Annotated in this window: 117 protein-coding genes and 3 tRNA genes (2 of these 120 only partly in view); 50 read left to right on the top strand and 70 right to left on the bottom strand. The window is 57.3% G+C overall.

The annotated features are described in order from the left end of the window. The 9 genes from Z946_RS0102025 to Z946_RS0101985 all read right to left on the bottom strand — a co-directional run. Positions 1-695: the 5' portion of a DMT family transporter gene (locus Z946_RS0102025; protein WP_025054078.1), read on the bottom strand. The gene continues 268 nt to the left of window position 1, outside the view; 695 of the gene's 963 nt are visible here — the first part of the coding sequence; the start codon lies at positions 693-695; its stop codon lies beyond the left edge, outside the window. A 283-nt stretch (positions 696-978) separates the two neighbouring features. Then, a tRNA-Asp gene (locus tag Z946_RS0102020) sits at positions 979-1,055 on the bottom strand. A gap of 348 nt (positions 1,056-1,403) precedes the next feature. Next, positions 1,404-1,479, bottom strand: a tRNA-Val gene (locus Z946_RS0102015). 35 nt (positions 1,480-1,514) lie between these two features. Continuing rightward, a complete protein-coding gene (locus Z946_RS0102010) occupies positions 1,515-2,087 on the bottom strand; it encodes a histidine phosphatase family protein (RefSeq protein ID WP_025054077.1) in 573 nt (190 codons plus the stop codon). Further along, positions 2,084-2,665: a histidine phosphatase family protein gene (locus Z946_RS0102005; protein WP_025054076.1), complete on the bottom strand. Its 582-nt coding sequence runs from the start codon at positions 2,663-2,665 to the stop codon at positions 2,084-2,086. The genes Z946_RS0102010 and Z946_RS0102005 overlap by 4 nt, the downstream gene beginning before the upstream one ends. 204 nt (positions 2,666-2,869) lie before the next feature. Continuing rightward, positions 2,870-2,941, bottom strand: a tRNA-Val gene (locus tag Z946_RS0102000). Positions 2,942-3,011: 70 nt separating this feature from the next. Then, on the bottom strand, positions 3,012-3,488 hold the full coding sequence (locus tag Z946_RS21745) for an HU family DNA-binding protein (protein ID WP_025054075.1): 477 nt from the start codon (positions 3,486-3,488) through the stop codon (positions 3,012-3,014). A 276-nt stretch (positions 3,489-3,764) separates the two neighbouring features. Beyond that, a complete protein-coding gene (lon, locus tag Z946_RS0101990; RefSeq protein ID WP_025054074.1) occupies positions 3,765-6,176 on the bottom strand; it encodes an endopeptidase La in 2,412 nt (803 codons plus the stop codon). A 209-nt stretch (positions 6,177-6,385) separates the two neighbouring features. Beyond that, a complete protein-coding gene (locus tag Z946_RS0101985; RefSeq protein ID WP_025054073.1) occupies positions 6,386-7,471 on the bottom strand; it encodes an alkene reductase in 1,086 nt (361 codons plus the stop codon). 171 nt (positions 7,472-7,642) lie between these two features. Here Z946_RS0101985 and Z946_RS0101980 point away from each other — a divergent pair, with 171 nt between their 5' ends. Next, on the top strand, positions 7,643-8,530 hold the full coding sequence (locus Z946_RS0101980; RefSeq protein ID WP_025054072.1) for a hypothetical protein: 888 nt from the start codon (positions 7,643-7,645) through the stop codon (positions 8,528-8,530). A 3-nt stretch (positions 8,531-8,533) separates the two neighbouring features. Here the strand turns inward: Z946_RS0101980 and tgt are convergent, their stop codons facing one another. Further along, complete coding sequence (tgt, locus tag Z946_RS0101975) at positions 8,534-9,661, bottom strand: tRNA guanosine(34) transglycosylase Tgt (protein ID WP_025054071.1); 1,128 nt, start codon at positions 9,659-9,661, stop codon at positions 8,534-8,536. A 112-nt stretch (positions 9,662-9,773) separates the two neighbouring features. On the opposite strand from tgt, the gene Z946_RS0101970 reads away from it, so the two are divergent. The 7 genes from Z946_RS0101970 (at position 9,774) to Z946_RS0101940 (ending at position 14,764) form a co-directional block, all read left to right on the top strand. Next, the gene (locus tag Z946_RS0101970; RefSeq protein ID WP_025054070.1) at positions 9,774-10,667 is read left to right on the top strand and encodes an SPFH domain-containing protein; all 894 of its coding nucleotides are present in this window, start codon (positions 9,774-9,776) and stop codon (positions 10,665-10,667) included. After that, entirely contained in the window at positions 10,667-10,942 is a 276-nt protein-coding gene (locus Z946_RS0101965; protein ID WP_025054069.1) for an NfeD family protein, read from the top strand. The genes Z946_RS0101970 and Z946_RS0101965 overlap by 1 nt, the downstream gene beginning before the upstream one ends. Before the next feature lie 62 nt (positions 10,943-11,004). Beyond that, the gene (gene rimK, locus Z946_RS0101960) at positions 11,005-12,387 is read left to right on the top strand and encodes a 30S ribosomal protein S6--L-glutamate ligase (RefSeq protein ID WP_025054068.1); all 1,383 of its coding nucleotides are present in this window, start codon (positions 11,005-11,007) and stop codon (positions 12,385-12,387) included. Between the two features lie 123 nt (positions 12,388-12,510). Continuing rightward, positions 12,511-13,548, top strand: coding sequence for a fatty acid desaturase (locus Z946_RS0101955; RefSeq protein WP_025054067.1), 1,038 nt, complete (start codon positions 12,511-12,513; stop codon positions 13,546-13,548). 108 nt (positions 13,549-13,656) lie between these two features. Next, positions 13,657-14,019, top strand: coding sequence for an SUF system Fe-S cluster assembly protein (locus Z946_RS0101950; RefSeq protein ID WP_025054066.1), 363 nt, complete (start codon positions 13,657-13,659; stop codon positions 14,017-14,019). 56 nt (positions 14,020-14,075) lie between these two features. Next, the gene (locus Z946_RS0101945; protein ID WP_025054065.1) at positions 14,076-14,438 is read left to right on the top strand and encodes a HesB/IscA family protein; all 363 of its coding nucleotides are present in this window, start codon (positions 14,076-14,078) and stop codon (positions 14,436-14,438) included. Continuing rightward, positions 14,435-14,764 carry a TfoX/Sxy family protein gene (locus Z946_RS0101940; protein ID WP_025054064.1) on the top strand — a complete coding sequence of 110 codons (330 nt, stop codon included), beginning with the start codon at positions 14,435-14,437 and terminating at the stop codon, positions 14,762-14,764. The genes Z946_RS0101945 and Z946_RS0101940 overlap by 4 nt, the downstream gene beginning before the upstream one ends. Before the next feature lie 5 nt (positions 14,765-14,769). Here the strand turns inward: Z946_RS0101940 and Z946_RS0101935 are convergent, their stop codons facing one another. Beyond that, on the bottom strand, positions 14,770-15,675 hold the full coding sequence (locus Z946_RS0101935; RefSeq protein ID WP_025054063.1) for an isopenicillin N synthase family dioxygenase: 906 nt from the start codon (positions 15,673-15,675) through the stop codon (positions 14,770-14,772). 132 nt (positions 15,676-15,807) lie between these two features. On the opposite strand from Z946_RS0101935, the gene tpiA reads away from it, so the two are divergent. Further along, positions 15,808-16,557, top strand: coding sequence for a triose-phosphate isomerase (gene tpiA / locus Z946_RS0101930; RefSeq protein WP_025054062.1), 750 nt, complete (start codon positions 15,808-15,810; stop codon positions 16,555-16,557). Positions 16,558-16,634: 77 nt separating this feature from the next. Here tpiA and Z946_RS0101925 read toward each other — a convergent pair whose 3' ends face one another. The 5 genes from Z946_RS0101925 to Z946_RS0101905 form a co-directional block, all read right to left on the bottom strand. After that, on the bottom strand, positions 16,635-18,011 hold the full coding sequence (locus tag Z946_RS0101925) for a TRAP transporter large permease (protein WP_025054061.1): 1,377 nt from the start codon (positions 18,009-18,011) through the stop codon (positions 16,635-16,637). Between the two features lie 4 nt (positions 18,012-18,015). Beyond that, a complete protein-coding gene (locus Z946_RS0101920; RefSeq protein WP_025054060.1) occupies positions 18,016-18,696 on the bottom strand; it encodes a TRAP transporter small permease in 681 nt (226 codons plus the stop codon). Between the two features lie 113 nt (positions 18,697-18,809). Next, the gene (locus tag Z946_RS0101915) at positions 18,810-19,805 is read right to left on the bottom strand and encodes a DctP family TRAP transporter solute-binding subunit (protein ID WP_025054059.1); all 996 of its coding nucleotides are present in this window, start codon (positions 19,803-19,805) and stop codon (positions 18,810-18,812) included. Positions 19,806-20,046: 241 nt separating this feature from the next. Then, positions 20,047-21,276: a sigma-54-dependent transcriptional regulator gene (locus tag Z946_RS0101910; RefSeq protein ID WP_025054058.1), complete on the bottom strand. Its 1,230-nt coding sequence runs from the start codon at positions 21,274-21,276 to the stop codon at positions 20,047-20,049. After that, complete coding sequence (locus tag Z946_RS0101905; RefSeq protein ID WP_025054057.1) at positions 21,273-23,027, bottom strand: sensor histidine kinase; 1,755 nt, start codon at positions 23,025-23,027, stop codon at positions 21,273-21,275. The genes Z946_RS0101910 and Z946_RS0101905 overlap by 4 nt, the downstream gene beginning before the upstream one ends. Before the next feature lie 58 nt (positions 23,028-23,085). Here Z946_RS0101905 and Z946_RS0101900 point away from each other — a divergent pair, with 58 nt between their 5' ends. Continuing rightward, positions 23,086-24,273, top strand: a complete 1,188-nt coding sequence (locus tag Z946_RS0101900; protein WP_025054056.1) for a cytochrome P450 — start codon at positions 23,086-23,088, stop codon at positions 24,271-24,273. Positions 24,274-24,505: 232 nt separating this feature from the next. Here Z946_RS0101900 and Z946_RS0101895 read toward each other — a convergent pair whose 3' ends face one another. Then, positions 24,506-24,967: an Lrp/AsnC family transcriptional regulator gene (locus tag Z946_RS0101895; protein WP_025054055.1), complete on the bottom strand. Its 462-nt coding sequence runs from the start codon at positions 24,965-24,967 to the stop codon at positions 24,506-24,508. Between the two features lie 146 nt (positions 24,968-25,113). Between Z946_RS0101895 and cysG the strand changes: the two genes are divergently transcribed. The 6 genes from cysG to Z946_RS0101865 all read left to right on the top strand — a co-directional run bounded on the left by cysG (position 25,114) and on the right by Z946_RS0101865 (position 30,595). After that, positions 25,114-26,508, top strand: a complete 1,395-nt coding sequence (cysG, locus tag Z946_RS0101890; RefSeq protein ID WP_025054054.1) for a siroheme synthase CysG — start codon at positions 25,114-25,116, stop codon at positions 26,506-26,508. Beyond that, complete coding sequence (locus Z946_RS0101885; RefSeq protein WP_025054053.1) at positions 26,508-26,819, top strand: DUF2849 domain-containing protein; 312 nt, start codon at positions 26,508-26,510, stop codon at positions 26,817-26,819. Before cysG ends, Z946_RS0101885 begins: the two co-directional genes overlap by 1 nt. Beyond that, positions 26,819-28,483 (top strand): nitrite/sulfite reductase, encoded by a 1,665-nt coding sequence (locus Z946_RS0101880; RefSeq protein WP_025054052.1) that lies wholly within the window; start codon positions 26,819-26,821, stop codon positions 28,481-28,483. Before Z946_RS0101885 ends, Z946_RS0101880 begins: the two co-directional genes overlap by 1 nt. After that, the gene (locus Z946_RS0101875) at positions 28,473-29,264 is read left to right on the top strand and encodes a phosphoadenylyl-sulfate reductase (RefSeq protein ID WP_025054051.1); all 792 of its coding nucleotides are present in this window, start codon (positions 28,473-28,475) and stop codon (positions 29,262-29,264) included. The genes Z946_RS0101880 and Z946_RS0101875 overlap by 11 nt, the downstream gene beginning before the upstream one ends. Further along, on the top strand, positions 29,261-29,662 hold the full coding sequence (locus tag Z946_RS0101870) for a DUF934 domain-containing protein (RefSeq protein ID WP_025054050.1): 402 nt from the start codon (positions 29,261-29,263) through the stop codon (positions 29,660-29,662). Before Z946_RS0101875 ends, Z946_RS0101870 begins: the two co-directional genes overlap by 4 nt. Positions 29,663-29,746: 84 nt before the next feature. Continuing rightward, positions 29,747-30,595, top strand: coding sequence for a ferredoxin--NADP reductase (locus tag Z946_RS0101865; RefSeq protein ID WP_025054049.1), 849 nt, complete (start codon positions 29,747-29,749; stop codon positions 30,593-30,595). 88 nt (positions 30,596-30,683) lie between these two features. On the opposite strand, the gene Z946_RS0101860 is transcribed toward Z946_RS0101865, so the two are convergent. Continuing rightward, complete coding sequence (locus Z946_RS0101860) at positions 30,684-31,820, bottom strand: hypothetical protein (RefSeq protein ID WP_025054048.1); 1,137 nt, start codon at positions 31,818-31,820, stop codon at positions 30,684-30,686. A 205-nt stretch (positions 31,821-32,025) separates the two neighbouring features. Here Z946_RS0101860 and infC point away from each other — a divergent pair, with 205 nt between their 5' ends. Then, entirely contained in the window at positions 32,026-32,571 is a 546-nt protein-coding gene (gene infC / locus Z946_RS0101855; RefSeq protein ID WP_081780755.1) for a translation initiation factor IF-3, read from the top strand. A 57-nt stretch (positions 32,572-32,628) separates the two neighbouring features. On the opposite strand, the gene Z946_RS21875 is transcribed toward infC, so the two are convergent. The 7 genes from Z946_RS21875 to Z946_RS0101820 all read right to left on the bottom strand — a co-directional run bounded on the left by Z946_RS21875 (position 32,629) and on the right by Z946_RS0101820 (position 40,773). Continuing rightward, the gene (locus Z946_RS21875; protein ID WP_025054046.1) at positions 32,629-34,299 is read right to left on the bottom strand and encodes an OmpA family protein; all 1,671 of its coding nucleotides are present in this window, start codon (positions 34,297-34,299) and stop codon (positions 32,629-32,631) included. Between the two features lie 150 nt (positions 34,300-34,449). Continuing rightward, positions 34,450-35,241, bottom strand: a complete 792-nt coding sequence (locus tag Z946_RS0101845) for an FAD binding domain-containing protein (RefSeq protein ID WP_025054045.1) — start codon at positions 35,239-35,241, stop codon at positions 34,450-34,452. Between the two features lie 91 nt (positions 35,242-35,332). Beyond that, positions 35,333-37,753 carry a xanthine dehydrogenase family protein molybdopterin-binding subunit gene (locus Z946_RS0101840; RefSeq protein WP_025054044.1) on the bottom strand — a complete coding sequence of 807 codons (2,421 nt, stop codon included), beginning with the start codon at positions 37,751-37,753 and terminating at the stop codon, positions 35,333-35,335. A gap of 86 nt (positions 37,754-37,839) precedes the next feature. Further along, a complete protein-coding gene (locus Z946_RS0101835) occupies positions 37,840-38,172 on the bottom strand; it encodes a VOC family protein (RefSeq protein ID WP_025054043.1) in 333 nt (110 codons plus the stop codon). Further along, positions 38,173-38,658, bottom strand: coding sequence for a (2Fe-2S)-binding protein (locus Z946_RS0101830; RefSeq protein WP_025054042.1), 486 nt, complete (start codon positions 38,656-38,658; stop codon positions 38,173-38,175). Between the two features lie 151 nt (positions 38,659-38,809). Then, the gene (locus tag Z946_RS0101825) at positions 38,810-39,808 is read right to left on the bottom strand and encodes a molybdopterin-binding protein (protein WP_025054041.1); all 999 of its coding nucleotides are present in this window, start codon (positions 39,806-39,808) and stop codon (positions 38,810-38,812) included. Then, on the bottom strand, positions 39,805-40,773 hold the full coding sequence (locus Z946_RS0101820) for an XdhC family protein (protein WP_025054040.1): 969 nt from the start codon (positions 40,771-40,773) through the stop codon (positions 39,805-39,807). The genes Z946_RS0101825 and Z946_RS0101820 overlap by 4 nt, the downstream gene beginning before the upstream one ends. Positions 40,774-40,992: 219 nt before the next feature. On the opposite strand from Z946_RS0101820, the gene Z946_RS0101815 reads away from it, so the two are divergent. The 4 genes from Z946_RS0101815 (at position 40,993) to Z946_RS0101800 (ending at position 42,783) form a co-directional block, all read left to right on the top strand. Then, the gene (locus Z946_RS0101815; protein ID WP_025054039.1) at positions 40,993-41,229 is read left to right on the top strand and encodes a BolA/IbaG family iron-sulfur metabolism protein; all 237 of its coding nucleotides are present in this window, start codon (positions 40,993-40,995) and stop codon (positions 41,227-41,229) included. A 5-nt stretch (positions 41,230-41,234) separates the two neighbouring features. Continuing rightward, positions 41,235-41,579, top strand: coding sequence for a hypothetical protein (locus tag Z946_RS0101810; protein WP_025054038.1), 345 nt, complete (start codon positions 41,235-41,237; stop codon positions 41,577-41,579). Next, the gene (grxD, locus tag Z946_RS0101805) at positions 41,572-41,934 is read left to right on the top strand and encodes a Grx4 family monothiol glutaredoxin (RefSeq protein ID WP_025054037.1); all 363 of its coding nucleotides are present in this window, start codon (positions 41,572-41,574) and stop codon (positions 41,932-41,934) included. Before Z946_RS0101810 ends, grxD begins: the two co-directional genes overlap by 8 nt. Positions 41,935-42,084: 150 nt before the next feature. After that, positions 42,085-42,783, top strand: coding sequence for a cyclic nucleotide-binding domain-containing protein (locus tag Z946_RS0101800; RefSeq protein WP_025054036.1), 699 nt, complete (start codon positions 42,085-42,087; stop codon positions 42,781-42,783). Positions 42,784-42,807: 24 nt separating this feature from the next. Here the strand turns inward: Z946_RS0101800 and Z946_RS0101795 are convergent, their stop codons facing one another. Continuing rightward, complete coding sequence (locus tag Z946_RS0101795) at positions 42,808-43,197, bottom strand: cell division protein ZapA (RefSeq protein WP_025054035.1); 390 nt, start codon at positions 43,195-43,197, stop codon at positions 42,808-42,810. Beyond that, positions 43,197-43,694 carry a hypothetical protein gene (locus Z946_RS0101790; RefSeq protein ID WP_025054034.1) on the bottom strand — a complete coding sequence of 166 codons (498 nt, stop codon included), beginning with the start codon at positions 43,692-43,694 and terminating at the stop codon, positions 43,197-43,199. Before Z946_RS0101790 ends, Z946_RS0101795 begins: the two co-directional genes overlap by 1 nt. A gap of 279 nt (positions 43,695-43,973) precedes the next feature. Between Z946_RS0101790 and tkt the strand changes: the two genes are divergently transcribed. Both tkt and Z946_RS21570 read left to right on the top strand, forming a co-directional pair. Continuing rightward, positions 43,974-45,989 carry a transketolase gene (gene tkt / locus Z946_RS0101785; RefSeq protein WP_025054033.1) on the top strand — a complete coding sequence of 672 codons (2,016 nt, stop codon included), beginning with the start codon at positions 43,974-43,976 and terminating at the stop codon, positions 45,987-45,989. A gap of 250 nt (positions 45,990-46,239) precedes the next feature. Next, positions 46,240-46,407 carry a hypothetical protein gene (locus Z946_RS21570; protein WP_160170259.1) on the top strand — a complete coding sequence of 56 codons (168 nt, stop codon included), beginning with the start codon at positions 46,240-46,242 and terminating at the stop codon, positions 46,405-46,407. A 60-nt stretch (positions 46,408-46,467) separates the two neighbouring features. Here Z946_RS21570 and Z946_RS20325 read toward each other — a convergent pair whose 3' ends face one another. After that, complete coding sequence (locus Z946_RS20325; RefSeq protein WP_037969002.1) at positions 46,468-47,454, bottom strand: DUF808 domain-containing protein; 987 nt, start codon at positions 47,452-47,454, stop codon at positions 46,468-46,470. A gap of 194 nt (positions 47,455-47,648) precedes the next feature. Here Z946_RS20325 and gap (Z946_RS0101770) point away from each other — a divergent pair, with 194 nt between their 5' ends. The 3 genes from gap (Z946_RS0101770) (at position 47,649) to gap (Z946_RS0101760) (ending at position 50,033) form a co-directional block, all read left to right on the top strand. Next, complete coding sequence (gap, locus tag Z946_RS0101770) at positions 47,649-48,650, top strand: type I glyceraldehyde-3-phosphate dehydrogenase (protein WP_025054032.1); 1,002 nt, start codon at positions 47,649-47,651, stop codon at positions 48,648-48,650. Positions 48,651-48,701: 51 nt separating this feature from the next. After that, positions 48,702-48,887 carry a hypothetical protein gene (locus Z946_RS0101765; RefSeq protein WP_081780754.1) on the top strand — a complete coding sequence of 62 codons (186 nt, stop codon included), beginning with the start codon at positions 48,702-48,704 and terminating at the stop codon, positions 48,885-48,887. A gap of 144 nt (positions 48,888-49,031) precedes the next feature. Further along, positions 49,032-50,033 (top strand): type I glyceraldehyde-3-phosphate dehydrogenase, encoded by a 1,002-nt coding sequence (gene gap, locus Z946_RS0101760; protein ID WP_025054030.1) that lies wholly within the window; start codon positions 49,032-49,034, stop codon positions 50,031-50,033. Here the strand turns inward: gap (Z946_RS0101760) and coaD are convergent. The 3 genes from coaD to Z946_RS0101745 form a co-directional block, all read right to left on the bottom strand. After that, positions 50,030-50,527, bottom strand: a complete 498-nt coding sequence (gene coaD, locus Z946_RS0101755) for a pantetheine-phosphate adenylyltransferase (protein WP_025054029.1) — start codon at positions 50,525-50,527, stop codon at positions 50,030-50,032. The genes gap (Z946_RS0101760) and coaD overlap by 4 nt on opposite strands. Before the next feature lie 84 nt (positions 50,528-50,611). After that, complete coding sequence (locus Z946_RS0101750) at positions 50,612-51,046, bottom strand: CBS domain-containing protein (RefSeq protein ID WP_025054028.1); 435 nt, start codon at positions 51,044-51,046, stop codon at positions 50,612-50,614. 72 nt (positions 51,047-51,118) lie between these two features. After that, on the bottom strand, positions 51,119-52,015 hold the full coding sequence (locus Z946_RS0101745; RefSeq protein WP_025054027.1) for a LysR family transcriptional regulator: 897 nt from the start codon (positions 52,013-52,015) through the stop codon (positions 51,119-51,121). 145 nt (positions 52,016-52,160) lie between these two features. On the opposite strand from Z946_RS0101745, the gene Z946_RS0101740 reads away from it, so the two are divergent. From Z946_RS0101740 to Z946_RS0101720, 5 genes are all read left to right on the top strand, one after another. Next, a complete protein-coding gene (locus tag Z946_RS0101740) occupies positions 52,161-53,660 on the top strand; it encodes a CoA-acylating methylmalonate-semialdehyde dehydrogenase (protein WP_025054026.1) in 1,500 nt (499 codons plus the stop codon). 145 nt (positions 53,661-53,805) lie between these two features. Continuing rightward, a complete protein-coding gene (locus tag Z946_RS0101735) occupies positions 53,806-54,948 on the top strand; it encodes an acyl-CoA dehydrogenase family protein (RefSeq protein WP_025054025.1) in 1,143 nt (380 codons plus the stop codon). Further along, positions 54,945-55,976, top strand: coding sequence for an enoyl-CoA hydratase/isomerase family protein (locus tag Z946_RS20320; RefSeq protein WP_037969001.1), 1,032 nt, complete (start codon positions 54,945-54,947; stop codon positions 55,974-55,976). Before Z946_RS0101735 ends, Z946_RS20320 begins: the two co-directional genes overlap by 4 nt. Before the next feature lie 10 nt (positions 55,977-55,986). Further along, the gene (gene mmsB, locus Z946_RS0101725; protein WP_025054024.1) at positions 55,987-56,871 is read left to right on the top strand and encodes a 3-hydroxyisobutyrate dehydrogenase; all 885 of its coding nucleotides are present in this window, start codon (positions 55,987-55,989) and stop codon (positions 56,869-56,871) included. A gap of 70 nt (positions 56,872-56,941) precedes the next feature. Then, positions 56,942-58,279 carry an MmgE/PrpD family protein gene (locus Z946_RS0101720; protein ID WP_025054023.1) on the top strand — a complete coding sequence of 446 codons (1,338 nt, stop codon included), beginning with the start codon at positions 56,942-56,944 and terminating at the stop codon, positions 58,277-58,279. Between the two features lie 39 nt (positions 58,280-58,318). On the opposite strand, the gene uvrA is transcribed toward Z946_RS0101720, so the two are convergent. The 8 genes from uvrA to Z946_RS0101680 all read right to left on the bottom strand — a co-directional run bounded on the left by uvrA (position 58,319) and on the right by Z946_RS0101680 (position 71,241). Then, positions 58,319-61,192: an excinuclease ABC subunit UvrA gene (gene uvrA, locus Z946_RS0101715; RefSeq protein WP_025054022.1), complete on the bottom strand. Its 2,874-nt coding sequence runs from the start codon at positions 61,190-61,192 to the stop codon at positions 58,319-58,321. Between the two features lie 80 nt (positions 61,193-61,272). Beyond that, entirely contained in the window at positions 61,273-62,433 is a 1,161-nt protein-coding gene (locus Z946_RS0101710; RefSeq protein WP_025054021.1) for an MFS transporter, read from the bottom strand. Then, positions 62,430-62,993: a class I SAM-dependent methyltransferase gene (locus Z946_RS0101705; RefSeq protein WP_025054020.1), complete on the bottom strand. Its 564-nt coding sequence runs from the start codon at positions 62,991-62,993 to the stop codon at positions 62,430-62,432. Before Z946_RS0101705 ends, Z946_RS0101710 begins: the two co-directional genes overlap by 4 nt. 283 nt (positions 62,994-63,276) lie before the next feature. Beyond that, the gene (gene lpdA, locus Z946_RS0101700) at positions 63,277-64,671 is read right to left on the bottom strand and encodes a dihydrolipoyl dehydrogenase (protein ID WP_025054019.1); all 1,395 of its coding nucleotides are present in this window, start codon (positions 64,669-64,671) and stop codon (positions 63,277-63,279) included. 85 nt (positions 64,672-64,756) lie between these two features. Next, complete coding sequence (locus Z946_RS0101695; RefSeq protein WP_025054018.1) at positions 64,757-65,344, bottom strand: DUF924 family protein; 588 nt, start codon at positions 65,342-65,344, stop codon at positions 64,757-64,759. 103 nt (positions 65,345-65,447) lie between these two features. Continuing rightward, the gene (locus Z946_RS0101690; protein ID WP_025054017.1) at positions 65,448-66,707 is read right to left on the bottom strand and encodes an MFS transporter; all 1,260 of its coding nucleotides are present in this window, start codon (positions 66,705-66,707) and stop codon (positions 65,448-65,450) included. An 82-nt stretch (positions 66,708-66,789) separates the two neighbouring features. Next, positions 66,790-67,857 (bottom strand): tRNA preQ1(34) S-adenosylmethionine ribosyltransferase-isomerase QueA, encoded by a 1,068-nt coding sequence (gene queA / locus Z946_RS0101685; protein WP_025054016.1) that lies wholly within the window; start codon positions 67,855-67,857, stop codon positions 66,790-66,792. Positions 67,858-67,866: 9 nt separating this feature from the next. Then, positions 67,867-71,241, bottom strand: a complete 3,375-nt coding sequence (locus Z946_RS0101680) for a YhdP family protein (RefSeq protein ID WP_025054015.1) — start codon at positions 71,239-71,241, stop codon at positions 67,867-67,869. Positions 71,242-71,336: 95 nt separating this feature from the next. Between Z946_RS0101680 and Z946_RS0101675 the strand changes: the two genes are divergently transcribed. The 4 genes from Z946_RS0101675 (at position 71,337) to Z946_RS0101660 (ending at position 74,675) form a co-directional block, all read left to right on the top strand. Further along, the gene (locus tag Z946_RS0101675; protein WP_025054014.1) at positions 71,337-71,798 is read left to right on the top strand and encodes a peroxiredoxin; all 462 of its coding nucleotides are present in this window, start codon (positions 71,337-71,339) and stop codon (positions 71,796-71,798) included. Beyond that, positions 71,795-72,598: a ferritin-like domain-containing protein gene (locus Z946_RS0101670; RefSeq protein ID WP_025054013.1), complete on the top strand. Its 804-nt coding sequence runs from the start codon at positions 71,795-71,797 to the stop codon at positions 72,596-72,598. The genes Z946_RS0101675 and Z946_RS0101670 overlap by 4 nt, the downstream gene beginning before the upstream one ends. 249 nt (positions 72,599-72,847) lie before the next feature. Beyond that, positions 72,848-74,176, top strand: a complete 1,329-nt coding sequence (locus Z946_RS0101665; protein ID WP_025054012.1) for a M23 family metallopeptidase — start codon at positions 72,848-72,850, stop codon at positions 74,174-74,176. Beyond that, entirely contained in the window at positions 74,166-74,675 is a 510-nt protein-coding gene (locus Z946_RS0101660) for a bactofilin family protein (RefSeq protein ID WP_025054011.1), read from the top strand. The genes Z946_RS0101665 and Z946_RS0101660 overlap by 11 nt, the downstream gene beginning before the upstream one ends. 346 nt (positions 74,676-75,021) lie before the next feature. On the opposite strand, the gene Z946_RS0101655 is transcribed toward Z946_RS0101660, so the two are convergent. The 3 genes from Z946_RS0101655 to Z946_RS0101645 form a co-directional block, all read right to left on the bottom strand. Further along, positions 75,022-75,252 carry a TetR/AcrR family transcriptional regulator gene (locus Z946_RS0101655; protein ID WP_025054010.1) on the bottom strand — a complete coding sequence of 77 codons (231 nt, stop codon included), beginning with the start codon at positions 75,250-75,252 and terminating at the stop codon, positions 75,022-75,024. A 104-nt stretch (positions 75,253-75,356) separates the two neighbouring features. After that, the gene (locus tag Z946_RS0101650; protein WP_025054009.1) at positions 75,357-75,914 is read right to left on the bottom strand and encodes a peptidylprolyl isomerase; all 558 of its coding nucleotides are present in this window, start codon (positions 75,912-75,914) and stop codon (positions 75,357-75,359) included. Next, positions 75,907-76,413: a peptidylprolyl isomerase gene (locus tag Z946_RS0101645; RefSeq protein ID WP_025054008.1), complete on the bottom strand. Its 507-nt coding sequence runs from the start codon at positions 76,411-76,413 to the stop codon at positions 75,907-75,909. The genes Z946_RS0101650 and Z946_RS0101645 overlap by 8 nt, the downstream gene beginning before the upstream one ends. A gap of 126 nt (positions 76,414-76,539) precedes the next feature. On the opposite strand from Z946_RS0101645, the gene Z946_RS0101640 reads away from it, so the two are divergent. The 5 genes from Z946_RS0101640 to Z946_RS0101620 all read left to right on the top strand — a co-directional run bounded on the left by Z946_RS0101640 (position 76,540) and on the right by Z946_RS0101620 (position 82,075). Next, a complete protein-coding gene (locus tag Z946_RS0101640) occupies positions 76,540-77,742 on the top strand; it encodes a phosphoglycerate kinase (protein WP_025054007.1) in 1,203 nt (400 codons plus the stop codon). A gap of 136 nt (positions 77,743-77,878) precedes the next feature. Beyond that, positions 77,879-78,178, top strand: a complete 300-nt coding sequence (locus Z946_RS0101635; RefSeq protein ID WP_025054006.1) for an FtsB family cell division protein — start codon at positions 77,879-77,881, stop codon at positions 78,176-78,178. Positions 78,179-78,353: 175 nt separating this feature from the next. Then, positions 78,354-79,355 carry a pyruvate dehydrogenase (acetyl-transferring) E1 component subunit alpha gene (gene pdhA / locus Z946_RS0101630; RefSeq protein ID WP_025054005.1) on the top strand — a complete coding sequence of 334 codons (1,002 nt, stop codon included), beginning with the start codon at positions 78,354-78,356 and terminating at the stop codon, positions 79,353-79,355. 2 nt (positions 79,356-79,357) lie between these two features. Continuing rightward, a complete protein-coding gene (locus tag Z946_RS0101625; protein WP_025054004.1) occupies positions 79,358-80,731 on the top strand; it encodes a pyruvate dehydrogenase complex E1 component subunit beta in 1,374 nt (457 codons plus the stop codon). Between the two features lie 12 nt (positions 80,732-80,743). Beyond that, complete coding sequence (locus Z946_RS0101620; protein WP_025054003.1) at positions 80,744-82,075, top strand: pyruvate dehydrogenase complex dihydrolipoamide acetyltransferase; 1,332 nt, start codon at positions 80,744-80,746, stop codon at positions 82,073-82,075. Positions 82,076-82,141: 66 nt separating this feature from the next. Here the strand turns inward: Z946_RS0101620 and cysE are convergent, their stop codons facing one another. The 20 genes from cysE to fabF form a co-directional block, all read right to left on the bottom strand. After that, on the bottom strand, positions 82,142-82,951 hold the full coding sequence (gene cysE / locus Z946_RS0101615) for a serine O-acetyltransferase (RefSeq protein ID WP_025054002.1): 810 nt from the start codon (positions 82,949-82,951) through the stop codon (positions 82,142-82,144). Between the two features lie 103 nt (positions 82,952-83,054). Then, positions 83,055-83,348: a DUF7742 family protein gene (locus Z946_RS21975; protein WP_025054001.1), complete on the bottom strand. Its 294-nt coding sequence runs from the start codon at positions 83,346-83,348 to the stop codon at positions 83,055-83,057. Then, positions 83,348-87,538, bottom strand: coding sequence for a baseplate multidomain protein megatron (locus Z946_RS0101605; protein ID WP_025054000.1), 4,191 nt, complete (start codon positions 87,536-87,538; stop codon positions 83,348-83,350). The genes Z946_RS21975 and Z946_RS0101605 overlap by 1 nt, the downstream gene beginning before the upstream one ends. 3 nt (positions 87,539-87,541) lie before the next feature. Beyond that, complete coding sequence (locus tag Z946_RS0101600) at positions 87,542-87,979, bottom strand: NlpC/P60 family protein (RefSeq protein ID WP_025053999.1); 438 nt, start codon at positions 87,977-87,979, stop codon at positions 87,542-87,544. Continuing rightward, on the bottom strand, positions 87,976-88,863 hold the full coding sequence (locus tag Z946_RS0101595) for a DUF2163 domain-containing protein (RefSeq protein WP_025053998.1): 888 nt from the start codon (positions 88,861-88,863) through the stop codon (positions 87,976-87,978). Before Z946_RS0101595 ends, Z946_RS0101600 begins: the two co-directional genes overlap by 4 nt. Further along, complete coding sequence (locus Z946_RS0101590; RefSeq protein WP_025053997.1) at positions 88,863-89,495, bottom strand: DUF2460 domain-containing protein; 633 nt, start codon at positions 89,493-89,495, stop codon at positions 88,863-88,865. Before Z946_RS0101590 ends, Z946_RS0101595 begins: the two co-directional genes overlap by 1 nt. Before the next feature lie 27 nt (positions 89,496-89,522). Further along, entirely contained in the window at positions 89,523-90,185 is a 663-nt protein-coding gene (locus Z946_RS0101585) for a phage tail tape measure protein (protein WP_025053996.1), read from the bottom strand. After that, positions 90,178-90,381: a rcc01693 family protein gene (locus Z946_RS21290; protein ID WP_025053995.1), complete on the bottom strand. Its 204-nt coding sequence runs from the start codon at positions 90,379-90,381 to the stop codon at positions 90,178-90,180. The genes Z946_RS0101585 and Z946_RS21290 overlap by 8 nt, the downstream gene beginning before the upstream one ends. Before the next feature lie 8 nt (positions 90,382-90,389). Continuing rightward, the gene (locus Z946_RS0101575; RefSeq protein ID WP_025053994.1) at positions 90,390-90,704 is read right to left on the bottom strand and encodes a gene transfer agent family protein; all 315 of its coding nucleotides are present in this window, start codon (positions 90,702-90,704) and stop codon (positions 90,390-90,392) included. 2 nt (positions 90,705-90,706) lie between these two features. Continuing rightward, complete coding sequence (locus Z946_RS0101570) at positions 90,707-91,129, bottom strand: phage major tail protein, TP901-1 family (protein ID WP_025053993.1); 423 nt, start codon at positions 91,127-91,129, stop codon at positions 90,707-90,709. 29 nt (positions 91,130-91,158) lie between these two features. Next, positions 91,159-91,569: a DUF3168 domain-containing protein gene (locus tag Z946_RS0101565; RefSeq protein ID WP_025053992.1), complete on the bottom strand. Its 411-nt coding sequence runs from the start codon at positions 91,567-91,569 to the stop codon at positions 91,159-91,161. Then, positions 91,566-91,904, bottom strand: coding sequence for a phage head closure protein (locus tag Z946_RS0101560; RefSeq protein ID WP_025053991.1), 339 nt, complete (start codon positions 91,902-91,904; stop codon positions 91,566-91,568). Before Z946_RS0101560 ends, Z946_RS0101565 begins: the two co-directional genes overlap by 4 nt. Then, on the bottom strand, positions 91,901-92,500 hold the full coding sequence (locus Z946_RS0101555) for a head-tail connector protein (protein WP_025053990.1): 600 nt from the start codon (positions 92,498-92,500) through the stop codon (positions 91,901-91,903). Before Z946_RS0101555 ends, Z946_RS0101560 begins: the two co-directional genes overlap by 4 nt. Before the next feature lie 168 nt (positions 92,501-92,668). Beyond that, on the bottom strand, positions 92,669-93,832 hold the full coding sequence (locus tag Z946_RS0101550) for a phage major capsid protein (RefSeq protein WP_025053989.1): 1,164 nt from the start codon (positions 93,830-93,832) through the stop codon (positions 92,669-92,671). A 22-nt stretch (positions 93,833-93,854) separates the two neighbouring features. After that, positions 93,855-94,481: an HK97 family phage prohead protease gene (locus tag Z946_RS0101545; RefSeq protein ID WP_025053988.1), complete on the bottom strand. Its 627-nt coding sequence runs from the start codon at positions 94,479-94,481 to the stop codon at positions 93,855-93,857. A gap of 28 nt (positions 94,482-94,509) precedes the next feature. Next, a complete protein-coding gene (locus tag Z946_RS0101540) occupies positions 94,510-94,734 on the bottom strand; it encodes a GTA head formation protein, RCAP_rcc01685 family (protein ID WP_025053987.1) in 225 nt (74 codons plus the stop codon). Next, complete coding sequence (locus tag Z946_RS0101535; RefSeq protein WP_025053986.1) at positions 94,727-95,929, bottom strand: phage portal protein; 1,203 nt, start codon at positions 95,927-95,929, stop codon at positions 94,727-94,729. The genes Z946_RS0101540 and Z946_RS0101535 overlap by 8 nt, the downstream gene beginning before the upstream one ends. Positions 95,930-96,103: 174 nt before the next feature. Further along, complete coding sequence (locus tag Z946_RS0101530; protein ID WP_174416543.1) at positions 96,104-97,474, bottom strand: DNA-packaging protein; 1,371 nt, start codon at positions 97,472-97,474, stop codon at positions 96,104-96,106. Between the two features lie 488 nt (positions 97,475-97,962). Continuing rightward, positions 97,963-99,141, bottom strand: a complete 1,179-nt coding sequence (gene mltG / locus Z946_RS0101520) for an endolytic transglycosylase MltG (RefSeq protein ID WP_025053983.1) — start codon at positions 99,139-99,141, stop codon at positions 97,963-97,965. Positions 99,142-99,144: 3 nt separating this feature from the next. Beyond that, entirely contained in the window at positions 99,145-100,401 is a 1,257-nt protein-coding gene (fabF, locus tag Z946_RS0101515) for a beta-ketoacyl-ACP synthase II (RefSeq protein ID WP_025053982.1), read from the bottom strand. A gap of 126 nt (positions 100,402-100,527) precedes the next feature. Between fabF and Z946_RS0101510 the strand changes: the two genes are divergently transcribed. After that, a complete protein-coding gene (locus tag Z946_RS0101510; RefSeq protein ID WP_025053981.1) occupies positions 100,528-101,031 on the top strand; it encodes a DUF421 domain-containing protein in 504 nt (167 codons plus the stop codon). Here the strand turns inward: Z946_RS0101510 and Z946_RS0101505 are convergent, their stop codons facing one another. From Z946_RS0101505 to fabD, 4 genes are all read right to left on the bottom strand, one after another. Further along, positions 101,032-101,565, bottom strand: a complete 534-nt coding sequence (locus Z946_RS0101505; RefSeq protein ID WP_025053980.1) for a GNAT family N-acetyltransferase — start codon at positions 101,563-101,565, stop codon at positions 101,032-101,034. A gap of 169 nt (positions 101,566-101,734) precedes the next feature. After that, the gene (locus tag Z946_RS0101500) at positions 101,735-101,968 is read right to left on the bottom strand and encodes an acyl carrier protein (RefSeq protein WP_025048350.1); all 234 of its coding nucleotides are present in this window, start codon (positions 101,966-101,968) and stop codon (positions 101,735-101,737) included. A gap of 202 nt (positions 101,969-102,170) precedes the next feature. Continuing rightward, positions 102,171-102,908, bottom strand: a complete 738-nt coding sequence (fabG, locus tag Z946_RS0101495) for a 3-oxoacyl-[acyl-carrier-protein] reductase (RefSeq protein ID WP_025053979.1) — start codon at positions 102,906-102,908, stop codon at positions 102,171-102,173. A gap of 44 nt (positions 102,909-102,952) precedes the next feature. Next, complete coding sequence (gene fabD / locus Z946_RS0101490; protein ID WP_025053978.1) at positions 102,953-103,885, bottom strand: ACP S-malonyltransferase; 933 nt, start codon at positions 103,883-103,885, stop codon at positions 102,953-102,955. A gap of 145 nt (positions 103,886-104,030) precedes the next feature. Here fabD and Z946_RS0101485 point away from each other — a divergent pair, with 145 nt between their 5' ends. Continuing rightward, a complete protein-coding gene (locus Z946_RS0101485) occupies positions 104,031-105,230 on the top strand; it encodes a cytochrome b/b6 domain-containing protein (protein WP_025053977.1) in 1,200 nt (399 codons plus the stop codon). Positions 105,231-105,319: 89 nt separating this feature from the next. Here the strand turns inward: Z946_RS0101485 and Z946_RS0101480 are convergent, their stop codons facing one another. Further along, a complete protein-coding gene (locus Z946_RS0101480) occupies positions 105,320-105,892 on the bottom strand; it encodes a YceI family protein (protein WP_037969000.1) in 573 nt (190 codons plus the stop codon). A gap of 185 nt (positions 105,893-106,077) precedes the next feature. Then, entirely contained in the window at positions 106,078-106,572 is a 495-nt protein-coding gene (locus tag Z946_RS0101475) for a hypothetical protein (protein ID WP_025053975.1), read from the bottom strand. Between the two features lie 338 nt (positions 106,573-106,910). Here Z946_RS0101475 and Z946_RS0101470 point away from each other — a divergent pair, with 338 nt between their 5' ends. From Z946_RS0101470 to Z946_RS0101450, 6 genes are all read left to right on the top strand, one after another. Further along, positions 106,911-108,287 (top strand): MATE family efflux transporter, encoded by a 1,377-nt coding sequence (locus tag Z946_RS0101470; protein ID WP_025053974.1) that lies wholly within the window; start codon positions 106,911-106,913, stop codon positions 108,285-108,287. 154 nt (positions 108,288-108,441) lie between these two features. Then, on the top strand, positions 108,442-108,795 hold the full coding sequence (gene rpsF / locus Z946_RS0101465) for a 30S ribosomal protein S6 (RefSeq protein ID WP_025053973.1): 354 nt from the start codon (positions 108,442-108,444) through the stop codon (positions 108,793-108,795). Between the two features lie 28 nt (positions 108,796-108,823). After that, the gene (gene rpsR / locus Z946_RS0101460) at positions 108,824-109,051 is read left to right on the top strand and encodes a 30S ribosomal protein S18 (protein WP_005852865.1); all 228 of its coding nucleotides are present in this window, start codon (positions 108,824-108,826) and stop codon (positions 109,049-109,051) included. Between the two features lie 11 nt (positions 109,052-109,062). Next, positions 109,063-109,704, top strand: a complete 642-nt coding sequence (gene rplI / locus Z946_RS0101455) for a 50S ribosomal protein L9 (RefSeq protein ID WP_025053972.1) — start codon at positions 109,063-109,065, stop codon at positions 109,702-109,704. A gap of 182 nt (positions 109,705-109,886) precedes the next feature. Beyond that, on the top strand, positions 109,887-110,303 hold the full coding sequence (locus tag Z946_RS21285) for a GFA family protein (protein WP_081780752.1): 417 nt from the start codon (positions 109,887-109,889) through the stop codon (positions 110,301-110,303). Positions 110,304-110,507: 204 nt separating this feature from the next. After that, entirely contained in the window at positions 110,508-110,984 is a 477-nt protein-coding gene (locus Z946_RS0101450) for a lytic transglycosylase domain-containing protein (RefSeq protein WP_025053971.1), read from the top strand. A gap of 85 nt (positions 110,985-111,069) precedes the next feature. On the opposite strand, the gene tig is transcribed toward Z946_RS0101450, so the two are convergent. Beyond that, positions 111,070-112,404, bottom strand: a complete 1,335-nt coding sequence (gene tig / locus Z946_RS0101445) for a trigger factor (RefSeq protein ID WP_025053970.1) — start codon at positions 112,402-112,404, stop codon at positions 111,070-111,072. Positions 112,405-112,663: 259 nt separating this feature from the next. Next, positions 112,664-112,948 carry a DUF2312 domain-containing protein gene (locus tag Z946_RS0101440; RefSeq protein WP_025053969.1) on the bottom strand — a complete coding sequence of 95 codons (285 nt, stop codon included), beginning with the start codon at positions 112,946-112,948 and terminating at the stop codon, positions 112,664-112,666. A gap of 114 nt (positions 112,949-113,062) precedes the next feature. Here Z946_RS0101440 and Z946_RS0101435 point away from each other — a divergent pair, with 114 nt between their 5' ends. Together Z946_RS0101435 and Z946_RS0101430 are read left to right on the top strand one after the other, a co-directional pair. After that, entirely contained in the window at positions 113,063-113,302 is a 240-nt protein-coding gene (locus tag Z946_RS0101435) for a hypothetical protein (protein ID WP_025053968.1), read from the top strand. A 49-nt stretch (positions 113,303-113,351) separates the two neighbouring features. Then, positions 113,352-113,755 carry the 5' portion of a protein tyrosine phosphatase family protein gene (locus Z946_RS0101430; protein ID WP_025053967.1) on the top strand. It continues 25 nt past the right edge of the window, so the window shows 404 of its 429 coding nt (coding positions 1-404); it begins with the start codon at positions 113,352-113,354; its stop codon lies off the right edge, out of view.

Genomic DNA, 113,755 nt, shown 5'->3' with positions numbered 1-113,755 from the left:
GGTGCAGGCCAAAGCCATGCGCGCAAAAAGAACTGGAGCGCCGGATTGGTGGTGTCTCCGGCGAAGCTTCCATCCCCCGCCACCGACCAAACCAGAAAGCTCACCGTGATAAACGCGATCTGTAGCTGCATCGCCAAGGCGGAGGCGCGGCTGGTCGATCCAAGCTTGCGGGTAAGGACCGACATGCCAGCATAGCAGGCCGCAGCGAACACAGGCAGCACCACGACCCATCCCAGTCCGGTATCGCTTTGGATCAGCTGTGGCGCCATCATGACCAGGACCCCGACAAAGCCTACACCGATGGCGGCGAACCTGCGTGCACCGACGATTTCGCCAAGCACAGGGATCGACAGAAGTGTCACAAACAAGGGGGCGACAAAATAAAGGGCTGTTGCAGTCGCCAGAGGCATCGCAGCAATCGCGCCATACAGCGCCGAGTTCGCCAGAACGACCAACAGGGCACGCAAGGCATGCAGGCCCCACCGTCCGGTATTGAGCAGGCGGAACCCGCCCTCGTACATCAACAGAGCCGCCGTGAAGCATATCGCCACGGCCGAGCGCAGCATGATGAGTTGATGCAGTGGATATCCTTCGGACAGGGTTTTCACCAACATGTCATTGATCGAGATTAAGAGCATCCCCACCAACATGCAAAGGATACCCAGACGGGCGGAGTTGACAGGGTGCGTGTTCATGCCTCCTCCTACACCTGCGCAGGGCTGATTGTTAGCTCTGATGCACAGGTTTTAAGCGGAGCAGCGAATAAGCCTACTGCGCGTCACTTAGAAGAAATTTGCGCAGGCAAATTGGAAGTCGGTCACGTCTGGCAAGCGCTACCCTTTGGCAATCTTTGTAGACGGACACTGTCACAGCAACACCGATATGATTCTTCAGCGTTTTGACCGAATACATACTTAGCTGGATTGGATATCAGGCAAGAAAAAAGGGCCCTCAAAGAGGACCCTTTTCAGACAGCGGTGGCGCGGTTGACGGGGCTCGAACCCGCGACCTCCGGCGTGACAGGCCGGCACTCTAACCAACTGAGCTACAACCGCCCGCTGCAAGCTCCGACGTTGCCCTCGAAGCGTTGGGCCGTAATATGGGTGGCTGGCACAGCCGTCAAGCAACAATCCTGACCAAATGTAGAAAAAATTCGATCTGGGGAAATTTCTTTGATCACAGGGGAAATCAGCCCTGCAATTTCGGCCATGATTGCCTGACCAAAGACGTCTGAACCTATGAATTTGTAAAAGGAATTAGAATCCGAACGAACAACAGCGGGACCGGAATCTATTTCGGAAGGCCGACTCGCGGAAGCAACTCGAAACCACGTGAATGCCAGCAGAACAGATCAACCGTCAGCCAGCCTGATAATCCGCGCTCATATGTCGTTTGAGGTGAAATGGTGGGTCGTGAGAGACTCGAACTCCCGACATCTTCGGTGTAAACGAAGCGCTCTACCAACTGAGCTAACGACCCGCCGTGCGCTCTCTTAGCCAAGGACGCAACCGGCTTCAAGCCCCTAATGTCAGTCGTCGTTGTTTACCTTCCGACAAGTGGAAAACGACACCCTGTCCCCCATCGATACTGCGCAACGCCCCAATCGGCTGGTCGGTGAGGATCAAGCGCAACATACGGGAGGTAATGCCATGTGTGACCACCACGCTTGGATGCCTTAATTCCTTGAGGAATTTCTGACAGCGCGCGTGCAGGGCATCAAATCCTTCGCCCTCGGGAGCGAGCTCATACAAAGCGAAACCATCGCGTGCACCGCTTTCCCGCACCATCTCGACACGGTTTTTTCCTGCCCATTGTCCCAAGCCAATTTCACTTAAAGCAGGATCGGTTTTTATCGGTGACACCAACCCCGAGAGGGCTATTTTTGCGGTCGCATATGCCCTGCCTTGTGGACTGCTGATCGCAGCGAATCCCGCCAGCTGCTGTTGCGCCAAAATTCTATGCTGTGATTTGGCCTGGGCCAGACCCTGCGCCGTCAACTCCGAATCAAATCGGCCCTGAAGACGGCCCTGTGCATTCCACTCCGTCTCGCCATGACGCAAAATAAAGAGCGGTGGGAAACGGCTCATGAAAGTTCATCCAGACGAGTTTCGGCCCAGTTCTCCAAAACATAGACGCACCCCTGATCATTCGACAGATGCCCCGCCTTTTCCATCGCGATGCCGCGGACATGCGCGCGCAGTACCTGTCCCAGCAACCCGTGAGCGATCACAACAGACGGCCCCGTGAGGTCCGTCAAAAAATCAATCACCCGCGCTTGAAGCGCTGCGATCCCCTCGCCCTCAGGTGCTGCATCATATATTTCGAGCGCGGATTTTTGGGTCTTGGCTAACTCGGGGTTGGCCAAAAGTATCTCGTCCCGAAACCGACCCTGCCACAGACCGGCGTCAATCTCCATCAAACGGGGATCAGTTTGGTAAGCGGCACCGCGCAATGCGATTTCTGCAGTTTGGATCGTCCTCCCCAAAGGAGAGACAAAAATTTGTGGCGTCTCATTCAACACTGGGGAGATTATTTTCGCCTGTCGCCGCGCATCCGCCAGCCCCTGATCGGTGAGCGGGGAATCAAGTTGCCCCTGCATCCGGTAAAGGCGGTTCCATTCGGTCTGCCCGTGCCGCAGGAACCAGATTTTGGGGTATTGAGGCATGTGACGGAAACCTGATTGGTAGCCATTAGGAAGTAACAGTGGCGACATATGCGTCGATCCGTCTTCGACCTAAACTGCGCCGGGCATCCCTGACAAGAGCGGTTGTCATATCCATCCTAAACAGCCAAACGCTCCCGCAACGCTATCTGGATTGGCAAAATGGACCGTTTTCTTAATCGGTGACGCAAACCAAACCCGGAACGGTGGGTGATAACAGATTTGAACTCCTGACATCCTCGATGTGAACGAAGCGCACTTCCATCGAGCCAATTACCCGCACATGTGCTGCTAATGCCTTGCGACCGGACCCACAATTACTCTGCGGCCGGTCGCATAAGATGCAGGCTTAATAGTCAGATTCGCTGTCGGTGATGTCCGCGCTGGCGGGCTTTTCTGGCGGCGTGGACTGACGTATTTTCGCCGTCACGACGCGACCGTTCTTAAGGGTCTTTTCGCGGCGCACTTTGATCCGGCCCAAAGGTGGCAGGTTGAGATCACGGTTGTCGCCCAATGCCTCTCCCAGAACCGTTAACACCATTTCGACAGCGGGCTTTACGTCTTTTTTCTTGAGGCCCGAACGCGCGACTACGGTGTCGACAAGTTCCTTTTTGCGCAGCATCGGCCCTACGATCACCGGCTGCGGCGCGTCGACGATCGTCGGTTCAGCCGCCTTTGCCGCTGCCGGAGCGTCACCCGTCACAGCACTTACCGGCGCAGGATCAGCCGCTTTCGGCTTTGCCGTTGTCGTTTTTGCCGCGCTGGTTTTTGATGTACTTGTTGTCGTCGTTTTCGACTTCTTTTTCGTACTTGTCGTCACACTCATCTCACACTTCATTGTTTCTTGCCTGGAAACACTCTAGCGGGAAAACCTAAAAATAACCAGCGCTGCCTGCGTTTTGGTTGCAATCGGCCCGCTCATTCGGTGGATATCACGATCAAAGCGTAAAAGAGCAGCGCGCCTTCATTGAAGCGCAAACCAGCAGGAGATCCATGGCGCGCATTTGCGATATATCCAACCGTTCACAGAGAACTTGCGGTATCTCAAACGAAAAAGGCGCCCCGCGATGCGGAACGCCTTGTGGTCTTATTGCAGCACTATTCAGTGCGCTGTTGCTGTATCCCCAGAGGAGGACTTGGCTGCAAGCGTCGCTGCCGCTGCTGCATCTTCCGCTTCCTGATCCCATTCAATAGGCTCAGGTTGTGAAATCAGCGCGTGTTCCAGCACTTCCGATACATGCTTCACAGGAATAATCGTCAGGCCCTGTTTCACGTTCTCGGGGATATCCGGAAGATCCTTTTCGTTCTCTTCAGGGATCAGTACCGTCGTGATGCCACCGCGCAAGGCTGCCAGCAGTTTTTCCTTCAAACCACCGATTGGCATTGCGTTACCGCGCAAGGATACTTCACCTGTCATCGCGATATCCTTGCGGACCGGAATTTGCGTCAGCACCGATACAATGGAAGTTACCATCGCAAGACCAGCAGACGGACCGTCTTTCGGTGTTGCCCCGTCAGGCACGTGCACGTGAATGTCCAGCGTGTCGAACTTCGGTGGCTTCACACCGATCTTCGGACTGATTGACCGCACGTAGGAGCTTGCCGCGTCGATGCTCTCTTTCATCACATCGCCGAGCTTACCTGTGGTCTTCATCCGGCCTTTGCCCGGCAATCGCAGCGCTTCGATATGCAGCAACTCGCCACCCACCGATGTATAGGCCAGACCGGTCACAACCCCGACCTGATGCTCCTGCTCTGCCAATCCGTAGCGGTGCTTGCGTACACCAAGGAACTCATCAAGATTGTCGCCGTTCACAGTCACGCTGTCGGCTTCTTTCTTGACGATCTTGGTCAACGACTTCCGCGCTACCTTTGCGATCTCGCGTTCAAGGTTCCGAACACCAGCTTCACGCGTGTAGTACCGGATCATCCCCTGAATGGCGGAATCCTCGATTGAGAACTCTTTGGCTTTCAGACCGTGGTTCTTGACCTGCTTGCTTACCAAGTGCTGCTTGGCAATTTCCAGCTTTTCGTCTTCGGTGTAACCCGACAGCGGGATGATCTCCATGCGGTCAAGCAACGGCCCAGGCATATTGTAGCTGTTCGACGTGGTCAGGAACATCACGTTCGACAGGTCATATTCGACCTCAAGATAGTGATCCACAAAGGTGGAGTTCTGTTCCGGATCAAGCACTTCAAGCATTGCGGACGCAGGATCACCCCGGAAATCCTGACCCATCTTGTCAATCTCGTCGAGCAGGATCAGCGGGTTCGTGGTTTTCGCCTTTTTCAGCGCCTGAATGATCTTACCGGGCATGGAGCCGATATAAGTCCGGCGGTGACCGCGAATTTCGGATTCGTCACGTACGCCGCCCAGCGAAATACGGATAAACTCCCGTCCTGTCGCCTTGGCCACTGATTTACCAAGCGAGGTTTTACCCACACCCGGAGGGCCGACCAAACACATGATCGGACCTTTCAGCTTGCTTGAGCGCTGCTGCACCGCCAGATATTCGACGATACGTTCTTTAACCTTTTCCAGACCGTAGTGATCATTATCCAGAATCTCCTGCGCCTTGCCGAGGTTCTTTTTAGTCCGTGATTTCACGCCCCACGGGATCGACAGCATCCAGTCCAGATAGTTGCGCACGACTGTTGCTTCGGCGGACATCGGGCTCATGTTCTTGAGCTTTTTCAGTTCCGCATCCGCCTTTTCGCGCGCCTCTTTGCTCAACTTGGTTGCGGCGATTTTCTCTTCGAGTTCGGCGACTTCGTTCTTGCCGTCCTCGCCGTCGCCCAGCTCTTGCTGGATCGCTTTCATCTGTTCGTTCAGATAATACTCGCGCTGTGTCCGCTCCATCTGCGATTTGACGCGGGTTTTGATCTTTTTCTCGACCTGCAGAACTGACATCTCGCCCTGCATCAGACCATACACTTTTTCCAGCCGCTCGGACACGGAAAGCGTCTCCAGCAGATCCTGTTTCTGGTCTACCTCGATACCAAGGTGGCCCGCCACCAGATCAGCCAGACGCGCAGCCTCATTGGTTTCACCAACGGCGCTCAGCGCCTCATCAGGCACGTTCTTTTTGACCTTGGCATAGCGCTCGAATTCGTCCCCGACGGACCGCAAAAGCGCTTCCGTTGTGGCCGCATCGCCCGGCATCTCGGTCAGATACTCAGCGCGTGCTTCAAAGAAGTTATCGTTTTCAAGGTATTCCGTGATCCGCACACGCGCCTGGCCTTCGACAAGCACTTTGACAGTGCCATCGGGCAGCTTCAGCAGCTGCAACACATTGGCCAACACGCCTGCTTTGAAAATACCGTCTGCTTCGGGATCATCCTCACCGGGGTCGATCTGGCTCGACAGCAGAATTTGTTTATCATCCGCCATCACTTCTTCCAAAGCGCGGACTGACTTTTCGCGACCTACAAACAGCGGCACAATCATATGTGGAAATACGACGATATCACGCAGCGGCAGTACCGGGTAGGACGCGTTAAGTGGCTCTAACATGCTCAATTCCTTATCTTAGCAAGACAGTTCCGGTCCCAATCTTAGGCAACCAACGCCATCTCCTGTTCAGAAGCAGATATGTGCACCTGCCTCATAAGTTTCAATCCCTTATGTCCGGGACTTGGACCTATCATCGCTTGGCCGGAGGTCAGAGGCAACCACGCTTTTGGATGCCTTTGATCTATTCCGGCCCGAAAAGGCTCTTATGCCTACCCCTTCAGCGATGGATAATCCGTTAACCCCTCGCGCCCACCGCCATAGTAGGTGCTGGTGTTACCTTCATTCAGCGGCGCTTCCTGCTCGAAGCGCTCAACCAGATCGGGGTTCGCAATAAACGGACGACCGATCGCGATCATTTCAGCATGACCCGAAGCCGCGGCCTTGAGGGCCATATCGCGGTCGTAGCCGTTATTGGCCATGTAGGGCCCCTCAAATAGTGCGCGCAAAGCGTCGATGCTTTGACCTTCCGCCAAATCACGCGAACCGCCGGTCGCACCTTCGACCATATGCAAATAGGCCAGTCCGAACCGGTTCAGCCCTTCGATCACGTAAGTGAACGTCTCTTGCGGGTTCTCGTCGCTGATGCCGTTTGCGGGAGAAAACGGCGATAATCGAATGCCCACATGCGCACCGTCCCACGCTTCGGTCACGGCTTCCATGACTTCGAAAAGCAGCCGTGCGCGGTTTTCAAGACTTCCACCATAGGCATCCTCGCGCTCGTTGCTGGCTGTTTTAAGGAACTGGTCCAGCAAATAGCCATTGGCAGCATGCACTTCGACACCGTCAAAACCCGCCTTCTTTGCCATTCTGGTGGCATGTGCGTAGTCTTCAACAATGCGGGCCATCTCGCCAATTTCCAGCGCGCGCGGGTCCGATGTGGCCTCGAACCCGTTGGCCGTGAAAGTCTTGACGCCAGCATTCAACGCGGAAGGCGCGACAGGAGCCTGCCCGTCGGGCTGAAGGGACGTGTGGCTGATGCGGCCCACGTGCCAAAGCTGGATAACGATCTTGCCGCCTTCGGTATGAACGGCATCCGTGACCTTGCGCCATGCAGCCACCTGCCCTTCGGTGTAGATCCCCGGCGTTTGCAAATATCCTTTGCCCTCGCCACTGATCTGGGTGGCTTCGGTGATGATGATCCCGGCACCGGCGCGCTGGCGGTAATACTCTACGTGCATATCGCTGACTTCGCCGGTGTCATTGTCCGCACGGTTGCGCGTGAGCGGGGCCATAGCGATGCGGTTGGCCGCTTCGATGGCTCCGATGGTGACGGGGGTGAAAAGTGTATCGGTCATTGGAGTGATCTCTTTCGTTGGGTTGATGCTCACCTAAGCGCGCCGCCTGCCGCGACAAGCCCCCTGCCCTTTGGTCACACGCTTCGGCGGCCCCTGCAGGTCAAGGTCCTTCCCTCATTTCGCCCGATTTGACCATTAACCAAAGGAAGACATTCTGAAAATGGGGGCAAAATGCTACGCCTGATCTACCGCCAACGGCGACGCCTGATATTCACGTCCTTTTTCACAACGCTGGCGTTGATGATGATCACCATCCGATGGTTTTGGTTGCCCGGCGCCGTGGAAGGGCCGCACTGGATCGAGTTGATCGCACTGTTCCTCACGGCATTGATCGTATTCGTCTGCACCTTTGCGGTTGCCGCCCTCGTCGTGCTATTGGTACCGGGCTGGCGCACAATGTGCGAGCTGCTGGCGCTGATCTTTTTTGCTAACACCAGCCTCAGCCTTCTGTTTCCATCGATACTCGAATTGCCCTACGTCGGGGCTTTCATTCCCATAGGCGTTTGCTTTGGCATCCTTGCGCTGGTTTACGGCGAAGTGCTTGACCGGTTTCGCATCTGGGTCGATCACCGCACACGGCGCAGCTTTATCTCTCCTAAATCAGCGGGTGATCTGTGGCTTGAGCTTGTCCCCGGCGCTGCCCCGCTTGAAACCCATTGGGACAGTCTTTTGTGCGCGCTTGAGCCTGATCCCGATGACAGTGACAGCTATGAGGCGCGTTATGCGCTGGGGGCGTCGGTCTTTGAACATCAGACCATGACCATTCTGGAGAAAGACGCGCCGCATCACGCCAAATACCACCATGTGGGCGATGTGAATCCGAAAAACCGCAGTCTTGTCGAGGGAACCTTCGAGATATGGATCACGCCGCTTGACAAAGGCGGGTGCAAGGTAACGCTGGAAGCCAACCGCACGCTACTGCTGCTGCGCATTGCGCTGCTGATGTGGTTTGACGACAGCATCGGCGACCAGACCGACCATCTGCGCGCCCGCCATCTGGACCGCCGTGACTGGTCCATTTCAGGTCGCTGGCGGCGCAAGGTCGGGCAGTTCTCGTAAGCCTTATAGCGGCTCAATGTCGCCCTGCGCGCGGCCTGCGTGAAAATCCTGCTCCCATGCCGCAAATGTGCCTGCCGCAATCGCCTGGCGCATGCCGTCCATGATATCCTGAAAATAGCGCAGGTTATGCCAGGTTAATAACATCCCCGAGATCATTTCCTGACTGCGGAACACATGGTGAAGATAAGCCCGTGAATATTTCGTACAGGCCGGACAGGCGCAGTTTTCGTCCAAGGGGCGCGGATCATCCGCATGCCGTGCGTTCTTGATGTTCAACACACCTGCGCGCGTGAACACCTGCCCCGTACGTCCCGAACGTGATGGCAGCACGCAATCCATCATGTCGATGCCGCGTTTCACAGCCCCCACAATATCATCGGGCTTTCCCACGCCCATCAGATACCGCGGCTTGTCCTCGGGCAATTGGTCCGGCGCGTAATCCAGACAACCGAACATGGCTTCCTGCCCCTCGCCCACGGCCAGACCACCCACTGCGTAGCCGTCAAAACCGATCTCACGCAGCGCTTCTGCTGATTGTCCGCGCAAATCCTGCTCTAACCCGCCCTGCTGTATGCCAAAAAGCGCGTGACCGGGACGATCGCCAAACGCTTCTTTGGACCGCTTGGCCCACCGCATTGACAATTCCATGCTGGTGGCAATGCGGTCGCGATCCGCAGGCAGCGCCGGACATTCATCGAAACACATCACGATGTCAGAGCCAAGCAGCGCCTGTATCTCCATCGACCGTTCCGGCGTAATCTCGTGCTTGGACCCGTCGATATGGCTTTTGAAGGTAACACCCCGTTCCGTCAGCTTGCGCAAATCCGCCAGCGACATCACCTGAAACCCGCCTGAATCCGTCAGGATCGGCTTGTCCCAGTTCATGAATTTATGCAGCCCGCCCAAACGCGCAATCCGTTCAGCCGTGGGCCGCAGCATCAGGTGATAGGTATTGCCCAGCAGGATATCTGCCCCTGTCGCCGCAACGCTTTCGGGCATCATCGCCTTGACCGTCGCCGCTGTGCCCACGGGCATAAACGCGGGTGTGCGGATGTCGCCACGTGTGGTGTGGATCACACCAGTGCGTGCCTTGCCGTCCTGACCGAGTTTTTCGAAGCTGATCTGAGCCATAGCGGTTCCTCTGCGCGGGTGTGACGGTGCCTAAACCACTGCGGTAAAACTTGCAATCAGGCCGGTTTATCCCCACATATTGGGGGTATAGGACGAATAAAGGATAGCTTTGGTGGACATCGAACAGCTGATTATCGGAATTCTCGAAAATAACCTCGCTTGGCTGTTGTTGGCCGCTCTCGTGATCATTCTGATCGTCAAGTCGGTCAAGATTGTACCCCAGTCAGAACAGCACGTTGTGGAACGCTTTGGCCGCCTGCGCGCCGTGCTTGGGCCGGGCATCAACATGATCGTGCCATTCATCGACCGGATCGCACATAAAATCTCTATCCTTGAACGCCAGCTCCCCACTGCATCGCAAGACGCGATTACCCGCGACAACGTGCTGACACAGGTGGATACTTCGGTGTTCTACCGCATCACCGAACCGGAAAAGACCGTTTACCGTATCCGTGACGTCGATAGCGCCATCTCAACCACCGTCGCAGGTATTGTGCGCGCCGAGATCGGCAAGATGGATCTGGATGAAGTTCAAGCGAACCGCAATTCGCTGATCGACACGATCAAGGCGACCGTGGAACAGGCGGTAGACGACTGGGGCATCGAAGTGACCCGCGCCGAAATTCTGGACGTGAACCTTGATGCCGCCACCCGCGCCGCAATGATGCAGCAGCTCAACGCGGAACGCGCGCGCCGTGCGCAGGTGACAGAGGCCGAAGGCTCCAAACGTGCGGTCGAACTAGCGGCTGATGCGGAACTCTACGCCTCAGAGCAAACCGCAAAAGCCCGTCGCGTTCTGGCCGAAGCCGAAGCCTATGCAACACAAGTGGTGGCTGTCGCTATCAATGAAAACGGGATCGAAGCGGCACAATACCAGATTGCGCTCAAACAGGTAGAAGCTTTGGGCGCTATGTCGGGTGCCGATGGCAACCAGACAGTGATTGTCCCTGCTGAGGCTGTCGCCGCATTCTCGGATGCGTTCAAACTGCTCAAAGGACGCTCATGATGGCTGATTACCTGACACTTTGGTGGGTCTGGATCAGCATTGCATTGGTCCTTGGCGTGATTGAGCTGCTTGCACCGGGTTTCATCTTTCTTGGTTTTGCACTCGGGGCAGTTTTCATTGCGGGTGTGGTCGCGCTTTTTGCTTGGTCCAACATCCCGGCTCTGCTGGCGCTCTTCGCTGTATTATCACTCCTCTCATGGATCGGACTTAGGGCAGTGTTCCGCTCGCAATCCAGTGGCGCAAGGATTGTTACACGGGATATTAACGATAACTGAGACACTGTTGAGGTTGTCACACCGCCCTGCTAGAGCACGGCTTTCGTCAAGGGATGGGCAGAATGGAAAAACTGAATTTCGGTTGGGAAGAATGGATCGCTCTACCGGATCTCGGTTTGCCGGCGATCAAGGTAAAGGTCGACACTGGCGCACGCACGTCTGCGCTGCACGCCCATGATATTGAGACCTTCGGATCAGCGGCCAAGCCCAAAGTGCGCTTTAACGTGCATCCCATCGCGGGTCGTGAAGATATCGTAATCACCTGCTCGGCACCGCTTGTGGACCGCCGCGAGGTGACCTCGTCCAACGGCGAATCCGAACAGCGATACGTGATCGAAACCAAGCTTGAGGTCGGCGGCCAAAGCTGGCCTATCGAAGTAACGCTGACCAACCGCGCGGGACTGGCCAGCCGGATGCTTCTCGGGCGACAGGCGCTGAACGATCATATCACGATTTCGGCGACCGAACGGCGCCTGCAACCCGACCTGAGCTATGATGTCTACCACAGTGCTGCCGTGCGACAGACTGCTCCCAAGCGCGCACTGCGGATTGCTGTGCTTAGCCGTGAGGACAACTATTCAACACGCCGGTTGGTCGAGGTCGGGGAATCGCGCGGACACACAGTTGAAGTAATCGACACAACCCGCTGTTATATGGCAATTAATGCTATGGCGCCCGAGGTGCATTATGACGGGAAACGTCTGCCACGGTATGACGCTGTAATTCCGCGCATCGGTGCATCTATCACCCCCTACGGGACTGCCGTAATCCGTCAGTTCGAAACCATCGGCACATACTGCGTTAACGGCAGCAGCGGCATCACTGCCAGCCGTGACAAACTGCATGCACACCAAGTGCTTGCCAGCAAACGGATCGGCATGCCAACAACTGCTTTCGCGGCCTCACCCAAGGACACGTCGAACCTTATGGGGCTCGTCGGAACCGCACCGTTGATCGTGAAACTGCTGGAATCGACACAAGGCAAAGGTGTCGTGCTGGCAGAGACAAAAAAGGCCGCCGAATCCGTGATTGACGCGTTCCGTGGCCTGAAGGCGAACTTCCTCGTTCAGGACTTCGTCAAGGAAGCGGCTGGCGAAGACATCCGCTGTCTCGTGATTGCGGGTAAAGTCGTCGCGTCAATGAAACGTACCGGTGCAGATGGTGATTTCCGTTCAAACCTGCACCGCGGCGGGTCGGCTAAGGTGGTGCGCATATCCAAAGAGGAACGCGACACCGCGCTGCGTGCGGCCCGCGCTTTTGGACTGGGCAAGGCCGGCGTCGATCTTCTGCGCTCCGAAAGCGGCCCGAAGGTGCTTGAGGTAAACTCCTCCCCGGGCTTTGAGGGCATCGAAAAGGCGACCGGCAAAGACATCGTCGGCAAACTTTATGACGAGATCGAAGCGCGCGTTAAACCGCAGCCGGTGCGCAAACGCAAAGGTGCGTAGTGTATCCGGTATTTAACTGTTTCTACCGGGTCGGAAAGTAATCGCCAGTGACACAACTTTAACAGTTACCCGGCAAGGCGTTTCAGGTATGAAGCGCCAACACAAAAAAAGACAAGCAGGCATATGTTCAGCGAAAAAAAGCAGGGTGCCCCGCACCCGACCGCCGGTCCCGCACGGGATTGGGTCAGAATCCTCTCGCAATACCGTGAGCCAAGCACGTGGCGCAGCACCTTTGAGCTGGCCGTTACACTCGGCCCGTTTCTGGTTCTATGGGTGTTGGCGTGGATGGCCCTGTCGGTCAGCGGATGGCTGACATTGGCACTTTCCTTGTGCAATGCTGCGTTTCTCCTGCGCCTGTTCGCGATCCAGCATGACTGCGGCCACGGCGCTTTCTTCAAGAACCGCACGCTCAGCGATTGGGTTGGACGCGCCATTGGCGTATTGACGCTGACCCCATACGATGTCTGGCAGCGGTCCCATGCGATGCACCACAGCACGTCAGGCAATCTGGGCAGACGCGGCATGGGCGATGTCCATACGCTGACCCTCGCCGAATACAATGCGTTGTCCGGCTTCAACCGGTTGAAATACCGCCTTTATCGCCATCCGATTGTTCTTTTCGGTCTCGGGCCGGGATACCTGTTTTTTCTGCAAAACCGTTTGCCGCTCGGTCTGATGGCAAAGGCCCGCTATTGGACCTCCGCGATGAGCACGAACGCCGCGATCCTGATCGCGCTGGTGGTGATTATTTACTTCGGGGGCATTCTGCCCGTTCTGCTCATTTTCCTGCCGTCCACCCTGCTGGCGGCGACGGCCGGTGTCTGGCTTTTCTACGTACAACACCAGTTTGAGACGACCCATTGGGAAGATGATGACAGCTGGGATTTGCATGCCGCAGCCCTGCACGGCAGTTCGCATTACATCATGCCCAAACCGTTGCAATGGCTAAGCGCCAACATCGGCATTCACCATGTGCATCATCTGTATAGCCGCATTCCTTTCTACCGCCTGCCTGAGGTCCTGCGCGATCATGAAGCGCTGGCAGACAGCAACCGCATGACGATCCGTGAAAGCCTGCTGAATGCGCGGCTTCATTTGTGGGATGAGGACAGCAAACGCCTTTTATCTTTCCGACAGGCACGTAAGCTCACAACGTCCTGACAGCTGTTATTGCTTCATCTCATCGCCGGACACATCCTTCTGCGAGGCACCACTGGACGCACCGAACCTCAATCCCTATATAAACACTAAGATATGAATGAGGGCCCGATGACCGATCAATCCCAACCGATGGAAGGCACACCGCTTATTGCGCCTTCGACCACAGATCATCCGCTGTACGAGCAGGTCGTGGAGGCATGCCGCACGGTCTATGACCCTGAAATACCAGTTAATATTTATGAGCTGGGCCTGATCTACACCATCGACATCGACGCAGAGAACGCTGTCGACATCAAGATGTCGCTGACGGCACCGGGCTGTCCTGTTGCCGGTGAGATGCCGGGCTGGGTTGCTGACGCGGTTGAGCCGCTCGCAGGTGTCAAGCAGGTCAACGTTGAGTTGGTCTGGGAGCCGCCTTGGGGCATGGATATGATGTCTGACGAAGCGCGGCTTGAACTGGGATTCATGTAAGCGCCCTTGAGAAGACCGGCCTCGCCCCTTAGGTTGAGGCTAACAGGAGACAGAACATGTTCGGCATTCCAGGCAAGCAGGCGGTGACAATTACACCGAAAGCGGCGGCACAGATTACCAAGCTGATGACATCGGCAGGCCATGCGGGCTTGCGGATCGGCATCAAGAAAGGTGGATGTGCAGGCATGGAATATACCATGGAATACGTCGACGAAGCCGATCCGAACGACGAAGTCGTCACTCAGGATGGCGCATGTGTGATGATTGCCCCAATGGCGCAGATGTTTCTCTTCGGTACAGAGATTGATTATGAAACCAGCCTTCTGGAATCCGGTTTCAAGTTCAACAACCCCAATGTGACCGAGGCCTGTGGCTGCGGCGAGTCGATCAAATTCGATGAAAGCCTGTCCGCACGGTGAGCCTTTCGGCCTCCGATATCGAATTTGCGAAAGAGCTTTTTTCTACCATTCCCGACGTTACAACTCGCCGTATGTTCGGCGGTATGGGACTTTATTCGTCTGGCGTGATCTTTGCGCTGATGCGGTCTGATGGGCAAATCCTTATCAAAGCCACTGATGGGCCCTTCGCTGAGCGGCTGGCAGATATGGGGGCCGAACGCTGGACATACACCCGCAAGAGCGGGACGAAATCCTCCATGCCCTATATGACGTTACCTGATGCAACCTTGGATGATCCTGCTATGGCAGGTCAGCTGGCAACCGAAGCTCTTGCCGATCTTGCCTGACAGTCTCAGGGTTTTTGCAAATGCACGTAGGTCTCGTTGTACCGCGCAGCGAGGTGCTCACCGGCTTTGATCATCCGGTCAGCGCCTTCAGGTGCTACATTGGTATCGTAAGCCGGATTAAAGAATAGCGGCACCGAGATACGCTCGTCATTCCCGCCCACGACCCGATGCGGGGTCGCGCGCACCAGACCGTCGCTCCAAAATTCCATCATCTCACCGAAATTAATGATAAATTCACCGGGAGCTGCGGAAAGCGGAATCCACCCCCCACCACGTTTGCGGACCTCCAGACCCGGCGACCCGTCTGTCGCCAGAAGGGTCAGGCAGCCGTAATCCGTATGGGTGGCAATTCCGAAATCCTTTGAACCTGCCCAAGCCGGACGCGCGGGATAATAATTGCCGCGCAAAAGCGCCATCGGAGCGTCGAATGCACCCTCAAATACCTCAGCAGACAGGTCAACGGCCCGCGCGACGCCGCGCAGCACATCCATCGCGACAGCGCAGGCATCAGTATAGTACTGCCGGATCACAGCTTCGAATTCCGGCGGATTGGAGGGCCAGCAATTTGGCGCATAAAACGGCTCGGACAGGCGCGGATCGCCGTCCGGCAGCGTCAGGCCCGCGTCGAAGAATTGTTTATAATCAGGATTCGCATCAGGATCGACCTGTTCCGATCCCGCAGCCCCCCAGCCACGGTTTGATCCGGTCTTTGCCATGTCACAATTTGATTTTTCGGCCTCCGGCAGTTTGAAAAAGCTCCGGTAGGTCTCGATCACAGCGCTTACGCGCTTCGCATCCAAGGCCGTATTATGCACCTTGGCAAAGCCCACATCCGTTGCGGCCTTATGCATGCCCGCTACTGCATCGGCGTCGCCTGCGGCCAGCTGTGCAAGGTCAATTCGGGGAATCATCGAGGCGTCCTTTCGCATTGATCTGTGCCGTGCCTACCAGCAACATCCCCCACGCTAAAGGGCCGACCGCCACAGCGTTGCCTCACCCCATGCGTGGTGCTAGGTCTTGCATGAAAATGGGAAAGGATGACGATGCGCCGTAAAATCGCTGCTGGAAACTGGAAGATGAATGGCACCGCTGCCGCCTTGTCAGAAGTGACCGCAATGGGAGAGAACCTCCCGCCTGCCCCGCCCACCGTTGTGATCTGCCCCCCCGCTCCGCTTTTGTCGCAAGCCTGTGTCGTGTCGATGCCATTCGGCATTCAGATCGGCGGACAGGACTGTCATGCCGAAGCTTCCGGTGCTTTCACAGGTGATACATCCGCAGCAATGGTGGCAGACAGCGGTGCGACTTATGTGATCGTGGGCCACTCGGAGCGCCGAGATGCGTATCGCGAGACCGATGCTGACGTCGCTGCCAAAGCGCAGGCCGCATGGACCGCTGGCCTTACCGCGATTGTCTGTGTCGGTGAGGATCTTGAACAGCGTACATCGGGCAAAACACTTGATGTAATCAAGGCGCAACTCTCCGGCTCTGTGCCCGATGGCGCAAGTGATGATACCCTCGTCGTCGCCTATGAGCCTGTTTGGGCAATTGGCACTGGTAAGGTGCCGGAGCTTGCCCAGATCGAAGAGGTACACGATTTCATCCGCGCGGAACTGACCAGCCGTTTCGGTGCCGAGACCTCTGACAGGATTTCGCTGCTCTATGGCGGTTCCGTCAAAGCGGAAAATGCCGCAACGATCTTTCAGGCGGCAAATGTAGATGGCGCACTCGTGGGCGGTGCATCGCTCAAGGCCGCAGATTTCAGCCCGATTATTGCAGCACTGGCTGCGAGCTGACCCAAGAAACTTCTGAATGAAAGAGGGCGGCGCATCGGTTGGATGCGCCGCCCTTTCACATTCCTGAGGCAGTAACGTTATTTCGTGATGATCTCCGGCCCCATCATCATTGTCGGCAACCATGTGCTGAGGATCGGGATGTAAGTCACCATGATCAGGAAGACAAAGAGCACAGCAAGGAAGGGCAGCGCCGCCTTGACCACGTTCATCATCGGCATGTTCGCCACGCCCGACGTCACGAACAGGTTGAGCCCCACCGGCGGCGTGATCATCCCGATCTCCATGTTCACCACCATGATGATGCCAAGGTGGATGGGGTCGATCCCCAGTTCGATCGCAATCGGGAACACCAGCGGTGCCACAATGACGAGCAGACCTGACGGCTCCATGAATTGTCCACCGATCAGCAGGATGATGTTGACGATGACCAGAAACATGATGGGTCCAAAGCCCGCATCGAGCATGGCTGCCGAAATCTGTTGCGGGATCTGCTCGTCCGTCAAAACGTGCTTGAGGATCAGCGCATTCGCGATGATGAACATCAGCGTCACGGTCAGCTTGCCGGCCTCAAACAGCGTATTGCGGGTGTCGCGGTGGAAGAACACTGTGACCAGCGCCAGTGGTTTTTTCAGGAGCGAGATATTGTTCCCGTCGCCATCCACGTGCAGCGGCCCCATATCACGGTAGACAAAGCTCGCGATGAAGAACGCATAGACGGCCGCGACCGCAGCCGCTTCGGTCGGAGTAAAGATACCGCCATAGATGCCGCCCAGAATGATTACGATCAGGAACAGGCCCCAGCCCGCCTCAAGACCACTGCGGCGCACCTCGCCCCAACCTTGCCAATCACCTTTCGGCAAGTTGCGCACCTTGGCGATGATGTAGATCGTCAGCATCAGCATGAAGCCCGCCAGCAGACCCGGGATCACGCCCGCAAGGAACATCCGACCAACAGATACATCTGTGGCAGATGCATAGACCACCATCACGATGGAGGGCGGGATCAGGATGCCAAGTGTTCCCGCAACCGCAATGACACCGGCGGCGAAGTCTTTGGTATAGCCGACTTCACGCATACCGACGATGACGATGGAGCCGATGGCCACAACCGTTGCAGGCGACGATCCGCTAAGTGCAGCAAAAAGCATACAGGCAAAGACGCCCGCAATCGCCAGACCACCAGGCAAGTGCCCCACCAGCGCAATAGAGAAGCGAATGATCCGCCGCGCCACACCGCCCGTAGACATGAAGCTTGAGGCAAGAATAAAGAACGGGATCGCAAGGAGCGTGTAGTGCCCTGCCATCGCCTGAAACAAGGTCTGCGCAATCGACGCCATTGAGGTATCGGACAGGACAAGCAGAAACATGATCGACGAAAGGCCCAGCGACACAGCAATCGGCACGCCGATCAGCATGAGGCCGACAACCATCGCGAATAGAACAATAACTTCCATGGTCTTAGTTCTCCGCGTTCAGGTGCTGGACATCTTTGATGTCGTCTTCGGCCTCGTGGCTCACGATCATGCTGTCTTGTGTGCCGCGGATCACCCGCAGAGTGGCCTGAATGAACCGAAAGACCAGCAGCGCCATACCGAAAGGCAGCATCGCATAGGGGATGAAGCGCGGCAGCTTCTCATAGGCTTCGCCCTCGTTCATGATCGGCTCGATCCAGCGCAGAAATTCTGGGAAGGGTATATCGATCACCTCGTACCAGGCCTGATCACGCGTCGGCAGGAAACCGGTAGGGAACCAGCGGCCCGATGTGACATCCAGCCCTGCGAAAGGTGCCCAATAATCCCAAGCCCCCTTCAGCAGCATCACGGCATATAGAATACAGATCAAACCGACGAACACAGCCAGCATTCGCCGCGTGCCGCCGGAGAAAAGGTTGATAACGGCATCCACCCCAAGGTGCGCCTTGACCTTAACGGCGTAAGAAACACCGAAAAGCACAAGCCAGGCGAACAGAAACGTAACTGCCTCAAGGCCCCAGATCAGGCCGGTGTTAAAGCCGTAACGCAGGACCACGTTGATAAAGGTAATGATCGTCATCAGACCAAGGATGATGGCGATGAAAGTCTCTTCAAGCTCATTTACAAACCGCCCCAGTGGGGTGGCCGCAACATATGCATGGGACATAGGGGCGCTCCTTTGCGCAGGAGGAATGCGAGGGCTGGCGCGCGCAATATGGGCACGCGCCAGCGCAGTGTCACCTTGCCCGGCGTATCGCGGGACAAGGAGGGATCACCGGATCAATGCTTGGCGTTGATCGCCTGAGCCGCGTCGATGTTCTCCTGACCGACGTCACCCTTGAACTCTTCCCAAACGGGCTTCATCGCAGAGACCCACTGCTCACGACCAGCGGCGTCCAGTTCACGCACAACGCCACCGGCTTCTATGATCGCGGCCTTCGCATCTGCGTTCACCTTAGACGATTCAGCGTTACGCGTTTCGGTCACTTCGCTGACAATGGTCATCAGCTGGTCGCGCACGTCCGCGTCCAGTGAATCGACCCAGTCAACAGATGTGACCAGCATGTAGTCGATGATACCGTGGTTGGTTTCGGTGATGCCGTCCTGCACTTCAAAGAACTTCTGGCCATAAATGTTGGACCATGTGTTCTCTTGACCGTCGACAACGCCCGTTTGCAGAGCACCGTACACTTCGGAGAATGCCATCGGCTGGGGTGAGCCGCCCATCGCCGCCATCTGAGCCTTGAGCACGTCAGAGTTCTGGACGCGGAATTTCAGGCCATCGGCATCTGTTGGCAGGTTCAGCGGCTTGTTGGCCGACATCTGCTTCATGCCGTTGTGCCAGAACGCGAGGCCCAAAAGTCCACGACGCGTCATGCTTTCTTTCATCGCCTGACCGGTTTCAGAGTTCTGGAACTCGTCCACTGCGTTGATGTTCTTGAACATGAACGGCAGATCAAAGATGCGGAATTGCTTGGTGAACTGCTCGAACTTGGAAAGCGAAGGTGCGGCCAGCTGGACGTCACCCTGCAACAGCGCCTCGAGCACCTGATCATCGTTATAAAGCGTGGAGTTCGGGAAAACCTCAAGGCAGGCTTTGCCGTTCATCTCGTCATTGACGCGCTGTTGCAGCAGGGATGCGGCGATGCCTTTGGGGTGTTTGTCAGTGTTCGTTACGTGGCTGAACTTGATGACGATTTCGCCATCATCACAGGCCGCAGCAACAGCGCCAGCGGATACGGACAGGGCCAATGCGGCCATGGTCAGGAATTTCATGGTGTCTCCTCCCAGAGATATAGAATCGTTGTTTGGCAGACATTCGCCTGCTCTGCCGTCATAAGGACGAAGATCGCGATTCCTCACAAGACTGTGACAGCGAAGGGAAAGTTTCGACGTTTTGCCATTAAAAAACAGAGCTGTAGCTCTCTTAGTTAATCTTTCAGGAGTTGCGCGACATAAAGCCTGTGCGAAATATCGCACAACGAAAGCCGCCCATGTGCGGAAATCCGCACACCGATCAGGGGCGGAAGCTCTCTGCTCGAATACCGTAGCGTGCCAGCTTGTCATAGAATGTCTTACGCGGCAGCTTGAGCGCCTCCGCCGCAGTAGTGGCCTGTCCACCGGATCGGCGCAGCGCCGCTTCCAAGAGTGACTTTTCCACCATCGACATCTGCTCAGTAAGGCCAAGTGCAGCGTCGGGGACAGCATCTTCGGGCATGCCCATGACAAAGCGCATCGCCGCAGACATGAGCGCACGGGCGTTTCCCGGCCAGTCCCGCGCCATGAGGCCTGCAATCACATCTGCCGTCACCTCGGGGACCTCAAGGCCTGCCTGCTCTGCCGCCTGAGCCGTGTAGCGGCGAAACAGATCAGGGATGTCTTCGGGCCGCTCTGCCAGTGACGGGATGCGGATGCTGAGCGTCTCCAGACTGTAATAGAGGTCTGCGTTAAACCGGCCGTTCTGCACGTCTGCCACCAGATCGCGCGTATTGCCGGCCATCAGGCACACATCGCGCACACCTTCGTCTGCTTCGCTTAAGGTAAGCTGCAATTGAGCAGGAAGTTGGGAAATTTCATCCAGGAACAGGCTGCCGCCCCGCGCCTCTTCCAGCGCCGACGCCAGACTGTCGGCCGTCATACCGCCAGCCGCCCGTTTTACGAATGGTGCCTTTGATCGCGTGGTACAAAGATGCACAACCTCCGCCACCTTTGATATGCCGGACCCCGCAGCGCCCGTAATAAGCGCATCGCCCTCAGCCTGCGCTACCAGCCGGATTTGCCGGCGCAACCCTTCGGCCAGATCGGACGTTCCAAAGATCATTCGTGCTGGCGGATCGCCGGTCTCTACCATCTGACGCAGGCGCCGGTTGTCTTGAACAATTGCCCGCGTCCGCAAAGCACGTTCCAGAACGGCAACCAGATCGGCAGGCGCGCAGGGTTTCTCCAGAAAGCCGAAGGCACCCTGCCCCATTGCGGACACAGCCATGGGGATGTCCCCCTCGCCCGTCAGCAGGATCACAGGCAGATCAGGGTCCTGACCATGGGCATACTCCAGCAAGTGAAAGCCATCGCGCCCCGGCATCCGCATGTCCGACAGGATCACACCGGCGAAATCCGGTGTGATGCGGTCTTTGGCGGCAACAAATGATCCCGCTGAAATCACTGTCATCTCTGCCAGCTCCAACGATTGCGCCAGCGCCTCACGCACTGCGGCATCATCATCCACAAGCAAAACAGTTCGGCTCATGCTGCAACCTCCGCAGGCATCGCGGTTTCAAGCGTGACGGTGAACACAGCGCCGCCATCGTGGGCATTCGTACCTTTGATCTGTCCACCAAAACTCTGCACGATACCATAGCTGATCGACAGCCCCAGCCCCATGCCGCTTGTCTCTCCGACTTTCTTTGTGGTGTAGAACGGGTCAAACACCTTATCAGGCATCTCAATCCCTGGTCCGCTATCGGCAAAGTGTACTGTCACGTTTTCTGACTGCTCAACACTGATATGAAGCACCTTTTGCGGGCTTTGCGCCATGGCGTCGACCGCATTGGTGATCAAATTTACAAAAACCTGTCCCAAACGTACTTCGCCGCCGCGCACCAATACGCTTTTTGGCAAAGGCTGCCAAATCAACTCGACGCCAGCGGCCTCCCTGTGTCCGCGGGTCAAGTCCATCGCCGTCTGCAATACACCAGCAAGGTCGATGCGGTCTTGCGCGATTTCCTCCTGACGGGCAAAGGCCCGCAGGTTCTGGATAATCCGCGCCATCCGCTGCGACATTTGTGAAATCCGCGTGAGGTTCTCTCCCACCCGATCCTCCTTGCCACGTTCAAGAAACTGCACAGCGTTTTCCGCAAATGACCGAATTGCCATCAGGGGCTGGTTCAGCTCGTGACTGATGCCCGCCGACATCTGCCCCAACGCGCTCAGCTTGCCTGCCTGAACCAAATCGTCCTGTGCACGCCGCAAGGCCGCCTGTGCCTCCTCGCGCTCCGCCGCCTCTGCCATCAGTTTTGCGTTGGTCTCGCTCAGAGCAACGGTCCGCTTTGCGACCCGCTGCTCCAACCGTGCATTTGCTGCTGTCAGTGTTCTTCGACGTTCGGAAGCGAAAAACAGGAGCGAGCCAAAAGCAAGGCAGAGCGCAGCCACGGCAGCGGCTTGTGCAAAAGCCAACGCGCGGGTTTGCGTCACATCAAGCAGAACTTCTCCGGTCATGCCGATTACGGGCAAGTCGCGGGTCATGTGCAAGGCCTCTCCCGGCAGGTAAGGTCCCCAGCCAAGGTTCCAAATTTCGTGGCGTCCGACCATATGAGACGAGAATGCAGGCGCGTCCCCTTGCGGTGGAATCAGCCCGGCGGCACCTTCGGGCCGCTTCCAGAACAAAAGCTCTGACCTGTTAGCGATATAGACCTCGCCGCTTGTGTCGGTAAAGAACGCAGCCGGATTGGTGCCGCGCCAATTATAGTCGATCCCGTTGAGGTCGGTGATCACAACAACCGCGCCCTGCACGCGCCCGCCTTCGCCGAACACCGGTGCTGCGTGAAAGAACGCCCGTTTCGTCAACGGCTCTGCGGGTCCATGTCCCCACCCCAACGCACCACGCAGCGCCCGCTCTACAAGTGGGAACCCACCCAAATCGCGCGGCGCACTATCAGAGGCCGATACCGCGATGCGTCCGTCCGACGACAAAACCAATACGTCCAACGCAGCTGATTTGTCCGCCACATCCAATAGCAAATCGCGCGCCCCCTCGCCCGCCCCGCGGCGCGCCGCAAGCCGGACCACAGGGTGATCCGACATAAGGACGGCAAGGTCGCGGTACCGCTGCAATTGCCCCACCAACCGGTCCCCCGCCAGTGCCAGATCCGCATCGCCACGCGCGGCCAGCAAATCAAGTCCTGTGTGATAGGCATACCGCCAGACGCCACCGGCAAGGATCACCACAATCCCAAGAAAGGCCAGCACAAGTGTGCCGCGTTGTCGAACTTCTCGTGTCATAGGGTCAGAGTGCCTGACCGCTCTTGCCTTGGCCAGAGCCTTTGGGTTTGGATGCGCCATGCACCACTTATCGCTCTCACCTCTCGACCCCGATTTTGTACAGGACCCCTACACCGCCTACGCACGGGCCCGCGCGGTTGGACCCGTTGGCTGGTGGGAAGACTACGGCATGCTGGCGGTCTTTGACGCCGCCACGGTTCAGGCGTTGTTGCGCGACCGGCGGTTGGGGCGCGCAAAACCCGCCTCTGCAACCACGCCGGTCCCCGATCATCTGCGCAACTGGGCAAAGGTTGAAGCGGCCTCGATGCTCGACATGGAGCCGCCCCATCATACCCGCCTCCGGTCTTTGGTTGTCAGAGCGTTCACCTCGCGCCGCATCGCAGGTCTGACGCCGGACATCGAAGCGGTCACAGCAGAACTTCTCGACACGTTGCCTGACAGCCCCTTCGATCTGATCCCCGCTTTCTGCACGCAATTGCCGGTGCGCATTATCGCACGTCTTCTGGGTGTGCCCGAAGAGATGTCCGACGATTTGCTGGCTTGGTCGAACGCTATGGTCGCCATGTATCAAGCAGGCCGCACACGCACCACAGAAGAAGCAGCCAATGCCGCGAGCAAGGCTTTCACCATGTTCCTGGAAAGCTACATCGACGCGCGGCGAAATGATCCGCGTGACGATCTGATTACCGAATTAATCAGCGCAGAACAGGATGGCGAAAAGCTCTCGACCGATGAACTGATTGGCACCTGCATTCTGCTATTGAATGCAGGGCATGAGGCGACGGTACACAGCCTTGGGAACACGGTGAAATGTCTGTTGGAGCATGGGACACCCGCCGCAGCACTTGCCCCCGACAGGATCGCCGCAACAGTGGAAGAGCTGTTGCGCTATGACCCGCCGCTCCACATGTTCACGCGTTTCGCCAAAGAGAACATTGATTTCGGCAGCTTCTCCTTGGCCAAAGATCAGGAAATCGCGCTCATCCTCGGGGCGGCGGGCCGCGATCCGGCTTTGTATGACACCCCCGACAGGTTTGAGCCTGCGCGCCAGCCCAATCCCCACGCGGCCTTCGGCGGCGGTATCCATTTTTGCGTCGGTGCCCCGCTGGCACGGCTTGAGCTTCAAACAGCCCTGCCCGCGCTTTTTGCGCGACTGCCTAATATGACCCTTGCTGCCGCACCACAGTACGCCGACAGCTACCACTTTCACAAACTCGACCGGCTGATGATCGACCCGCGAAGCTGAGCGGGGTCAAGGATCGCAAGGCGACCAATCTCTGATTAGCTTGTCCTTGAGGCCGCTCGGTTTTGCATGAAAACTCGGTGAAGGTCGTTCAGGACGCACTGCGCCCTGAACACCGTCTCAGCAAAAAAACGAACCGCCGCACCAACCGCGCTGACATCACGTCATGGGCTCACGTATCCCATACGCACCTTAAAAAGTAATCGCGCCTAAGCGCGGCCTTCGGATCACTCCATCACAGCGGGAGCATGACCGTCGACTTGATTTCCTCCATCGACAGGAGCGCTGTCACGTTGTGTACACGCACCTCGGAAATAAGCGCCTGATAGAAGACATCATAAGCACGTGCATTCGCAACACGCACCTTGAGGATATAGTCGATGTCGCCCGCCAGCCGGTGCGCTTCTTGCACTTCTGCACGGTCCTGCAACGCCTTGAGAAAACGAGCCTGCCAGTCCGCGTCATGCTCTGAGGTGCGGATCAGGACAAAGAAACACGCCTCAAACCCCAAGGCTTCGGCATCAAGCATCACAGTCTGCTGACCGATCACCCCTGCCTCTTTTAACTTACGAATCCGGTTCCACACCGGCGTCTTGGAGGAGCCTACCTGCTTGGCAATTTCATCCAGCGATTGACTGGCATCACGCTGCAGCTCCGCCAGAATTTTCCGATCCGTCTCGTCAATCCGGACATTCATTTCGCTTTCCCCCTCTCTCCTGGGTCAATAGTTCTAGCTCGCAGCACATCGGGAACAAACGTCCTTATCTGGCAAGTCTACTGGCGCAATATCGGAATAATTTCCTATATACAAGGTCACGCCAACGCTTACGGAGCACGCACGCTATGGATCACTTTCCCATCTTCCTCGCCACCGCAGGACGGCGCATCGTGGTCAGTGGCGGCGGCGATGCAGCACTCTCAAAGCTGCGCATCCTGATGAAATCCTCTGCGCGCATCACCGTGTTTGCAGCGCATCCAGCGACCGAGATCACAACATGGGCCGCTACAGGCAAGCTCACACTTGTACGCCGTACCTTCGACCATGGCGATACCATCTGTGCTGCGCTGTTTTACGGTGCGAACGAAGACGATGCTGAAGACAAGCGCACAGCCGCGATTGCACGTGCAGAAGGCGCATTGGTGAATATCGTCGACAATCTGGGCGACAGCCAGTTCATCACACCTGCCATCGTTGACCGTGATCCTGTCACCATCGCGATTGGCACCGAAGGCGCAGCGCCTGTCCTCGCACGTGCCATTAAGGCGGATCTCGAAGAGCGTTTGCCGCAGTCATTGGGCACACTGGCGCGGATCGGCAAAGCCTTTCGCACGGCGTCCTACGCGCTGCCATTCGGACGTGCCCGCCGCGATTTCTGGCGGGACTATTACTTTAATTCCGGCCCGAAGGCGATGACAGAGGGCGAAGAACATGTGCGCCCCGCGCTCGACGCTCTGCTCGAGAGCCACAAGACCAGAACCGCCCGTGACGGCCACGTGGCATTCGTCGGCGGCGGTCCGGGTGATCCCGAACTGCTTACACTGAAAGCCCGTCGCGCATTGGATGAGGCAGACGTGGTAATCTACGACCGCCTGATTTCCCCCGAAATTCTGGAACTGGCACGGCGCGAAGCGGTGATGATTGACGTTGGCAAAGAAGGCTTTGGCCCGTCTACAAGCCAGGAGACTATCAATGCGCTGCTGGTTGAGCATGCCCAGACAGGTGCGCAGATTGTTCGGCTGAAATCCGGCGACGCCACGGTGTTCGGGCGGCTGGACGAGGAAATCGAAGCCATCGACGTGCATGGGATCGGCTGGCATATCGTGCCGGGCATCACTGCGGCTTCTGCAGCAGTTGCCTCTATCGGTCAGTCACTCACCCGCCGTGGCCGCAATGCCTCCGTTCGTTTTCTTACCGGCCACGACATGAAAGGCTTTGCAGATCATGACTGGGCGCAGCTTGCCCGACAGGGCGAAGTCGCAGCCATCTATATGGGCAAGAAGTCAGCCCGCTTTGTGCAAGGCCGTCTTCTGATGCACGGCGCAGACAGAGCAACACCCGTCACCGTAATCGAGAACGCATCCCGCCCCGAGCAACGCGTCCTTGAAACGACGCTCAACCGGATGGCGGAAGATCTTGCAGAGGCAAACATGACCGGCCCAGCCCTTACTCTTTACGGTCTTGCGCCACGTGCAGCCCTACAAACAGTCACGGAAATTCCGCTTGAGGAGATGGCATAATGCCCAAGCCTTTTACCCCCAAAGTTGTCACTGCCAACGCTCTTCTTGAAGGCGATGTCATCTATCTGAGTGCCGATGGCTGGACCCGCGATTTGTCGCAGGCCGATGTTCTGACCGACGAGGCAGACGCCGATCTGCGGTTGATTGAGGCTTCCGCGCAGGTCGACACTGTCGTTGGTGTCTATCTGGCCGATGTCGATGTTCAGGATGGTGTTCCTGTGCCGGTCCATTTCCGCGAGGCATTTCGTGCCAAAGGCCCGTCCAACTACATTCATGGCAAACAAGAAGCCCCCCAGCAGGAGCAACTCTGATGTACCACTATACAGATTTCGATGACGCGTTCCTCAAAGAGCGCAACGCACAATTCCGCGCTCAGGTCGAGCGCCGCATTGACGGTTCGCTGACAGAAGACGAGTTCAAACCTTTGCGTCTGATGAACGGTCTCTATCTGCAATTGCACGCCTACATGCTGCGTGTGGCGATCCCGTATGGCACGCTCAACAGCCGCCAGATGGAAAAGCTTGCGGATATCGCGGACAGGTGGGACAAGGGCTATGGCCATTTCACGACACGCCAGAACATCCAGTATAACTGGCCGGAGCTGCGCGATGTGCCGGATATGCTTGATGCGTTGGCCGAAGTGAACATGCACGCAATCCAGACGTCCGGAAACACAATCCGCAACGTCACTGCCGACCATTTTGCCGGTGCTGCTGCCGATGAGGTCGCCGACCCGCGGCCCGTTGCAGAGCTGATCCGCCAGTGGTCCACGGACCACCCCGAATTCCAGTTCCTGCCCCGCAAGTTCAAGGTCGCGGTCACAGGGGCGGCAGCAGACCGAGCGGTAATCAAAGCGCATGATATCGGTCTGCAAATTGTCGAAAAGGACGGTACACTCGGCTTCAAGGTGATTGTCGGCGGCGGCCTTGGTCGCACGCCCATGATCGGCAAGGTGCTTTATGAGTTCGTCAGCCAGGAGGACCTGCTGCCCACGCTTGAAGCCATCGTCAGCGTCTATAACCTGCTTGGCCGCCGGGACAACAAATACAAGGCACGGATCAAGATCACCGTGCACGAGAACGGCATCGAAGATATTCGTGCCCGTGTCGATTCACGCTACAAACTGATCCGCGAACAGTTTACCGGCATCGACCAGCAGATGCTTGCGCGGATTGAGGCTGACTTTGCCACGCCGACATTCGTGAAAAGCGACGTGACCCCCTACCACTCGACCTATCAGCACGACCCGCTGTTCCGCAGCTGGGCTGACACCAATATCGCGGCGCACAAGAACCCTGATTACGCCATTGTCTCGATTTCGCTGAAAGCGCACGGCAAAACGCCGGGCGATGCGACCTCGCGCCAGATGCGTTTAATGGCACAGCTTGCTAAACGCTACGGCCATGACGAACTGCGCATCAGTCACGAACAGAACGTGATCCTGCCTCATGTGCATAAGGGCGATTTGCCGTCCGTCTATTACGCGCTCAAAGCCGAAGGTCTGGGCACGGCGAACATTGGCTTGATCAGCGACATCATCGCATGCCCCGGCATGGACTATTGCGCGCTTGCGACAGCACGATCCATCCCGATCGCGCAGGAGATTGCTACCCACTTCGACGCGCTCAAGCTTGAGCACGAGGTCGGTCCGCTCAAGATTAAAATCTCGGGCTGCATCAATGCCTGCGGGCACCACCATGTGGGTCATATCGGCATCCTTGGTCTGGACCGTGCCGGCGTTGAAAACTACCAGATCACGCTGGGGGGTGATGGCACGGAAGACGCTCAAATCGGAGAGCGTGCCGGCCCGGGGTTCTCTGCGGATGAAATCATTCCGGCGGTGGAGCGTATCGTGATGGCCTATCTTGATTTGCGCGACAGCCCGGCAGAGACGTTCCTGAACACATACCGTCGCCTCGGCCTCGCGCCGTTCAAAGCGGCGCTCTATCCGGAAGCGGCAGCAAATGCCGCTTGATACGCCGCCACTTCACCCGTTGGGGCCTGCTTCTGCACCGTCCGAAGCATCGGGCGGGCCACAGGCGTCAACGGTGGCACGCCTTAACGTGCAGATGCGCCATCACGCGGCGCATGATGTGATGCGTGCAGCGGTTGGCGCGGTGCCAAACCTTGCGTTGGTGTCCAGCTTTGGGGCGGAATCCGTGGCGTTGCTGCACCTTGCAGCGCGTGTGAAAAAGGACCTTCCGGTTCTCTTTATCGACACAGAGATGCTGTTTCCTGAAACGCTGGCCTATCAGCGGGACGTTGCGCGCAAGCTGGGATTGACCAAGATTACCGTTATCCGTGCCGCTGACATCGCGGCGGCTGATCCCGATGGCACGCTCCACCGGACTGATCCTGACGCCTGCTGCGCGCTGCGCAAAACGGTGCCCCTTCAGGCAGCGCTGAAAAACTTTGACGGGTGGATCACCGGACGCAAGCGTTTCCAGTCCGGCACAAGGGCGCAGCTGCCACACTTCGAGACTGAGGAGCCCGAAGAAGGCGGCACATCGCGGGTAAAGGTAAATCCACTGGCGTTTTGGTCGGCGCAGGATGTGGCCGATTACATCGAGGAAAACAATCTACCGCGTCATCCGTTGGTTGCCCGCGGGTACCCTTCCATCGGTTGCGCACCCTGCACATCGCAGGTCGCCCCCGGAGAGGACCCTCGCGCGGGTCGCTGGCGCGACCAACCCAAAGACGAATGCGGCATTCATTTCGTAAACGGCAAAGCCGTCCGCTCAGGAGCATCATCATGACACAACTTATCACCGACGCAGGCTTTGTCGCCGACGACTGGACCGAAGGCTACTGCACCACTGAAGCGGCCAATGACTGCCGCTCACGCCACTTTGGCTCCGATACCCATCCGGAAGATATCGACCTTAGCGGTACGCTCGAGATGATCCGCATCGACTTTCCCTCTTCTGCGGATGGACGTGGCTTTACCATTGCCCGCGCTTTGCGTTTGCGCGGCTACACCGGACGCCTTCGTGCATATGGCCATATCATTGCGGACCAATATGCCATGGCACGCCGTTCAGGTTTCGATGAGGTCGAAGTCACGGACGAGATCGCGGCCCGTCAGCCATCCGAGCAGTGGCTCGCCCGCGCCGACTGGCAAGCGCACAACTACCAGTCCCGCCTGCGCGGCTGACCCCTGCGACGCGCAGTCCGATTGCGCGCCCCCTCCCTATCCCATAACAGTAAGGTCGCGAGGACAGCCTCGCGGTAATGAGACATGACAGAGCATTCCCAAGTGAATACACAAACCGCCAAGCCCGTCCCGACCCTGCCCGATGCGCAGACCGTTACTTCCGTAAAGCACTGGACGGACCGGTTGTTTTCTTTCCGCGTGACACGCCCTGCTTCGCTCCGGTTCCGGTCGGGCGAATTTGTGATGATCGGCCTGATGGGTGATCCACATCCGGAGACAGGCAAACAGAAACCACTTTTGCGCGCCTATTCCATCGCTTCTCCTGCTTGGGATGACGAGTTGGAGTTCTATTCCATCAAAGTGCAGGATGGACCGCTGACGTCCAAGCTCCAGCATATCCAGCCCGGTGACGAGATCATTCTGCGCCCCAAACCGGTCGGCACGTTGGTGCATGATGCACTGCTGCCCGGCAAACGCATCTGGTTCTTTGCGACAGGCACCGGCTTTGCGCCCTTCGCATCGCTTCTGCGCGAGCCTGAGACATACGAGAAATTTGACGAGGTAGTCGTAACCCATACGTGCCGCGATGTGGCCGAGCTTGAGTATGGTCGGAAGCTGATCGAAGAGCTGAAAGCGGACGAGATGATGCAGGAGCTGATCGGCGCTGATAACCTTGCCAAAATCCGCTACTATCCCACCACCACACGTGAAGAGAGCCCCAAGATGGGCAGGATCACAACGCTGCTGGAAGACGGTACAGTGTTCAAGGATCTGGGGATCGACGGCATCCAGGTAGACACAGACCGTGCGATGGTCTGCGGGAGCCTCGAGTTCAACAAAGACATTCTGAAAGTGTTGGAAGGGTTCGGTCTTGAGGAAGGCGCGAACTCAGACCCCAAGCATTTCGTGATCGAGAAGGCTTTCGTAGGGTAATACCTTCAGAACCGACGAACGAACCTCTAACGAAAAAGGCCGCGCTCGGATCACCGGACGCGGCCTTTTTGTATTTATGCCTCTGCGCTTAGATGTTGAGCGCTTCGCGGATTTTCTCCAGCGCGGTCTTGAGCAGCTCAGGATCGTTCTGTGCAGCTTCAAGGCCCTTGCTCAGCAAGGATTTCTGCAGTGTGCCAAGCTCTGACTCGTCGATCATGGTGGTGACCTTTTCCAGATCAAAACCATCAACTGTCAGCAACTGGTCAAGCATGGAAGGTGAAACATCAGCAGCTTCTGCAGCCGCTTCTTCCGCCTCGGACGTGGCTTCGGTTGTTGCCTCACCAGCGTCTGTCGCAGCTTCGGTAGTGGCTTCCGCCGCATCAGTAGCTGCTTCAGTGGTCGCCTCTGTCGCGTCACTTGCTGCTTCTGCCGCTGCGTCGCCAGCATCTGACGCGGCCTCGCCTGTAGCTTCAGCTGCATCATTTGCCGCCTCAGTGGTCGCCGTTGCAGCATCTGTGGCTGCTTCGCTTGTCGCCTCAGCTGCATCACTAGCCGCTTCGGTTGTGGCTTCTGCGGCATCGTTAGCCGCATCGGTTGTGGCTTCTGCGGCATCGCTGGCAGCTTCGGTTGTGGCAGCTGCAGCATCGCTGGCAGCTGCGGTTGCCTCTTCGGCTGTTTCAGCCGCTGTGTTTGCAGCGTCAGTCGCGGTGCCGGTCGTCGCTTCAACCGCATCGCCTGCTGCGTCGCTGGCGTTTTCGGCCATGTCAGACGCGGCATCTGTGACGTTTGCTACCGCATCGCTGGCACCTTCGGCCACATCGGTCGCGGTCTCGGTCACAGCGTCAGCTACATCGCTGGCCGCTTCGGAAGCGCTCTCGACTGCATCGCTTGCCATATCCGAAGCATTCTCGGCGATGTTGGCCGCACCTTCAGTGGCGCTTTCGGCAGCATCGGCAATGGCTGTCGCCGCATCATTTGCTGTTTCGCTCACTGCTTCGGCCGCATCACTTGCCGCTTCCGTTGTCGCTTCAACTGCTGCTGCAACGGTTTCTTCTGTCGCGGCAACCGCATTGCCCGCGGCTTCGCTCGCTGCTTCCAGTGCTTCAGGCGCGTTTACAGCATCAGAAGCCTCTGTTGCAATTTCGGTCGGGCTTTTACCGGAATACAGCATATAGCCGCCAATCGCGATAATCGCCGCGATCACGATCCAAATCAGGTTTTTCATTGTCTATCCCCTTATTTTCGCCTGTAACAGCCTCGGACGGGCGTCACATTGCATCAGGTGTCACATGCGCAAACATGCCAAAAGGTGCAAGGGGGAATAATATCAATCGCAAGGCCCTTGGTCCGAATTTAGCGGCTTGAAGAACCCCGTTGCCCCGTCTACTTTATGCAATCGAAACAGCTAGAACAATCTAAGGACAACCACCATCGCTCGCAGACCCCATAATGCGCCGCCGCAACGAGACACCGGCCCGCGCGTCAATGAAAACATCCGTTCAAATGAAATCCGCCTGATTGGCGCCGATGGCGAAAACGTCGGTGTCGTGACACCGGCCCGTGCCATGGTAATGGCAGAAGAAGCCGGTCTGGATCTGGTCGAGATTTCGCCAAATGCCAATCCACCTGTCTGCAAGATCATGGATTTCGGCAAGTTCAAATATGAGACGCAGAAGCGTGAAGCCGAAGCGCGCAAAAAGCAGAAGATCATCGAGATCAAAGAGGTCAAGTTCCGTCCGAACACGGACACGAACGACTATGACGTCAAGATGCGCAATGTATTCAAGTTTCTGGAAAACGGCGACAAGGTGAAAGTGACCCTGCGTTTCCGTGGCCGCGAGATGGCCCACCAGAACCTTGGTCGCGAACTGCTGGAACGTGTTGCCGAAGACACCAAAGAGCATGGCCGCGTTGAAAACTTTCCGAAGATGGAAGGTCGCCAGATGGTGATGCTGATCGGACCGCTGCCAAAGTGATCCGGTGACCAGATTATGAAACGGCCCCGCGGTGCGAACCGGCGGGGCCTTTTTAATTCAGCGCAGGAGACTTGTAATATTTCGGACAACTGCGCGCCGGTTGGCGGCTTCGTCAGAAAGCGTCAGAACCTTCAGCGCACTTTCACCATACCCTTGTGTGACCATATTTTCTGGTGGCACATCGAAGTATTCGGTCAACGCCAAAGCCACTGTTTCAGCACGCCGGTCTGAAAGCGCGAGATTGTAACTGGCGCTGCCTACCGCATCTGTGTGCCCTTCTACCAGAATAACAGTGCGCGGATTTTGACGCACAAGATCACTTAACGTGCGGCCGATTTGGGCAAGGCTTCGCGCTTGCTCTGGGCGGATCGCAGCGGAACCGGTCGCAAAACGCACAGCGTCGAGTTCCAGCTCCGGTGCCAATGCGCGGACTTGCTTGATATCACGCACTTGACGGAGCGAGAAACGGCGATCCGTCCCTGCATTCATCTCTGCTTCGAGTGCGGCCCGCAGCGCGTTCTCGTCTTGTGTCCCGACGGTCGCATTGCTTTGCGAGACAACCTGCGGCAGCTCGTTCACAACGACACGCTCTTCTTCAACGAGATCATCGAACAAAACGTACTCGGTCCCGTCTGCGGCAATGTTCACGCGGCGCAGCACCGTACCATCGCGCCCCCGGACCGTCACAACACGTGATCCGTCAGGCTTGTTCACGATTGACCGCGAAGACCCATCTGCAAAGGTTTCTGTCTCTACCTGATCGCCCGGACGACGCAGCAATGCATCATCATCCTTAAGTACACGCAGGTCCCCGTTGGGGTCCTCGACCACAACTCGGTCGCCGGAACGGCTCAGTACTTTGTCGCCGTTCTTGAGTACCGATCCGACCACAACAGCACCAAGACCCAGCAGCAAAGCTTTCTCAAACTTGCTCAGACCGTCGTCGTCATTGTTCTCAGCAGCCTCCTGCGTGCCAGTAACCGCTGTCTCGAATTCCTGATCGGACGAGCGAACCTCGTTTTCTGTCACCTCTTCGGTCACGACTTCGCCATTTCCCTGCCCTTCAGCGGCAGCAGCGGCCGCAGCAGCGGCGGCGTCAAGTTCGGCCTGCCGCTCGGCAGCGCGTGCTTCGCGCAAGGCAGCGCGGTCGGCCTCTGCCTGAACTTCTTCAGCGGCCAGTCGCGCGGCTTCGGCCTCTGCAGCAGCCGCTGCGTTTGCTTCCATTTCTGCGCGCGCTTCGGCGTCTGCGTCAGCCTGCGCTTGGGCTGCCGCCGCCGCTTCAGCCTCAGCCTGCGCGGCTGTATCCGCTTCGGCTTGCGCCGCTGCTGCAGCATCCGCTTCAGCCTGCGCCGCCGCTGCAGCATCCGCCTCAGCCTGTGCCGCCGCAGCTGCATCCGTCTCAGCTTGCGCCGCCGCTGCAGCATCCGCCTCAGCCTGTGCCGCCGCAGCAGCATCCGCCTCGGCTTGCGCGGCAGCTTCGTCTGTTGGCGTGACGAGCACATCCTCTGCCGCGCCGGTTTCCTCTGTTTGCAGCGGACCGCCCGCGGCCTCGATCAAAGCATTCAACTCATCCGCACTTCGGATGATTTCGTTATCGGCCAGACATGGAAACAAAATCTGATCCCCGTCCATTGCGCAGCTGTCAAAGTCCTGCGCCGTCGCATATGTCGGTAACGCCATTGCAATGCTCACGCCGATGGCCGTGCTAGATTTCAAAAGGGTCTTCATATTACTGTCCTCATTGGGAATACCGGAGCCCTAAATCGGGCCGTTGGGATACAACGCATCTAAGGCGCAAGCGTTCCGCTATCCAATATCAACAGCAAAAAGCCGCCCACCGGATGGTGAGCGGCCTTTGATTTCAGAGCGCTTAGGACCTTAACCGATCGCGGCAACAGCTCGCTTGGTCATGACACCAATCAAGTGGGCGCGGTATTCACCGGTACCATGCAAATCGCTGATCATGTCATCCGCATTGACGCTCAACCCTGCCACAACGTCCGCTGCAAAGTTGGACGACAAGGCAGCCTCGGCCTCGGTCCAGCGGAATACACCGTTGTTGGACGCTCCGGTCACAGCCACACGCACACCATCGGCAAACTTTGCGACAAACACTGCAACAAGCGGGAAGCGTGACGCCGGCTGGATCATTTTCTCGTAATGGGCCGCCTGCGGGATCGGGAACTTTACCTCGGTGACGATCTCGCCCTCGTCGAGGGCCGTCTCGAACATGCCTTGGAAATAGTCATCCGCCGATATCTCGCGCTTGTTGGTAACTACCGTGGCACCGCTGCCCAGTACGCCTGCGGGGTAACAGGCTGAAGGGTCGTTGTTGGCCACAGAGCCACCAATTGTACCACGGTTGCGCACCGCCGGATCACCAATACGTGCCGCGAGGCCCGCAAGTGCCGGATAGTGTGATGCGGCTTCTCGCGCCACTGTTGCATGGACGGTGCCGCCGCCAATGCACAGCTTGCCATCGTCCGACATGCACACGCCCTTCATCTCGTCGATGCCGCTGAGCGACACCAACACCGAAGGGGCGGCCAGCCGCGCCTTGAGCGTCGGAATAAGGGTTTGCCCCCCGCTCAGGGGTTGCGCTTCTTCACGGCCCAGTGCCTTGACCGCATCTTGTACGGTGCCGGGCATTTCTACATCAAAGTTATACATCGTCTTTCCTTTCAAAGCTGCCGATCGAGCAGATCGTGCCTCTTCTTTTGAATGTCACGGGCACCGCACCGGTGGCGCGGGCCCTTTGTCCTTAACCGTTCGGTTTTGCGTTGGCGGCCGTCGCACCGGCATGTGCCGCTGTTCCGTCCGTGCCGTTCATCGCCGCCCAAACGCGGGCTGGTGAAACCGGCATGTCGATGTGGCCGATATCCTTACCGCCCGAACGCATTGCATCCAGCACCGCATTCACAACAGCTGGTGGTGATCCGATGGCACCCGCTTCGCCGCACCCTTTGACGCCCAACGGGTTGTGCGTACACGGCGTCTGGCATGAGTGGTCTACATCATACATCGGCAGATCGGACGCTCTTGGCATCGCGTAGTCCATGTAGGATGCGCTCAGCAACTGGCCGTCTTCGTCGTAGGCGCAGTTCTCAAGCAGTGCTTGCCCGATCCCCTGCGCCAGACCGCCATGCACCTGACCGGTCACGATCATCGGGTTGATGATGTTGCCGAAGTCATCCGCAGCCGCGAAACGTTCGATGGTGACCTGACCCGTCTCCGGATCCAGCTCCACCTCACAGGCATAGGCCCCTGACGGATAGGTAAAGTTCGAAGGATCGTAAAACGCCGTCTCTTCCAGACCTGGCTCAATGTCATCCAGCGGATAGTTATGCGGCACATAGGCTGCCAGTGTCACATCACCCCAAGCGACAGATTTATCCGTGCCCGCAACGCTGAACGCACCGTCTTTCAACTCGATATCCCCTTCGGAGGCTTCGAGCAGGTGAGAGGCGATCTTCTTGGCCTTGGCGATGATTTTCTCCGTCGCGCGGACCATGGCCGATCCGCCCACGGCGATCGAACGGGAACCATAAGTCCCCATGCCCATCGGCACTTTGGAGGTATCGCCATGCACAATATCAATCATGCTCTCATCAATGCCGATCATCTCGGCCACCACTTGCGCAAAGGACGTCTCGTGTCCCTGCCCGTGGCTGTGCGAACCGGTCATCACGACCAGACCGCCGGTCGCGTTGACCCGTACCGTGGCGGATTCGTATAGACCCGCACGCGCGCCCAGCTGACCCACAAGGTTTGACGGCGCGATGCCGCAGGCCTCGATGTAGCAATTCACACCAAAACCGCGCAGCTTGCCCTTGGCCTCTGACGCCTTGCGCCGTGCTTCAAAGCCGGACATGTCCGTCATTTCCTCAAGCTTGTCCATCGTCGCGTTGTAATCGCCGGTGTCATATTCCACCGCGACAGGCGTGGCATACGGAAACTCGGTGATAAAGTTCTGACGGCGCAGGGCAATCGGATCGACGCCCAGCTCATGCGCGCATTTATCGACCAACCGCTCTAGCTGGTAAGTCGCTTCGGGGCGGCCCGCACCGCGGTACGCATCCACTGGCACCGTGTTGGTAAAGACAGCTTTGACGTTCACATAGATCAGCGGTGTCTTGTAGTTCCCCGCCATCAGTGTGCCATGCAGCCAAGTCGGGACTGACGGCGCAAAGGTCGACAGATACGCACCCATGTTGGCGTAAGTATCGGTGCGTAGCGCGGTAAAGTTGTTATCCGCATCGAGCGCCATTTCGATTTTGGTCACGTGGTCGCGACCATGCGCATCCGAAATAAACGCCTCCGAGCGGGTCGATGTCCACTTGACCGGGCGGTTGATCGCCTTGGCCGCGAAGGTGCAGAACGCCTCTTCCTGATAGTGAAAAATTTTTGTTCCGAAACCGCCGCCCACATCGGGGGCCACAACACGCAACTTATGCTCCGGAATACCCAGAACAAACGCGCCCATCAAAAGGCGGATGACATGCGGGTTTTGCGAGGTGGTATAAAGCGTGTGCTCTTCATCAGACCGGTTGTAGTCGCCAATCGCGACACGTGGCTCCATCGGGTTTGCCACCAAACGGTTATTGGTCAACTCCAGCGTGGTGACATGTGCCGCATTCTTGAACGCCTCATCGACCGCGCCTTTGTTTTCCTCAACAAAGCCCCAGTCGTAGCATAGGTTGCTGGTCAGATCGTCATGTACCTTGGGCGCGCCTTCCTTGACGGCGTCCTTCATGTCAACAACTGCTGGCAACTCTGCGATGTCGACCTCGATAGCTTCGGCAGCATCGCGGGCCTGTGACAGGCTTTCTGCAACGACGGCGGCAATCGGTTCGCCCACATGGCGCACCTTGCCGTGGGCAAGGACGGGATGGCGAGGTTCCTGCATCGGCTCACCATGTTTGTCGGTCACCTGCCAGCCGCAAGGGATGCTGCCGACGGCTTCGAAATCCGTACCGGTAAAAATTTGGATGACACCGGGCATTGCTGCCGCTGCCGACGTGTCGACCGAGTTCAACGTGCCGTGTGCGATATCAGAGCGCAGGAAATGGACATAGGTCTGTCCGCGCATGTTGATATCATCTGTGTAATTACCGTTGCCGGTCAGAAACCGGACGTCCTCGCGCCGCTTGCTGCTGGCACCAATTCCACCATCTTTTGGCATTATTCTCTCTCCCATCATTGGCACCCGCGAAGGACACCTTACGTTTCTAACGTTGCTTGCAAGGCGCACACTTGGTGCACCCCCGCTCAGCTTTGCTGATGCAGACCAAAGCGCACACCGCGCGGGTCCGTGCATGTCGCAAAGCGGCCGTAGCCCGGGGCATCTGCGATCTCTCCCATTACAGTGCCCCCTGCCGTTTTTACGCGCAGTACCGAAGCTTCAATGTCGTCGACTGACAGATAGGGAACCATGCAAGGCGTACTCTCTTTATGCATGCCCACCTTGCGGGTTCCGTCAGTGAAATATCCACCTTGGCCCCCGTCCATGTCTTCCCAACACCAGCCCATTACCGCCTCGAAAAAAGCGGCGGTGCGGGCCGGATCATCCGTGCCGATTTCAATGAAGTCCGGCGTGCTCACTTATTCAGCGGCAATCGCCGACACATCCTGACCGGATGCGGCCATGATTGCCTTGACGATGTTGTGATAGCCTGTGCAACGGCAGATGTTACCGTCCAGATAGTGCCGCACCTCGGCCTCGCTTGGCTTCGGGTTGTCTTTCAAGAGCGCTGCGGCAGACATCACCATACCCGGCGTGCAGAAACCGCATTGTAGACCGTGATGGTCCTGAAACGCCTGCTGGATCTTGTTGAGCGATCCATCCGCATTGGCCTGCCCTTCGATGGTTGCAACCTCTGCGCCATTCGCCTCGACCGCGAACATGGTGCAAGCCTTCACCGCCTCACCGTTCACATGGACCACACACGCGCCGCATTGGCTTGTGTCGCAGCCGATGTGCGTGCCGGTCAGCTCCAAATCATCGCGCAAGAATTGTGCCAAAAGCGTGCGGCCTTCCACATCGCCTGACATTTCCTTGCCGTTCACGGTCATCTTGACCTGTGTCATAGTACCCTCCCTAGATATCTTTGTTTGGAATGAGTTAAGCACGAGACCCGAGGCTTGAGAACCGCAAAAAACATCTATTGTCGTATATTGCCAATCTCGATCCGAACCGCCTTTGAAAACCGGCCTCTCTCGCGAAGTTCCGACAAACGCTTCAGGCCGTGCTACGGCCCCGTCTGGGCTGGGGGCGTGTCGGGATTTCCTTCAGCAATCCGCCCACCCCCATTCCTGCGATGTCTTTCGAGGTCACCGGGATTCCACAGATCACACGGGAGAGCACCCAATCCGCGCCGTTGAGCGCAGGCGCGCGCGCGCAACCGGGCAACCCAATCACAGGGCGACTGCCCAATTCGCCGAGAAACAACAGATTTCCCGGATCAACAGGCATGCCAAAGCGCGTGACCGTGCCGCCTGCCTCGAGCAATGCGGTCGGGGCCACATCATCAATGTCGGAAGTGGCAGAGCCGGTCAGGATCAACAGCAAATCGCTCTTAGACTGTGAAACCGCATTGCTTAGCGCCGCAGGCTGATGCGGAACCATGACGACGTCGGCCAGCGTCACATTCAGTGCAGTCAGGCGGTCTGCGATAGCTTTACGCCCCTTGTCCCCCACACCGCCGGGAATTTCGGTGATGATCAGCGTAGCGGTTCTGAGGTCCGGTTGCGCAAAGCGCAGAGCGCCCTCGCCCGCAGCGACAACTGCTTTGTCCAACGCAGCCTCTGGCACTCCATAGGATATGATTTTGATCGTGGCGATCATGCCGCGCGGGCGCATCTGGTGGAATGGCGGCACCGTGGCGATGGTAATCATCGGATCAACGGCGTTAACAGCTTCAAGCGCTGCTACGTCCAGTTCGACCACGCCGGGGCCGTCAGCGATCAGGTTGACCCGTCCGGTGAAAGGCGTGGTGACAGTGATGCCAGACGCCTGCCCCAGGACAGCCGCAGCCAAGCGGGCCGCGGCGGCATCTTCGCCGACATCGTCTGCACCAAGCCGCGCCACAATAACCTCTGACGCGCCTGCCGCTTGCAAGGCGTCGATATCAGCGTCTGACAGTACCCGCCCTTTACGCAGGCGCCCGTTCGCGAGCTCAACCGAGTGCGCAAGGACGCAACCTGCGGCGTTCTTCAGATCAACTGCGCCAAACTTCACGGCCGTCTCAGCGTCTGGATCATTTGCGCCATGATGGAGACCGCTATTTCTGCCGGACCTGCGGCACCGATGTCTAGCCCAACAGGCCCCGCAATGCGGGCGATCTGTGTATCGTCAAATCCTGCCTGTCCCAATCGCTCGACCCGGCTCGCATGGGTGCGCTTGCTGCCTAATGCGCCGATGTAGAAGGCATCAGAGCGCAAGGCGATGTGCAATGCAGGATCATCAAGTTTCGGATCATGGGTCAGAAGCACTACGGCGGAGCGTGTGTCCACGCCGATTGCTTCCAATGCCTCGTCCGGCCAATCATTTACGACAGTCGCTTGCGGGAAACGGGCGGGCGACCCGAACGCCTCGCGCGGGTCAACAACGATGGGATCAAATCCCGTGGCCAAAGCCATTTCCACCAATGTTTGCGCGATGTGGACGCCGCCGACAACGATCAACTTTAGCGGCGGGTTGTGGATGGCGATAAAGGTTTCGCCGTCTTCACTGACGCCCGATCGGTCCATTCGGAACTGGTCCGCATGGCCGTCATGCACCAGCGTGCGCGATGATCCGTCCAGGGCCACTTCATAGGCGACGGGGGTGCGTGTCTTACGAGCGTCCACCAGATCACGCAGCAATTGCAAAGGCATACCGCCCTCACCCACCGGTTCCACCAAGATGCGAATCGTCCCGCCACAGGCAAGACCCACAGCAAAGGCATCACCATCGCTGACACCGTATTCGAGAACCTTTGTGCCGCCCTGCTCCAAAATTTCCAGCGCTTCGAGAACCACCGCGCCTTCGACACATCCGCCGGAGACAGAGCCTTCCATTGCGCCGTCACCTGCAATCACCAGCTGCGCACCCACGCGGCGGGGCGCGGAGCCCCATGTCTCGATCACTGTGGCCAGGGCAGCCCCTTTCCCTGCCTCGACCCACGCCAGCGCTTGTTCAGGTGCCTGTTCGCTTAGCTGCATGTTCATACTCCCCGCCTGTGCCGTCGTCATTTCAGCGCTTGCGCTAATGCGGCGCGATCTGCGTCAACGCTACTGCGGCGGACGCCTGTTCTCAATCAGATAACGCGTTAGCCTGCATGCATATCTAAATGGCGGGCCAACGGGGGCCAGCCATTGCTTGCACACCGCCTGCCCCGCTACTACATCTACCAGCGAGACAACAACTCCGGAGCCCGCCCCATGCCGATGCAAGCCCACGAAATCGAAGAGTTGATCCGCGCGTCCTTTCCCGATGCCCAGATCGAAGTGCAAGGCAATGACGGCGTCCATATGGCCGCAATGGTTGCTGATGCCTCGTTCAAAGGAATGAACCGCGTCCAACAGCAGCGCGCGGTCTATGCTGCGCTCAAGGGCAAAATGGACGGCCCCAACGGCGCACTGCACGCGCTGGCCCTGACCACCAAAGTACCGGAGTAGCCATCTTGCCGCTCTGGCCCATCCTTGCTGTCGGTGCCCTGATCGCGGTGATCGCCGTGCTTCAGTACCGCGCACGCCGCGGCATCCACCGGCCGCTGGCCAGTCGCCAGCCGGAAAGACAGGTGTCCGAAGTGCCACTGGGCATGGAAGCGCTGGATCTGGATGCGGTCAGCCGGACCAACCGGCGCAATGAAAGCCTTGAGCGCGGACAAACCAACTGGCTTGGCAAAGCGGGCTTTTTCGGGCGCACAGACACAGACGTGGCACCGCTTGCCGACGATGAAACTTATGCTGCGCGTTTTCACGACGCGTTCCAGAAAAACAGATCAAAGGACCACCACCATGAGTGACGCGAATACACAGATCCAAGAGACCATCACCAAGAGCGATGTTGTGTTGTTTATGAAAGGCACCAAAGAGATGCCGCAGTGTGGCTTCTCCAGCCGCGTGGCCGGCGTGCTGAATTATATGGGCGTCGATTATTCCGACGTGAACGTGCTGGCCGACGAAGAAATCCGTCAGGGCATCAAGGATTTCTCCGACTGGCCCACCATTCCGCAGCTTTACGTCAAAGGCGAATTTGTCGGCGGTTGCGATATCATCACGGAAATGACCCTGTCGGGTGAACTGGATACATTGTTCGAACAGAACGGCGTGACATACGACAAAGACGCCGCGGACAAGATCCGCGAAGCCAACGGCTGATTCCATTTAGTTTCCGCTACGCTGGAAGTTTTTCGGCGTAGCGACACGCGTGATACCATGGTGTTTTCGACAGGCAGGCATCGTCGAAGACCGTGCTATTTAAGGTGTTTTGCGTACCGTTTCCGCATTTAGATCGGAACGGTTATTCTTATGACATTTATGTTTGAGTACTTTTCGGGTGCTGCAAGCTTTGTGCATCTCGCGGTGCTTTGCTACATGCTGGGTCTGCTTACCCGCAAAGAACTGCTTTTGCGCGGCTTTCTCTTCCTCGGCAGTTTATTCTACATCTTGTATTACTATTATATCGCCGAAAGCCCCCTGTGGGAGGCAATTGCAGCCAGCACCCTGATTGCGGCGTCCAACCTGCCCGTCATCTACCGTATCTTCCGCGAACGTTCGACTTTCGGCATGACGGACGAGATGCTGACCCTGTACCAGTCATTTCCTAACTTTAATCCCGGCCAGTTTCGCCAGATGATGGCGCAGGCCGAGATCGTTGAAGCACATGATGATGTTACGCTTCTCGAACAAGGTATGCCGCCATCGCACCTGTACCTGACCAATACGAACGGGTTCGTGCTGGAACGCGATCACCTGCAAAGCGATCTGGGTCCTGGCAACTTTTTGGGAGAAATCTCTTTCCTGCTTGGGGGCGGTGCCACGGCGACCGTCAAGGCGCGCGCTGGTGCGAGCTATGTCGCCTGGGATCTGGGGCAGTTGCAGTCCATGATGGCCAACTCATCCAGTATGGCCAACGCAATCTCGGTGCTGTTGAACAAAGATATTGCCCGGAAGCTCGCTGTGAGCTTTCCGAGCAAGCCGTTCGCTTTGCCCCCTACCGTTACTTGAGCGGCGGTTTGCGCGTTGGCGGGGCTAACCCGCTTTTTCTTCGACCGCCGCGGCGAGCGCTTCGGCCTGTGCTGCCAGCTCGGCCAGCGTGTCACTGACTTGCTGTGGCACCACTGGCACCTCGATGCGTTCGGGTTCTACGGTGGCATTGCGCAGACCGGCAAGCTCCGCTTCACGCTCTGCAAGTTCTGCACGCACTTCTGCGATGCGGTCCTCTACACTGGCGGTTTTGTCTGCCAGCAAAAGGCCCGCCATCAAAAGCATCCGGCCTTCGGGCATACGGCCGACCTGATCGGACAGCACCTGCGCCTCGTCATCCAGCATCTTGGCGGCAGAGTGCAGATAGCTTTCTTCGCCCTCCTGACAGGCCACTTCAAACTGACGGCCGCCGATTGTGATCCTGATCTCTGGCATCAAACGTTCTCCTCGTTGGTAGGCTCGTAGGGCTGTCCTGCGGTATCCAGCAACGGCGTCAGCGCGGCAAGGATCGCACTGGTTTCGGCGACATCGGACGCGCGGGCAGCGCGCAGTCCTTCAAGCTCGGCCATCATGGATTTATTGATAAGATGCGGATCGCCGACGCCTTCGCTGTTTGCTTCACGCAGCGCGTTACAGGCTTCGTTTAACTGTGCATTGGCACGCCGGACGCGTTGCAGCTCCACATCCAGCTGGGAAATACGCGCTTCTGCTTCGTCGATCTGGGCGCGCAGACCGGCCATCTCAGCATCCGACTTGGTCTTGAGCGCACGCACACGTTCGGTCAGCTGTGCATTGGCCGTACGCTCGTCCTCAAGCGCCTGTTCCGTCTCAGGATCAGGGCCGGAAGGCGTGCTCCCGATCTTGTCGAGCCCTTGCGCCACCCGATCCATTGCTGCCGTGATGCGGCGTTGCAGTTCATCAATATTGCTCATTGCGCGGTTGAACCCCCACTCATACTACGTTCCCGGATTTCTGCGAACCGGCCTGCAGACCAGCCACCAGAGCCGCGAATCGCTGCGGCTACCCGATTTACCTGATCCTACCCAAAGAATATCCTGATTGCCCCCCCTGTTTTAGATCAGCCACTTGAGAGGCGAAGTTGATCCTATGGTTTCAGCGCGGCGTCATGCTGCGCTGGCTTTGGCTTGAACTTTGCGGACCTGCTGGTATGCACGGCCCAAACCTATGCCATTTCATTAAGGATACCTCCCTTGGATCTCAACGCCCTGCGCACCGCCAATCCCGACCACTGGTCCAAAGCCACCGCCATTCGCGCACTCACGCTCGATGCGGTTGCCGCCGCCAATTCCGGCCACTCCGGTATGCCGATGGGCATGGCAGATGTGGCGACTGTGCTGTTCGAAAAGCATCTGAAATTTGACGCGGCCAACCCGCTTTGGCCCGACCGCGACCGTTTCATCCTGTCAGCCGGTCACGGCTCGATGCTGATCTATTCGCTTTTGCACCTTGTGGGTGACACGCAGTTCCCGATCGAAGAGCTGAAAAACTTCCGCCAGATGAGCGCACGCACGGCGGGCCACCCCGAGAATTTCCTTGCTGACGCGGTCGAAGTGACCACCGGTCCTTTGGGGCAAGGCATCGCCAATTCCGTCGGCTTTGCCATGGCCGAAGAAATCCAGCGCGCAACTTATGGTGCCAAGGTCGTCGACCACCACACCTACGTCATTGCTGGCGACGGCTGTCTGATGGAAGGTGTCAGTCAGGAAGCGATCACGCTTGCCGGACGCCACAAGCTCAGCAAGCTGATCGTGATGTGGGACAACAACAACATCACCATCGACGGCCCCGTCACCCTGTCGGACCACACCGATCAGGTCGCGCGTTTCAAAGCCGCACAGTGGCACACGATTGAAATCGACGGCCACAATCCCGAAGAGATTGACGCGGCCCTGACCGAGGCCCGTAAGTCCGACATGCCAACAATGATCGCATGCAAGACGCATATCGCATTGGGTCACGCCGCGCAGGATACGTCAAAAGGCCACGGTGCCTTAACCGACCCGCAGCAGTTGACCGCCGCAAAAGAGGCCTACGGCTGGAAATACGGTGCTTTCGAAATTCCAAAAGACGTCAAATCTGCATGGGAAGAGATCGGCAAGCGCGGTGTGGCCGAGCGTCAGGCTTGGGAAGAGCGCTTTGACAAGATGCCACGCGCCAAGCGCGAGACATTCAACCGCGCACTGGCACTGGATGCTCCGAAAAAGCTGAGTGCGACAATCAAGGCATTCAAAAAGCAGATGTCAGAGGCCGCGCCCAAGCTGGCAACCCGCGCCTCTTCTGAAAAAGTCCTTGAGGTGCTCAATCCGATCATGCCTGAAACCGTCGGTGGTTCCGCTGATCTGACAGGCTCCAACAACACCAAGACAGGTGATCTGGGTGTTTTTGACACAGACAACCGTGCGGGCCGCTATATCTATTGGGGTATCCGCGAGCACGGCATGGCGAGTGCCATGAACGGTATGGCGCTTCATGGTGGCGTGCGCCCTTATGGCGGTACCTTCATGTGCTTCACAGATTATGCCCGCCCTGCCATGCGCTTGGCCGCGCTAAGCAAGCTGCCGTCTGTTTTTGTGATGACGCACGACAGCATCGGCCTTGGCGAAGACGGCCCTACCCACCAGCCGGTAGAGCATCTGGCCATCAGCCGTGCGACACCGAACACGTATGTATTCCGCCCTGCCGATACTGTTGAAACGGCAGAAGCCTGGGAAATCGCGCTGAGCCTTAAGGAGACGCCCTCTGTGCTGTCGCTGACGCGTCAGGGGCTGCCCACCGTCCGAACAGAGCACAAAAACACCAACATGGTCGAAAAAGGTGCATACGTGTTGGCAGATGCCGACACCAAACGTCAGGTGATTCTGATTGCATCAGGCTCAGAAGTCAGCACAGCGATGGCTGCACGCGATCTTTTGCAGGCCGAAGGGATCGGCACCCGCGTCGTGTCCATGCCTTGTATGGAGCTGTTTGCCGCACAGGACGACGCTTACCGCAAGCGGGTCTTGCCAGGTGGTGCCGTGCGCGTCGGTGTTGAAGCCGGTGTGCGTATGGGCTGGGATCAGTGGTTGCTCGGAGAGCGCGGCAAGTTCGGAAAAGCCGGCTTTGTCGGGATGGACCGGTTCGGTGCCTCTGCCCCTGCCGAAGAACTGTTCGAGAAATTCGGCATTACAGCCGAGGGTGTTGCTCAGGCGGCCCGCGACTTGCTCTGATTTGACCCAAAATCAACGCCTTACAGAGGCCCGCTCGGACATCGCCGGGCGGGCCTCTTTGCGTTTGAGGTGACCCGTCGGCGGCAATCCGCGGCAAATCAGCAACCCACCGCCGAAAATCGCGCAATGCACCCTTTACGATAGATACCCAAGACCACCTACCCTAAGGTTGAATGGTAATTGTTGTTAACTCTTTGTTATCGTGCCGGTGGCTATGGTCATTTTTGGCATCTGTGAAAAGGAAGACGCCATGCCCATTGCACTTCTCTTAGCCGCAGTTTGTGCTGGACTAACAGCAGCTACGATCTGGGTTGTCCTTGGTGGCACCTTGCTGACCGCGTTTATCATCTATGTGCTGTCGGGGCAGTTATTTATGGCAGCACTGATTGCAAATATCGCCTTGCGCGGCATCAGATAAAGACCCGAAAAACGGGTTTCTATTCCATTAGACCTTCACACTTAGGTTTATCTAATGCGCTCAACCTGCTCGAACTGCAGGCTTTCTTGAGAAAATGGCCCGCCATATCGGCGTAACGATCTTTTCCCCGATGGGGATCAGAACCAGACCTATTCCGAGGCCCAGAATACCATCCATCACCGCTTTCGCGCCCCACTCCGCCGCTCCCTCGATGGACGCTGGCACCATATGCGCGAACGCATATGCAGCGTCATGTATCCAGTGCCCCAGTGTGCTGAAGCCCAGCTCTTCCAATCCGTGTACAATGATTGATCCGCCAACCCACAACATCGCAGCGGTCCCCACAACGGTCAGCGTCTTAAGAAAACCCGGCATGCCGCGTACCAGACCACGGCCAAGCGTGCGGGTCAGGCCCAGACGCCCATTGTTGGCCATCGCCAGACCCAGATCATCCATTTTTACGATAATCGCGACAGCACCATAGACAGCGACGGTGATCATGACTGCGACCGCGGCCAGCGTTGCTGCCTCCATCCAGAACGTTGACGCAGGAATGGCGGCGAGTGCGATCGTCATAATCTCGGCTGACAGAATGAAATCTGTCTTGATCGCACCTGCCGCTTTTTCCTCTTCCAGGTGGGCCGGATCTTCGATGACGTTTTCTTTGTTCGGATAGTCTTCGTGGCCGTGCCCCCACCCAAGCGCATGAGCAACTTTTTCAGCGCCTTCAAAACAAAGATATGCGCCGCCCAGCATCAGCAGGGGCGCAATGGCCCATGGTGCGAAGGCGGATAGCGCCAGACCTGCGGGCAGCAGGAACACCAGCTTGTTGCGCAGACTGCCTTTGGTAATTTTCCAGATAACGGGTAATTCGCGGCTGGCCTCAAACCCTTGCACGTATTTTGGCGTTACCGCGGCATCGTCAATCACGGCCCCTGCCGCCTTGGTTCCAGCCTTGGCTGCCTGACCGATCACATCGTCAATAGATGACGCCGCCACTTTGGCAATCGCCGCTACATCGTCCAACAAAGCAATCAAGCCACTCATCGTATTCTTCCTTTTGTCCCGTCTGCCGGAGATAGCGCGTTCGATGACCGCTGCAACCAAGACTGCAACGCTGCTTTAACGCTAACATAAAAATTTAGCGCTAACAGCTACTTATCCACCCTCTTTCCCCCTTTAACCCGTCCCACCGGTATGCCTATAGAGCGCCCAAGCATCCCGCCCCAAAGGACCTCAGCATGACCATCAAAGTTGGTATCAACGGATTTGGCCGTATCGGCCGCTGCACGCTCAACCACATCGCAGCATCGGGGCGCGAAGACATTCAGGTGGTCAAGCTGAACGCAACAGGGCCGATCGAGACGGCGGCGCATCTGCTGAAATACGACAGTGTGCATGGACGGTTCCCTGGCGATGTGCGGATAGAGGACGGGTATCTCAATCTGGGTCAGAACGATATTGAGGTGATGTCGACCTACCATCTGGAAGAGCTGGACTGGAGCGGTTGCGATGTGGTGCTGGAATGTACTGGCAAGTTCAACGACGGCAACAAGGCAAACGTCCACTTGGAACAGGGTGCGAAGCGTGTATTGCTCTCCGCGCCCGGAAAAAACGTAGATCGCACAGTGGTCTATGGCGTCAACCACGAGACAATGTTGAAATCTGACAAGATCATTTCCAACGGTTCTTGCACGACAAACTGTCTGGCCCCGTTGGCAAAGGTCATGCACGAGGCCATCGGTATCGAGAGCGGTTTGATGACCACGATCCACAGCTATACCGGCGACCAGCCAACCCTGGACCGCCGTCATTCCGATTTGTACCGCGCGCGTGCCGCCGCGATGGCATTGATCCCTACATCTACAGGCGCTGCCAAAGCATTGGGCGAGGTGTACCCCGCGATGAAGGGCAAACTGGACGGTACGGCGATGCGCGTCCCGACGCCGAATGTGTCTGCCGTGGACCTGACATTCACCGCATCCCGTGATGTTACTGTCGAGGAAGTGAACGCCGCAGCCAAAGCAGCAGCCAAAGGTCCGATGAAGGGCGTCTTGGGCTATGATCCGGAGCAGAAAGTCAGCATCGACTTCAATCACACAAGCGAATCGTCAATCTTTGCACCTGACCAGACGATTGTTGTCGCAGGCCGCACAGTGCGCGTTCTGTCTTGGTATGACAACGAATGGGCCTTTTCTGTGCGCATGGCTGATGTTGCAGTGGCGATGGGCGCACTGGGCTAAACGCTTGGGTGCTCAGCTTTTGCGTCTGCTGGGCCCCTTGCACCAAACAGAATGCCCTGTCATATCGGTGCGGACCTGTGCGGAGCATTTGCATTGACCAATACAATTGCCATCATTCTTGCCATCATCTTGATCGTCGCCGGTTTGGTTGACGTTTTCTACTTCGGCACCGAGCATATGATCTTTCTAGGCAAGAAGCTGGCCGATTTGATCGAATACATCGCTTTCTGGCGATAACCTTGGCCGCGCGCCGCACCTGAACGACCAATCACCTCATAGCCCTTAAAAATTGTATTGGTACTTGTTTACCCTGCCCTGCCCGTTGACACGGGCCGCCAAGCCGCCATTTCTAATCACATAATTTGATCAAATGAGGACCTCATGACAATCAAGCTTGGCATCAATGGTTTTGGTCGCATTGGGCGCAGCATTCTGCGCGCACTGACAGAGCGTGATTTGCCGCAGATGCAAGTGGTCGCGATCAATGATCCCACCCCGCTTGCGACAAGCGCCCATCTGTTTGAACTCGATTCCATACACGGCCGGTTTCGTCAGGCGGTAACGCTGGGCCAGAATACCATGGACATCGGAACTGGCCCCATCCGCATGAGCCACGAGACCGCACCAGAAAAGCTTGACTGGTCCGACGTGGATATCGTGCTGGAATGCTCGGGTTTTTTCCGCGCCCCGGAAGACGCGGCACGGCACCTTCGCAACGGATCAAAGCGCGTGCTGATCTCGGCACCAGCCAACGGTGATCTCAAGACAATTGTCTACGGTGTGAACCACGATCAGATTGAATCGCGGGATATCATTCTGAGCAATGCGTCCTGCACAACGAATTGTCTGGTTCCCGTGGCCCACCTCTTGAACCAAACTTACGGCATCACACGGGGACACATGACCACCGTTCACAGCTACACAGGCACACAGACGCTGCATGACACCGCCCATGCCGACCTTTACCGCGCGCGTGCCGCTGCGCTGTCGATGATCCCGACAACAACAGGCGCGGCAGAAACTCTGGGTGTGGTCCTTCCCCAGTTGAAGGACAGGATCATCGGAACTGCCATTCGTGTGCCGACACCAAATGTCTCTTGTATTGATCTGGTCGTCGAGACAGAGAAACCAGCCACCCCCGAGGACATCAACGCCCTTTTCGCAGAGGCTGCTGATGGCCCGTTCGAAGGGATCATCGACTTTACGGATCGCAAGATGGTTTCAATCGACTTTAACCAAGACCCTGCCAGTGCGATTGTCGCGGGCGACCAGACAACCGTTCAGCAGGGAAATTTGATGCGCGTGCTGGCGTGGTATGACAACGAATGGGCGTTCTCCAACCGGATGCTGGATACGGCAAATCGAATGGCCCAACTGATTTAGGTCTTATCGAATTTGGCCCGCACCGCAGCTTCGACACTTGGCATGACGAATTTGCTGATGTCACCGTCAAGGCGGGCGATTTCTTTCACCAGTTTGCTGGCAATCGCCTGATGTTGCGCTTCGGCCATCAAGAACACTGTCTCGATTGAATCGTCAAGCTGGCGGTTCATGCCAACCATCTGATATTCATACTCAAAGTCAGCAACGGCACGCAGACCCCGCACAATCATCTGCGCCCCGACATCATGGGCGCAGTTGATCAAAAGGTTCTCAAACGGGTGAACCACAATTTCGATTCCCGTCTTTGCCTTCAGGTCTGCGCATTGCGCCTCGACCATCTCGACCCGCTCTTCGAGCGAGAACAACGGGCCCTTGTCGCGGTTGATCGCAACCCCGATGACAAGCTTGTCTACAAGCGTCGCTGCACGGCGCATGATGTCCACATGGCCTAATGTGATCGGATCAAACGTCCCGGGATAAAGGCCTACGCGCATCGAAATATTCCTGAATTATGCCCTCTGTCGACGCCAAGCAACCATGCCCCGCGCAGGGGTGCAACCCGATTGTGATGAGCCGCGCTAATGACCCATGATCATGCCTTCGAGCGCGTTTTTCTCCATCGCGAGTTCGGCCAGACGGGCCTTGACCACATCGCCCAGCGAAATAAGGCCCACCAGCACGCCGTCCTCAAGCACAGGCATGTGGCGGAAACGCCCTTCGGTCATCTGTTGAAGAATTTCATCAGCACGGTCGTCTCGTGAACAAGTGACCAGTTTCGTGGTCATCAGCTTGTCTACCGTTTGTGTCAGACACCCTGCGCCCTGTTTGCCCAGCTCGCGCACAATGTCGCGCTCTGACAGAATGCCGATCGGCGATTTGCCGTCGTTTGAGATTACAAGAGTACCGATCCGCTTGGCGGATAGCTCTGCTGCGGCCTCGGATATCAGCATGGTCGGTTGCGATGTCACAACGCCATCATCGGATTTTGACTTGAGTATCTGTGAAACCAGCATCGGTGATCCTCCCTCGCATGCACGCCTGATCATCAGGTTCCCCCTCAGCGTCCGCCACAAAGGGTATTTGTGTCAAGCCTTTGCCTCCAATCTGCGCAGTTCGCGGCGGATTGCAGCGCTTAACAGGTCAGCGAACTGGCTCAACCGTTGGTTGCCGCGATCATCCGCATGGCGGATCAGATAAAACGCCCGCTCCAGATGGATGTCGTGGGCCAGCACAGGCCGCACGCCGGGCAGGAATGGCAGCGCAAAATCATGGACGATGCCCACGCCGCCACCCTGCCGGATGATCTGGCCTTGAACAGACACGGAATTCGACGCCAGCGGCACGCGGGTGAGGCCAAGATCCGCGAGATAATCGAGCTCGCGATCAAAGATCATATCAGCGATATAGCCGACGATCCTGTGCGACTTCAGATCGTCGGTTGACCGGATCGGCGGGTGCCCGGCCAGATAGCTTTCGGCGGCCGCCAGATGCAGACGGTAGGCGCTGAGCTTCTGGACAACCAACCTGCCCGCCTCGGGTGCGCTAACGGCGATCGCCATGTCCGCTTCTCGACGCGACAAGTTGAACACACGTGGCAAAGCAACAATCTGGATATCCAGGCCGGGATGGTCAGCAGCAAGACCCGCGCAGATTTGCGGCAACAGAAAGTTTGCCGCGCCGTCCGGTGCCCCTATGCGGATCTGTCCAGTTAGCATGTCGCTGGGCGGCACCACCTCGGCCATGGCCAGCCGCATCGCCCGGTCTGCCGCCTCTGCACGCCGGAACAACTGCTCACCCGCCTCGGTCAAGGCATAGCCTTGTGGTGATTTGACGAACAGCACCGCATCGAGCTGCTTTTCCAATCGCGCCACCCGCCGACCAAGCGTTGCAGGATCGAGCCGCACAAGTTTGCCCGCGCTCGAAAGTGTGCGCTCTCGCGCGACCGCCAGAAACAGCCGAAGATCATCCCAGTTATGTGCCATGACGTCCCTTCACTCGACCTCCAAAATCAATCAGTCGTTCCCCGGAGAGTGATCTTGCGAATTTGCAAGACCGTTTTGTAAAACTGCCCCTGTTGCTTACCTTTTTGCAAGACTAGACTGCCCCCAACCCAAGGAGGACCCCCACATGCAAGAACTTACCCACTACATCAACGGTGCCCACGTAAAAGGCACTTCTGGCCGTTTCGCCGATGTTATGAACCCTGCCACAGGCGAAGTTCAGGCAAAATGCCCGCTCGCGTCAAAGGACGAGATGGATCAGGCAGTTGCCGCAGCGCAGGCCGCACAGCCCGCATGGGCAGCCACGAACCCCCAGCGCCGCGCGCGCGTGCTGATGAAGCTGGTGACACTGCTGAACCGTGACATGGACAAACTGGCCGAAGCGCTGAGCCGTGAACACGGCAAGACATTGCCTGATGCGGCAGGCGATGTGCAGCGCGGCCTCGAAGTTGTGGAATACTGCATCGGTGCGCCCCAGCTCCTCAAAGGCGAATACACAGATTCCGCTGGTCCCGGCATCGACATGTACTCCATGCGTCAGGCGCTTGGCGTTACCGCAGGCATCACGCCATTCAACTTCCCCGCTATGATCCCGATGTGGATGTTCGCCCCTGCCATCGCCTGCGGCAACGCCTTCATCCTCAAGCCGTCAGAGCGTGACCCATCCGTGCCGCTGATGCTGGCGGAACTGGCCGAGGAAGCGGGTCTGCCCAAAGGCATCCTTCAAGTCGTCAACGGTGACAAGGAAGCGGTCGACGCGATCCTGCACGATCCTATCATTCAATCGGTGGGCTTTGTCGGCTCCACCCCGATTGCTGAATACATCTACGCCACAGGCTGTGCGAACGGTAAACGCGTTCAATGTTTCGGCGGTGCCAAGAACCACATGATTATCATGCCTGACGCTGACATGGCGCAGGCGGCTGATGCGCTTGTGGGTGCCGGTTATGGTGCGGCCGGCGAACGTTGCATGGCAATCTCCGTCGCCGTGCCTGTTGGAGATGAAACAGCCGACAGGCTGATCAAAGAGCTGGTACCACGTATCGAAAAGCTCAAAGTTGGCCCCTACACCTCAGGCAACGATGTAGATTACGGCCCTGTCGTCACCGCCCAGGCCAAGGCCAATATCGAACGTCTGGTCCAGACCGGCATCGATCAGGGCGCGGAACTGGTCGTTGATGGACGCGATTTCAAACTGCAAGGCTATGAGGACGGTTACTTTATCGGGCCACACCTCTTTGACCGCGCGACCAAGGATATGGATATCTACCAGCAGGAAATCTTCGGCCCTGTGCTGACCTGTGTGCGCGCCCAATCATATGAAGAAGCGTTGGGTCTGGCGATGGATCACGAATACGGCAACGGTACCGCCATCTTTACCCGCGACGGCGACGCGGCGCGTGACTTTGCCAACCGGATCAACATCGGCATGGTCGGCATCAACGTACCGATCCCTGTACCACTGGCCTATCACACTTTCGGCGGCTGGAAGAAATCCGTCTTTGGCGACCTGAACCAGCACGGACCGGATGCGTTCAAGTTCTATACGCGGACAAAGACTGTTACCGCGCGCTGGCCTTCAGGCATTAAAGAAGGCGGTGAATTCTCAATCCCCGTGATGGAATAAACAGAATTAACAAAGACTTGAGCGGGCGGCAGCGCCCGCTCTTTTCATATCAGGGATTGAAATTCATCTGGACTACCCCCTTGCAAAAGTCTTGCAATAATTGGAATTTAACACTTGTTCATTAACTGCCGGGGAGGAGCACGAAATGGATTTTGCGCTGAGCGAAGAACAGACCGCAATCTTTGATATGGCCTATGCTTTCGGGCAGGAACACATCGCACCCCACGCACAGCAGTGGGAAAAAGACGGCACCATCCCCAAAGAGCTTTGGCCGGAAATCGGTGCCCTTGGCTTTGGTGGGCTCTATGTCACAGAGGATGGCGGCGGTGCAGGCTTGGGTCGTTTGGACGCCACCCTAGTGTTTGAAGCGCTGTCGATGGCCTGCCCCTCGGTCGCTGCCTTCCTCTCGATCCATAACATGTGTGCCAAAATGCTCGATACGTTCGGGTCTGACGCCTTCAAGGCCCGCGTTATGCCCGGCGTCATCTCGATGGACACGGTTCTGAGCTATTGCCTGACTGAACCCGGCTCCGGCTCTGATGCCGCTGCACTCAAAACTAAATGCGACCGCACAAACGACGGCTATATCCTGAATGGAACCAAGGCGTTCATCTCGGGCGGGGGATATTCCGATGCGTACGTTTGCATGGTCCGCACCTCGGATGACGGCGCGGCGGGCGTGTCGACCGTCTATGTCGAAGACGGCACTGAGGGTCTCAGCTTTGGCGGATTAGAGGAAAAGATGGGCTGGCGCAGTCAACCAACAGCGCAAGTCCAATTCGACAATTGCAATATTCCAGCTGCTAACCTGGTAGGTGAGGAAGGAAAAGGTTTCAAATATGCGATGATCGGCCTTGATGGCGGCCGTTTGAACATCGCCGCCTGTTCCTTGGGCGCGGCACAGATCGCTTTGACCAACACATTGACCTATATGGGCGAGCGCAAAGCCTTCGGGCAACCAATTGACCAGTTTCAGGGTCTTCAGTTCCGCCTTGCTGATATGGAGATCGAACTTCAGGCTGCCCGCACCTTTTTGCGTCAGGCAGCATGGAAGCTGGACCAAGGCGCGCCGGATGCGACAAAGTTCTGTGCCATGGCGAAAAAGTTCGTCACCGAAGCAGGCAGCAAAATTGTTGACCAGTGTTTGCAACTGCACGGTGGCTATGGCTATCTTTCAGACTATGGCATTGAAAAGCTGGTACGCGACTTGCGCGTTCACCAGATCCTGGAAGGCACAAATGAGGTCATGCGCGTGATAGTCTCGCGCGACATGCTGAAAAACAGATGAGCGACATCCACATCCGCATCACCGGCCGTGCTGGCCGCATCACACTGATGCGCCCTAAAGCATTGAATGCAATGACATATCAGATGTGTCTTGCCATTGAAAAAGCGCTGGATGACTGGCGCGATATCGATGCTGTCGATTTGGTTGTCTTTGATGCTGAGGGCGACCGCGCCTTCTGTTCCGGCGGCGATATCGCTGATCTTTATGAAAACGGCACCAAAGGCAACTTTGCCTATGGGCAAAAATTCTGGGCCGATGAATACCGGTTGAACCACAAGATCTTTACCTACCCGAAACCCGTCGTCTCTTTTCTTCAGGGGTTCACAATGGGCGGTGGCGTTGGGATCGGCTGTCATGGCTCGCACCGCATTGTCGGGGATACCAGCCAGATTGCCATGCCGGAATGTGGCATCGGTTTGGTGCCGGATGTGGGCGGCTCCCTGATGCTCGCCCTCGCCCCCGGACGGCTTGGGGAATACCTGGGGATAACTGCCACTCGCATGGGTGCGGCAGATGCGATTTATGCTGGTTTTGCAGATCATTACCTCCCTGAGAGCATGTGGACAAATCTGATTGCCGAACTTGAGGAAGCTGGCGACCCTTCGCGTGTCGAAGCGTCTTCCGGTCTACCGCCCGAGGGCGTTCTAAAAGGACAGGCAAACGAAATCAGCGCCCTTTTCTCCGGCGAGCGGCTCGATGATATTCTGATCGACCTTGCCGCATCAGACTCTGCACTTGCTGAAGACGCTCTGAAGAAAGTCCGCCGCAATTCTCCGCTGTCGATGGCGTCAACGATCGAGATGCTGCACCGTCTTCGGGGTCCCTCCGTTACCATGGAGAAAGCGCTGGATCTTGAATACCGCTTTACCCACCGCGCGTCAGAGCATGGTGATTTTCTCGAAGGTATTCGAGCCGCAATCATCGACAAAGACCGCAAGCCGAAATGGCAATTCGCCGATATGAACGTCCCCCTCGCGGCAGTGTCAAAGATGCTGCAACCCTTGGGGGCGCAAGCCCTGAAACTCTAAGGAGATCGCAATGACACCTCTCACCATCGGATTTATCGGGCTGGGCAACATGGGCGCACCCATGGCTACAAATCTTGCCAAGGCGGGCCATAAACTACGCGGCTACGATGTTGCCGGCACGACCGCTGACGGCGTTAAGCCAGTCACAAGCATCGAGGATGCAGCGACCGGCGCAGATGTTGTGATCACTATGCTGCCTAATGGCTCCATCCTGCGGCAAGTTGCGGCTCAGGCCATTGCTCACATGGGCGCGGGCACCTTGTTCATCGATTGCTCCACCGTGGATGTAGAAAGCGCACGCAATACGTCGGAAGCCGCTGAAAACGCGGATATTCTTGCGGTTGACGCCCCCGTTTCAGGCGGCATCGGCGGAGCCTCTGGCGGTACGCTGACGTTTATGGCTGGCGGCTCGGCTGGGGCATTTGAAAAAGCAGCCCCCCTGTTCGATATCATGGGCCAGAAAGCTGTGCACTGCGGCGACGCAGGTGCCGGACAGGCGGCGAAAATCTGCAACAACATGATCCTTGGGGCGACGATGATCGCCACCTGCGAAGCGTTCTCTCTGGCTGACAAGCTGGGGCTGGACCGGCAGAAGATGTTTGATGTTGTAAGCACCTCGTCAGGCTATTCGTGGTCGATGAATGCCTACTGCCCCGCGCCGGGTGTCGGGCCCCAATCGCCGGCTGACAATAACTACACACCGGGTTTCGCCGCCGAGCTGATGCTTAAAGACCTTGGGTTGAGCCAGCAGGCCGCTGAACTGGTGGATGCCGACACGCCGATGGGGGCATTGGCGCATGCGCTCTATCATCAGTTTGTAGAGAAAGAAGATGGTAAGGGGCGAGATTTCTCGGCCATGTTGCCGCGTCTCGCGGCACGCGGGCGCGACGCTTAGGGTCGCAAACAGGCAATTTCAGCGGCCGACCGGGGTTAGGCTTGAGGTATCCTGACCGGAGGTGCCTCGCATGACCCTGCCTTTTCAAACCTTTGCCGCAGATCTTGCATATCGAGACCTACCGCCGCCCTTGCTGGACATTTTGCGGCGGTCCTTTCTAGACACCATGGGCGTGGCGGCTGTCGCATCAACGTCGGACATGGCGCACATTGCGGTACGCGGAGCAGCCGCCATGTTCGGCATCACGAATGCCGGAGCATCGCGGGTCCTTATGGATGGCAGATCCCTCTCCCCTGCAGGTGCCGCGATGGCAGGAGCCTTTACTGTCGATGCGGTAGACGCGCACGACACCACTTCACCTTGCAAGGGCCATGCGGGTTCCGGCGTTTTTCCTGCACTGATGGCTATGGCTGATGCATCAGATAAACCTCTGAACGGAATGGACTTTGCGGTACACCTCGCCATCGGGTACGAGATCAGCTATCGCTCCGGTCTAGCGCAACATGCGACCTGCCCGGATTACCATACCTCTGGCGCGTGGACCGCTGTCGGCATCGCTGCCGCTGCGGCGCGGGTGCTTGGTCTAACGCCCGAACAGATACGCCACGCGGCAGGTATCGGAGAATATCACGGGCCACGCAGCCAGATGATGCGCTGTATCGATCATCCCACGATGGTGCGTGATGGTGTCGGATGGGGCGCCCCTTCCGGCATAACTGCCGCCTATCTGGCACGCGAGGGTTTCACTGGTGCCCCCGCGCTGACCTGTGAAGAGGCTCCTGAATTCTGGGCCGATTTGGGACAGGGCTGGCGCACGGTGGAGGACACCAGTTACAAACCCTACCCCTGCTGCCGTTGGGCGCATCCCAGCATCGATTCGGTTGCTCATTTGATGTCAGCGCATGATCTGTCCCATCAGGAGATTGCACGCGTTGAGATAAAAACATTTCACAATGCCACCCGTCTTGCCGGCCACCGCCCCGCAACGCCGGACGAATTTGCATACAGCATCGCCTTTCCAGTCGCGACGATGATCGTGCGCGGGCAAATTGGTGTGCATGAATTAGCACCTGAAACCCTGTCGGACCCCGACATTTTGAGGGTTAGCGACGTCGTAGAGTTGATCGATGACGACCACTTTACGCGGATTTCACAAGGTAAAAGATGGGCGCAAGTGACGATCCATACAAAGGACGGTCGGCGCTTTGAGGATGTGCCACGCACCCCGAAGGGGGACAGCGATGCACCACTCTCCGACAACGAAATCTCTGAAAAGTTTCACCTTTTCGCAGATCCGGTGCTAGGTGCGCCGCGTGCTGCGGAGATCGAGACGCTGGCGACCGAATTTGACAGTCTCAACGCATCAGATTTCAGTCGCTTGCTTGATCTGTGTCTGACCAGCCCGTGAGCGGGCCAGCCAGATAAAATTGTACATATTTAAGAAGACTTATTCAGCCGCGACCTTTGCGCGTTTTTCGAGCATCGGCTTGAGGTACTTGCCCGTATAGCTTTCAGCCACCTCGGCAACCTGCTCTGGCGTGCCTTTGGCGACAATCCTGCCGCCGCCGTCACCGCCTTCGGGACCGATATCGATGATGTGATCAGCCGTTTTCACCACATCGAGATTGTGTTCGATAACGATGACAGAGTTCCCCTGATCCACCAGTTCGTGCAACACTTCTAACAACTTACGTACATCTTCGAAGTGAAGGCCAGTCGTCGGCTCATCAAGAATATAAAGCGTCCGTCCTGTAGAGCGCTTTGCCAGTTCCTTGGAGAGCTTGACCCTCTGCGCCTCACCGCCAGAGAGGGTCGTCGCCTGCTGTCCAACCTTGATGTAGCCAAGCCCGACACGCATCAGCGCATCCATCTTTTCGCGAATTGACGGCACCGCTTGGAAGAACGTCTGTGCGTCTTCGACAGTCATGTCCAGCACGTCGGCAATCGACTTGCCCTTGAACTTGATCTCAAGTGTTTCGCGATTGTACCGCGCACCCTTACAAGTCTCGCATTCCACGTAGACATCCGGCAGGAAGTGCATCTCGATTTTGATGACGCCGTCACCCTGACAGGCCTCACATCGCCCGCCCTTCACGTTGAAGCTAAAGCGTCCGGGCTTGTAACCCCTTGCTTTCGCTTCTGGAAGACCCGCGAACCAATCCCTGATCGGAGTGAACGCACCGGTATACGTTGCCGGATTGGAACGCGGCGTGCGTCCGATGGGACGCTGGTCAATGTCGATGACCTTATCCAGATGTTCCAAACCCTTGATTGTCTCGCAAGGTGCAGGTGTCTGGCGGGCACCGTTCAGGTTCATAGAAGCCGTTTTGAACAGGGTCTCAATCGTGAGGGTCGACTTGCCGCCACCAGAAACACCTGTCACGCAGACAAACTTGCCGAGCGGGAAGTCAGCAGTCACATTCTGAAGGTTGTTTCCGGTCGCCTTGACCACCTGAATTTTCTTTTTGTTCCCCGCCCGCCGCGTTGCGGGGACCGCAATCTCACGCGCGCCCGTCAAATACTGGCCCGTGATTGAATTCGCGTCGGCCGCAATCGCAGCTGGCACACCGTGGCTGACCACCTGACCGCCGTGCACACCTGCGCCCGGTCCGATGTCAAAGACATAGTCGGCCTCGCGAATGGCTTCCTCATCATGCTCTACCACGATCACTGTATTCCCCTGATCGCGCAGGTTCTTGAGTGTCAAAAGCAGGCGGTCGTTGTCGCGCTGGTGTAGGCCGATGGACGGCTCGTCCAATACATAAAGCACACCAGTCAGGCCTGAACCGATCTGGGATGCCAAACGGATGCGTTGGCTCTCACCCCCACTTAAAGTCCCACTTGAACGTGCTAGCGTAAGATATTCTAATCCAACATTATTCAAGAAACCCAAGCGTTCCCGAATTTCTTTGAGAATGGCCTTCGCAATCTCGTTTTTCTGCGGGGTCAACGCTTCCGGCACTGTATTGCACCACTCGAAAGCTTCGCGGATCGACATCTGAACCACCTGTCCCGCGTGACGCAGATCATTTGGTTTGCCAATCTTGACCGCAAGCGCCTCGGCACGCAGACGGTACCCTTCGCACGTGCCACAGGGACGATTATTCTGATATCGTTCGAATTCCTCACGCACCCAATTGCTGTCTGTTTCGCGGTAGCGGCGCTCCATGTTGGGAATTACCCCTTCGAAAACACGGCTCACCTCATAGACGCGTCCACCTTCATCGTAGCGGAATTTGATTTCTTCTTTGCCTGACCCACGCAGGAAGACCTTTTGCACCTTCGGGTCGAGGTCTTTCCACTTGGTGTTCGGGTTGAATTCATAATGTTTGGCAATCGCTTCAATCGTCTGCTTAAAGTACGGGCTCTTGCCTTTGCGCCAAGGGGCCAACGCGCCATCATAGACCTTGAGATTCTGGTCCGGCACCACAAGGCGCTCATCAAAGAAGAGCTCCATCCCCAGACCGTCACATTCCGGGCAGGCCCCGAAGGGGGCGTTGAATGAAAACAGGCGCGGTTCAATCTCGGGAATGGTGAACCCGCTTACAGGGCAGGCAAATTTCTCTGAAAACGTGCTGCGCTCCGGCTCGCCCTCGGATGGTGCCGTTTCCAGAATTGCGATGCCATCCGCCAGATCCAGTGCTGTGCGCAGGCTATCGGCCAATCGAGTTTCCAGCCCTTCGCGCACAACAATACGGTCCACAACCACATCAATGTCATGGCGGAACTTCTTATCCAGCGTAGGCGGCGTGTCCAACTCATAGAATTCGCCGTTCACTTTCACCCGCTGAAAACCGGATTTGCGCAGTTCTATGAACTCTTTTTTGTACTCGCCCTTACGATCGCGCACGATTGGGGCCAGCAGATAGGCGCGTGTCCCCTCCTCCATCTTCATGATCCGGTCGACCATATCCTGCACCTGCTGCGCCTCAATCGGCTTACCGGTTGCGGGGCTATAAGGTGTCCCCACGCGCGCAAAGAGCAGACGCATATAGTCATAGATTTCGGTCACAGTACCAACGGTCGAACGGGGGTTCTTGGACGTGGTTTTCTGCTCAATGGAAATGGCAGGGCTGAGGCCTGAAATATGATCGACGTCAGGTTTCTGCATCATATCAAGGAATTGGCGCGCATAAGCGCTTAGCGATTCCACATAGCGGCGCTGCCCTTCAGCATAAATCGTATCAAACGCCAGCGACGACTTGCCGGAACCGGACAGCCCTGTAATCACGACCAGTTGGTCGCGCGGAATATCCACATCAATGTTCTTGAGATTATGCTCGCGCGCGCCGCGCACCTCGATATTCTTCAGCTCAGCCATAACACACCCCTTATTCCCGTCAGACATAGGTGGCCTTGGCGGATTCTCCAATGGGAAAACCGGAACAAAAGGTAAACAGGTTATCTTCTGCGTATTTTTCCCAACAGCAGATGCATGATCAGCCCCAGAACAAAGGCACCGCCCGCCAGCATGGGCAACACGCTATACCCACCACTTACCAAGGCAAAGGCCATTACCGGCGTGCCAAGCGTATTGCCGATGTTGCCCATCTGCGCCATCGCCCCGTTAGCCTGCGCCTGCGCCGATGGGGTCTGGTTCAGCTGGGGCACGGCAGCAAAACTCGCCCCCTGCATCAGCCCCATGGAAGCTGCAAGAAACAGGCAGGCCGGCGGGCCGCCGGGCACCAGCCATAACCAGACCATCGCCAGCGCAGACAGCGCAAACCCAAGCTCAACCACACGAACCGCGGAAAAGACCCGCAACAGGCCAACGCCAACTGTCATCGATACCGCGATGCTTGTCAGCGGCATGGCGGTCATCACAAAAGCACGGCTGTCGGCTGCTATATAGGGCGGCAACACAGTGAGAATGGAGACAAAGCTGAAAGTATAGAAAAGCCAGCCGATCGCGGGCGCAGACAGGAAAGGTGAGCGGTAGATCGTGAGATGACTGCGCAACATCTCCCGCACGGACAACTCCGGCGGTGCATCCTCAGCCGGCAAGGCACGTAATTTCGCGCTCAGGATCAGAGCAAACAGGGCCATATAGGCCCCGTGGGCCAGAAACAACGCAGGCAGCCCAAAGTTCAGGGCCAAAGGACGCCCTGCAAATGCCAGCAGGCCAAAGGCCACGCCAAAGAACGTTCCCCAAAGGGTGAGCGTAAGACCCCGGTCCTTGTCGGCGCTTAGTTGCGCGATCAGCGTAGGGGCAGCGACGACCAGACCAAGATGGGACGCGCCTTCTACAACGCGGCTGGCAAGCATCCACGGAAGCGGCGGCAGCAATGCCTGCACCACTGACACCGCCGCCCCGACCCAAAGCGAGACAAGCAAAGCGCGCCGGTAGCGGAAGCGGGCAACGACCAGCCCCGCAACCACACCAAAGACAATGCCGACAAAGCCAACCAACGAGACGATCCATCCAACAGCCGCACCCGCATCGGGATAGGCCATCGGCAACAGATCGAAGATTACAGACACCTTGCCGTATTGCGCGGCAGCCCCCAGCCCTGCCCCCCAAAGCAACAGGATCAACACCCAAGGCGTGCGCAGGGGCATCATACCTTTTGCGCCAAGGCCCAGGCGCAGATGGGAAAATCGGGATCGTTTTTGATATCGTCTGTTTCGGGGTCATGTACCGGCGGCCAAATGTCCTCGAGGTTCCTGCGCGCAACATGCCGGTTGCCCCATTGCTCCGCATGAACGGCGTCTTCGTCAAATCCGCCCTCAACCAGCAGGTTCTTGAGCCCGCGTGCCGACCAACGTGAACAATCCTGCGGGGCGGCGTGCAAAGGCGCAAAAAACGGCACCGCGACCCAAAAATGCCCACCGGGGCGCAGCATCGCATGTACGTTGCGTGTCGCAGCATAAGGACGGTCCAGATGCTCCCAGACCTGATTGGCAAGGATCAGATCGAACTGATGAACTTTGCCCGTCTCTCCATTCACAAATGGTGCGGCGCAGACATCAAAGGCTGGATAACGAAACGCTGTATAACTTTTAAAATCAAATCGTTGACCCCATTTCCCTGAGATCTCGGCCACATCAAGCCCTTCGGGACCAAGGGCCTTGATCATCCGACGGCTGGAGGGTTGCATGACGACGCGGTTGAGACTGACCATGTTCTATCTATGCCAGCGACCCTGCCCGCCGTAAAGCGCCAAGCCGCTGTTCGGATCGGGGGCAAGGATCGCGCAGCGACGGGCTTGCCCGGCTTGTCCTTGAGGTCGGTATGAACAGCAGAACCATAGATCACGCGCGTTCAGGGCAGAGCTGCCCCTGAACCGCTTCCCAGCAATGAAAAAACCTGTCACCCTACACAACGATCACGACGATGTATGACTGTGCCCTCACGCTCCAGAAGTCACGTCGCGGGGCCACAGCCCCGCGTCCGCTGGATCAAAACTACATATGGATGACGCGGTCATAGGCGTCCAATACGCTTTCATGCATCATTTCTGACAGGGTCGGATGCGGGAAAACGGTGTTCATCAGGTCTTCTTCCGTGGTCTCCAACTGGCGTCCCACGACATAGCCCTGAATGAGCTCGGTCACCTCTGCGCCGACCATATGCGCGCCCAACAGTTCGCCTGTCTTTGCGTCAAAGATCGTCTTGATCATGCCGCTCTCTTCACCCAAAGCGATGGCCTTGCCATTGCCAATGAAAGGAAAGCGCCCGACCTTGATGTCATATCCAAGTTCTTTGGCCTTGGCCTCCGTATAGCCGACAGAGGCGACCTGCGGGTGGCAGTAGGTACAGCCTGCAATGCTCTCGGGCTTCACCGGATGTGCATGTTTGCCTGCAATCAGATCGGCGACCATGACACCCTCGTGGCTGGCCTTGTGCGCCAGCCAAGGCGCACCGGCGATGTCACCGATCGCGTATAGCCCTTCAACGCCTGTGCGGCAGAATTCATCGGTCACCACATGGGTTCGGTCGATCTTGACGCCCAGCTCTTCCAGACCAAGGTTTTCAACGTTACCGACGATGCCCACGGCAGAGATCACCGTGTCGAATTCATGTTTCTCCACTTTGCCGCCCACTTCGATATGGGCGGTTACCTTGTCCTTGGCGCGATCAAGCTTTTTGACCATCGCCTTTTGCATGATCTTCATGCCCTGCTTCTCGAACGCTTTCTTTGCAAAGGCCGAGACTTCCGCATCCTCGACAGGCAATACGCGGTCCATGACCTCAACCACCGTCGTATCTGCACCCAGCGTGTTGTAGAAACTGGCGAATTCGATACCGATAGCGCCCGAGCCGATCACCAACAGCTTTTTCGGCATATGCACCGGTTGCAGCGCGTGACGGTACGTCCAGACCAGCTTGCCATCAGCCTCAAGGCCCGGCAGTTCGCGCGCCCGTGCCCCGGTGGCCAGCACAATGTTTTTGGCCGATAGATCCTCGGTGCCCTTGTCCGTTTTGACGCTCACCTTGCCCTTGGCCGGAATCGTCGCTTCGCCCATGAATACCGTAATCTTGTTCTTCTTCATCAGATGGCCGATGCCGCCCGACAGCTGACCCGCGACTTTGCGTGAGCGCTTGACCACGGCATCCAGATCATAGTCGATCCCGTCTGCCTTCAGGCCAAACTCCTTGGCGCGGTGCATCAGATGAAACACCTCAGACGACCGCAGCATCGCCTTTGTCGGGATGCAGCCCCAATTCAAACAGATACCGCCAAGGTTCTCGCGCTCGACGATGGCGACTTTCATGCCCAGTTGTGCGCCCCGGATCGCGGCGACATAGCCGCCCGGACCTGCCCCGATGACGATCAGATCGAAGGAGTGTGCAGCCATGATAGGAACCTCGCAGAATGACGTTGCAAATATAGTTTATCGTTAAACTACATCAGCTTCATCCACAACCGCGACTTGTTCGGTATCAGGCGGCTTCGCCCACCGCTTCCAGCGTTCGCAGGGTGCTCGCGTAGCCGCCTGCGTCCATATAGGTCTGTTCGGCCGCTGTACTGCAGCGGGAAAGTGCAGCGTTGCGATACGGAAACCTGCCGAACTGGCGAATGACTTCTCGGTGTGCGCGGGCGTGCAGCAGGTTATTTGCACCTTCCTTCGGCATCCGTTCACACATCAGACGGACGCAGCGGTCCTGATCAATCAAGCTCTCGGAATGCATAAGCGGCATGTAAAAGAACTGCCGGGCCGGCGGGTCGATCATCATGTCCCAATTGCGTGCGATGGCAGATTTGGCAACAGCCAGTCCCATACGGTCGCTGGCAAAGGCTTGCCCCTCACCGCGATACATATTGCGCGAAAACTGATCCGTCAGGATGATATAGGCCAATGCGCCGCTTGGATACGTCAGCCAGAGCGAAAACTTCCCGTCACAAGCCGCGTGCCAGCCATCCTCAAACCGGTTGCGGATTTCCGTATCCAAAGCATCATCCTGAGCGTACCAACCTTTTGGTCCGACCTCATCCAGCCAGAACGAAAGAATTTCCTGAGGATCTGTCATATCATTTTCCTTTGGCCTGAATGGCCCAACCTGTTCAACTTACGGACAAAATTTCCATTCTGCCCAGTCACAAATTGTATCACACCTGACATCTGTTCTCAGTTCACGGGGAATTTTCCGGCTCAAGCTCCGCTTCGATGGCAACTTCTTGCGCAAACTCCACCGCGACGGCAGTCGCAGAGGCGGTCAGCGGGATAAAGTCGCCAGTATCGTCGACACCGACAACGTCCCGCTGTGTGGAGCGGTAGGTGGCGTAGAACGTGAGAGAGATAAAGAGAACTGCGGTGAAAAGATAAAACCCGCCCGGTCCCAATGCCGTGCCCATCATCCAGCCCGTGATGATCGGTCCAAGAATTGCGCCCAAACCGTTGATGAACACCATACCGCCTGAGGCCGCGGCCATGTCCTCGTGCTCAAGAAAGTCGTTGGTGTGGGCAATCAGCAGTGAATAAAGCGGGTTCGACATGCCACCGACGACAAAGGCCGAGACAAGCAGAATGGGATATACATGCCCCATAAACATGCCAAGAATAGATCCCAATGCGCCTATGCCGGACACGATGGCGATCAGGGTGCGGCGGTTCATCCGGTCCGAAATCCACCCGATCGGAAATTGCAAAACGACCGAACCGACAAAGAAGGTGGCCACAAAGATAGAGATTTGAGCAACGCTCAGCCCCGCTTCGGCACCGTAGACTGACGCCATTCCGAATTGGGCGGAAAACACGCCGCCCAACAGGAACATACCAACGCAGCCCAAAGGTGAGAAAGAGACCAATTCGCGCAGGCTCATTGGTTTGGTGGTATCAAACGCCGGTGTCGGGCTGATCGACAGCAAAATGGGCGTAATCGCAAGGCTCACAAGGATCGACGGGATGACGAACAGAACAAAACCCGACGGATCAGCCGTCAGCAAAAGCGCCTGAGAAATCACGATGCCCAGCGTCTGTACGATCATATAAAGCGACAAGGCCTGACCACGGTTCGAATTGTCTGCGGCGTTATTCAGCCAGCTTTCGGCCACGACATACACCGCAGAGAAGCAAAACCCGATCAATACACGGCCAAAGGTCCAAACGATCAGGTTCGGGAAAGTCGGATAGAGGATCATCACCGCAGAGATCAGCGATGCGAGTGCCGCGAATACCCGGACGTGCCCGACCCGCCGGATCATGCCCGGTGCCAGCCGCGAGCCACCGAGGAAGCCGACAAAATAGGCGGACATGACGATGGACATCTCGAAGGTCGAGAAATTCTCGATCGCGCCACGGATACCGAGCAGCGTACCTTGCATGCCGTTTCCCACCATCAAAAGGCCCATGCCAACCAACAGCGCCCATGCACTTGAGAGTACCTGTATCATTCATCGAGTCCTTTGGATTTGTACTTCTGCCCTGAACGTCTCGGGCGGGCGGGTCACCTCTGTCCGCGACATCGTGGCCCGTTTAATCAGAGTTTTGCGACATCGGGATTAATAATGAGGCATCCCCATACGAAAAGAAGCGGTATTCGCTGGCAATAGCGTGATCATAGATCGCCTTGATCCGGTCTGTTCCCATCACCGCCGAGACCAGCATCATCAGCGTTGATTTGGGCAGGTGGAAATTGGTCATCAACGCATCAGCCACATGAAATGTGAACCCTGGCGTGATGAAAATATCTGTATCGCCTTCCCAAGCAATGATCTCACCCTTGGCGCGCGCCGCGGTCTCGATCAGACGCAAGGCTGTCGTGCCAACAGGGATGACGCGGCCGCCGTCCGCTTTTGTCTGTGCGATCTCGGCGGCAGCAGCAGCAGTCACCTGCCCCCATTCCGAATGCATCTTGTGTTCGGAGATATCATCGACCTTGACGGGCAGGAACGTGCCTGCCCCGACATGCAGGGTGACGTAGGAAAAGGTGACCCCCATCGCCGCCAGATCTTTGAGTAACGGCTTGTCAAAATGCAATGAGGCCGTCGGAGCTGCGACCGCACCGGACGTCTTTGCCCAGACCGTCTGGTAATCTGTTTTATCTTGCGCATCCGCCGGACGCTTTGCCGCGATGTAGGGCGGCAGCGGCATCGCCCCCGCCGCGTTTAGCGCCGCATCGAAATCATCGCCTTCACAGTTAAAATGCAGATGCCCCTGCCCGTCCGCGACTTTTTTCAGCGTGGCGCTCAGATCGTCGCTAAAGCGAACCACTTCGCCGACCTTCAGTTTACGCAAGGGTTTGATGAGCGCGGCCCATGTGCCGTCGCCTTGCGGTTCCAGCAGTGTGACCTCAATTTTGGCTTCCACCAGACCCTGCGCACTGTCGCGCTGCCGGATGCCGAACAATCGCGCGGGAATAACGCGTGTGTCATTAAGCACGAGCCGGTCGCCGGGGCGCAACCACTTTACAAGATCGGTGACATGGCCGTCCTGAATGCTGTCGCCGTGCGCCACCAACAGCCGCGCAGATGAACGCGGCACCGCAGGACGGGTTGCAATCAGCCGCTCGGGCAGCTCGAAATCGAAATCAGAAAGTCTCATGCGCGCGCCTTACCGCCCTTCGAACGTGCGGGCAACGGGTCTTTCTGTGTTCTGCGGTTCAGACGGCAACGTGCTTTCCGTGATGCCATCGACCTCGGGCAGATCGGGGGGAGGTGCGCGGAAAATTTCGCGGAACATGGCAGGCGTCAGGGCCGACAAAGGATTGACTGACACCTTGGGTTCTTTCGCCAAACCGCTGAGCGCATAGTTGAACCCGATCAGTCCTTCGCCTTTGCGGGTAAACAGCGAACCGATACCGTTAAGGAGATAAACGGGGCTGATGACCCCCTGCATCGCAATCTGTCCGGTGTTGAGCACATAGGTGCCGTCCATCGACAGCCCCATTGATGCGCCCACCGCGCTCGCTTCGGTCAGCGTCAGGCGGTTTGGCGTCAGCCGGAAGCGTGCCTCAACCTCGTCGAAATAGATACCGTCCCCGTTGAGCTCGTTCACCAGCCCGACGACTGACACAGCATTAAGCAAGGCCGCGATCCCCGGCGCATCCTTGATCGCAACCCCGCCCACGTCGAGCTTACCGTCAAAAGCACCGCCCGATCCCACGGGCAACAGCACGAGAGACAGCGAACCGCCAACCACCTGTTTGAGCAATCCGGCTGCACGCAACACGGCACCGGCATCGTCAGACTGAAGTCGAACGGCGCTGCGGCCTGACTGCGGTAACAGACGCCCCTGAACGGGAACCGCGCCGTTCAACTGTGCCTGAAAATTGCCATCCAATCCCTTGGCGGTGTTGAACCGCCCCTTAATGCCAGTCAGAGCAATCGTGTCGGTAATCTGCAGCCGGTTCAGCGCCACCTCCATCGGGGGTGCCGCCGGGTTCGGCTTGCTGTCACCGAACTCGGCACGGCGCAGGTCCAGTGTACCGCCCCGCAGCACAACCTGCACGGGCCGCCCCTTGCCGCGCCCGATCAGATCAAGAGGCACATCAAGCCAGTCTCCAACTTTTACGCTGTCAAACCGGACCCGCTCAAGCGCTGCGTTTGCACCCAAGGTAACAGAGCCGTTTGCCGCCAACCCCGGTGCGGAAAAGGACAGGCTTTCAACCTTCGGGACCGACCCCAGTTCGATAGAGAGGGCCAGCGCACCTGCACGTGATGCCGGTTTGCTCCACGAGACTTGCGGCACAGATACGCGGATGCCCCTAAGGTCCGATTGCAATTTCAGTTGCGGCGGCTTGCCCTTGGCGATGGTAATTTCGACTTCTGCCTTGCCGGACCCCGATACCGTGCCCGGTGGCAAAGCAACACCAAAGCGGTCCAGCGTGCGCTCCGACAGCTCAAGATCGGCAAGCAGTTTGGCGGGACCGGCACCTTTTCCGACCGGTTGCGTATAGCTTACATTTACAGGCAACCCGTCGAGCGATGCAGGCCCCTCCAGCCTGAACGCTTTGTTATCGGCGCGAAGCTCAAGCCTGTCAGCTTCGATCTTTCGCCCCTTAACCAGTACATCCGAATTCAACCTGCGCAGTCCACCATTGACGTGGTAATCGACCTTGATGCGCTGCCCCTTGCGCAAAGTCATCGCCAGCGTGCCTTCCAGCTCGGCCTCCCCGCCGGCCAAGGCTTCTGGCAGGTTGGCTTTGTCCATGACAGACAACGGCGGCATATTGAGAAGCGACAGCGCGGCGGTGACGCTTGATCTGGTTTTCAAACGCACCACCGCCGGTGTGCCGTCCTTGGCGCGTACATCGGGGATAATAAAGGAGGATCCGCTCATCTCGATGGCACCGCCCTGCGGCGGAATAACGTCGCCCTTGTCGACCGAAACGACCAACCGGTTCTCTGCCAGACTGAAATGTCCTTGCGCGTCTGTGATGTTGGGCAGTGTTTTCACATAGCGCACATCACCCTCTTCGAAATCGAAAGCGAGATAGGTTTGCGGCGTCATGTCCGGCGCGCGGCGCAGTGCAAGGTCGATGTTGCTGACCTGTCCAGCCTTGAGGTTGGTCGCGACCCAGTCCCGCGTTCCCGGCGCGGCACGTTCGGGCCAAAGGGTCAGTAGCCTGTCGCGCTCGATCGCATCCATGCGTGCATCAAGCGCCAGACGCCAGCCTTTGGGATCAGCCTCGACCACCCCGTTCAGTATGGCGGTTTTGCCTTGATCGCTGAGTTGTGCTCGGCCAAGGGTGAGCTTGAATGGATCAAGCGTGAGGCGAAAATCGAGATCGACACCCGCCAGTTCCACCGGTGCCTCATAAAGGTCTGCTGGATTTGCCCTGAGGCCGGACAAATTGATCTGTCCCACGAGATCCGTAAGCGTGCTGCCTTGCGCGTCCAGCCCCAAGGCCGCTGATCCGGCTGCTTCGCCGGATATCCATTTACTGCGCACGGACAGTGCGTCGAACTGCAAAAATCGCGCTTCCGGATCGTAGTTGAAGTAGCTGCGCGCCTCTTCAAACGGGATCGGTTCCGTGGCTGCATTAGGCTGCACCACGCCCTCACTTATATTAAGCGATGCCGCAAGCGGTGCGAAACGTCCCTGCGGCGTGAAACCTGACCTCACTGAACCTGATATCGGTGCCTGTAGAACCCCGAGCCACGCAAAGGCCGGACCCTGTGCAGCAATATCGCCTGCGGCCACGCCATCGAAGTTCACTCCGAATTCGGCCTCTGTTTCCCCTATCCGACTGGTGTAATTCGCGGCCAAGGTTGCAACGCCTGCCCCACCGTCCAGCACGGCAAGGTCAGCCGAGATTGTCAGGTTTTCACCATCGCGGATCAGGCGCAGCCGCCCGCCATCCATCGTCCAGACGCGGTCTGCCCGCACGTCTTCATAGCGCAGGGTTAGCGCCCTCAGATCGACCTCACGCAACGCGCTCATCGCAGGGCTCAGCAGCAGAGTATCCACCTGCCCTACAAGCTGTGGCAATGTCGCGGCCTGCCGATTGCCGGACAAACCGCTCAGGCCCGATTGTAGAAAGAAACTGCCATCAGCACTCCGCCGGAGTGTTGCAACCATGCCCGACAGCGACAGGTCACGCGGCTGAAACTGTCGTTGGAGCAAGGGTCCGCTCGCCAGTGTGGCGCGGAATTCGTTAAAATGAAGAAGCTCCTGACCGTCGAGTGATTGCACCACGACATCACGCAGCCTCACACGCGGTGTCCAGTTGTCTTCCATAACGAAAGCCATCTCGCCAAAGGTGATGCGCGCCTCCGGCAGCACTTGTTCGAGACGGGCTTCAATCCGGCTTTGCACCCAAACGGGAGCGGTTACAGGGTTGTTCTTAAGATAGACAACCGCACCGGCGATCGAAAGGACACCAACTGTGGTCAGACCCAAAGCAAGATTGAGCAACCACATCACGCCTTTGCCGACATGACGGGCCTTTGGCGTTCTGGAGGAAGATCGGCTGGTGTCGCTCATTATCGTCCGCTTTGGAATCCCGGGCTTGGCACGCGCAGTTATCGCCCTAGTATGTCAGGCCAACGCAGCCCTTCCAAGCGAAAGACAACGAGACCATGCCAGAGCTTTACGACACCGCCCCCGACTTTACCCTGCCTGTTACAGGCGGCGGCGAGATTACGCTTAGCGCGTTGAAAGGCACCCCTGTTGTGCTGTTCTTTTATCCGCGCGACGACACGCCCGGCTGCACAAAGGAAAGTATCGGTTTCTCGGCATCCCTTGCGGATTTCGAAAACGCAGGCGCAAAGGTCTTTGGTATCTCACGCGATACAATGGCCAAACATGACAAATTCACAGCTAAGCATGACCTGACCGTTCCGCTTCTTTCTGATGAAGAAGGCAAAGTGACCGAAGACTACGGCGTCTGGGTGGAAAAGAATATGTACGGCAAGAAGTCCATGGGGATCGAACGTGCGACCTATCTGATCGACGCAGAGGGCAAGATTTCGAAGATCTGGCGCAAGGTCAAAGTGCCGGGGCATGTGGAAGACGTGCTCGAAGCGGTGCGGGGTCTGTGAAGCCGCTCGCCGAGATGGCAGAGGCCGTGCTGCGCTGCGCAGGCGGACGCGAAAAAACGGCGTTGTCCCGCGCGTTTGCCGCGGAGTGGCGCGTCGCCCGCGAGGCAGGCGAGCGCCCTGAGATCGGCACTGCAAATCCGCCAATGCACCCAGCCCGACCCGCAGCCCCCGAACTGCTGAGCCCGCGCGATGTGCCCCAACGCAAACCGGGCACGCCCGAGGGCCGGATCGCGCTATTACATGCCGTTGCCCATATTGAGCTGAACGCCGTGGACCTGCATTGGGACATTATCGCCCGGTTCACAGACACGAAGATGCCTATCGGGTTCTACGACGATTGGGTCAAAGCTGCTGATGAGGAATCCAAACATTTCAACCTGATGGCCGATTGCCTTGAAGAGTTGGGCAGCTTTTACGGCGCTCTGCCTGCCCATGCGGGCATGTGGCGTGCGGCCGAAGATACCGCGACCGACTTTATGGGACGACTGGCCGTGGTGCCGATGGTGTTGGAAGCACGCGGGCTGGATGTGACACCGGGGATGATCAAGCTTTTCAAGCAAGCCAAAGCGGCCAGCGCGGTTGCAGCGCTAGAGACGATCTATGCCGAAGAGGTCGCCCATGTGGCGTACGGCAGCAAATGGTTTCATTTTCTATGCGGGCGCCATGAGCTTGACCCAAAGGACCAGTTTCATATGCTGGTGGGGCGTTACTTCCACGCAGACCTCAAACCGCCATTCAACGAGGAAAAGCGCGCAGAAGCCGGTATTCCACCGGATTTTTATTGGCCGCTCACCGCCTGACGCCCGCCCGCTCGCCGCAAACGCTGCCAACCTTCGCTTAGAATTCGGCACGCAAATTCCTGCGTGCCGGATGCAGGTCGGATTACAAGTATCTGGTATCGGCGGTTTTTTGCCAATTTACACCATTCAGGCGTTTTGACGCCGCGATACATTCCATCAGACTTGCTAGGAAGGGTGTCACTGGCTAAGGAGCGTAGGGCATAAGGGCTCCGCAGACGGGCTCGTGCAGGGTATAAGAGGGAAAATCAAGTGCGTACACGGTTGGCAATCAAAATCCATTCCATTCTGGAACACTATTTTCCCGAACGGCGCGTCTTTTTGAAATCCGACAACGATACCCGCTTTATCCGCCTGCGCCCTGGTACACAGATCGTCGCTTTTGCAGGAAGTGCCTGCCTTGTTGCCTGGTCAATTGTCGCCACGGCGATCATCCTGATGGATAGCATCGGTTCCGGCAACTTTCGCGAACAGGCGAAACGGGACCAGCGCACCTATCAGGCACGTCTGAACGACCTTTCCGCGCAACGCGACAGCCGCGCCAGCGAAGCGCTGGCCGCGCAAGAGCGTTTTAACGTGGCGCTCAAACAGATTTCTGTGATGCAATCGGAGCTTCTCCAGTCCGAAATTTACCGCCGCGAGCTTGAGACCGGTATCGACGTGATCCAGAGCACGCTGCGCGACACCATGCAGCAGCGCAAAGCCGCGCGCACCCAGCTCGCCGAGCTGGAAGGAAGCCTTCAGGAAGGCGGGACCGGCGCGGTCCAGGCGGCAGGTAGCACCGCACCTATGGAGTTCCTTGCAGACGCATTGGCCCGTACCGCGCAAGAACGCGATCAGGTTATCGCAGACGCTGAAGAGTCGCTTTTGAAAGCCGACCGGATGAGCCAGGAAATCGCGCTGATGCAAGACCGCAATGATGCGATCTTCCGCCAGCTTGAAGAAGCAATGACCGTTTCCGTCGCCCCGCTCGACAAGATGTTCCGCAATGCTGGTATGCCGACGGACCGTATTCTGGAGACTGTCCGCCGTGGCTATTCCGGTCAGGGTGGCCCATTGGCCCCGCTCAGCTTCTCTACCCGTGGTGAAGAGCCCGGCCCCGACACACTGCGTGCAAACCGTCTACTGAACCAGATGGACCGCTTGAACCTCTATCGCATCGCCGCGCAGAAAGCGCCTTTCGCCAATCCGGTTAAGGATGCCTTCCGCTTCACCTCCAAATTCGGCTTCCGCCGCGACCCGAAAACGGGCGGTCGTCGCATGCACTCCGGCGTTGATTTCGCCGCGGGCCTTGGCACACCGCTTTACGCTACTGCGGACGGTGTTGTGACCCATTCGGGCTGGCAATCAGGATATGGTAGGCTCGTCAAAATCCAGCATGAATTTGGCATTGAGACACGCTATGCGCACATGTCACGTCTGCGTGTAAAAGTAGGACAAAGGGTCTCGCGCGGACAGAGAATTGGTGATATGGGAGCGTCTGGACGCGTCACCGGCGTTCACCTGCACTATGAAGTGCGTGTAGGTGGCAAGGCCGTGAACCCGATGATCTATATCAAGGCAGCAAACGATGTTTTCTAAAAGCAAAATCAACGATCCCGCACCATCCAAAGAGGCAGAGACCACGACAAAGGCCCCTGCCCCCGCAGCACCAACTGCAACTGCACAGGCCAAGCCGAGCGAGTTCAAGGCAAGCGCGCCAAAAGCAAAGCCGCCCGCCTCGTTGCTTTCGGCTGACTTGCACGTGACCGGAAACATGAAAACAACCGGTGATATCCAGGTTGAGGGTACAGTGGAAGGCGACATTCGCGCGCATCTTCTGACCATCGGTGAAAGCGCCACCATCAAAGGCGAAGTAATCGCAGATGATGTCGTAATCAACGGCCGCATCGTTGGCCGCGTGCGCGGTCTTAAGGTTCGTCTGACATCAACAGCACGTGTCGAGGGTGACATCATCCACAAGACAATCGCGATTGAATCCGGTGCACACTTTGAAGGTTCCGTTCAGCGTCAAGATGATCCGCTGAACCCGGGTGCGAAATCCTCACCTGTTCCAAAGGGAAACCCAGCGGCTGAGTAAGCCTACCTGTCTGCTAGAATATAAAAGGCACTGTCTGTGATCAGGCGGTGCCTTTTTTGTTGTGCCTAAGGCGGCGGGTCAGACTGGCCTTTGCGCCATCACCTCTACTCGCTTTCGTGCAATTGGCCAGAGTAGCAGCGGTGTGACGACCATCTGTCCAGGATACAGAACGCAAAGATTGTGATTTGACCGCTCAGGGCAATGACCGAGCTTTGCTTGAGGTCCTGCAGTATGTCGGGTCAAAGCACGATCAGGCTGTCTGTCGTAAAGGTCGTGGCGTTTGGCTGGGTGCCGAATGCCTCAAGATATGTCGTGATGAAACCCGCCGCAGTTTGAGGTGGGTTTCTCAGACCTTAGAGATGTGTACGGTAAAGCCGCTCGAACACACCGGCGCTAAACCGATCTTTGTTTTAAGACGCGTGTGGAGTGACAGACGGCTCATCCCCGTCGCCTCTGCCTTATCACGCATGGAGGTAGCCGACAGTCCCTTGCGGTCAAAGAGGCCAAGGCTCTCGGCGAGAATACGGGCCTTGCGCTCAGAAGCGGCTGCGAGAATCTGAAACGGCCGATCTGTCATGGGCTATGGTTTGCACAAGCGAACTACGCTTTCAATGCGCTAGAGTATAATGGCAAAAGGGCGCGCCAATCAGCACGCCCTCAAGCTAGATTTGTATGATTGTGTTAATCTGTGACAGTGACCGATTTCATCATGTCAGGCGCGCCGACAACTGCGCCGTTGCCACCTGTTCCAAGTTTGATCGCATCGACGATGTCCTGCCCTTCCGTCACGCGGCCAACAACTGTGTACTGCCCGTTCAGGAAGTGTCCTTCATCAAACATGATGAAGAACTGACTGTTGGCGGAGTTTGGGTTTTGCGAACGGGCCATGCCTACCACGCCCTTGTCGAATGGCAGGTCGGAGAATTCGGCCGGCACGTCAGGCAGATCGGACCCGCCCATCCCCGCACGGCGCATGTCGCCCCCGGAGCGGCCAAATTCGACGTCCCCGGTTTGCGCCATAAATCCGTCGATCACGCGGTGGAACACCACGCCATCGTAGGCACCTTGCTCTGCCAGCGTCGTGATGCGCTCAACATGCTGTGGGGCTACGTCTTCGAGCAGGTCGATCATCACGGTGCCGTTCGCTTCACCAGCGATCTCGATCTTGAGACCCGATGCGCTTGCGGCTGTGCCAAAAAGCACCGCCATGAGGCCGCTTGTCAGAAGCGCCTTAGACATCTGCAGCCACCTTGACGCTGATCATGCGGTCAGGTTCGGCAGGTGGCTCGCCGCGGGCGATGGCATCAACATGTTCCATGCCGGACGTGACCTGACCGTAGACGGTGTACTGACCGTTCAGGAAGTCGTTGTCCTTGAAGTTGATGAAGAACTGGCTGTTCGCAGAGTCAGGATTGGCCGAGCGCGCAGCACCGATGGATCCGCGTGCGTGTGGCACTTTTGAGAATTCCGCAGGAACATTGCCCAGATCAGAACCGCCCGTCCCCGCCATGCGCAGGTTGAAGTCGCCTTCCATGTTGCCGTGCTCCACATCGCCTGTCTGGGCCATGAAGCCTTCGATCACGCGGTGAAATGCAACGTTGTCATATTTGCCTGCGCGCGCCAGCTCTTTCATGCGCTCTACATGCTTGGGTGCCAAATCCGGCAGCAGCTCAATCGTGACGGTTCCGCCTTTGAGTTCCATCAGGATCGTGTTTTCCGGGTCTTTGATCTCGGCCATGCCGTGCTCCTCTACTAGATTTGCACTTAACTAGGGCTGATCGGCCCGATTGCCAAGCAAGTGCATTGACCAATCAGCCCGATCAGGCAAAACAGTGCCTGCATGATGGCAAAAAGGATCGTGAACATGGGCTGGAAATCGCTGGATGATATGGAGTTGCGCGGCAAGCGGGTGCTGGTGCGTGTCGACATCAATGTGCCTGTCGAAGACGGTCGCGTCACTGACGCCACGCGGATTGAACGGATCGTGCCCACCGTAACCGACATTCTGGCAAAGGGCGGCAAGCCGATGTTGATCGCCCACTTCGGCCGCCCCAAAGGTAAAGTTGTGCCGGAGATGAGCCTGCGGCAGGTTTTGCCTGCGCTGGAAAATGCGCTTGGTGTATCCGTTGCTTTTGTCGAAACACTTGAAGCCGCAGAGAACCTTTCTGATGATGCAACTGCGGCACAGGTGATCCTGCTGGAAAACATCCGCTTTGCGCCCGGGGAAGAGGCGAACGATCCCGCGTTTGCGGCCCGACTTGCCAATCTGGGTGATGTCTATTGCAATGACGCGTTTTCTGCCGCGCACCGCGCGCATGCATCCACTGAAGCGCTTGCCCGTGAACTGCCGGCCTGTGCGGGACGGTTGATGCAGGCAGAATTGCACGCGCTTGAGGCTTCCCTTTCACAGCCCGAACGCCCCGTGGGTGCCGTGGTGGGTGGTGCCAAGGTCTCAACCAAGATCGCACTGCTAGAGAACCTTGTTACGCGGCTCGATACGCTGGTGATCGGTGGCGGCATGGCCAACACGTTCTGGGCAGCTCTGGGCGCTGACATGGGCGGATCCCTCAAAGAAGACGACTATCTCCAAACGGCGAAGGACATTCTTGCAAAGGCCGAGAAATCAGGCTGCCGTGTGATCCTTCCCGAGGACGGGCTAGTGGCACGGACTTTTGCGGCGAACGCGCCCTATGAGGTGGTCAAGCTCACCGCCACAACGAAGCTGGACGCGGACCAGATGGTGTTGGATGCGGGCCCTGAAAGCATCAAGACCCTGACAGTTGCATTTGAAGCGCTCAAGACACTGATCTGGAATGGCCCGCTTGGTGCCTTCGAGATTGCCCCCTTTGACACGGCCACGGTCGCGGCGGCGCAGATCGCAGCGCGCCGCACAAAAGAGGATGCGCTGATTTCAGTAGCGGGCGGCGGTGATACGGTTGCGGCGCTTCACAAGGCGGGTGTTGCTGACGATTTCTCTTATATTTCTACCGCTGGTGGTGCCTTTCTTGAGTGGATGGAGGGAAAGACATTGCCGGGTGTTGCGGCCCTGTCCGGTCAAACGCTCTGACAGCTGAAAAAAGGGCCTTAATTGCGGCTTTAATGCCAGTTTTGGCGCTGTCGGCGGTCGAAAAGGATTCACACTGCGAATCGCATGTGTCATAATACCTTCACGTCCAGCAAGAGACGACCAGAAGGCCGAGCCCATGAACCGCACCGCACGCCCCGCGTTTGGTACACTTTTCTTTTTCGCCATCGCCTTTGCGCTGAGCCTTTATTTCACCTTTGCCGCTGTGCAGGGCGATTTTGGGTTGTTCCGCCGCGCTGAGATTGTTGGCGAAAGCCAGGAATTGCGCGAGCAACTGGCACAAGTCCGCGCCGAAGTGGCCCGGATGGAAAACATGACGCATCGCATGTCGGACGACTATCTTGATCTGGATTTGCTGGACGAACAGGCGCGCAGCGTTCTGGGCATGGTCCGCTCTGACGAAATGGTCATCCACTAGTCCCGTCCCCGATCCTGTCCTTCATCATTAGTCTTCCGTGCCGACGCCTTGGGCGTGAAGGGTGTTCTTGCATCCCTAACAAATGTCTCTACCCTTGAGTGAACGAATCCGATAAAGAATAGTTTAACGCTAAACTATATCTGCACTGCGAGTTGCACCCGAGGAGGATTGCCGAATGGCGGCCAAGAAAACCACCAAGAAACCGAATGTTTCAGCCGATGAGCTGAAGGCCTATTACAAGGACATGCTGCTTATCAGGCGGTTCGAGGAAAAGGCGGGCCAGCTTTATGGCATGGGATTGATCGGCGGTTTTTGTCACCTCTACATCGGACAGGAAGCGGTTGTTGTCGGCTTGGAAGCTGCGGCCAAAGAAGGCGACAAGCGTATCACCTCCTACCGCGATCATGGCCACATGCTGGCATGTGGAATGGACCCCAACGGTGTGATGGCTGAGCTGACGGGCCGCGAAGGCGGTTATTCCAAGGGCAAGGGTGGCTCTATGCACATGTTCTCGAAAGAGAAGCACTTCTATGGTGGCCACGGCATTGTTGCAGCGCAGGTGCCACTGGGCGCGGGCCTCGCCTTTGCGGACAAGTACAAAGGCAACGACAACGTGACCTTCACCTACTTCGGGGACGGGGCCGCGAACCAGGGACAGGTTTATGAGGCCTACAACATGGCAGAGCTGTGGATGTTGCCCGTCGTTTTTGTCATTGAAAACAACCAATATGCCATGGGCACATCGCAGAAACGCTCAACCGCGTCCCCTAGCTATTGGGAACGCGGTGCTGCTTATGGCATCCCCGGAGAAGAAGTAGACGGCATGGATGTATTGGCCGTCAAAGAAGCGGGCGAGAAAGCCGTGGCACACTGCCGTGCAGGCAAAGGCCCCTATATCCTCGAGATTAAAACCTACCGTTACCGTGGCCACTCCATGTCGGACCCGGCTAAGTACCGGACCCGCGAGGAAGTCCAGAAAATGCGCGACGAACGTGACCCGATCGAAGCGGTGCGCACCCTTCTGCTTACGGGTAAGCACGCCACCGAAGACGACCTCAAGGCCATCGACAAGGATATCAAGAAGATCGTTAACGAGTCCGCCGAATTCGCAAAAGAAAGCCCGGAGCCACATCTGGATGAACTCTGGACAGACATTTACGCAGAGCTGGAGGCATAAACATGGCTACTGAAATTCTTATGCCCGCCCTCAGCCCTACTATGGAAGAAGGCACGCTGGCAAAGTGGATGGTCAAGGAAGGCGATACTGTTTCCTCCGGTGACATCATGGCCGAAATCGAGACCGATAAAGCCACGATGGAGTTTGAAGCCGTCGACGAAGGTATCATCGGGAAAATTCTGATCGAGGAAGGCACCGAAGGTGTGAAAGTGAACACCGCCATCGCGATCCTTCTGGAAGAAGGCGAGAGTGCGGACGACATAGACACCGCAAAGTCCGAGCCTGCGTCCGCTCCTGTCCCAGCCGAAAAAGCGCAATCCTCCGAGGATGCGCCGTCGGCCGGCATGTCCCATCCCGAGCCTGACCTGAGCCCTGACTGGCCCGAAGGCACAACTCTGAAGCAGCAAACAGTGCGTGAAGCATTGCGCGATGGAATGGCCGAAGAAATGCGCCGCGATGACAGCGTATTCCTGATGGGCGAGGAAGTCGGCGAATACCAAGGCGCCTACAAGATCAGCCAAGGGATGCTGGATGAATTCGGCCCCAAACGTGTGATCGACACCCCTATCACCGAGCACGGTTTCGCTGGTATCGGTGTCGGTGCGGCCTTCGGTGGTCTGCGCCCGATTGTCGAATTCATGACCTTCAACTTCGCCATGCAGGCGATTGACCATATCATCAACTCCGCTGCGAAGACGCTTTATATGTCGGGTGGTCAGATGGGTGCGCCTATGGTGTTCCGCGGTCCGAACGGTGCCGCCGCGCGTGTGGGCGCGCAGCACTCTCAAGACTACGCTGCATGGTACATGCAGATACCTGGTCTAAAAGTGGCGATGCCCTACTCTGCCTCCGACTACAAAGGCCTGATGAAGACCGCGATCCGTGATCCGAACCCGGTGATCTTTTTGGAGAATGAGATCCTGTATGGGCGCACCTTCGACGTGCCGGATCTGGATGACTATACGGTCCCGTTCGGCAAAGCACGCATCTGGCGCGAAGGCGACGATGTCACCATCGTGAGCTTTGGCATCGGAATGAGCTATGCCTTGCAAGCCGCTGAAAAGCTGGCAGAGGATGGCATCAACGCCGAGGTGATAGATCTGCGCACCCTACGCCCGATGGACACGCCCGCCTTCATTAAGTCGGTCAAGAAAACCAACCGCCTTATCACGATCGAAGAAGGCTGGCCGCAAGGATCGGTAGGCAACTACATCTCAAGCGTGGTGATGCAGGAAGCGTTCGACTACCTGGATGCGCCCGTCATCAACCTTACCGGCAAGGACGTACCGATGCCCTATGCGGCGAACCTCGAAAAACACGCGCTATTGACTGTCGACGAAGTCATCGCAGCCGTAAAAAAAGTCACGTACAAATAAGGAGCGGACAAGATGCCTACAGAAATCCTCATGCCCGCCCTCTCCCCGACAATGGAAGAAGGTACATTGGCCAAATGGCTGGTCAAGGAGGGCGACGAAGTCTCCTCTGGTGATGTGATGTGCGAGATCGAAACCGACAAGGCAACGATGGAATTCGAAGCCGTGGACGAAGGCGTTATCGGCAAAATTCTGGTCGAAGAAGGTACCGAAGGGGTCAAGGTAAACACCCCTATCGCCGTCCTGCTCGAAGACGGCGAAAGCGCGGATGACATTGGCGAGACGTCTGCGCCAAAGGCGGAAGCTTCATCAAATGCTGCCCCTGCCGAAGCCTCTGACGTGACCGCTCCGGCCAAAGGTCACGGGCGCGGTGAGACCGACGCGACCCCTGCCCCTGCTGCTCCGCAAGGGTCCGATGGAAAACGCATCTTCGCTTCGCCTCTCGCGCGGCGCATTGCGGCAGACAAAGGTGTGGACTTGTCGCAGGTCAAAGGCTCGGGCCCTCATGGGCGCATCGTCAAATCAGATGTGGAAGGTCTTTCCAAATCCGACACACCAGCCGCTACAACAAAATCTTCAGCAACGTCTGCTCCGGCTCAGGCGGCAGTATCGGCAGGTCCTGCAACTGACACGATCCTCAAGATGTACGAGGGCCGTGAGTACGAAGAAATCAAGCTGGACGGCATGCGCAAGACCATCGCTGCACGCCTGACCGAAGCCAAGCAAACAGTACCGCACTTCTATCTGCGCCGAGATATCCAACTGGATGCTCTGATGGCTTTCCGTGCTCAGTTGAACAAACAACTGGAACCACGCGGGATAAAGCTGTCGGTCAATGACTTCATTATCAAAGCATGCGCGCTTGCGCTCCAGCAGGTGCCGGATGCCAATTCGGTCTGGGCCGGTGATCGCACCCTTAAACTCAAGCCGTCAGATGTGGCAGTGGCCGTGGCTATCGAAGGCGGTCTATTCACACCGGTCTTGAAAGATGCCGAGATGAAGTCGCTGTCTGCCCTGTCCGCCGAGATGAAGGATCTTGCAGGTCGCGCCCGTGACCGTAAGCTTGCGCCGCACGAGTATCAGGGCGGCAGCTTCGCAATTTCAAATCTCGGCATGTTCGGGATCGACAACTTTGATGCGGTCATCAACCCGCCGCACGGTGCGATTCTGGCTGTTGGTGCGGGTGTGAAGAAACCGATTGTCGGCAAAGACGGGGAGTTGGGTGTGGCAACCGTTATGTCAGTCACTTTGTCTGTCGATCACCGTGTTATCGACGGTGCAATGGGGGCCGAGTTGCTGAATGCGATCAAGGATAACCTTGAAGCACCGATGACGATGCTGGCTTGAAACAAACTGAATCTACAAAAAAAGCCGGCGGAAACGCCGGCTTTTCTATAAACTCACTAAGAAATTTCAGTCTGTAGGGCCAAACATATGGTTCATTGAAACCGCTGGCTGATCACATCCCGCCTCGCCTACGATGCGTGCAGGAATGCCCGCGACCGTTTTACAAGGCGGCACTTCCTCGAGCACCACAGACCCGGCTGCGATACGACTACAATCACCGATTTTGATGTTGCCAAGCACCTTCGCACCAGCGCCAATCAGGACACCGTTCCCAATCTTGGGATGACGGTCTTCTTCTTCCTTGCCGGTCCCGCCCAACGTGACAGAATGCAGCATAGAAACGTTGTCGCCGACGACTGCTGTCTCACCGATGACGATCGAATGTGCGTGGTCAATCATGATACCTTTACCAATCCGCGCACCAGGATGGATATCAACGCCGAAAATCTCGCTCACGCGCATCTGAACAAAATACGCCAGATCCCGGCGACCATTCGTCCAGAGATGATGACCAACACGATAGGCTTGTACCGCCTGATATCCTTTGAAGTACAAAATCGGTTGCAGCAGCCTGTGGCAAGCTGGGTCACGCTCGTAAATCGCCACAAGGTCAGCGCGTGCCGCTTCTACCAGACCAGGCTCAGCCTCATACGCCTCTTCGACCATCTCGCGCACCACCACCATCGACATCTCGTTCGATGCAAGCTTTGCAGCGATGCGATATGACAGCGCTTTCTCTATCGATTTATGATGCAGGATACATGCATGTACAAAGCCGCCGATCAGCGGCTCGTCCTGAACCGCTTGTTCCGCCTCGGACTGTATCCGGTCCCAAACCGGGTCAATCGCGGCAATCTTACTGCGCAGTTCAGCCATAAATCACATCCTTTGAAAGGTTCGCACTTCTCTATCTGTTATTGGCTTAGCAAAAGAAAAGACCCGATGCAGCATAATTATATTGGCCGCATTCATACGAAACTTACATGACCGCTCGCGCACGCACTTTCCGCAACTGCCGCAGAACCTCTTCGAAACACTGACAATAATCAGAATTGTCAAAGGACGGTTCATTGGTTGGGTTACATGTCAATGCAACTGATCTCAATGTACCGTTACCCCATTTCGGATGTAAGCGTTCATAGCGCCGCACAAACTGGTCCGCTTTCATTGCCTTTTTGATCATCTTCGCAGCGCACTTTCTGCGCGACGCATGCGGCACAGACAACAGGACCCGTGCCGCTGCTGAGGCATCGCTATAGAAAGCGGGGCGCATCAAACGTTCACGCGAAGCCGTTGAACCAGACCAGCCCCATAGGTTGCTGAAACCTGCGCCACGGCCAAATCAAACGAAGCACCGATCCCGTCTTCCGCCTGCATGCCCGCCGTGTATTGCCATGAAGGTGTACCAACCAAAACTTCCCGCTTCAGCGCAGTTCCGTCAAAAACACGCACCAGATAGCTTTCGCTTTCTTCTCCAAGTGGCACTTCGGGCACATCCCAGTTGTCGCCATTGATCCGCGTCCTTCTGATCCAGCTCATGTCGAATTGGCCAGTCGGACGTTTCACGGCCTTAAGATGCGATGGGCTGTAAGGCCGCAAACCGTTTCCATCAAAAGCCTGCACAATCTCGCGGTATGACGGATCATCCAAGCCTCGCATCGCCGGACCGATCCGGAAATACTGTGCAACCCGCCTCAGGTTGGGGCTCAGTTCGATCTGCGATGGCACCCCGTCAAGCAGCACGAATTTCGATCCCGCTGGCCATTCACCGGGCATCAACGCGTCTGACCCCCCCTGACCTCTTAGCCGGTTAGACACCCAATAGGTGCGCGGCCCCACCAATTCGGCTTTGGCGAATTGGAAGACCTCCCAGTTATCGGCACTGCCATCCCCGATTGCTGCAAGATTTGCGCCCGAGAGCAACGCCTCCTCAGTAACGGATGAAAGTTCACCGCTTATCAACTCCACCTCCAGAACATCTCCGCGGTCAATCACTCCAGCACAGGCAGAAGGCATGGTACGCAGACTAACGCCAACCGTCGCGCGTGAGGCAATCACCTTGTTCAGTTGATAGTTCGCGTCAGTGGTGGATTGAAACAATGCTGCTGGTCCGGGCCACGGTCTGGCTGTTGCCGCGATGTGAGGGGCATGGGGAACCTCATCTCCCCTCAGCAAAGGCAGGTCGAGAAAATGTGAGACAACAGGCGTCGGCGCAACAAATGCCCGCGCTTGCACAACCTCGTCATAGATATCCGCAAGATCGTAAACCTCCGGCTCTATCCTCACGCCTTCGATCAACTGGACGTCCGATTGTTCCACCCGGTCGATCCGGTAGAGTGCCGCGCGTTCATGCCCGTCCCCAGGCAACTCGAATACATCGCCTGCGCCCAATTCCATCTTTGAGGGCGGCAGGGCCAGACGGACTGTGTCGCGCGCAACCCGTGCTTCGGTCAACCAGCGTTCCGCAATCTGACGTCCCTCCCCACGCGTCAACGCCAGATTGACCTCTGACCCTGAAACAGCATGGGTGGCGTCGTCAGCAAGCACAGCTTCTTCCGCAATCACATCAAAATCAGCGTCTGCCTGAACAAAACGCAACCGCATCCGGCCGGATATCTCAGCTTCGGCTTCCCGGCTCTGCTCGGCGACACCATCCAGTTCCTGACTGACGGCCAGACGATCAGGGTCAAGCGTTACAGCCTTCACGCCATCGCGCATGCGGAATTGTAGCAAACCGTCGCGCTCAATCGCATCAAAGCCGTAGCGGATCATCAAAGGTTGTAACGCTGTACGTGCATCCGCGACCTGTTCGACAGCGTAGCCACGAACATAGCCATACAACCCCTCAGTGCTAAAGGCTTTCAGCCCAGCGCGGGTACAAATCTCAGTCACCACAGAGGCAAGCGTCCGTCCGGCCGTCCGGCCGTTGATCCAGTGGCCCCGAGTGTAATTTTCACCATCGCTCCACTTGGCGACATTATTGGGGAATGCGGGATAAGGCCGCGTGTCGAACGCCCAGACAAAGGCCCGAGACATATCCAGCATACGCCCTTCGTATTCGGTAGAGACCGGATTATGCGCGGGATCTTTCCAATAATCGCTCATGGCACGCAGGTATTGCATTTGCATCAACTCGTCGCGTGCACCGGTTGAATGATAGGGTAATTTGCTTTCAGAGCTCTTACGGTCCAGAAACTTGTTAGGCTGGTTCGCACCCTTGTTTATCGCGGCGCAGCCGTACTCCGTAAACCATATGGGTTTTGACATCGGCTCCCATGAAGTTGGCTGTGCCGCACGAACATCATTTACGCGGTCATGGTGAAAATGCGCCCACCAGCCCTGAACGTCCTTGTAGCGGTACACCCAAGGCTCGAGATGCGCATCATCCGTGATGCCTGTCCTGATCTGCGCGGCACGCGCTTCGGGTGAATGGTAATACCAGTCGTATCCCTCTCCGCCCTCAATATTGCTCTTGAGGTACTCAAGATTGTAGGTCGAGTCCCAGTCTTCCCCGTCAAGATGGCCTGCTTCATCCCGCCAATCAGCGAGCGGCATGTAATTGTCGATGCCGATGAAATCGATGTTGGGATCACCCCAAAGCGGATCGAGGTGGAAATACCTGTCGTTCGATCCGTCCTGCGGTTGGTAGCCGAAATATTCAGACCAATCCGCCGCATAGCTGATCTTTGTGTCCGGTCCCAATATAGTGCGGACTTCGCTTGCCAAAGCTCGTAGTCGTTGAACCGCAACAAATACGTCACCCGCGCCCCGAAGCTGCGTTAACCCCCGCATCTCCGATCCAATGCAGAAGGCTTCAACCCCGCCTGCTTGCTGGCACAGGATCGCATTGTGCAGAATAAAGCGGGTGAACGTCCAGTTCTCGCGTTCGTCTACAAACTTGGTGCGGTCGAGTCTTCGCTTTGGGGTGCCACTCTCAGCACCCTCACCGCCTTCTCCGCCGGTCTCTGGCTCCCCGGCTTCACCTTCGCCACTGGAGCTGAAAGGCGCGTCTTCGCCTTCGCCTCCGGTCTCCTCCGTGGTTTCCGACCCGCCTACAACTTCCCCATTTTCCGAACCTTCGCCACCGTCTTCATCTTCACTGTCAGTCTCGTCTTCAACAATGATCGCATCCTCACCGCCCCAGTCGTTCAGATAAACGATCTGGTCTTCAATAATCACAAAGCTCTCGGCAGTCGCACTACCAAAGAAGGCGTCAATCTCGGTGCTCGCCAGTGCGCTCCTGTCTGGGGTTCCTGGTTGGCCCGGTGCTTTAGACAGAGTGATCCGCCCGCGCCATGGTAAATCGGGTTGGTTTTCCGCATCACTGTAGGGGTCGGGCAAGCCATTGTCGGTGAATTGATCCATCAGAATAAACGGATAAAACATCACCGCCTTGCCTGCGATCTTCAATTCTCGGATCGCTTCGATAACAGATTGATCGGTCGGCGTGCCCCCGTAAACTGGTCGCCCCTCATCTTGCGCAATCACATGCGCTAGACCGCGCGGCAATCCAGACACCCTCCATGGCATCTCGGCAGAGTCCAAACCAATGCTTTCTACCTTTGGCCGAATGGTACATTCACCGCAGCGCAAGTCGTCCCCGAACCATGAAACCACCATGGAGACCGCCTGCAGATTAGGGAGCTCTTCACACATGGCTTCGGTGGCAACCTTGAAGTCGGTCTTGCCTGCCGGGGTGGAGATGTTCGCGCTTTGAAACGCGCCTGTCTTTTCCTCGAAATTTATCGGCGAAGTCGCAAGCGCGTATTCGCCTGTCCCGGGGATCAATGCCACCCCCTCAATACCAAAGGCCGGAGTGTCCTCCCATCCGTCAACACCAGGTTGCTCGGGTCGCAATACCTCGAACGAGAATTGCGGAACACGGTTGCCAAAGGCCGCAAGGCTGAGGTGCTCCATCACAACATATGCTGTGCCGCGATATGCTGGAACGCGGCCCTGTCCCTCAATCGCTTCCATTACCGGATCGGGAAGCTGATCCATCGTGCCGGTGTACACACTCATATTGAGATCATCGCGAGCAACCTCCTCACCATCCGCCCACACGCGTCCGATCCGCGTGACCTCACCTTCGCAGACCGCGATAGCAAGGCTGACAGTATAACTGAATTGTGTCGTGGTCGGCTGTGACCTGCTACCCTTCCCCCCTCCGGTGGTGGTGGTGCTTTCTTCGAAGTCCGATGCCCAGATAACATGACCGCCCAGTCGCATCCGACCGTAGGTCTGCGCGATCGGATCACCTTCACCTGCACTGGTCAATCTGAAGCGGTCGACCTTACCCGTCTCGATCGCCTCTCCACCCTGCCCCAGCAGACGCTGGTCAATTGCACGGCCCAAAGTAGCCCCGACTGCGCGGCCAATCGCTACCGAAGACAGACCCGCAAGCGTGCCGCCCACAGAGCCACCGAGAGCCGCGCCTGCGACCGAGAATAGGACCGTTGCCATGGGTTAGACTCCTTTAGGAAATTGAAAACGGGCAGCAATACGCCGCCGCCAAGGGGTGCTGAGCGGGCTCTCAACGACACCGTGGCCTGTATAGGCGTGCACAAAAGATGCCGCCTCACCGACAACGGCCTGCACCCCCAAATGTTTCGCCACCGCGCGGTCCCGCATACGAAACAGGATCACATCACCGGCCGCTTCATCGTCTTTGGGCTTGCCGATCAGATGACGCCGGGCCGCTGCCCAGAGCCGTTCTTCTCCCTGTGGCTCCGACCAATCCATCGAATAGGCCGGTGTGGCTTCGGGCTCGGCACCCAAAACCTCCCGCCATATACCGCGCAGCAGCCCCAGACAGTCGCAACCTGCCCCCTTTGCAGAGCTTTGATGCACGTAAGGTGTACCGATCCAGCCTCTCGCCGACGTAATAATCTTGGCGCTATTCATCTCAGCGACCCACCAGAGTTGGGACCGGTGGACTTGGGCACAGCAACAACCCAATCTTCGCCGGGCAAATCCGGGAAGCCTTGAAAATTGAGCAAGTTGTCAAACTTCAAACGACAGGTTTCCATCTGCTTGTTGCAACCCGCAAGCAGCCTCACTTGCGTACCTGTGCTCACATTTCCCTTGATCGGTTCCCAAAGCTCGATCACCCGCTTCTTGCCTTTCGTACGATCGTGTTTGATCAACCCGAACAAACCAGCCGCCGTACCGTTCAGCACTTCCAGCCGTCCGCGAATAAAGAATTCTGGATCAAAGCCGGGCAGCGCATCCCAAATGAACGATCTGCCCCGGTCCTCGATATCCACCGCAAGCGTGATCGAATACCCTGGAAGGCCTGCATTAAACCGACATTGCTTATCCCCCAGCACAGCCGTGCATGGCTTTTGATAGACCCGCCCCAAAGTCCTGTTCAGCACCTCGGTCAAGCCACGAAGCTCGGCGCGAAATGCCCCCCCTGCGCGCTTCATCTCGCCGATAGTGCCACGGAACTGCAACCAGCGTTGCGACACATCTGCCCAGTTAACCAACCAGGCCTGCACCTCAGCTCCGTCAAAGCGGCCCTGCTCGATCTCGTCTTCACGGATTGACGCATCACTCAATGCACCGACGGCCTCCGTGTTATCCACCGACAGGCCCGTGGTCTGGGCAATCGCACGTGCGCTCAGCCCCGCATCAGCTCGGAACGCCACCCCTTCAAAGGTCAGCGGCAAATCGTGGTCAGTAAAAGCCAGACAGACCCCGTCCTTTCGGGTGATCTTCCACGCATGACAAACAGTGGTCAGTCCGCCTTCAAGATGCGCCTGTAGCGCTGGATCAATCCCCGCCATCAGATGCGCACCTCGATTACCGGTACCGATGGCACTTGGCCTGCCTGAAAGCTCTCGACGCTGGTCAGAATGCGGTCTGTATCGAACCGGACAGGCACATCAAATTCGTAACCCGCGTAGATCTCCATGTCCGGGTCAGGCGGATGCGCAAAGGTGATAATGCCCGTATTGGCATTCACCTCATAATCCAGCCCTTCTTGCAATTCGTCCTGTTCCACACCCACTTTCACCGACCCGGCAACAGGTTTCTTGATCGGCCGCCGGTACATCTGCTCACCCGACCGGTAGGTCTTCATGATCTGGAAATCACGATCCACACCGTTGCCATAGCCAATGCTCTGATCATCAAAGACCGGATCAAGCGTGGCGCGGCCGGATTTGTAGTCAGCCCAGTCCTTCCAGCGAAATCCATGCATCTGTCCCAGACGCGCCTCGAAAAAACCGATCAGCACTTGCAGGTCATCAATAGACCGCATGCCAAGCCCAGCATCATAGCTCCGCCGCGAATGCGCCCAAGGCGTGTTACGCTCCTCGAACCCGTTCGCCAGCGTCACCACGTCCGTGCGCCGCTGCGGCCCTCCGACCGAACCAAAGCTCAGCGTTGGAGGAAATCTTACCTCGTGAAATGCCATCGACCTGCTCCTGACCCTTTTAGAAAATTAACGATTGCGGTTGCCCGAAGACAAAGCGCGGCTCATCTGTGCCGCGATCTGGCTTTGCGAGCGTTGAAACCCCTGCACATCGGGCGTGGTAATGTTCATCACCACTTGCGGCGCACCACCGCCGCCCCCGCCGCGCACCCCCAACTTACCGTCCGGTCCGCGTGCCAATGGCATGATAGCTTCCGGCCCCGCTTCCCCCATCAGGCCGGTACCTCCGCGCATCGGAAATGTCGTCGCACCGCTGACCACGCCCCCTTGGGCAAACGGCATCACCTTGCCTTGGCTAAACGGGGCTCCGTCGGCAAAAGGCAGAATGCCCTGCACGAGTGACCCGACACCCTGGCTGATCAATCCACCAACATGATCTGTGACAGGCTTCATCGCCGCGTTGTAAGTGGTATTTGCCAACGATTGCGCCACGGTCTTGAGCGCATCCGACATCTTCATGCCGTCAAAAACCACCCCGTCGAACGCCCGCCGCAAGCCCTTGCTCAACCCCTTTTCCAGCGTCTGCATATCCTTGCCCGTTGCCGCCAACGACGTAGACATGCGCCGCAACTCGGTATCAAATCCGGATACAAGCGCCCCCGTGGTCGCAAGCGTCGCGTTCAAATCCTCTGCATGTCCTTCAAGCCCGCCATAGTCATCGAAATCAGCCATCAGCTGTCCCCTTTTCCTTGTCCGGATAGGCCGCCATCAGCGCCGCCAACCCATCGCTCAACATCGGTTTGTCGGCACCTGTGCTGCCGAGCATCACCTGCAACTCCACCGGCGTGAGCGCCCAGAACGCATCGGGCTTTAGGCCTAGCCCATGGAAGCCCACACGCATTAGTGCAGGCCAATCCAGTCCGCTCACACCACCACTCACTTCGGCACCACAAAAGCCCGCGCCAACAACTCCGCCGCCGCTTTGGCCGCGCCCATAGGGCCCCCGTCAATCTGCGCTGCTGCGATCTCTGCATCGGTCATCTGCAACCCGCCGCCGCGCAGACCCGCGCCCAGTAACGCGACCACGTCCCGACTGGAGAACCGGCTCGCCTCAAACCGCTCGACAAGTCCGACAAGGGAACTCTCACAAAGCCCCTCTTCAAGCTCTGCCAAAGCCCCCAAGGTCAACCGTGCCACGCAAGGCTTACCATCTACGACCAGTGCCACGTCCCCTCGCCAGCGGTTCGCCATGCTCAAACCACCAGATCGGGCGTAAAGATCAGGATACCGGCCGACTGAAGACTCAGCTCATAAGTCGCCTCACCGTTCAGCTGCCCCGCATACTCAAGCGACGTGACCTGAAACGGCCCCTCGACGACGCCGAACTCAGGGATCACGATCTGAAAATCCGGCGTTAGCCCGTCAAAGAACAACTGCCGTGCCCGTTCATCCGTACCTGCATCCCGAAACACACCCGACCCAGAGATGCTACACGAACGCACACCGGCACCCGCCAGCAACTCACGCCAACCGCCTTCACTGTCCAACGTAGTCACATCGACGGCTTCCGCATTGAAACTCACCCTCGTTGCCCGCAATCCTGCAATTGTCTCGAACTGCCGGTCGCTGGTCATATCTACTTTGACCAAAAGGTCCTTGCCTGCCTGAACAGCCATATCGTCTCTCCTCAAATTACCTTGAAACCTCAGTCGTCCTGCACCCGCGCTGCAAAGCGCAGATCGATCTGCCTTGTGGCTGCCGCCTCCACGCGCGCTGCGCGGGCCTTCTCGAAGCGCATGCTCACTAACCTACCGCGGCTTAGCGTCAAATTACCGTCGTGAAGAATGTCACTGATCGCGGCAGCCGCAGCCTTCGCTTGTGCAAACCCTGCATTGGTGGTGATCACAGAGACGGTAAATTTGTGCACTGCCCCCGCCCCGCTTCCGTCAGAGGCATCGGTGGCGTCTTCACCGCCTAACCGCACGTAGATTGGCGGCAACGCCCCGGTTGGCACAGCGTCATAAATTGCCGTCCCAACGATCATGACGAGTACGCTGTCCCCCGACAAAGCCTCGAATACCGCTGTCTGTAGCGGTCCGGACAAAGCAAAAGTCATACCACCTGCTCCTCTTTGGCGTAACAAGTCAGGTAACGGCCCTGCGGGTCCCGCTCCGTCACAGCATCGATTGTGAAAATACGGGCACCCATACGAAACCGCTGGTTTGCGCTAGGCCGCTCCGGCGTGCCAAAGGGGGCACCCCGCACCACAATTTTGTAGTTCACCCTTGTGACCGGTGCGCCAATGCGGGCAGCTTCACGGCCGGTTCTCGCGGTGATCTCCGCCCAAAGGGTGCCCAACACCACCCACCCCTCAACATAGCCGCCCGCCCCGTCGCTCACCGTCTCTGGTGCTTCAAGCAGCAATGCATGATTTAACTGCGGGATACTCATCTGCCCGCTCCCGTTCCAATACGGATGTGTTTGTAGCGCTCAATCAGGCTGGTAACGCCAAACGGCATGCAGCCCGTGCTCAGCCCGGTATCGTTGCGATATTCGTAGTAGTGCGCGGCAAGCATCAGCACCGCCTGACGCAAATCTGCTGGAACACCATCCCAAGCGGCATCAAATCCCGCCTCAAAGGTAATCACGACTGACCCACCTTCGGGGACAGCAGGCAGCATGCTTCCAGCGGTGCGCAGCTTCGGCATCTGCATGTCACGTTCGACCCAATAGGTCGCCGGATCAATCACGGTGCGTTGTCCATCGCGTGCGATTTTCTCGACAGTAACGACGCCTGCAACCGGAGCCACGACAAAAGGCTGGCTCTCGCACGAACGCCATTCCGTCAACGATTGCGAAAACGTCCGCCGCAACAAAATCTTGCCGGTACGCCCTTCAACCGCTGCCACGGCAGCCCTCAGGAAAGACACCAGCACCCCATCCTGTATGTCACCCGGACCAAAGCCACTGCCCAACCGCAGGTGAGCCTTGAACGCTTCGACGGGCAGGCCCGCGTCGGAAATGGGTGTTTCTTCGATCAACATCATGGACAACTCCAAAATTCGTCCCTCGTTCGCTTGGGCTCGGTTGTGAACACGGACGCGCGGCCACCTGCCCTGCTCGGTCAGAGGGGAGCAGCTAGGCAAAGCAGGCATCTCCGGTCGCGCGTCCGAAGCGGGATCAGGTTGCCCCGGCCCCTGCTCCGGTCATGACAATTAGGCCACGCCGAATTTCAGCAGCTTGATGGCCGCAAAATCAGACACATCGCCGCCCACACGCTTGGTCGCATAGAACAACACATGAGGCTTGGCGCTAAACGGATCGCGCAGGATACGCAGGTCGGGGCGTTCAGCCACCGTATAACCGGCGCGGAAATCACCAAACGCGATGGAGAAACTGTCACTACTCGCATCCGGCATGTCCTCGGCGACAAGCACCGGATAGCCCATCAGCATCGCAGGTTCGCCCGCCGCCAGACCGTCCGACCACAGGAAACGCCCGTCCGCATCGGTCAGCTTGCGCACGCGGCCCGCTGTTTTAGAGTTCATGACGAACGCACCATTGGCGCGGTACTGCGCACCCAGCGAATAAACCAACTCGACAATCGCATCCGGCGTCACTTCGCCATCAACTTCCGTCGGCACATACCCAAGATTGCCCCAGGTCCAGACGTCATTGTCGACCGCCGGATGGGTCAGAAAGCCCTTGGGCTTGTCGATCCCATCACCGTTCACAAATGCGGATGCTTCGGCCCGCGCAAATTTGTCGGCTATGCGCCCCGCAAGCCAGCTCTCAATGTCAAATGCACTGTCATCCAGCAGACGCTGAGAGGCTTTGGGCAGCGCGCTCAATTCGTGCAGACCAATAGTGATGCGGTCGATCTGCGGCGTATCCGTCTCAGCGACTGAACCACTCTCTGTGGCCCAGCCAGCACCGACATCGGTGTGATCCACCAGCACGTCGTAGGACGTGGCCTCAACCTGCACAACGCTCGCAATCGCTCGGATCGAAGCAGTCGAATTCAGCACCGACTGCACCGTGGCACTCGTTTGTGGATCAACCAGATAGCCGCCATCGGAATTCACAGCAGTGGACAGTGATTTGCCCTCCAGCTCCAGACCGCGCAGGCCATCATCATCGCCATTGCGCAGGTACTTATTAAACGCCTTTTGATGGGGGGCACTCGCATCAGTGGCTCCACCCAGTGGTGTACGCGCAGGCAAATTCATTTTTCGATCCAGCATGGTCATCCGCTCTTCTGTTTGTTGAAGTTTTGTCTCAATTTCAGCCTGAAAGCCTTTGAAGTCAGTGACAAATCCCGTCACCGCCACGCGCACTTCCTCAGCCGGGGAAAGACTCCCCGTTTCCGTATTGCTCATCCGTCACTCCCGAATTTGCTGCTTACTCCGGCGCAAGCTCCCGCCGCGCCATCCTGTGCCGCGCCCCTTCAAAGGTCGCCGCCATGTCGCGCAAGATGTCACCGACGTGGACAAAATCGCCCTTCGCCGCCACCCGCGCACTGGGCAGCATCGGAAAGGTCACCAGTGACACCTCCCAAAGCTCCAGTTCCGACAAGAGCCGCTGGCCCTTGGTATTTTTTGTTGCTTTCACCGTGCGGTAACCGATGGACAGACCATCGATCGCCCCCGCCGCAATAAGCGACGCCGCCTCACGCCCCTTCTCGACACTGTCAAGAATGCGACCTTTGACGAATAGCCCCTTCGCGTCTTCACGCACTTCGTCCCATACGCCGATCGGTTGCGCTGGATCGTGCTGCCACAGCATCTTGATGTTGCGCCCCGCGGCAGCAACAGCCTTGAGCGACGCGCCGTAAGCGCCGCTTTCGACCACATCGCCGCCCTGATCGACCGCGCCAAACAGGCTCGCATAACCGCTGATTTCGGTGCCGCCGTCGACAACCTCAACCGCCTCGATAGCCACGAACTTGCGCTCCAGCACCGGTATCCCACCAGACACAGCTTCCCCGTTCTTCAGCGCAAAGCTGAAGCCGTTCACGTCATATCCCATGACTTAACTCCTTGATATTTGGTCCGACCTAAGGCGTGACCACCAGAAAACCCTGAACCGCCTGCGACAGGATCACCGCAACCACCCCATAAACCGTGAGCCAAAGCCGACGTTCCATCCGCTCCATCATCTCTTCCAGACGGTCCATCCGTCTGGTGATGTTTTCATGGTGGATCGCCGTCACCCGCTCGTGGGCCTGCAACTTTAGTCCAGGGGCGCAATCAAATCGCTCGTATACGGATGGATCACTCATCAACGGCCACCGCCGGCAATCCCAGCAGACTGCGCTTTTCCGCCTCGCTCAAGAACGTGGCGCTTGCCACCCGCTGCCACTGTGCGTCACGCTCCGCCTGCAAGGCAGGAACCTGATCGAGATCGGGCTTCACGTCGACCTCGTCACCGGTAAACCCTGAAATCCAGCTGGCTAGCGTTGCTGTCACTCGCGTCGCCAGCGGCAGGACCGTCAACCGGTAGAACGCGCGATGCGCCTCCTGATAATTTGCGTAAGTCGCATCACCCTGAATACCCAGCAGCATGGGCGGCACCCCGTAGGCCAGCGCAATTTCCCGCGCTGCGGCTTCCTTGGTCTTCTGGAACTCCATGTCCGAGGGCGAGAAACCCATCGGCTTCCAGTCCAGCCCTCCTTCCAGAAGCATCGGCCGCCCTGCATTGCGTGCTCCCTGATGATGGCTCTCCATCTCCGCGACCAGTCGCTCGTACTGATCCGCGCTCAGATGTGCCTGCCCCTCAGCCCCTTTATAGGTGATTGCCCCCGATGGCCTTGCCGCATTGTCCAACAAAGCTTTTGACCAACGCGACGCCGCATTGTGCACGTCCATTGCCATCGCCGCCGCCTGCATCGGCGCAAAACCATAGTGGTCGTCCTGCGGATGGAAGCTTTTGAAGTGGCAGACCGGCGACTTGCCGTCTCCTACCGCGAAACGATGTTTGCGCCCGCCCACCGCGTACTCATACGCCACCGGCCAGCCATCCGCACCGGGGACGACTGACATCCGGTCCGATCGCAGCACATGCAGCTCCTGCGGTACGCCATCGCCCACCGCTTCGACATATCCGTTTCCGCTTAGCAGGATCTGCGCGTATAGCGCTTCCAGCAGTTCTGCACGCCCCTGTGCGCCATTCGGACGGGCCAGCAAAGAAACCACCGGATGCGCATCATAGCGACGCTCACAGTCCTGCACGACCAGTGGGAGAGCCGCCGCCGCCTCCGCAATTAGTTTGACCGAACGGAACCCAACCGGATTGCCGCAAAAGCCGGTCTTCGTCAGGCTCACCGCGTCACGTGGGCTCCAGGCGATACGCCCGCTTGTCTGATAGGCAACGACCGGTCCGGTAGCCGATGCTTTTTGCGAAAACACCGTTTCAGCAGTTTTTGCATCAGGCACAGACCCCGCCGCCGTCCCCCGTCGCAGAAAATCGAACATCAGCATCAACTCCTCTTAACCCATCCGTCTTGAGTACAATTTGCCTCAAAGTGTTTAATTCCATGCGACCCCACCGAACGCATGGTCGCGCAACACGCCCTGAACCCCACATAAAAGAAAAAAGGGCCGCACACCCTTCGGCACACGACCCACTATTGTTTCAATTCAGACCGCGCGTCAGAGCGACCGCACTGCAGGACGCCGCCATTTCGCCGCCGGCTCGATCATTAACTCGTGTAGCGCCCAGACCAGCGCATCCACACGGTCAGGACTACCGCCGCCTTCATACCCGCGCGCCGTCATCCGACACATCTGGTCCTCCAGCACATCCAGTCCGCGCACATGGCTCACGCGTCCCTGCTCATACAGCGCGGCCACTGGCTCTGCCCTTGCCACCTTGCCTTTGGATGCATGTACCGACTTGATTGGCACCATGGGGTCCACCTGCCGCAAGACCTCGCCGACCATAGCCCCGCCTTGATTGACCTCTGCCACCAGCCTGTCCGCACCATACTGCTCCATGGCTGCAATTGCTGCTTTGGCCCAGCCTGACGGGGTCGCCCCCCGCACGGTGCAATCGGCTAGCACGACTGCCCGCCAGTCCTGGACCGGGCCTTGTGTCACCGCTCCGACCACAACGATACCGCATTCATCGGCAGCCGATCCGGTAGATGCAGCGGGATCAAGCCCCACGACGATCCGGTCAAACGCTGGCAAGGCGTCAACACGCCCGTCTTCCAACGCCTCAGAGGTCCAAAGCGCCCCTTCCGCATCCGCCAGCAACACGCCGTCCAACTCCTGCCGCCCCAAACGTGTCCCTTGATAACGGGCCTGTACTTCCTCCAAAAAAGAGGACGCCAGATGGGCCGCGTTCGCCTGCGTCGGCGCATGTGTTTGTAACGTAGACGGGGATGCCAGCACACGCTTCAACACATCCACGTTTCGCGGCGTCGTTGTTACGCAAACCCGGGGATCATCCCCCAACCGCAACGCAAACTGCAATTGGTCCCACGTTTCCTGCCCGCGTTTCCACTTTGCCAGCTCATCCACCCAAGCTGCATCGAACTGCGGCCCCCTCAGACCTTCGGGATCATGCGCCGTATGCACCGTCGCAATCGCGCCATTGGGCCAGACCAGCCGCTTGCGGCCCGCCTCCCAGACCGGTTTTCTGTCAGGGGGAGAACAGGCAATGATGCCACTGTCACCGAACACCATAACCTCGCGGACCTGATCAATAGTCTCGCCCACCAAGGCGACGCGCCGACACGCACCCTCGTCTAATGGTTTGGCACCCTCAACTATGGAACGGACCCATTCGGCACCTGCGCGGGTCTTACCGGCACCTCGCCCTCCAAGGACGACCCATGTCCGCCATGCGCCTTCGGGCGGCAGCTGATGATCCAGCGCCCAGAAATCGAATAGATAAGGGAGCGCCATCAGCTCCCCCTCTTCCAATTCACTCAGAAATTGCTGTTGGACGTCCACATCTGCGCAAGCGATCCAGCTTGCACCCGATCTCAGCCCGCGCTCTGTCCAGGTCGAGGGCATATCCGCCTCGTGCGATGCCATCCTGTTTGGTTCTACAGTCATTGAGAAAGTTCTCCGCTTTGGCACATTGCGTCACAAGCTCCCGAACCTCGTTCAGGGACTTCTTTACGGCCGTTTCATTGATCGGTTTTCCCGTCAGGGACTCTTGTGTCAGCCCTTCAATCTGCTGCCGCAACGCAGCGATTGAATCACGCAAGGAAGCGAGAAGCTCAGCTCCCCGCGCGATGTCTTGCTCTTGGGTAACAGTTGTCATGGTGGCTCATACCTTCCGTATGGTCTCCCGACCGACTAGGCATGAAAAAAGCGGCAGTCGGGATCATTCCCAAAGCCGCTCGCCCATGTCCTCTAGCATGCCACAATAGTTACATTCGAACGTGCGCAAAGTCAAGAAAAATAGGGTTAACAGAACCCTTCAACACCGTGCGATCATTGGTCAATTTGGGATTATATCCCACTTCTTCAACGGCGATAACCCACCCGTTAAGGGGTTAGTTATCACCTGTAGTTGCTTCACTTTCAGCCGCGCGTTCTGCCTCAATCTGCCGCCACACGGCCACGTTGGCATTATGCTCTGCCAGTGTCACGGCAAAAGCATGGCCACCGGTGCCATCCGCCACGAAGAAGATGTAGTCGCTCTCGTCCGGCTGCGCCGCGGCCATCAGACTTGCAAGACCGGGATTTGCAATCGGCGTTGGCGGCAAGCCATTGATGACATAGGTGTTCCAAGGTGTCTCGGCCCTCAGCTCTGACCGGCGCAAACCGCGGCCCAACACACCTTCCCCCTTAGTGATCCCGTAGATCACCGTCGGGTCCGTCTGCAGACGCATGCCTTGGTTTAAACGGTTTACGAACACGCTGGCCACCTGACGACGCTCTGCGGCAACGCCCGTTTCTTTCTCCACAATAGACGCCAGGGTCAGAAGCTCTTCGGGGCTTTCAATAGGCAGGTCGGGATCACGCGCGGCCCAGGCATCTGCAATCCGCTTTTCCTGCGCGGCTTCCATGCGAGCCACAACGGCAGCGCGGTCATCACCGGGACGCACCTCATAGCTGTCAGGGGCCAGTGAGCCCTCAGCTGGCACCTCTGCTACCTCGCCCTCCAGAACATCCATCGACTTCATCGCGTTCACGATCTGCCAACTGGTCACGCCTTCGGCCAGCGCGATACGGAATCTGGTATCGGCCTGCGCTTTCATATCGTTATAAATCGCAGGCACTTCATCCTCATCTGGATTGAATTCTGCCCTCTCGACGAACCGACTGGTCGCAGGATCAAGTTCGCGCACCTGAACCGAGACGCGGTTCACACCGATCCTGTAGACAACTTCGGTGCCGCAAGTGCTCGCCCCGCCCTTGGTGACGGTCTCGACGATCTCCGACATGGACGTGCCAGGCTCCACCAGAAAGCTGCCTGCTTTCAGCTGGCTGGTCTTCTCCTCATAATCCGCACCCATACGAAAAATCGCGGCAGAGCTGACCGCGCCCTGATCCGCCAAGTCATTGGATACACGACGCATATTTGATCCAGGCTTCACCTGTAGACATATCGCCTGATCAAGAGGACCCTGTGATGTATACTCGGCCCTTCCCCAGACGATTATACCGCCCAGCAGGAACAGGGCGACAACCAGAAAGGAAACCGCGTTAGAGGCAATGTTGCGCCACATGTGTCAGACCTTTCCGAACAAGACGCTCGCATTGGTCCCGCCAAACCCGAATGAATTGGACAGTGCCACGTTGATCTCACGCTTCACGGCTTTGTTGGGGGCCAGATCAATCGAGGTTTCCACCGCAGGATTGTCCAGGTTGATCGTTGGCGGTGCCACCTGATCGCGGATCGCAAGGATCGAGAAAATCGCCTCGATCGCACCAGCAGCGCCCAGCAGGTGTCCTGTCGCCGACTTGGTAGATGACATGGTCACTTTACCAGCATCCTCACCCATCATCCGCTCTACGGCACCCAGCTCAATCGTATCGGCCATCGTCGATGTGCCGTGCGCGTTGATATAATCGATATCTTTCGGCTCTTTGCCAGCATTGCGCAGCGCGTTGCGCATAGACCGTTCACCGCCCTCACCATTCTCTGATGGAGCCGTGATGTGGTAGGCATCGCCAGACAGGCCATAACCAATCACTTCGGCATAAATTTTGGCACCACGCGCCTTGGCGTGCTCATATTCTTCAAGCACAACAATCCCGGCACCCTCACCCATGACAAAACCGTCACGGTCCGCGTCGTAGGGGCGTGACGCCTTTTGTGGATCATCGCCGCGCTTCGTGCTCAGCGCCTTACACGCGTTGAAACCCGCAATCCCGATCTCGCAAATTGCCGCTTCCGCACCACCTGCGATCATCACATCCGCGTCGCCGTGCTGGATCAGACGTGAGGCATCGCCAATCGCATGAGCGCCGGTGGAGCACGCAGTCACCACCGAGTGGTTCGGCCCTTTAAACCCGTAACGGATCGATACCTGACCGGAGATCAGATTGATCAACGCACCGGGTACAAAGAACGGGCTCACCCGACGCGGGCCCTTTTCTTTCATCATGATTGCTGTGTTGGCAATCGAATTCAATCCGCCGATACCGGAGCCGATCAGAACACCTGTCCGCTCAAGGCTCTCTGTGTCCTCGGGCATCCAGCCTGCATCCTCAACAGCCTGCTGTGCCGCGGCCATGCCGAACAGAATGAAGGTATCCACCTTACGCTGCTCTTTCGGCTCCATATATTTGGACGCATCGAACGTGCCATCGCTGCCGTCGCCAAGCGGCACTTCACAGGCATACTGTGTTACCAATGCAGAGGGATCAAAACCGGTAATTGGTCCGGCTCCGGATTTTCCGTCAAGGATACGGCTCCAGCTTTCCTCGACCCCATCGGCCAAAGGTGTCACCAAACCCAAACCTGTCACTACCACTCTGCGCATTGATGTAGCCCCTTCAACTGCTTGCGATGGCTATACCTTGCAGCGGCCCTCAGATTCAAGAGGAACTGCTGGACCGCTTTCGGAACCAAGCGAAGCACCGCGCGTTATTTCGCGAGAGGAATTTTTATGTCAGACCTAACCGAAATCATTCTGCGGGTGATCATTGCCGTTGCCACGATTGTCGCTCTCACGCGTATCCACGGGCTGCGCAGTTTCTCAAAGATGTCCGGTTTCGACTTTGCGATCACTGTTGCGACGGGTTCTGTCCTCGCGGGCGCGGTCACAACGCTTTCCACCCCGCTCTGGCATTTTATCGCCGCACTCGCAGCACTTTTTGCACTTCAGATTGTCATGGCGCAGCTCCGGTCGCGCAACAATGCCGTTGAAAGCGCGATGGATAACACCCCGATGTTGATTATGGAAAACGGCACCCCGATCCACGAAAACCTGAAACGTGGGGGCATGACCCTTTCGGACCTATATGCCAAGCTGCGCGAAGCAAACGCTTATGATCTTGCCAAAGTACATGCAGTGATACTGGAAAACACCGGCGATGTCAGCGTCTTACACTTCTCAACAGACCGGTCAAAGCTTTCTCAGGAGGTGCTGGAAGGCGTCCGGCGAAGCTAATTAGACTGGCGGCCCTTTGCGCGTCATTAAACGCACAACATCGCCACCCATCTCGACTTCGCGCAATTCCTCATACCCCAAGGTTGCAGCGATCCGCAGCGAATTGATGTTCTCAGGCGTTATGATGCAAACCGTTCGACCTGCAATAACACGATCGAACCAATCATGTGCCGCTTGCACAGCCTCGAGCCCCAGCCCCCTCCCCTGTGCTTCAGGGGCAAGAACCCAACCCGCCTCCGGGTATGTATCGAAATCTGACCCCAAATCCCTCGACCCAAAAAAGAAACCGGTCTGTCCGGCCATCTGAGCCATGTCGCGCGGCTGAATTGCCCACTGGCCGAAACCACTTATCTGCCAATGGCCTGCATTGCGTAGGAACGAATCCCATGACAACGCCTTGCTGCGCGGCTTACCGGTGATCTGCGAAACAACTTCGGGCGTCGCCCAGATCTCTGCAAAACGTGCAAAATCTTCAGATCGCATTGCCCTCAACGTGAGGCGCTGGGTATTGATAGTGGGAATCGTACGCGACATCTCGAACGGGCCTTGCGCTTGGGGGGAGGTCTTGTTTGCAATGTGCAAAGCGGCCCGCCCATGAGCAAGCCCCGACCTGACGTCGGCAACAAAAAACGGCGTCATTCCGCTCGGAATAACGCCGTCTTGGAGATTTCTCGCTGACCGGGCGCGCAACGCGCCCGATGGATCAGGAAGCTTCTTTGATGAACTTCACCGCATCGCCGAATGTCTGGATGTTCTCGGCTGCATCGTCTGGAATTTCGATGCCAAACTCTTCTTCGAACGCCATTACCAGCTCAACTGTGTCGAGGCTGTCAGCACCCAGATCGTCGATGAACGACGCATTCTCGGTAACTTTGTCCTCTTCCACACCCAAGTGCTCAACAACGATCTTTTTAACGCGGTCTGCGACGTCGCTCATAAGTAAGTCCTCACTCTTCAGGCCAAAGGCCCCTATTTTTATCCGCACGCCCGATCCTGAGGGCGGTTGGAGGATGCTCCATACTGGAGCGGCTCTGCCCCTTGTTTGCACAAGAGCAAGGGCGCAATCAAGCACCCTCGGATACGAATCTGCGCCCCCTTTAGCACATGCCAAGCGTGGCGCAAACGATATCCCGCACGGGTTACAACATGGCCATGCCACCATTGACGTGCAAGGTTGCCCCCGTCACATAGCCCGCTTCTTCGCTGGCAAGGTAGACAACTGCGCCTGCAATCTCTGATGGATTTCCCATGCGACCGCTTGGGATTTGCTCCATGATTCCAGACTTTTGATCATCTGTCAGCTTTTCTGTCATGGCAGTGGCGATAAAGCCGGGCGCGATCGCATTCACGGTGATCCCGCGGCTCGCGACCTCATAGGCCAATGACTTGGACATACCGATCATGCCCGCCTTGGAGGCCGCATAATTGGCCTGACCGGGGTTGCCAGTTGCCCCCACAATGCTGGAGATATTGATAATACGGCCCCAGCGGGATTTCATCATGCCCCGCATCACGCCCTTGCACAGCTTGAAGGTGGCGGTCAGGTTCACATCCAGCACGGACTGCCATTCATCGTCGGACATCCGCATAAACAGATTGTCGCGGGTGATACCTGCGTTGTTTACCAGAATATCAACCGATCCCATCGCCTCAATCGCCTGTTTCGGCAAAGCCTCGACTGCTGCCATATCACTTAGATTGCAGGCAAGCACATGCGCCCGCTCTCCCAACTCCGCCTTCAACGCCTCGAGCGGTTCCACCCGCGTACCGGACAGACCAACGGTTGCCCCCTGCGCGTGCAACTGGCGTGCGATATCCGCACCAATGCCACCGGATGCACCGGTGATCAGCGCCTTCTTACCTGTCAGATCAAACATATCTCTTCCCTCACTTAATCCTGCTTTATACCCGAACGCACGTCTCAGGCGTCCTTGAGCGCCGCAACATCGTCTGGCGTGCCGACTGCGCGGCAAGTGCTTTCTTTCGCAATGCGCCGGATCATGCCCGACAGCGCCTTGCCCGCACCGATTTCCCAAAACTCGGTGACGCCTTGTGCTGCCATCCACTCAACGGATGAACGCCAGCGCACGCGTCCGGTAACCTGATCGACCAGCAAACCCTTGATCTCTGTGGCGTCGGTGACGCTTGTCGCCAACACGTTCGCGACCAACGGCACGGCCGGATCATCAAACTGCACCGTCTCCAACGCACGGGCCATTTCGTCTGCCGCAGGCTGCATCAATGCACAATGAAACGGCGCAGAAACCGGCAGCGGCAAAGCGCGTTTGGCCCCCGCTTCTTTCGCCAGCACAATGGCACGTTCGATTGCGGATTTATGACCTGATAGCACATTCTGGCTGGGATCATTCTCATTGGCGAGCTGGCAGACCTCACCTTGGGCTGCTGTCTCTGCCACCTTATCGGCCGCGTCGGCATCAAGGCCCAGAACCGCTGCCATCGCACCCTGCCCAACGGGCACAGCCGCCTGCATCGCGCGGCCGCGAATACGTAGCAATCTGGCCGTATCTGCCAGCGACACCGCGCCCGCCGCACAAAGGGCGGAATATTCCCCAAGCGAATGACCCGCCACAAAAGCGGCCTTTTCCAATCCGATCCCTTCGGCCTGCATCGCCGCCAGCGCCGCCATGGAGGTCGCCATCAGCGCAGGTTGCGCATTCTCTGTCAGGGTCAGCGTCTCGATCTCGCCCTCCCAGATCAGATCAGACAGCTTTTCGCCCAACGCCTCATCCACTTGCGCAAACACCTCCCGCGCCGCAGGATAGGCATCGGCCAGTGCCTTCCCCATCCCGATAGTTTGTGCGCCCTGACCGGGGAAAACGAATGCAACGCTCATATAACAGCCCTCTTTTTATGCTTTTATCCGGTCTAGCCTGCACGGTCCAAACGGACAAGAGCGCAGGTGTACTGTGCGTCAATGGCGATTGTTCCGGCCACGCATTGCTATATCTAGGTCCGCAGAGCAACGAACGGAGCACCAGATGGCCTTTACCAACACCGATATTCGCTATGGCGGCGTGACCAAGACCTTTCACTGGCTGACGGCGCTCCTGATCCTAACGCTTCTGCCACTGGGCTTGTTTGCAAATGATCTGCCTTACCAGACAGACGCCGAACTCGCCCGGAAGGCATGGTATTTCTCGGTGCACAAAACGCTCGGCGTGACCGCGTTCTTTGTCGCTGCCCTTCGTATCCTCTGGGCCATCGGTCAGGTCAAACCGGGCCTTTTAAACGCTGACAAACCAGCTGAGAGTTTCGCAGCCGAAATGGTGCACTGGTTGCTCTATGCCTCACTGGTTATTGTTCCTTTGTCGGGCTGGATCGGCCATGCCGCTGCCGAAGGATTTGCCCCGATCTGGTGGCCGTTCGGCCAGAACCTGCCCTTGGTGCCAAAATCAGTCGCAGTTGAACATTTCTTCGCTGCCATCCACTGGGTCGCAACCAAAGTGCTGGCTCTGTCGCTTCTGTTGCACATAGCAGGCGCGCTCAAGCACCACTTCATCGATGGCGATGCCATACTGCGCCGTATGCTGCCGGGGGAACCTGTAATCGGCCCGCTGCCCCCTGAAAGCCACAGCAAGGCACCGGTCATTGTGGCGACTGTAATTTGGGCCGCAGCACTTGGTTTGGGTGCCACGTTCGGTCTGGCCCAATCAAAGGAACAACCGGCTCAGGTCAGCCTCGAACAGGTCGCATCCGACTGGAATGTGCAAGAAGGCGAGATCACCCTGACGGTTACACAATTCGGCAACGAAGTCTCCGGCAGCTTTGCCGATTGGACAGCGGCGATAACCTTTGACGAGACAATCGTTGTCGGGGACGTTGGCGCGGTTCAAACCACTGTGGCTATCCCTTCGCTGACCCTAGGCTCGGTCACGCAGCAGGCCATGGGCGCGGATTTCCTTGATGCCAATACGTTTCCTACAGCCGTATTCGATGCAATCCTGCGCCACGGTTCAGACGATTACGAAGCTGTAGGCACATTGACGATCAAGGACCAGTCCGTCCCGGTTGTTCTCCCATTTAGCCTGACCATTGAAGGTGACACCGCGCAGATGCGTGGAGACGTCACACTCGACAGGCGCAACTTTACGGTGGGCACGAACGTGAACGATGAGGCAACGCTCGCCTTTGACGTTGCGATTTCTATCCGGCTTACAGCAGTGCGTGAGGGGGACTAAACTCCACACAACCACCCTGCTCTGAACAAAACAAAAGCCTGCCGAAACCATCGGCAGGCTTTCTTTTAAACTTGTAGCTAGGTCTGTGCTTAGTCCGCTTTCATCGCTTCAACAGAAATCATGACCTGCACTTCATCGCTCACGTATGGCGCAAATGCACCAACATTGAAGTCGGACCGCAAAAGCGTGGTGGTAGCATCAAAGCCGGCCCAAGGCTTGCCCGCCTGCGGGTGGTCACCTGTCTGGTTCAGTTTCGCGTCAAGCACGACAGACTTGGTCACATCGTTCATGCTCAGATCGCCGGTGATCTTGGCGGTATCGTCGCCGGTCACTTCGATTGACGTTGAGGTAAAAGTTACCATATCGCCATCGCTCGCACCGAAAAAGTCGTCAGACATGAAGTGGCCTTCACGCTGCTCCCAGCCGGTGAACATCGACATCACGGGCATCGAAACAGACACGCTTGAGTTTTCTGGCGCTTCCTGATCGAACATGATCTCACCCTCAAAGCCCGAGAACATGCCATATGTCGTTGAGAAACCAAGGTGGTTGTAGTTGAAAATCACTTGTGAATGGCTGGAATCAAGCACGTATTTCTCAGCGGCAATCGCATTGGTCGCACCAAAAGCCAAAGCGGCTGCGAAAAGCATCGGTTTCATCATCGGAGGATATTCCTGTGTTGGATCAAAGATAGAAACCAATATGGCTCAATTCGACAATCCGGCAACTCGACACCAGCACACAGCTTCTGCGCTTTGACGAACACGCAGGCTTTCTAGGACGCAAAAAGGGGTGCGTTGATCTAATCAACACACCCCTATGCTAAATTCATTGGTGGTCAGGAGCCTTATGCAACTTTTCCCGCATCACGCAAACCAGCCAGAAGGCTTGACAGAGAATTGCGGTCAGTCAGGCTGACTTCAGCAAGGAACACGCCCTGCTTGTCCCACAGGCTCACATTGTTGCCTGCCTGCTCGACGTGTGCGAGCTCTGCAAAAGGGCAGCTTTGCAGAACAACCGGTGCAGAGCCGCGCAAACGGCGCACAAGGCGGACTTCGCGGCGGATCGTATCGACTTCGACTTCGGGGGAGGGTGGCGTGCTGCTTGCACTGATCAGACCAAGACCTGCGATAACCGCGCTGACTGACAAGATTAGCTTGAACAACATCAGGTCAGGTTCCCATGACGCGCCGGGGGCAAGCCACAGACCAATCGCTGCAAGAGTAAGTGCTACACCAGCCAGTCGTTGTGCACCGCGAATAATCATGCGGCCGCCGTCGGCCATGCGCACAGGTTCGGGTGCTTGGGTGGGCTGCGGCATGAAATCAGCTGTTGCAGTCATTTTCTTAATCCCTCGGTTGTCGAATTTGTTGGTCTAGTTTTTTTTGTTGGTTAACCATTGCCCCTGAAAAAAGACCAAAAAGGGGCGGACCCGTGACGCAAGCGGGACCATGTCGGGGCTTTAAAATGTAACGGCGGATGCCGGGCATCTATGAAACGGGATTGCGCATTATTGAATTCGGCCCTACTGCTTGCGCCATGGCCCGGCCGCCAGCTGCTCGCAGGGGAAACCCTTAGTGAAGTGCCGACATCTATCGTCTGACCTTTCTTTAATGTTCCCGCATGGTCGGCAATGCGAGCACCCATTCCAATTGCGGAACATCTGAAAAGAGGTTCGCGATGTCCCAAACCAATTCATTCACCCACGGTCCTTTGGGCCGGATATTTCTAACAACTGCCCTGCCCATCATCTTTGTAATGAGCATGAATGGCCTGCTGACTGTGGTAGATGCCATCTTTCTGGGCCGGTATGTCGGCACCGAAGCTTTGGGTGCCGTCACACTCATCTTTCCGCTCTTTATGTTGATCGTGGCGTTGGCGACGCTGGTGTCCAACGGCATGTCCAGCATTCTGGCCCGCAATCTGGGGGCTGGTGAGATGGAAGCTGCCCGCGCGACCTATGCCGGAGCGCATGGTATGGCGCTGCTCGTCAGTATCGCGCTCATTCTGGGCTACCTGTTATTCGGCCGGCAACTATCTCTTGCACTGGCCTCGGGGTCCACGCCGCTGGCCGGTATGGCGCAGACCTATCTGGGCATTACCACCTTTGTATCACCTCTCGCCTTTATACTGGCCGTGAACTCGGATGCGCTGCGCAATGAGGGGCGCGTCGGTTTCATGGCAGCAATGAGCCTGCTCGTTTCGCTCTCCAATATCGGTTTCAACTACGTGCTGATCGCGATGCTGGGTCTTGGCGTAGCGGGATCGGCATATGGCACCGCGCTGGCGCAGCTTTTGGCTTTGGCTATCATAATCGCCTACCGCATGGCGGGTCGGGCCGAACTGCACCCGCGTGACCTGCTGCACAGATCACTCACACACAACTGGGGACGCATCTTTGCATTAGGCGCACCGCAAAGCCTGAATTTCATCGGCATCGCCCTTGGAGCCACTGCAACCATCATCGCCCTGCAAATTATCGACGCGCCGCAGTACGAGGCAATCGTTTCGGCCTACGGGATCGTCACACGCGTGCTGACCTTTGTGTTTCTGCCGCTCTTGGGGATGACACACGCGCTGCAATCCATCGTCGGGAACAACTACGGCGCACAGGCGTGGCAGCGGTCGGATCAAAGCTTGCGGATGGGGATATGGGTTTCTTTGGCCTATTGTGTCACAGCGCAGTTTTTGCTGATGGTCTTTCCTGCGCAGATTGCCGGCTTCTTTGTGGAGGACCCCGAGGTGATTGCCGCCTTCGTCCGCATCTCCTTGATCAATCCCTTGATGCTTTGGCTTGTCGGGCCGCTATTGATGATCGCCACCTATTTTCAGGCGATTGGCAACGCGCCACGTGCGGCAATCCTCGGTCTGACGAAACCCTACGCCTTTGCACTGCCGCTGACCTTCGGTTTGCCATTCCTATTCGGGGAAACGGGCATCTGGCTTGCCGGACCAGTGGCCGAGGTGATGCTGGCTGTGTTGACCATGCTGGTTCTGTCACAAAGCGCCAAGGCCCTTAACCTGCGGCACGGTTTGTTCACCGCCCCGGCAACCTGACCCATTTGGCACGCGCGGCCTCTTGCCCCGCGTGCCAGACCGTGTATATGGAGCCTTCCTTTGCAAAACGATTGAACCGCGCAGTCTCTCGTGGTGGGGCCGCAAAGGAGCTTGCCCTACCTATGAAATGCGCCTTGATATAAATGGAGATACCATGCCGCTGTATGAGCATGTTATGATTGCGCGTCAGGATTTGTCCAACACGCAAGCCGAAGGCCTTATCGAACACTTTGGTACAGTCCTTGCCGACAACGATGGCAAACTCGTGGATAGCGAGTACTGGGGCGTCAAAACGATGGCCTACAAAATCAACAAGAACCGTAAAGGCCATTACGCCTTTTTGCGCTCCGATGCACCGGCACCTGCCGTGCAGGAGATGGAGCGTCTGATGCGTCTGCACGACGACGTGATGCGTGTTCTGACCATCAAAGTCGATGAGCACAAAGAGCTGCCATCTGTACAGATGCAAAAGCGTGACGAACGGCCTGACCGCCGTGAACGTCGCTGATTTTGGCTTGAGAAAAAGGATCTAAACCATGGCTGCAAAACCATTTTTCCGCCGTCGCAAGGTCTGCCCCTTCTCGGGCGACAACGCACCTGCGATCGACTACAAGGACACACGTCTGCTGCAACGCTACATCTCTGAGCGTGGCAAGATTGTTCCTTCCCGTATCACCGCGGTATCCGCGAAAAAGCAGCGTGAACTGGCCCGTGCCATCAAACGCGCCCGCTTCCTCGCCCTGCTGCCCTACGCCGTTAAGTAAGGAGAGACATCATGCACGTTATCCTTCTTGAGCGCGTCGCGAAGCTTGGCCAGATGGGCGAAGTTGTTGACGTAAAACCGGGCTATGCACGTAACTACCTCTTGCCACAGGGCAAGGCGTTGTCAGCGTCCAAAGCAAACATCGAAGCTTTCGAGGGCCGCAAAGCCCAGCTTGAGGCACAAAACCTCGAGACCAAGAAAGAAGCCGACAAGATGGCTGAGACCCTGAACGGTCAGCAGTTCATCGTGATTCGCTCTGCGTCTGACGCAGGTGCGCTTTACGGCTCCGTCACAACACGTGACGCAGCAGATGCAGCAACCGAGGCCGGCTTTACCGTCGACCGTAAGCAGGTTGTTCTGTCCGCGCCGATCAAAGAACTGGGCCTGCACGACGTATCCGTCGTTCTTCACCCCGAAGTCGAAGCCACAATTCAGCTGAACGTTGCACGTTCTACTGAAGAGGCCGAGCTTCAGGCCTCCGGTAAGTCCATTCAGGAACTGGCCGCAGAAGAAGAAGCTGCAGCAGACTTCGAGATTGCAGAGCTGTTCGACGATATCGGTGCAGCAGCATCTGATGACGACGATCTGGCCGAATCCATCAGCGAAGATGCTGACGAAGGCACAGGCGACCAAGACGAGACAGCTGGCAACTAAGCCACCGTTTCATCGATGTAATTCAGGAAAACGCCGCGTACCACGCGGCGTTTTTTGTTGCGCCGTCCCAATTTTGGAATCCGCACCCTCATCTTCCGCAAACTCGAACACGCCAATTTACGCAAGATTTACTAGCGTCACAGGCCCTTGCTTGGTTAACTTTCATCATGAGGGGATGAAACATGGCAGACAAAACAGCAGCGACAACCGGACACTGCTTTTGCAGATCGGTAGGATTTTCATTTACCGGACCGCAAACATGGGCGTGTCACTGCCATTGTGAGGATTGCCGCCGCGCCTGTGCAGCGCCTATCGTGAGTTTTCTGGGCACCCCCCTATCCGGCTTTTCGTGGACGGGCGAAGCCCCGAAAGAATACCATTCATCCATCGGTGTGACGCGGTATTTCTGCGATCGTTGCGGGACGCCGATGGCGTTTCAAGCGGATCACTATCCGGGTGAGATACATCTATATGCAGTGACGCTAACTGATCCGACGGCGTTCGAACCTGAATTCCATGTTCATTACGAAAGCCGTCTGCCGTGGGTGCACCTTGCTGACGAGTTGCCCAGACATGCCGGATCAGCGCCTTCAGGATAACGCGCCGCACAACGGTCTGCCCCCTTTCGCATAGTAAGCTAAAGTGTTGCCTAGTCATGACGCGATACCATCACGCTTATCCCAGGAAGTATGCGCGGACTTTTGCATCCACTGGCAAAGACCTGCCGCTGAATATGTGGCCTCTTGATGCGCATATGATTTAGGGTCAACGCTTTCGATGATATCAACCACCGGACATGACCCATGCAGCAGATTTCGCGTCGTCGATTTGTGATCCTTTCTATGGCTTCTCTGGCCGGCTGTAGCAGCACAGATGCAGCTCCGAATGCTTCGCCAACCACCCTGCCCTTACACCCGAACGAGACACCAGCGCTAAGGGCCAAAATCAACCGTTGGGCCGATCACTATGATCTACCACGCCCCTTGGTTCACCGCTTGGCGATCCGCGAAAGTACTCACAATCCTAAGGCGCGAAACGGACCCTATTACGGGCTGTTGCAAATCCTGCCTGCCACTGCCCGCGGCATGGGGTTCCAAGGGCGGCCCTCCGATCTGCTTGATGCGGATACCAATCTGGAATTCGGTTTGAAATATCTACGCGGCGCGTGGCTGTTGTCGGACGGAGATCATGGCACGGCAATTAAATGGTACGCACGCGGATACTACTACGAAGCCAAACGGCGCGGCATGCTGGTCGAAACAGGTTTGCGCGACGGTTAGGCACCCCCGGCCGGTCGTACAGACTAAGCAAACGAAAAAGGCCGCATCCTGCGATGCGGCCTTTCCAATTCAATCGAAGTTCTGATCACTCAGCGTCTTCAAGCGCCTCAACAGCTTTCTGAAGATCTTCTTTGGAGACTTCTTTCTCCGTTACCTTCGCACCTTCGGCGATGTGATCGACAACCTTGTCCTCAAACAGAGGCGCGCGCAGCTGCTGCTGCATCTGTTGGTTCTGCTGAACGAACTCAAAGAACTGACGTTCCTGACCCGGGTACTGACGCGCCTGCGCCATAATCGCCTGGCTCATCTCTGCATCAGACACTTCAACTTCTGCCTTCTGACCGATCTCGGCCAGCAGCAGACCAAGACGCACACGGCGTGTGGCCAGCGTCTTGTGCTCGTCAGTGGTTTCGATCTCGGGGTGATCGTGGCCTTGCACATCAGGGTTGTCTTCGTGCCACAGCTGGTGGGCAATCTGACTGGCTTCCGCTTCCAGCAAGGACGGCGGCAGATCGAAATCAACCATTTTATCAAGCGCGTCGAGCAGACCACGCTTCATAACGGCACGTGCGGCACCCGCATATTCGGCTTCCAGACGCTCGGCGATCTGCGCTTTCAAACCGGCCAGATCTTCTGCACCGAATTTGGTCGCCAGCTCGTCATTGATCTCTGCTGCAACAGGCTCTTTTACCTCTTTGATTGTACAATCAAATACGGCTTCCTTGCCCGCCAGATGCTCTGCCTGGTACTCTTCAGGGAAAGTTACAGTGACAGATTTCTCTTCTTCCGCCTTCACACCAACCAGCTGCTCTTCGAAACCGGGGATAAAGTTGCCGGAACCCAGCACCAGCGGGAAGTCTTCGGCGGAGCCGCCTTCAAACGCTTCGCCGTCAACTTTGCCCACGAAGTCCATGACAACCTGATCGCCGTCTTTGGCTTTTGAGCCTTTCTTGCGGGCTTTAAAGTCCTGAGCGGTCTCGGCAAGGTTCGCCAGCGCTTCGTCGATGGCCGCATCGTCGGCTTTCACAACCAGCTTCTCGAGCTTGATTTTGGACATATCCAGCTCAGGGATTTCCGGCAGCGCCTCATAGGACATTTCGACTTCAACGTCGTCGCCCTCTTTCCAGTCTTCATTGGTCATCTTGACTTCAGGCTGCATCGCAGGACGGTCGCCGGACTTTTCAAAGTGCTCGGCCATGGCACCGTCGATGCTTTCCTGCATCGCTTCGCCCATGATCCGCTGGCCAAACTGCTTTTTCAACAGCGCCATCGGAACCTTTCCTTTACGGAAGCCCTTCATTTCGACTTCGGGCTGCGCCTCGGCCAGCTTTTCGTTGACCTTCGCGTCCAGTTCTGCCGCCGTTACCGTGATGGCGTAGCCGCGTTTCAGACCTTCGTTCAGCGTCTCATTGACCTGCATGTGTGCTCCATAGAAATAAGCCGCGCGGGGGCCCGCACGGGGGAAAATTTGCATCCTTCTATTGGGCTGTGTGGCAAGGTGCAAGGGGGCTTGGCACCCATTCCACATGCCCTGCCGATCAGGCCCATTGAAGGAGTTGTGGCGATTTTCGCAGCCGGGCTGCGGGATCATTAATAGGCATGTCCCCGATGCCGGCGCACCTGCACCCAAACCGCGGTGAGCCAAACGTGCACAGCCTGACCAAGAACCGCGAGGAAGATTACATTCCAAGCGCTTCTTTATACATTTCCATCACCGCTTCTTCTTCGGCGATATCATCCTTGTCACGCTTGCGGAGTGCTATGACCTTGCGCAGCACCTTGGTGTCGTAGCCACGGGACTTCGCCTCGGCCATCACCTCTTTTTGCTGTTCGGCCAGATCCTTTTTCTCGGCATCCAACCGCTCGATCCGCTCAACAAACTGACGCAGTTCGTTCGCCGTTACACGGTAGGTCGCATCGCCTTGCGATTCGATGACATCGGGATTGGTGGATTGATCGCTCATGAGGGGCATCCTGCGGTTGAGGGTGATTTGTACTGTTGCGCCTGACTACCCTTGGCGCGGGTGCGCTGCAAGGCGGCCTTGAACCGGCTTTTGCTTTGGCGTAGCCCTGCGCTTATGGAAAACGAAACCTCATCTGTCTTTGACATTGTAATCTGGTCCGGTGCCGCATTGTCCCTCTTGGGTTTGGTGGGGCTCATCTGGTGCATCTTGAAAGTGTCCCGGGCAAAACGCGCTAATCTTGATGATGACGCCATGCGTGATGTGCTCAAGTCGGCACTGCCGCTTAACCTCGGTGCCTTGTTTTTGTCCGTGATCGGTCTGATGATGGTGATCGTTGGAATATTCCTCGCCTGAACGCTGTAGCCGCTGGACAGCAATCGGCTGGCTGGGCTAGACCGCTGTCATGGATATTCGTCAGCTATCACCGCATTTCTTTGTCAGCCCGCAGGTCGATCCTGCGGACATGCCCGCCCTCGCGGAAGCCGGCATCACACGCATTCTATGTAACCGTCCCGATGCGGAGGTGCCGCCCAGTCATAGCGCTGCTGCAATTCGCGCCGCCGCAGAAGCTGCTGGCATGTCATTTGCAGAGCAACCGCTGACCCACCAGAGCATGATACCTGATGTTATAGGCCAAAACCGCGCCTTGGGTGCCGCAACGGACGAGACTGTGCTGGCCTATTGTGCGTCAGGCACCAGATCCACGATAGCGTGGGCCCTGGGACAAGCAGGTAATATGCCCGCAGAAGATATTATCGCGGCAGCGCAAGCGGGCGGATACGATATCCGCAACATGCAGCAGGTTTT

Origin of the sequence: Sulfitobacter noctilucicola (assembly GCF_000622385.1) — a bacterium.
GTDB lineage: Bacteria > Pseudomonadota > Alphaproteobacteria > Rhodobacterales > Rhodobacteraceae > Sulfitobacter > Sulfitobacter noctilucicola.
This window is presented reverse-complemented; position numbering and strand designations above follow the sequence as displayed.

Bases quoted from the DNA above. Each gene is read 5' to 3' on its own strand.
- Z946_RS0102010 (WP_025054077.1), bottom strand. From the start codon at position 2,087: ATGAGCCGTTTCCCACCGCTCTTTATTTTGCGTCATGGCGAGACGGAG.
- Z946_RS0102005 (WP_025054076.1), bottom strand. From the start codon at position 2,665: ATGCCTCAATACCCCAAAATCTGGTTCCTGCGGCACGGGCAGACCGAA.
- Z946_RS21745 (WP_025054075.1), bottom strand. From the start codon at position 3,488: ATGAGTGTGACGACAAGTACGAAAAAGAAGTCGAAAACGACGACAACA.
- lon (WP_025054074.1), bottom strand. From the start codon at position 6,176: ATGTTAGAGCCACTTAACGCGTCCTACCCGGTACTGCCGCTGCGTGAT.
- Z946_RS0101985 (WP_025054073.1), bottom strand. From the start codon at position 7,471: ATGACCGATACACTTTTCACCCCCGTCACCATCGGAGCCATCGAAGCG.
- Z946_RS0101980 (WP_025054072.1), top strand. From the start codon at position 7,643: ATGCTACGCCTGATCTACCGCCAACGGCGACGCCTGATATTCACGTCC.
- tgt (WP_025054071.1), bottom strand. From the start codon at position 9,661: ATGGCTCAGATCAGCTTCGAAAAACTCGGTCAGGACGGCAAGGCACGC.
- Z946_RS0101965 (WP_025054069.1), top strand. From the start codon at position 10,667: ATGGCTGATTACCTGACACTTTGGTGGGTCTGGATCAGCATTGCATTG.
- rimK (WP_025054068.1), top strand. From the start codon at position 11,005: ATGGAAAAACTGAATTTCGGTTGGGAAGAATGGATCGCTCTACCGGAT.
- Z946_RS0101955 (WP_025054067.1), top strand. From the start codon at position 12,511: ATGTTCAGCGAAAAAAAGCAGGGTGCCCCGCACCCGACCGCCGGTCCC.
- Z946_RS0101950 (WP_025054066.1), top strand. From the start codon at position 13,657: ATGACCGATCAATCCCAACCGATGGAAGGCACACCGCTTATTGCGCCT.
- Z946_RS0101945 (WP_025054065.1), top strand. From the start codon at position 14,076: ATGTTCGGCATTCCAGGCAAGCAGGCGGTGACAATTACACCGAAAGCG.
- Z946_RS0101935 (WP_025054063.1), bottom strand. From the start codon at position 15,675: ATGATTCCCCGAATTGACCTTGCACAGCTGGCCGCAGGCGACGCCGAT.
- tpiA (WP_025054062.1), top strand. From the start codon at position 15,808: ATGCGCCGTAAAATCGCTGCTGGAAACTGGAAGATGAATGGCACCGCT.
- Z946_RS0101925 (WP_025054061.1), bottom strand. From the start codon at position 18,011: ATGGAAGTTATTGTTCTATTCGCGATGGTTGTCGGCCTCATGCTGATC.
- Z946_RS0101920 (WP_025054060.1), bottom strand. From the start codon at position 18,696: ATGTCCCATGCATATGTTGCGGCCACCCCACTGGGGCGGTTTGTAAAT.
- Z946_RS0101915 (WP_025054059.1), bottom strand. From the start codon at position 19,805: ATGAAATTCCTGACCATGGCCGCATTGGCCCTGTCCGTATCCGCTGGC.
- Z946_RS0101910 (WP_025054058.1), bottom strand. From the start codon at position 21,276: ATGAGCCGAACTGTTTTGCTTGTGGATGATGATGCCGCAGTGCGTGAG.
- Z946_RS0101905 (WP_025054057.1), bottom strand. From the start codon at position 23,027: ATGACACGAGAAGTTCGACAACGCGGCACACTTGTGCTGGCCTTTCTT.
- Z946_RS0101900 (WP_025054056.1), top strand. From the start codon at position 23,086: ATGCACCACTTATCGCTCTCACCTCTCGACCCCGATTTTGTACAGGAC.
- Z946_RS0101895 (WP_025054055.1), bottom strand. From the start codon at position 24,967: ATGAATGTCCGGATTGACGAGACGGATCGGAAAATTCTGGCGGAGCTG.
- cysG (WP_025054054.1), top strand. From the start codon at position 25,114: ATGGATCACTTTCCCATCTTCCTCGCCACCGCAGGACGGCGCATCGTG.
- Z946_RS0101885 (WP_025054053.1), top strand. From the start codon at position 26,508: ATGCCCAAGCCTTTTACCCCCAAAGTTGTCACTGCCAACGCTCTTCTT.
- Z946_RS0101880 (WP_025054052.1), top strand. From the start codon at position 26,819: ATGTACCACTATACAGATTTCGATGACGCGTTCCTCAAAGAGCGCAAC.
- Z946_RS0101875 (WP_025054051.1), top strand. From the start codon at position 28,473: ATGCCGCTTGATACGCCGCCACTTCACCCGTTGGGGCCTGCTTCTGCA.
- Z946_RS0101870 (WP_025054050.1), top strand. From the start codon at position 29,261: ATGACACAACTTATCACCGACGCAGGCTTTGTCGCCGACGACTGGACC.
- Z946_RS0101865 (WP_025054049.1), top strand. From the start codon at position 29,747: ATGACAGAGCATTCCCAAGTGAATACACAAACCGCCAAGCCCGTCCCG.
- Z946_RS0101860 (WP_025054048.1), bottom strand. From the start codon at position 31,820: ATGAAAAACCTGATTTGGATCGTGATCGCGGCGATTATCGCGATTGGC.
- Z946_RS21875 (WP_025054046.1), bottom strand. From the start codon at position 34,299: ATGAAGACCCTTTTGAAATCTAGCACGGCCATCGGCGTGAGCATTGCA.
- Z946_RS0101845 (WP_025054045.1), bottom strand. From the start codon at position 35,241: ATGTATAACTTTGATGTAGAAATGCCCGGCACCGTACAAGATGCGGTC.
- Z946_RS0101840 (WP_025054044.1), bottom strand. From the start codon at position 37,753: ATGCCAAAAGATGGTGGAATTGGTGCCAGCAGCAAGCGGCGCGAGGAC.
- Z946_RS0101830 (WP_025054042.1), bottom strand. From the start codon at position 38,658: ATGACACAGGTCAAGATGACCGTGAACGGCAAGGAAATGTCAGGCGAT.
- Z946_RS0101820 (WP_025054040.1), bottom strand. From the start codon at position 40,773: ATGCAGCTAAGCGAACAGGCACCTGAACAAGCGCTGGCGTGGGTCGAG.
- Z946_RS0101815 (WP_025054039.1), top strand. From the start codon at position 40,993: ATGCCGATGCAAGCCCACGAAATCGAAGAGTTGATCCGCGCGTCCTTT.
- grxD (WP_025054037.1), top strand. From the start codon at position 41,572: ATGAGTGACGCGAATACACAGATCCAAGAGACCATCACCAAGAGCGAT.
- Z946_RS0101800 (WP_025054036.1), top strand. From the start codon at position 42,085: ATGACATTTATGTTTGAGTACTTTTCGGGTGCTGCAAGCTTTGTGCAT.
- Z946_RS0101795 (WP_025054035.1), bottom strand. From the start codon at position 43,197: ATGCCAGAGATCAGGATCACAATCGGCGGCCGTCAGTTTGAAGTGGCC.
- Z946_RS0101790 (WP_025054034.1), bottom strand. From the start codon at position 43,694: ATGAGCAATATTGATGAACTGCAACGCCGCATCACGGCAGCAATGGAT.
- Z946_RS21570 (WP_160170259.1), top strand. From the start codon at position 46,240: ATGCCCATTGCACTTCTCTTAGCCGCAGTTTGTGCTGGACTAACAGCA.
- Z946_RS20325 (WP_037969002.1), bottom strand. From the start codon at position 47,454: ATGAGTGGCTTGATTGCTTTGTTGGACGATGTAGCGGCGATTGCCAAA.
- gap (WP_025054032.1), top strand. From the start codon at position 47,649: ATGACCATCAAAGTTGGTATCAACGGATTTGGCCGTATCGGCCGCTGC.
- Z946_RS0101765 (WP_081780754.1), top strand. From the start codon at position 48,702: ATGCCCTGTCATATCGGTGCGGACCTGTGCGGAGCATTTGCATTGACC.
- gap (WP_025054030.1), top strand. From the start codon at position 49,032: ATGACAATCAAGCTTGGCATCAATGGTTTTGGTCGCATTGGGCGCAGC.
- coaD (WP_025054029.1), bottom strand. From the start codon at position 50,527: ATGCGCGTAGGCCTTTATCCCGGGACGTTTGATCCGATCACATTAGGC.
- Z946_RS0101750 (WP_025054028.1), bottom strand. From the start codon at position 51,046: ATGCTGGTTTCACAGATACTCAAGTCAAAATCCGATGATGGCGTTGTG.
- Z946_RS0101745 (WP_025054027.1), bottom strand. From the start codon at position 52,015: ATGGCACATAACTGGGATGATCTTCGGCTGTTTCTGGCGGTCGCGCGA.
- Z946_RS0101740 (WP_025054026.1), top strand. From the start codon at position 52,161: ATGCAAGAACTTACCCACTACATCAACGGTGCCCACGTAAAAGGCACT.
- Z946_RS0101735 (WP_025054025.1), top strand. From the start codon at position 53,806: ATGGATTTTGCGCTGAGCGAAGAACAGACCGCAATCTTTGATATGGCC.
- Z946_RS20320 (WP_037969001.1), top strand. From the start codon at position 54,945: ATGAGCGACATCCACATCCGCATCACCGGCCGTGCTGGCCGCATCACA.
- mmsB (WP_025054024.1), top strand. From the start codon at position 55,987: ATGACACCTCTCACCATCGGATTTATCGGGCTGGGCAACATGGGCGCA.
- Z946_RS0101720 (WP_025054023.1), top strand. From the start codon at position 56,942: ATGACCCTGCCTTTTCAAACCTTTGCCGCAGATCTTGCATATCGAGAC.
- uvrA (WP_025054022.1), bottom strand. From the start codon at position 61,192: ATGGCTGAGCTGAAGAATATCGAGGTGCGCGGCGCGCGCGAGCATAAT.
- Z946_RS0101710 (WP_025054021.1), bottom strand. From the start codon at position 62,433: ATGATGCCCCTGCGCACGCCTTGGGTGTTGATCCTGTTGCTTTGGGGG.
- Z946_RS0101705 (WP_025054020.1), bottom strand. From the start codon at position 62,993: ATGGTCAGTCTCAACCGCGTCGTCATGCAACCCTCCAGCCGTCGGATG.
- lpdA (WP_025054019.1), bottom strand. From the start codon at position 64,671: ATGGCTGCACACTCCTTCGATCTGATCGTCATCGGGGCAGGTCCGGGC.
- Z946_RS0101695 (WP_025054018.1), bottom strand. From the start codon at position 65,344: ATGACAGATCCTCAGGAAATTCTTTCGTTCTGGCTGGATGAGGTCGGA.
- Z946_RS0101690 (WP_025054017.1), bottom strand. From the start codon at position 66,707: ATGATACAGGTACTCTCAAGTGCATGGGCGCTGTTGGTTGGCATGGGC.
- queA (WP_025054016.1), bottom strand. From the start codon at position 67,857: ATGAGACTTTCTGATTTCGATTTCGAGCTGCCCGAGCGGCTGATTGCA.
- Z946_RS0101680 (WP_025054015.1), bottom strand. From the start codon at position 71,241: ATGAGCGACACCAGCCGATCTTCCTCCAGAACGCCAAAGGCCCGTCAT.
- Z946_RS0101675 (WP_025054014.1), top strand. From the start codon at position 71,337: ATGCCAGAGCTTTACGACACCGCCCCCGACTTTACCCTGCCTGTTACA.
- Z946_RS0101660 (WP_025054011.1), top strand. From the start codon at position 74,166: ATGTTTTCTAAAAGCAAAATCAACGATCCCGCACCATCCAAAGAGGCA.
- Z946_RS0101655 (WP_025054010.1), bottom strand. From the start codon at position 75,252: ATGACAGATCGGCCGTTTCAGATTCTCGCAGCCGCTTCTGAGCGCAAG.
- Z946_RS0101650 (WP_025054009.1), bottom strand. From the start codon at position 75,914: ATGTCTAAGGCGCTTCTGACAAGCGGCCTCATGGCGGTGCTTTTTGGC.
- Z946_RS0101645 (WP_025054008.1), bottom strand. From the start codon at position 76,413: ATGGCCGAGATCAAAGACCCGGAAAACACGATCCTGATGGAACTCAAA.
- Z946_RS0101640 (WP_025054007.1), top strand. From the start codon at position 76,540: ATGGGCTGGAAATCGCTGGATGATATGGAGTTGCGCGGCAAGCGGGTG.
- Z946_RS0101635 (WP_025054006.1), top strand. From the start codon at position 77,879: ATGAACCGCACCGCACGCCCCGCGTTTGGTACACTTTTCTTTTTCGCC.
- pdhA (WP_025054005.1), top strand. From the start codon at position 78,354: ATGGCGGCCAAGAAAACCACCAAGAAACCGAATGTTTCAGCCGATGAG.
- Z946_RS0101625 (WP_025054004.1), top strand. From the start codon at position 79,358: ATGGCTACTGAAATTCTTATGCCCGCCCTCAGCCCTACTATGGAAGAA.
- Z946_RS0101620 (WP_025054003.1), top strand. From the start codon at position 80,744: ATGCCTACAGAAATCCTCATGCCCGCCCTCTCCCCGACAATGGAAGAA.
- cysE (WP_025054002.1), bottom strand. From the start codon at position 82,951: ATGGCTGAACTGCGCAGTAAGATTGCCGCGATTGACCCGGTTTGGGAC.
- Z946_RS21975 (WP_025054001.1), bottom strand. From the start codon at position 83,348: ATGCGCCCCGCTTTCTATAGCGATGCCTCAGCAGCGGCACGGGTCCTG.
- Z946_RS0101605 (WP_025054000.1), bottom strand. From the start codon at position 87,538: ATGGCAACGGTCCTATTCTCGGTCGCAGGCGCGGCTCTCGGTGGCTCT.
- Z946_RS0101600 (WP_025053999.1), bottom strand. From the start codon at position 87,979: ATGAATAGCGCCAAGATTATTACGTCGGCGAGAGGCTGGATCGGTACA.
- Z946_RS0101595 (WP_025053998.1), bottom strand. From the start codon at position 88,863: ATGGCGGGGATTGATCCAGCGCTACAGGCGCATCTTGAAGGCGGACTG.
- Z946_RS0101590 (WP_025053997.1), bottom strand. From the start codon at position 89,495: ATGGCATTTCACGAGGTAAGATTTCCTCCAACGCTGAGCTTTGGTTCG.
- Z946_RS0101585 (WP_025053996.1), bottom strand. From the start codon at position 90,185: ATGGCTGATTTCGATGACTATGGCGGGCTTGAAGGACATGCAGAGGAT.
- Z946_RS0101575 (WP_025053994.1), bottom strand. From the start codon at position 90,704: ATGGCGAACCGCTGGCGAGGGGACGTGGCACTGGTCGTAGATGGTAAG.
- Z946_RS0101570 (WP_025053993.1), bottom strand. From the start codon at position 91,129: ATGGCTGTTCAGGCAGGCAAGGACCTTTTGGTCAAAGTAGATATGACC.
- Z946_RS0101565 (WP_025053992.1), bottom strand. From the start codon at position 91,569: ATGACTTTTGCTTTGTCCGGACCGCTACAGACAGCGGTATTCGAGGCT.
- Z946_RS0101560 (WP_025053991.1), bottom strand. From the start codon at position 91,904: ATGAGTATCCCGCAGTTAAATCATGCATTGCTGCTTGAAGCACCAGAG.
- Z946_RS0101555 (WP_025053990.1), bottom strand. From the start codon at position 92,500: ATGATGTTGATCGAAGAAACACCCATTTCCGACGCGGGCCTGCCCGTC.
- Z946_RS0101550 (WP_025053989.1), bottom strand. From the start codon at position 93,832: ATGAGCAATACGGAAACGGGGAGTCTTTCCCCGGCTGAGGAAGTGCGC.
- Z946_RS0101545 (WP_025053988.1), bottom strand. From the start codon at position 94,481: ATGGGATATGACGTGAACGGCTTCAGCTTTGCGCTGAAGAACGGGGAA.
- Z946_RS0101540 (WP_025053987.1), bottom strand. From the start codon at position 94,734: ATGAGTGATCCATCCGTATACGAGCGATTTGATTGCGCCCCTGGACTA.
- Z946_RS0101530 (WP_174416543.1), bottom strand. From the start codon at position 97,474: ATGCCCTCGACCTGGACAGAGCGCGGGCTGAGATCGGGTGCAAGCTGG.
- mltG (WP_025053983.1), bottom strand. From the start codon at position 99,141: ATGTGGCGCAACATTGCCTCTAACGCGGTTTCCTTTCTGGTTGTCGCC.
- fabF (WP_025053982.1), bottom strand. From the start codon at position 100,401: ATGCGCAGAGTGGTAGTGACAGGTTTGGGTTTGGTGACACCTTTGGCC.
- Z946_RS0101510 (WP_025053981.1), top strand. From the start codon at position 100,528: ATGTCAGACCTAACCGAAATCATTCTGCGGGTGATCATTGCCGTTGCC.
- Z946_RS0101505 (WP_025053980.1), bottom strand. From the start codon at position 101,565: ATGTCGCGTACGATTCCCACTATCAATACCCAGCGCCTCACGTTGAGG.
- Z946_RS0101500 (WP_025048350.1), bottom strand. From the start codon at position 101,968: ATGAGCGACGTCGCAGACCGCGTTAAAAAGATCGTTGTTGAGCACTTG.
- fabG (WP_025053979.1), bottom strand. From the start codon at position 102,908: ATGTTTGATCTGACAGGTAAGAAGGCGCTGATCACCGGTGCATCCGGT.
- fabD (WP_025053978.1), bottom strand. From the start codon at position 103,885: ATGAGCGTTGCATTCGTTTTCCCCGGTCAGGGCGCACAAACTATCGGG.
- Z946_RS0101485 (WP_025053977.1), top strand. From the start codon at position 104,031: ATGGCCTTTACCAACACCGATATTCGCTATGGCGGCGTGACCAAGACC.
- Z946_RS0101480 (WP_037969000.1), bottom strand. From the start codon at position 105,892: ATGATGAAACCGATGCTTTTCGCAGCCGCTTTGGCTTTTGGTGCGACC.
- Z946_RS0101475 (WP_025053975.1), bottom strand. From the start codon at position 106,572: ATGACTGCAACAGCTGATTTCATGCCGCAGCCCACCCAAGCACCCGAA.
- Z946_RS0101470 (WP_025053974.1), top strand. From the start codon at position 106,911: ATGTCCCAAACCAATTCATTCACCCACGGTCCTTTGGGCCGGATATTT.
- rpsF (WP_025053973.1), top strand. From the start codon at position 108,442: ATGCCGCTGTATGAGCATGTTATGATTGCGCGTCAGGATTTGTCCAAC.
- rpsR (WP_005852865.1), top strand. From the start codon at position 108,824: ATGGCTGCAAAACCATTTTTCCGCCGTCGCAAGGTCTGCCCCTTCTCG.
- rplI (WP_025053972.1), top strand. From the start codon at position 109,063: ATGCACGTTATCCTTCTTGAGCGCGTCGCGAAGCTTGGCCAGATGGGC.
- Z946_RS21285 (WP_081780752.1), top strand. From the start codon at position 109,887: ATGGCAGACAAAACAGCAGCGACAACCGGACACTGCTTTTGCAGATCG.
- Z946_RS0101450 (WP_025053971.1), top strand. From the start codon at position 110,508: ATGCAGCAGATTTCGCGTCGTCGATTTGTGATCCTTTCTATGGCTTCT.
- tig (WP_025053970.1), bottom strand. From the start codon at position 112,404: ATGCAGGTCAATGAGACGCTGAACGAAGGTCTGAAACGCGGCTACGCC.
- Z946_RS0101440 (WP_025053969.1), bottom strand. From the start codon at position 112,948: ATGAGCGATCAATCCACCAATCCCGATGTCATCGAATCGCAAGGCGAT.
- Z946_RS0101435 (WP_025053968.1), top strand. From the start codon at position 113,063: ATGGAAAACGAAACCTCATCTGTCTTTGACATTGTAATCTGGTCCGGT.